Origin of the sequence: Pseudovibrio sp. Ad46 (assembly GCF_001623065.1) — a bacterium.
GTDB lineage: Bacteria > Pseudomonadota > Alphaproteobacteria > Rhizobiales > Stappiaceae > Pseudovibrio.
In genome coordinates, this window is sequence record NZ_LMCG01000005.1 from 399,414 (window position 1) to 514,014 (window position 114,601).

Genomic DNA, 114,601 nt, shown 5'->3' on the forward strand with positions numbered 1-114,601 from the left:
TTTATGTCACGAATACTCAACTGTCAAAGAACGCTCCTTCATCGGAGTGATTCGCGCTATGGTTGCGCTGTCAGATTTATACCTACGATCTAATTGTTACGTCTAAATACCTATTACGCTGCGTTTTAAGGTTCATTCTATGATTGTTTTAAGGATCGATAAACCTTCGCCAGCCAACAATAGCGCAAAGAGATTTGTGCATGTTCCATACAAGTGCTTAGGGGAGAAATGAGCGTCGAATATGGAATGTATGTGACAATCTCGCGATCATTATCATCCAATGAATTAAACCGCATACGTGCGGGGGGCATAAAATGCGCATTCCAAAGTTCGCCTGGATATACTCCGTCGTAACTAGAGTTACAGCTCTTGGGTTGTTGCCGATACTTGTGCTGGGTGGGGCGTTGATTTCCCTCTCCCAAATGAACAGCCAGAATGCTGAGTTTCAAAAAAATACGCAGACCTACAACCAGCTGATGCAAAACGCTCAGGCGATTAGTGCAGCAGTAGATCGTATGCGCGCAATTGGTGGGGAGTTTTTACTTCATCCAAAAGCAGAGGCATCTGACATTGCAGCAGATGCTCGTGAGCGTGTTGTTGTATTGGTAGAAGAAACACGTGAACTGAATGTCTCAGGCATTGAAGACGAACTCTACGATAACCTGGAAGGCTATGCCTACGGGTTTTCGGAGACGTTTGGCGCAGTGGTTGAAGCGACGCTCGAGCGTGGAACCAGCTCAGATGGAGGTCTCATTTCAGTCCTTCAGGGGGCAAGTTCCACAATGCAGCTCGAAATTAATAAGGCACGCCGGAAACTGAACGTCAGCAAAGACACTCATCGTGTCGCTGGTTTGCTAAAAGATCTTCAAGCCATGGAATGGACCATTGGCGTTGACGGGTATGAAATTGAAAAGAGCACCTTCAAAAGCCGCATAGAGCAGTTTGGCATGGTCATTCAAACTGCAAAAATGCCAGAAGAAACATCTCAGGTAGTGAGCGAGCTCTGGGCAACCTACACAGAGACGCTGGAGCAGATTGAAACTCTGAATGCTGACATTCAGGAGGAAATGGTCTTCGCTCTGGAACAACTGGACGAAATGATCCCGGCTGCGCAACAGCTCAACGATTTTGGTGCGGCAGGTGAAGCCGAAGCAACTGCGCTCCATAATGAGGCATCAGCGGCGAGCATGCAGCGCTTCTTGTTGCAAGCTGGCGCAATGGGCATTATCGGCCTGATGATTGCGGGCTACATTGCATGGCGTATCTCTCGCCCGCTGGCGAACCTGCATACGGCCATGGGCGTTCTGGCAAAAGGGGATGTCTCAATCAATATCGAAGGCACCAAAGGCCGGGATGAGTTCGCGAAAATGGCGAAGATCCTGGAAGTCTTCCGTGCCAACGCCATTGAGCGGAATCAGCTGAACGATGAGCGCGATGAAGACAACAAACGTCGTCAGGAACGTGAGCAAAAAGTTGCTCTCCTGGTGAGAGAGTTTGAAAAAGCAGCAACGGCCGCAGGTGATGGCTTTAACTCCGCAATCCAGTCTTTGCATGAAGCCTCCTTCGCTTTGAATGTCACTGTCGAAAGTGTCTCTGATAAAGCTGGCAAAGCAGGTGATGCGGTCAGCCACGCATCAACATCAGTGGCAACAGTGGCATCTGCCAGTGAGGAAATGTCTCTTTCCATTAAGGAAGTTGCGTCTGAAGCGGTGAACTCCAAAGATGTTGCCGATGAAGTCGGTGGTCTTGTCATCAACACGTCCAAGACAATTCAGGAGCTGGCTGAAACTGCATCCCGTATTGGAAAAGTTGTTAGCCTGATCAAGGATATCGCAGACCAGACCAACCTTCTTGCTCTCAACGCCACCATCGAGGCGGCGCGTGCTGGCGAGATGGGCAAAGGCTTTGCAGTTGTGGCTTCTGAAGTGAAGCATCTGGCAAACCAGACCACCACGGCAACGGAAGAAATCTCGCAGCAGATCCATGCGATCCAGCAGGTGTCTACTGATGCCGTTGGCTCCATCGAAAAAGTGACGAGCATGATGGAGAAGCTATCCACCAGCTCTTCAGCAGTGGCAGCAGCTGTAGAACAGCAGTCTGTAACTGTTGGCGAAATCGCGCGTTCTGTGACCGATGCTTCTGATCAGTCTCGTATTGGTGAGTCCGAAATGGGGGAAGTTGCCAGCACTATTGAAAACTCCACCAAAACGGCAGAAGACATCAACAATCAGGCCGACAGCATCTCTGAAGAGGCTGATCAGTTTAACCGCTCGATCAAAGCCTTCCTTGAAAACGTTCAAGCCGCATAACTCTCCAGAAATGGACAGTCATTTCAACGCAGTGGGTTCGCTCACTGCGTTTTTTATTGGCTGGTGACGCGTGAGCTGTGAGTTATCTGCGGCATAGCGGTCGCTGGGCTTGCCGAAGGGAAAGCTTCTTTATATGGTCCCGCAATCCTCACCACGAGGATCAATTAGGAGAGTTGCCGGAGTGGTCGAACGGGGCGGTCTCGAAAACCGTTGAGCACGCAAGTGTTCCGAGGGTTCGAATCCCTCACTCTCCGCCATTTGTTCTTTAGCCTACTTTTTCAATGATCATCGTAAGCCACTTCTCGTGAGGGCTGTAGGGCTTGTTGCTTAGCGTAATGCGGGCATCTTGAAGCTGTAGGTTCGGGACCTGCTGTAGGATGTTGCTGAAGTGAGCTTCGGTCATCATGGAAAAGCGACGCCCGTCATCGCGGTTTACTTCTCCTTCTCCCAATTTGAAAGAAGCAAACAAGGTGCCGCCATTCTTGAGGGCATTGCAGAGATTGGTGAGTGCGAGAGGTAGTTCAGAATAAGGAACGTGAAGCAAAGAGGCGTAAGCCCAGATAGCATCGTAAACCTGCTCGCTGATAAATTCCTGAAATGTGTTTTGCTGGACAGCTATACCGATCAGTTTACTAGCCGATTTCACCATTTCAGCAGATGCATCGAAGGCGTCAACTTCAAAGCCAAGCTGCTTGAAAGCATAGGCATCACGCCCGGACCCGCATCCCGCATCGAGAACTCGCCCACCTGGCGGCACTCTCTTGAGGAACCGTTGGTAGTGCTCCTCCATGTCCAGATGTAGTGTGCGCTCGATAAAGCTCTCTGCATTCTTCTCGTAATAGGCTCGGGTGGTCTCTGATGAATTCGGCATAAGACCTTCAACTCTCCCTTAAGTCAGCAACAAATCAGTCTGGATTTTGAAACAGTTTCTCTGAAATGACCAACACTTTTGCAAAAGAGCATTTGCAATTACCGATCTCAGACTTAATGATCCTACAGGTTCAGGTGGTGCTGTTGCGCTAACCGATATCTGCACCTGAGAAATATGGAGAATGCATAATGACCGTCGAAGCTGCTGAGCCACAACAAGTGTTGGATATTCCGAAAAAATTGGGACGTAGGCTGCGTCTGGGAATGATCGGCGGCGGTCAGGGTGCATTCATCGGCGCAGTTCACCGCATCGCATCGCGTTTGGACGATCGCTATGAGCTTGTTGCTGGTGCCCTTTCTTCTGATCCAACGCGGGCAAAAGCGTCAGCTGAAGAACTCTATATCTCATCTGATCGTGCCTATACCTCCTTCGAAGAAATGGCAGAAAAAGAACCGCTTCGGGATGATCCGGTCGATGTAGTTGCCATTGTGACGCCTAACCATATGCACTATCCGGCAGCTCGCGCGATGCTCGAGGCCGGTATCCATGTCATCTGCGATAAGCCGATGACAACGACGAGTGAAGAAAGCGAAAAGCTTGTTCAACTGGTTGAGGAAACTGGCAAGCTGTTCCTGTTGACGCATAATTACACCGGCTACCCAATGGTTCGGCAGGCGAAAGCTATGATTGAGGCAGGTGAACTCGGGAAAGTTCGTCTGATTCAAGTGGAGTATCCGCAAGATTGGCTGACTGAGCCGATTGAGCAATCAGGCCAAAAGCAAGCCAGCTGGCGTACTGATCCAAAACGATCCGGAGCAGGCGGCTGTATCGGAGATATCGGCACGCACGCCTACAATCTTGCCTCCTTCGTATCCGGCATGAAAGCAACGGAAGTTTTGGCGGAGCTGACAAGTTTCGTAGAGGGCAGAGCGCTGGATGATGATGTGCAGATGCTGTTGCGCTATGAAAATGGTGCCAAAGGAATGCTGTGGGCGTCTCAGGTTGCTCCGGGTAACGAAAATGGGCTGAGACTGCGCGTTTATGGAGACAAAGGCGGTATTGAGTGGGTGCAAGCTGACCCGAACCATCTGGTTTACTCACCCTATGGGAAGTCAAGCTACCGCATTACACGTGGCGGCCCCGATGCAAGAGAAGCCGCAAATGCAGTCTCTCGCATTCCAGGTGGTCATCCGGAAGGGTATCTGGAAGCCTTCGCAACAATCTATAACGAGTTTGCTGATGTTTTGGCTGCGCGCATTTTAGGCCAGTCAGAACCCGAGTGGAGCAAACTGCTTCCGACTGTATCTGATGGGTTGGATGGGCTGAACTTCATTGAAACAGCCGTGAAAAGCTCTCAGAACGGCGGTGCATGGCAGAAACTATAAGAGAAGCTCCCCTCGCCATAGCAAAACGGCGAGGGGAGTTTCTTTAGGCTTGGGAGCCTGCTGGTTTTAGTGGTGCATCCTCTTGTGAGGCCATGCCGCCTGAAACTTCTTCCGTTGCTTCGGCAGTAAGCTCTTCTGGCAATACAAGATTGAGTACAATCGCGATCAGAGCTGCAGGAAGCAAGCCACTCGTCATCAAAATGCGCAGTGTGTCAGGCAGATACTGAACAGCTTTTGGATCCAGCTGCAAGCCAAGGCCGATTGATAACGCAATCGCGAAGATCACCATGTTCCGGCGGTTCCAGTTGACGTCGGAGAGCATGGAGACACCAGCGGCAACCACCATTCCAAACATAACGATCACACCTCCGCCGAGCACCTCGATGGGAATTGTGCGAATGATCGCTCCAACCTTGGGTATCAGTCCGCACACGATGAGGAACAAGGCACCAATGGTCACCACATGGCGGCTCATCACGCCTGTCATGGCAATCAACCCCACATTCTGGCTGAAGGATGTGTTCGGCAAACCACCAAAAACACCGGCTATGGCGGTGCCAAAACCATCAGCGTAGGTTGCCCCTTGGATCTCCTTGTCAGTCGCCTCACGACCTGCACCGCCTTTGGTAATGCCAGAGACATCTCCAACAGTTTCAACTGCACTCACAAACGCCATGAGACAAAAGCCAACAACAGCAGCAAGGCTGAAATCAAAGCCATAGGCAAACGGCATTGGCAGGGCAAAAGATGCAGAGCGACCAACGCTTGCAGCAATCCCATCCACAGTCACCATGCCAACCATCATCGCGTAAAGGTATCCTGCAAGTATGCCAATCACCACGGCAGATACAGCTAGGATCCCGCGGGCATAGAACTTCAAGCCAAGCGTGACGAGAATTACAATGAGCGCAGCAGACCAGTTGAGCATACTTCCATACTCAGGCTTGTTAATGGCAGGCACACCACCCGCAGCATACTGAATGCCCACTTTCACCAGCGCCAGACCGATCATGGTTACGACAAGACCAGTCACCAGCGGTGGTAAGGCAAAGCGAATGCGGCCAATGAACATCCCTAGAATGGCATGGAACAAACCACCAATGAGCACGCCTCCAAACAGAGCAGGCAAAGCTTCAACACCTTTACCTGCAACGAGTGGAATCATGATGGGTATGAAAGCAAAGCTGGTACCCTGCACAATCGGCAAGCGGGCTCCGACTGCTCCCATTCCAATTGTTTGAAAAAGCGTAGCTATTCCGGCAAACAGCATGGACATCTGGATCATGTATGTCATGTCCGGGAAGCCCTGCGCCCCTGCATCAGAGCCAAACCCAAATCCGGCAGCTCCGGCAATAATGATCGCCGGAGTAACGTTTGAGACAAACATGGCAAGCACATGCTGAATGCCAAGTGGAACCGCCTTATGTAAGGCAGGTGTGTAGTTCGGATCACGCAGTTGTTCTGGTGTCCCGATGGAATTGCTGGTCATTTAGTCCCCTCCTACTAATGACGCACAGTGTTATTCCGTTATTAAGTAGGCCTCCTTCAGCCAGTGTTCTTCTAGGTTGTTTCCGTCCCCAATCCGGTCGACAACAGCGAACAGTCCTGACCCGTTGATGGGAGTCAGAACGCCGTGCCATGTGTTCCGTTTGATATTGATGGACTGGGTTGAACTCGCCATAAACGCACGAGGTGATGAAGGCCGTCCACCTTCATCTTCGGCGACTATGACAAGATATTCTGACTGGTTCATCGGAATGAAGCATTGCGAGCCCAATGGATGGCGCTCCAACATCGTCAGCGTGTGCGGCAGGTTGCGAAGCTCTGCCTGAAACAGGCTGACACCAGCGCGGCCACCAATAAACTCAACACCAGCCAGATCAGAAAAACGCTCACATCGGCCTTCGTTGATTAGGATAGGTGATGTCCCGCCGGTCTCAATCAGTTTACCAAACGGCATAAATACCGCAGAGGTGAGCTTCTCAATCCGTATGGTGCGCTCTGTTGTGACCTGATTACCCATATCTGATCACCTTTGAAACGAGCAGAGCTGGGCATGTCGATTGACGTCTTTGTAAAGCAAGTACCGGAAACGGCCTGGACCGCCAGCGTAGCAAGCTTGCGGACAAAAAGCGCGCAGCCACATAAAGTCACCGGCTTCCACTTCAACCCAATCGTTATTCAGCCGATAGACTGCTTTCCCTTCCAAAACATACAAGCCATGTTCCATCACGTGGGTCTCAGCAAACGGAATGCAGCCACCGGGCTCAAAGTTCACGATGTTGACGTGCATGTCGTGGCGCATATCACCGGGGTCTACAAAGCGCGTCGTCGACCAGGCTCCATTGGTATCTGGCATGGGAGCAACAACAGCATTCTTTTCATGGGTAAACAGCGCGTCGGGTCTCGCAATGCCTTCGACAGCCTCATAGCGCTTTCGAACCCAATGGAAAGTGGCAGCTAGAGAGCTATCGTTGCGCACTTCATATTGGGCTCCAGCAGGCAGATAGGCGTAGCCACCTTCGGTAAGCGTGAAAGCCTCATTGCTCATTGTGATCGTAATCTCACCTTGAACAACGAACATCACGCCCTGCGCTTCAGGGTCTGGTTCAGGTTTAAGGGAGCCACCATCTGGCTGAACTTCCATGATGTACTGCGAAAACGTCTCAGCAAACCCAGAGAGTGGTCGGGCAATAATCCAGGCACGCGTCTTTTCCCAGAAAGGCAGATTTGAGGTCACGATGTCCCTCATCACGCCTTTGGGAATAACGGCATACGCATTAGTAAACACTGCCCGGTCTGTCATGACTTGTGTTTGCGGAGGCAAGCCTCCCGAAGGTGCGTAGAAAGAAGAAGGTGATATGCCCTCAGAAGAGGCATCAAAGGTGCGGGGTGGCAGTGTTTGGGTACTCATATGTAAGTTTACTTCCTTGTACGACACTCACGCTATGGCAGTCCGCGTAAGTGCAGCAACCCGAATTAAGTTGAATTCCTTGCCGGGGAGGTGCACTCGTCGAATTAGGGATCGACGAGGCACTGTTCGAAGCACTGGGCAAATGTGCTGGTATCAACCGTGTCCATTAAGCTCGTCAGCTGGCAGGGCCACCAAACTCCTCCCATCTATCAGTTTAGCCTAATAAATGAGTTGGATTATCAAAATTATTTTGAAAGTATTTCGCGGATAGCCGGAAAAAGAAATAGATACATAAACGACTTTTCAATCAAGAATTACTTATTCAGAAGATGAGTAGAGTACTGAGAACTCTTGTCTTTTAGATACGTCTTCAATCGCTCACTGATGAAATTAAGAAAGAGCCGGATTTTAGGATCTTGATAGCGCTTGTGCGGAAATAGACATGCCAAATGCACATCAGCAGGAGGGGTAGCAGTGCAGACGGCGATAAGGTCTCCGCTGAGCAAATGATCGACAACATCAAACAAGGGGGCATTGATGAGGCCGTGATGGCCGAGTGCCCAGTTCACCAACACATCGCCGTCATCAGAGGTGAACGGGCCGCCAACTGTGAAGCTCTGTAAGCCCTCAGGAGTTTGAAGCGTCCATCGGCTTTCAGAGGAACCGGGAAACTGGAGCAGTAGGCAATCATGCTTTCCGTTTTGGAGATCTGCCCCTTGCAGTGGCTCACCACGCTGATCAAGATAGGTAGGGGAGGCGCACAGTACCCGAGGACAGTCCAACAGGTTTTTCAGCCGCATTTCAGAGTTTGGTAACTGTCCCAGAATGAATGCCAGATCCAAACCTTCTCCAGTAATGTTAAGAGGACGGTCCGAGAGCCTGAGGCGAACATGAATTTCAGGATAAGCATCGTGGAATTCAGGAATAAGCGGTGCGATCAAACGCCGCCCTATGCCGAGTGGAGCAGAAACAAAGATTGAGCCGCGTGGAGTGTGTGTCACCTCCTGAACAGCCGCTTCAGCCTCTTCCATTGCTTCCAGCATTTTACGGGCGCCAGGATAAAAAATGCTACCTTGCTCAGTGGGTTGGATGGTGCGGGTGGTGCGGTTAAACAAGCGAATGCCCAGGTGCTTCTCAAGCTCTCCAATACGGGAGGACGCAACTGCAGGAGAAACATGCATGTCCCTTGCCGCAGCAGACATGCTGCCAAGCTCAAACACGCGCACAAACATCCTGACATTGTTGATGTAAGACATTGCTTTAACTTTGAAATCCCCGCTTCTAAACGAAACATACCAGCATCAGTGTAGACTGGATAGGTGTTTTTCATTGTGCCGTGAGTTGGAAATAAAACATAGTTTTACTCCAAGTTGTATTTCAATTTTACTCGTTTAATCCTGTTCTTTCTATGAGTTGCTCTACTTTTGGGTGCTAAAGCTCCTGAGATTCTATGTGGATTGTTTTACCTGCTAGAATTCAGGAACAAATACTATGCATTCACTTGAGGGTGTTACTCGCTCCGATCAATATAGGGCATTGGGTCTCAGTACCTTTGCTTTTACTATCTGTTTTGCAGTTTGGACCATTTTTTCCATCATTGGCGTGCGCATTAAAGGCGAACTGGGGTTGTCCGATACTCAGTTCGGCTTATTGGTTGCCACACCAGTGCTCACCGGTTCTGTGAGCCGCATTTTCCTTGGAGTATGGACAGAGCAGTTCGGTGGACGGATTATGTTCCCACTGCAGATGCTCATTACAGCAGTCTGTGTCTGGTTGCTCACCTCAGTACAAACCTATGAAGTGTTTCTGTTAGCCGCCTTGGGCCTTGGATTGGCCGGCGGCTCTTTTATTATCGGGGTAGCCTATGTCTCCCAGTGGTTTGAAAAAGAGAAACAAGGCACCGCACTTGGCATTTTTGGTGCCGGGAATGTCGGTGCAGCAGTTACCAACTTCGTAGCACCATTTTTGGTCGTAGCAGTTGGCTGGGAAGGCACAGCCCGCGTTTATGCAATTGTTTTGGCAGTCACAGCCGTCCTGTTTTATCTGTTCAGTAAAGATGATCCGTCTCAGCAGGAGCGCAAGAAAGAAGGCAAGCGGGCGGTTTCGGCAGCAGAGCAGCTTGCACCTTTAAAGAACCTGCAGGTCTGGCGTTTTGCAACCTATTATTTCTTCGTGTTTGGTGCCTTTGTCGCGCTCGCGTCATTCCTCCCGCGGTACTACACCGGGGCTTACGGATTGGAGCTGACGACGGCTGGCATTTTCGCTGGTCTCTATTCATTACCTGGGTCAGTATTTCGAGCGCTTGGCGGATGGATGTCAGATAAGTGGGGTGCACGTTTTGTCATGTACCTCACATTTATCGTCTCCCTCTTTTGCCTCTTCCTGCTGAGCTATCCAGAAACCTCATATGTTGTCAGCGGTATTGACGGTCCCATTGAGTTTAACTTCGGTCTCGGTGTTGGTGCCTTCGTCTCTGTGACCGTCGTTCTTGGTTTTGTCATGAGCCTTGGTAAAGCAGCGGTCTACAAGCACATACCGGTTTACTACCCCTACCATGTTGGTGCTGTCGGAGGCCTCGTAGGCATGATCGGCGGCCTTGGTGGCTTCTTCTTGCCAATCGCCTTTGGAGTTCTGCTCGACTGGACTGGCGTTTGGACGGCACCCTTCATGCTTCTCTTCATCATTGTTGCGGTCTCAACTGTGTGGATGCACGTCGCCATCCGCAGGATGGAGCGCAAGCGTTATCCCGAATTGCAAGACGAAACAGATCTGTCTGATCTTCCGGACGAGCCGGTTGAAGGTCCGGACGGACCTGCAGGCGTAGAAAAGTATCCGTAACCAGCGAAACCCTTTCTGGACATTCGGTCTGGGGAGGGCATGTAGCCAAAAGGAATGAATGTATGTCTGATAACAACACTCAACAAGGGCACACACTAATTGAATGGCGGCCGGATGATCCGGAGTTCTGGGAAACCAAAGGGAAGGTGATTGCCTCTCGAAACCTTTGGATCTCTATTCCGGCACTTTTGCTTGCCTTCTCAGTGTGGCTCGTTTGGAGTGTTGTTGTCGCAAGGCTACCCGCCATCGGTTTTGATTATACGACAGACCAGCTCTTCCTGCTGGCTGCTCTGCCAGGCCTTTCTGGCGCGACACTCAGGATCTTTTATTCCTTTATGGTCCCTATCTTTGGTGGTCGCCTTTGGACAACGCTAACCACAGCATCGCTGCTTCTTCCGGCTCTGGGTATCGGGTACGCAGTTCAGGACCCCACCACGCCTTATAGCATCTTCCTTCTGTTAGCCCTGCTTTGCGGTTTCGGGGGTGGTAACTTCGCCTCTTCAATGGCAAATATCGCGTTCTTCTATCCAAAGAAGGAAAAAGGAAACGCGCTTGCGCTCAATGCAGGCCTCGGAAACCTTGGCGTTTCCGTCATGCAGTTTGTGGTGCCGCTTGTCATCACAGCTGGTGTCTTCGGTGCGATCGGTGGCGCTCCTCAAATCCTTGAGGATGGATCCCAACTCTGGATCCAGAATGCTGGCTTTATCTGGGTTCCATTCCTCATCATCGCGACGCTGGCTGCATGGTTTGGCATGAATGATATCGCCGATGCCAAAGCGAGCTTTAAAGAGCAATCCATCATCTTCTCAAGAGCGCACAACTGGATCATGTGCATTCTCTACACGGGAACCTTCGGCAGCTTTATCGGCTATTCCGCAGGCTTCCCGCTGCTCATGAAGACACAGTTCCCAGAGGTGAACGCACTCACCTTCGCATTCCTTGGCCCTCTCGTTGGTGCGCTCTCCCGAGCCGGTACAGGTTGGGTCTCTGATAAGTACGGCGGTGGCCGTGTAACCTTCTGGACCTTCCTGTTCATGGCGGTTGCTGTTGGTGGCGTGCTGTTCTTCCTGTCCATCAAAACAGAGCCGGGAGCTTTCTGGGGCTTCTTTGCCTGCTTCATGGCACTGTTTTTCCTGACAGGCGTAGGCAACGCCTCCACCTTCCAGATGATCCCAACCATCATGCGCCAACAGGTCGGCCTCTTGATGCCAGAGCTGGATGCAACAGCTCACCTGCGCCAGTCAGAACGTGAAAGTGCAGCCATCATCGCCTTTACCTCTGCAATTGCAGCCTACGGTGCCTTCTTCATCCCCAAAGCCTACGGAACATCCATCGCCTACACAGGTGGTCCGGATGCCGCGCTTTGGGCCTTTGGCATCTTCTACGTGATCTGTCTGGTGATTACGTGGTTCTTCTACACCCGCAAGGGTGCCTCCGTTCCGTGCTAAGCAAATAACGTGAAGGGCATTTCAGATGTCTCTACTACTCGATAAACTGAACTTCTTCGCAAAACAGGACACTGGTACCTTTGCAAACGGGCACGGTGTTACAACCAATGAGAACCGAAATTGGGAAGACAGCTATCGAAAGCGATGGCAATACGACAAAATCGTACGCTCGACCCATGGTGTGAATTGCACCGGTTCCTGTTCCTGGAAGATCTACGTCAAAGGCGGGATTGTCACCTGGGAAACCCAGCAGACGGATTATCCGCGTACCCGCCCGGACCTGCCAAACCATGAGCCACGGGGTTGTTCTCGTGGTGCCAGCTATAGTTGGTACATGTATTCCGCAAACCGGGTGAAGCATCCACTCATTCGCTCCCGCCTCCTCAAGTTATGGCGCAACGAGCGAACAGTGAAATCACCGGTCGCTGCGTGGGCAGCCATTCAGGATGATCCTGCAAAGCGCGCAGATTACCTGAAAGTGCGCGGACACGGCGGTTTTGTGCGAGCCACTTGGGAAGAGGTCAACGAAATCATCGCAGCAGCAAATGCTTACACCGCGAAGAAATGGGGACCTGACCGCGTCGTTGGCTTCTCTCCAATTCCGGCTATGTCCATGATTTCTTACGCAGCAGGTACCCGCTATCTGTCTTTGCTCGGTGGCACATGCATGTCGTTCTACGACTGGTACTGCGATTTGCCTCCTGCCTCACCACAAACATGGGGTGAGCAAACCGATGTGCCTGAATCCGCTGATTGGTACAATGCGGGCTTCCTGATGTTGTGGGGCTCTAACGTTCCACAAACGCGCACACCGGATGCGCACTTCTACACCGAGGTTCGCTACAAAGGCACCAAGTCAGTTGTGGTCTGCCCAGATTACTCGGAAGCGGCCAAGTTCTCAGATCTCTGGCTCCATCCAAAGCAAGGCACTGATGCAGCTCTGGCGATGGCCATGGGTCATGTCATCCTTCGTGAATATCATTTAGACAGGCAGGCAAAATACTTCGAGGACTACTGCCGTAAGTACTCCGACATGCCGCTGCTGGTTCGCCTCGTCAAAAAAGACGGCAAATACATCCCGGAACGCCTCCTGCGTGCTTCCGAATTTGCGGACAAGCTGGGGGAAGAAAACAATCCGGAATGGAAAACCGTTGCCCTGGACCGCAAATCGAAGAAGATAGTGGTTCCGCATGGCTCCATCGGCTTTCGCTGGGGGGAGAAAGGCAAATGGAATCTTGAAGAAAGAGACGGCGCTGGCAAAGACACGGACCTCGCCATGTCTTTCATTGACAAAGCTGATCATGATGAAGTCGCTGACGTGGCTTTCCCATACTTCGGCAATCGCGAGCATGACCACTTTGCGGGAACCAACCATGAAAGCGTGATGGTGCGCAAAGTCCCCGCAAAGAAAGTGAAGCTGGCGGAAGGTGAAGCGCTTGTAGCGTCCGTTTTCGACCTCTTCATTGCCAACTACGGTCTGGATCGCGGATTGGATGATCCAAACTCTGCCAAGTCCTATGATGAGGAACTGCCTTACACGCCTACATGGGCAGAGAAAATCACTGGCGTTCCCAAAGATCATATCATCACAACGGCCCGCGAGTTTGCGACAAACGCTGAGAAGACCAACGGACGTTCCATGGTCATCCTCGGTGCTGGTCTGAACCACTGGTACCACATGGATATGAACTACCGTGGCATCATCAATCTGCTGGTGATGTGCGGCTGCGTTGGTCAATCTGGTGGTGGCTGGAGCCACTATGTGGGGCAGGAAAAACTTCGCCCGCAAACCGGATGGACGGCACTCGCCTTTGCATTGGATTGGACACGCCCACCACGGCATATGAACTCAACATCCTTCTTCTATGCGCATACAGATCAATGGCGCTATGAAACGCTCAAGGTGGATGAGATCCTGTCACCAACGGCTCCGGATGGGGACTGGGATGCGTCGCTGATCGATTACAACATCCGTGCAGAGCGTATGGGGTGGTTGCCGTCAGCTCCACAACTTGAGACCAACTCGCTTCAGGTTGCTAAGGCGATAGAAGAGAGTGGCAAAGAAGCAAAAGACTATATTGCTCAGGAGCTAAAATCAGGCAGTCTCAAACTGTCCTGTGAAGACCCCGACAACGAGGCCAACTGGCCACGCAATCTGTTTGTCTGGCGCTCCAACCTGCTCGGTTCTTCTGGTAAAGGTCACGAATACTTCCTCCGTCATCTGCTCGGCACTGAGCATGGTGTGCTGGGCAAGGATCTGGGAGAGGAAGGCCGCCAGCGTGCGAAAGAAGCTGTCTGGCATGACAATGCACCGGAAGGCAAACTGGACCTGTTGGTCACGCTGGACTTCCGCATGTCAACGACAGCGGTCTATTCAGACATCGTGCTGCCAACGGCCACATGGTATGAGAAAAACGACCTCAATACCTCGGATATGCACCCCTTCATTCATCCACTTTCCAGTGCAGCTGATCCTGCATGGGAAGCCCGCAGTGACTGGGAGATCTTCAAGGGTATTGCCAAGTCCTTCTCTGAGGTCTCACAAGAAGTTCTCGGCAAGGAAAAGGACGTCGTCCTTGTCCCGATCCTGCACGACACAGCTGGTGAAATCGCCCAGCCATTCGACGTAGCGGATTGGAAGAAGGGGGATATTGATCCGCAACCCGGCAAGACTATGCCAAACGTTGTGGTTGTCGAGCGTGATTATCCAAACATTTACAAGCGCTTCACGGCTCTTGGCCCACTGATGAGCAAACTCGGCAACGGTGGCAAAGGCATCAGCTGGAACACCGAGCACGAGGTAGACCTCCTCAAAGGCCTCAATGGTGAAGTGCTTGAAGACGGGCCAACCAAAGGCTTGGCCAGGATCGAAACGGATATCGATGCAAGTGAAGTCGTCCTGTCTCTGGCCCCGGAAACCAATGGTGAAGTGGCTGTCAAAGCTTGGGCTGCTCTCTCAGAGTTCACTGGCAGAGACCACACTCATCTGGCACTGCCGAAAGAAGAAGAGAAAATCCGCTTCCGCGATATCGTCGCTCAGCCACGAAAGATCATCTCTTCACCAACGTGGTCTGGCATCGAGTCTGAGCATGTTTGCTACAACGCAGGCTACACCAACGTGCATGAGCTGATCCCGTGGCGAACGATCTCCGGTCGTCAGCAACTCTATCAGGATCACCTCTGGATGCGTGCATTTGGCGAAGGCTTCTGCGTGTACAGGCCGCCGATAGACACCAAAGGCGTCAAACCGGTGATCGACGATAAATCTCTCGGCAGAAAGCAATTGGTCCTCAACTTCATCACCCCGCACCAGAAGTGGGGCATCCACTCCACATACACCGACAACCTGTTGATGCTCACGCTCAACCGTGGTGGTCCGGTGGTCTGGATCTCAGAGGTTGATGCGCAAAAAGCTGACATTGAAGACAATGACTGGGTCGAAGTCTTCAACATCAACGGTGCGCTTGTGGCGCGTGCGGTGGTCTCTCAGCGCATGAAGGAAGGCACGATCTACATGTATCACGCTCAGGAAAAGATCGTGAATACACCGGGATCTGAGCTCACCGGACAACGCGGCGGTATCCATAACTCGGTGACCAGAACCGTCACCAAACCAACACACATGATTGGTGGGTACGCGCAGCAATCCTACGGCTTCAACTACTATGGAACGGTTGGCTCCAACCGCGATGAGTTCGTTGTGGTTCACAAACTGGAAAAAGTGAACTGGATGGAAGAACCACTGGATGACAGTGGTCAGGAGGCAGCAGAATGAAAGTCCGCGCACAAGTCGGAATGGTGCTGAATCTGGATAAATGCATTGGCTGCCACACCTGTTCAGTGACCTGTAAAAATGTTTGGACCAACCGAGAAGGCGTTGAATACGCCTGGTTCAACAACGTGGAAACCAAACCCGGTATTGGTTACCCCAAAGACTGGGAAAACCAAAAGAAATGGAACGGTGGCTGGGTTCGCAAACGCAATGGCAAGATCATTCCCAAGATGGGTGCCAAATGGCGCATTCTGGCGAAGATCTTCGCGAACCCTGACTTGCCAGAAATCGACGACTACTACGAGCCGTTTGATTATGACTACGAGCACCTGCAGGGTGCTCCTGAAAGTGCTCAGTTCCCAACAGCCCGCCCAAAATCAGCAATCACCGGCGAGCGGATCGAAAAAATTGAATGGGGACCAAACTGGGAAGAAATTCTCGGTGGTGAGTTCTCCAAGCGCTCAAAAGATTACAACTTTGAGGGTATTGAGAAGGAAATCTATGGCGAGTTCGAAAACACTTTCATGATGTACCTGCCACGTCTGTGTGAGCACTGCCTCAACCCAACATGTGTTGCTGCGTGTCCATCAGGTGCCATCTACAAGCGTGAAGATGACGGTATCGTCCTGATTGATCAGGAAAAATGCCGTGGTTGGCGTATGTGCGTTTCTGGCTGCCCTTACAAGAAGATCTACTTCAACTGGTCCTCCGGCAAATCAGAAAAATGCATCTTCTGTTATCCGCGCATTGAATCCGGACAACCAACAGTCTGTTCCGAAACCTGCGTAGGTCGCATCCGATATCTGGGTGTCATCCTGTACGATGCGGATAAGATCGAAGAAGCAGCTTCAACCAAGGATGAGAAAGACCTCTACGAAGAGCAACTGAAGGTCTTCCTTGATCCGCATGATCCAAAGGTAATCGAACAAGCCCGCAAAGATGGTGTTCCTGAGGATTGGCTCAAGGCTGCCAAGGCATCGCCGATCTATAAGATGGCAATCGACTGGAAAGTAGCCTTCCCACTTCACCCGGAATACCGCACACTTCCGATGGTTTGGTACATTCCACCTCTCTCCCCAATCCAATCGGCCGCAGAAGCTGGCAAGATCGGCTGGGATGGTGACCTGCCGGATGTCCGGAGCATGCGTATTCCGGTCCGTTACCTCTCCAACCTCCTCACAGCAGGCAAAGACGAGCCTGTCGTCACGGCGTTGGAGCGGATGCTCGCCATGCGCTCCTACATGCGCTCCAAGTCAGTTGATGGCGTAGTCAACGAAGCTATTGCTGAACGAGTGGGTCTGACTTCTGAGTTGATTGAAGACATGTACAAGATCATGGCGATAGCCAACTATGAGGATCGCTTCGTCATCCCAACCACACACCGTGAAGTGTCCGAGGATGCCTACGATGTCCGCGGCTCCTGCGGCTTCTCCTTCGGCAATGGTTGCTCTGGCGGCAGTGATGGAACTGACCTGTTCGGTGGTTCACGCAAGAAAACCGTCGAAACACCAACGGATATATTTAAGGAGATGCGCGGATGATCGTCTCTTTAAAAATCCTCTCGCTCTTGCTCAACTACCCGAGGCAAGAACTGCTGGATGACCTGCCAGCACTGAAAAAAGCGGTAAACTCAGATCGCTTGCTCTCTGCAAAAGGCCAGAAAATGATCTGCACTCTTTGCGATGATCTGGCTACTAAAGATCTCTATGAGGTGCAGGAAAGATACGTGTTCCTGTTTGATCGGACCCGCTCACATTCACTACACCTGTTTGAGCATGTGCATGGTGAGAGCAGAGACCGCGGTCAAGCTCTCGTCGATCTGCGTGAGATGTACCTGACAAACGGTTTCGCGGTAGAGACCACGGAACTACCAGACTACATCCCATTGTTCCTCGAGTACCTGGCGCATCAACCATTTACAGAAGCACAGGAACTGCTTGGCCAGACAGCTCATATCTTCGAGGCCCTTCGTTTGCGTCTCAAAAAGAAGGGCTCGATCTACGCCAATGCGTTTGGTGCTGTTGCTGAAATCAGCAAAGCGTCACCTTCCAAGGAGCTGCTTTCCAATATTCTTGCAGAGCCCGAAGATGATCCAAATGATCTCGAAGCCATGGATCGCATTTGGCAGGAAGAGGTCGTCAAGTTTGGTGGCAATGCAGGAGAGGGCAGTTGCGGCCCTGATCGCTTGAGAATGCAAATGAGAGCTGCGGACAGACGTCCGCCTGATGCCACGACCCAGAACATTCAAGGGGAGAACTAGAAATGTCTGGCTTCTTCAACACGTTGTTCTTCGGAATATATCCATACATCGCCCTCTCGGTTTTGATTGTAGGCACAATCATCCGTTATGACCGTGAGCCTTATAGTTGGCGTGCTGGTTCAAGCCAGCTCCTGCGCCGCAAGCAGTTGGTCTGGGGTTCAGTGCTCTTTCATGTAGGCGTGCTGATCATCTTCTTTGGCCACTTGGTTGGATTGCTGACCCCAATAGTCCTGTTCGACCTGGTGGGCATCAGTCACGGTGCTAAGCAGGTTCTTGCTGTCGTCGTCGGCGGTATTGCTGGCCTGATGGCGATTGTTGGTGCAGGGATGCTCATTCATCGTCGCTTGTATGATGCGCGTGTACGAGCAGTCTCCAGCACAATGGACACCTTCATTATATGTCTGCTGGGCTTTCAGTTGCTTCTGGGGCTTGGAACTATACCTGTTTCCCTCATGCATCTGGACGGTGAGGAAATGGTCAAATTCATGAGCTGGGCACAAGGCATCTTCACATTCCGTGGTGATGCAGCAAGCTATGTCGTTGATGCTTCATGGATCTTCAAGTTGCACCTGTTCGTGGGGCTGACGATCTTGCTCATCTTCCCGTTCACACGCTTGGTGCATATGCTCAGCGTTCCGGCAAGATACTTGTGGCGTCCCGGTTACCAGATCGTGCGTGAGCGCAACTCCACCAATCCACGCCATCCTGCTGAGTGAGGTGAAATGGCCAATCTCTATACCAACCCAAATCTGAATGAAGGTGCTCAGGCAGATGTAGATCTGCCGAGCACCAAAGTGCCGCCCAAGAGTAAACCGATCATCACGGATGTGTCGGTCAACGGGGTCCAAATCTCAGAACAAGACATTCTGGCAGAAGCCCAAAACCATCCGGCTGAGAACCCAGGTCAGGCAGTGCAAGCTGCTGCGAGAGCGTTAGTCGTCCGAGAACTGCTGTTGCAGCAAGCCAAGGCCTTGAACATTGAGGCTGCACCAGAACAGATGGATGACGGAAGTGAGACACCTGAAGATGCAGCGATCAGAGAACTGATTGAGCAGGAGGTCGAGATCCCGACAGCTTCTAAGGATGAGTGCCAGCGTTACTACGAAAACAACAGGACACGCTTCAGTTCAGAGCCAATCTATGAAGCTAGTCATATCCTGTTTGCAGCTGGGCCAGATCAACACACTGCCCGCAGCATAGCCAAAGCACGTGCCCACGATGTCATCAAACTGCTTCAGGACAAGCCAGAAGCCTTTGCAGATCTGGCGTTGGAGTACTCCGCTTGCCCTTCAAAAGAAACGGGCGGAAATCTGGGCCAATTGACCAAGGGAAGCACAGTTTCGGAGTTTGAAAAAGCGCTCCAATCGATGCATGCAGGACAGATGACAGGCGAACCTGTTGAGACCAAGTTCGGCTACCACATCATTTTCCTGAACAGGAAGATTGAGGGAAATACCCTGCCATTCGAGCATGTTGAGGAAACCATCAGAGCATGGTTGGAAGCCGCAAGCTGGTCTAAAGCAGTGTCTCAATACATCACTATCCTGGCAGGGTCTGCTGAGATAAAAGGTATTGATTTACTTGGTTCTGACAGCCCGTTGGTTCAGTAAAATTGTAAGTACTTAGCGACGAGTACCTGCTCTTTTATCGATAAACTTGGATAAGCAGTAAGCTATTGATCTCTGGTATTTTCTCCTTCCTTAAATGTGATTAGGGTTATTTCCGGAGTTCTTCCCGTGATGTTCTCGGGATCCTGTGTTCTGGAGAAAAACAATGTCGAAACTGAACTGGGGCTTTCTCGGAACAAGCTTCATCTCGCTGACAATGGCAGACGCTATACAAGCGGAAGGATCGACGCGGATACATTCCGTGGCAGGCCGGTCAGAAGTGCCTCTGAAAGTCTTCGCAGAAAAGTACGATGTTGAGCATACCTTTGATGACTTCAACGAGTTGATTGAAGACGAAGCCGTTGATATCATTTACATCGCTCTCCCAAACCACATTCACCACGAGTATGTGGTCAAGGCAGCAAATGCGGGGAAAGCAATCCTTTGCGAAAAGTCGCTGTCTATCGACATGGAAAAAACCGATCAGGCGCTGAAAGCGGTTGCCGAGAACGGTGTATTCTTCGTGGAAGGATTGATGTACCTGAACCACCCGTTTGCAGCTGCTATTCGCGATGTGGTTGCTTCTGGTGAGTTGGGTGAGATCCAGTCGATTACAGCTCAGTACTGCGCGTCAATTGCCAGGTTCGTGAACCCACACAGCAAGGGGGCACTTTATAACCTTGGTTGCTATCCAACGTCGCTGATGCATCTTCTGTTACAGACTGCATTCCCGACCCATATCTTTGATAATTATAACATATCGGCTATGGGCCGGCGTGGTGCAGATGGGAACATCTGCGAGTCTGCAGCAACGTTGCGGTTGAATAACGGTGTTGTTTGCCAGCTTCACACGGCGGAAGACTACGGTCTCCATGCTGGTTTCACAATGCTTGGCTCCAAGGCAAGTCTGGTGTTGAATTCCAACCCATGGCTACCGGAAGCTGAGGGGAATATCTTCACGGTCACCCCCTACGAAAAGCCGGGCGACACGCGCACAGTTACGGCAGACGGCAACGCCTTTATTTATCAGGTCAGAGCGATCCGCGAAGCGATCGAAGCTGGCAACAAGGCGCTGGAAAGCCCGGCTCCGAGTGTTGAGGACAGCCGTCAGATCATGCAGATCCTGACCGACTGGGAAGCAGCAACCGTGACTGCCTGAGCGACATGATATTGCAATGTGAGGGGTGCGATTGCACTCCTCTGTGCAGCCTGCGAGGGTTGCCAAAATACTCGCAACTACAACAATTCCCAAATTTTTCTCAGCGATCCGTTGATGCTCGTATTGCCTGCTCCATGAGCAGAAAGCGTCAATTCCTGCATAAAATCAGCTTGCTACGTGGATGCAATTTAGGCAATCAGAGCAATCATTAGGCGCTGTGTGCTATTTTTCAATCCATGGAAAATATTGCAAAATAATATTGATTGAAATTATTTGACCGAAAAGTAAAATTTCATAATGTTGCTTCGATTCGAGTGTTTTATCGTCATTTAGCTCAATCCACAGCTATATAGTGGTCCAATAATATTTATACAGTCGATAAATAGCTGAATACCATAAGAAAAGTACTGTGTGATCTGCATTAATTTACGTGCCGTCACGCAAAAAATACTTCTGAGGCATCTAGTCATTAGCCGCTTTGTCTCGTATACAGCCATTTTTAATGCCTTCGTCCTGCTCAGGACCTTTTCACTTAAAATGCGAGATAGGGCAGATTGCGGCTGCAGTCTGATCTGCAGCCCTGCACAATTATTGATTTCAGGGGGTGTGCATGTTTGCGACACGTTTGAACGGTTTGGTGAGACGTCATGTTCTCGCAGCCGTAGCTGTTTTTGCGGCCATAATCGCGGTTTATTCACCAGCAAAAGTTTTAGCTGCCGAACCTCTCAAGGTCGCAGCGATTTACACCGTTCCTGTTGAGCAGCAATGGGTTGGACGTATCCACCAAGCGCTCAACGCAGCGGCAGAACGCGGTGACATCACCTACGTCTATTCCGAGAACACAGCCAACACCGACTATGAGCGCGTTATGCGTGAGTACGCCGAAGCTGGTCATCAGCTCATTGTTGGCGAGGCGTTTGCAGTAGAACGCGCAGCGCGCAACGTGGCTGCAGAATACCCGGAAACAGCTTTCCTCATGGGCTCGTCCTTCCCGGCAGCTGAGCCAAACTTCGCGGTGTTCGACAACTTCATTCACGAACCATCCTACCTGTCCGGTATGATCGCAGGTGCGAAATCCAAGTCCGGCAAAATCGGCATGATCGGCGGCTTTGCTATTCCGGAAGTGAACCGTCTCATGCACGCATTCATGAATGGTGCTAAGGCAACCAATCCAGAGGTGACTTTCACAGTCAACTTCATCAACTCCTGGTACGATCCGCCAAAAGCGAAAGAAACCGCTTACGCCATGATCGATGCTGGTGCGGATGTTTTGTATGCAGAACGCTTCGGTGTGTCTGATGCGGCTATGGAAAAAGGCATCTTCGCGATTGGCAATGTGATCGACACCGCTGCCGACTATCCAAACACCATCCTCGCCTCTGCCATCTGGCATATGGAGCCAACAATTGACACTGCGATTGCGGCTGTAAAGGCGAATAACTTCAAGGCTGAAGACTACGGCAAGTACTCCTTCATGGGCCATGCTGGTGGTTCGCTGGTGGTTGATGAAACGCTGGTGGATGCGGACCTTCTTGGTAAGGTCAAAGCTGTCGAAGCGAGCATTCTGGATGGCTCCTTTACCGTTGAGATCAACGACGAAGAGCCAAAGTCCTCCAATTAACGCTGATCGGGTCGGGGGGATATCCCGGCCCGTCTTCTCCGCCTGCTACGCGCATAACCTCGTCAGTCCAAGGGTATCCCATGCCAGAAACTGAGAGCGGGCATCCGCTTTTATCTCTTCAAAACATAACCAAGATCTTCGGTGATCTGGTTGCTAACGGAAACGTCAATCTGGACCTGCGTGCCGGGGAAATCGTTGCGTTGCTGGGTGAGAACGGAGCGGGGAAAACCACGCTCATGAATATCCTGTTCGGTCATTATGTGGCTGATCAAGGACGTGTCATGGTACGCCACTCCTCCGGTATTCTGGTAGATTTGGAGCCCGGCGCTCCTCAGGCGGCCCTTGAAGCGGGGATAGGTATGGTTCACCAGCACTTCACGCTGGCTGAGAACCTGACGGGGCTTGAGAACATCGTTTTGGGCACTGAGAGCCTGTTCTCACGCCGCTTCAGCCGCTCCAAAGCGCGGGCAAAACTGCAGGAGCTGATGCAGAGCTCCGGCCTAGAAGTTGATCTGGATCTGCGCGTCTCCAAGCTCGCTGTTGGTGAAAGACAGCGTGTCGAAATCCTCAAAGCGCTCTACCGCGACGCCCGCATTCTGGTGCTGGACGAACCCACAGCGGTTCTCACACCTCAGGAATCCGACAGTCTTTTCAAAACCTTGAAGCTGCTCGCCGCCAAAGGCATAGCGATCATCTTCATCTCCCACAAGATGGCCGAGGTACTGGGCGCGTCTGATCGTGTTGCGGTTCTCAGAGGGGGCCGGATGGTTGCTGACCTGCCGACATCGCAGTGTGATCGCCACCAACTGGCTGAGGTGATGGTCGGGCATTCCGTCCAAACTGCAGAACGCAAACCCGGCTATCCGGAAGACGAAACGCTGGTTTTTGCTGGTGTCAGCGCTGGTGATGGCCGCGAGCAGATCGAGAACGTCAATCTCGCCCTCCGTAAGGGGGAAATCATCGGCCTCGCAGGCGTCTCCGGCAACGGCCAAAGCACCCTTGCTAAGGTCATCGCAGGGTTGGAAATCCCTACCTCTGGCTCCGTCCAGCTCAACGGCAAACCGCTCAAGGCCAGTGCTGCGGCTGCCATCAAATCCGGTGTGGCCCGCATCCCGGAAGACCGTCATCACGACGGCATCGTTGGCGCCATGTCGGTAGAGGAAAACCTCGTTCTGGAGGAAATTCGTGGGGCCGCTTACCAACGCTTCGGCCTTCTCCGCTTCAACGAAATTCGCAAGCGTGCTCAGGAGGCTATCAAGGCCTATGACATTCGCTGCTCCGGCCCGCTTGCTGTCTCCCGTCTGCTTTCCGGCGGGAACATCCAAAAAATCGTCCTCGCCAGAACGCTGGACCAGCAACCCAATATCGTCCTTGCCGCCCAGCCTTCCAGAGGGCTGGATGTAGGGGCAACAGCTGATGTGCACCGCCGCCTGCAAGAGGCGCGAGACAGAGGCGCAGGCATCCTTCTCATCTCGGAAGATCTGGACGAACTCTTCCAGTTATCCGACAGGATTGCCGTGATCCATCGCGGGCATATCTGCGAGCCAGTGGAGACGGAAAAGCTGGATAAGAAACAGGTTGGCCTGATGATGGCAGGACAATCCATAAAAGGGGAACAAGCAGCATGATCCGGTTTGAACCTCGTACCAATGTTTCTTCGCTCTTCGCGTTTGCCCTGCCAGTTATCGCCGGAATCACCGCGCTCGTGCTTGCCGCGATCCCCATTGCAGCAGCAGGGGGAGAAGTTTTCGCCGCCTACGGGCACATCTTCAAAGGCGCATTCGGCTCCAAGTTCGCATTCTCTGAGCTTTTGGCCCGCGCAACGCCACTCATTTTCACGGGTCTGGCCGTAAGTGTCGCCTTTCGTGCCAAACTCTGGAACATCGGTGCAGAAGGCCAGCTCTATGTGGGCGCACTCGCAGCAGTCGCCATCGGCTCCGGCGCAATCTCCGCGCCCGCCTACATTATGATCCCGCTGATTATACTGGCAGGCATGATTGCTGGCGGCACCTTGATGCTGGTGCCAACCCTGCTGAAAACGAAGCTGGGCGCGGATGAAGTGGTCACCACCTTGCTGCTCAACTTCGTCGTGCTGCTGTTTGTGCAGATGATGCTGGAAGGCCCCATGAAAGACCCCATGGGCATGGGCTGGCCGCAGTCAGAACCCATGACCAGCGCCGCCACACTGCCCAAAATGTTCGCCCGCATGCGCATCCACTGGGGCCTCGTGATCGCACTGGCATCAGCCCTGATCATCTACATCATGATGAAGCGCAGCGTCTGGGGTTTTGAAATCCGTGCAACGGGTGAAAACGTCTCTGCCGCAAAACATGCTGGCATTCCGGTCACCTCCACATTCATCAAAGTCGGCTTGATCTCCGGTGCACTTGCAGGCCTTGCTGGTGTCAGCGAAGTGGCTGGCCTCAAAGGGTATTTGACTGCCGATATCTCCCCGGGCTTCGGTTACACCGGCGTTGTCGTTGCGATGCTTGCAGGTCTCTCACCCGTTGGTGTGGTCATGGCCGCCATCTTCATTGCAGCAGTCTTTGTGGGGGCAGATAGCATGAGCCGTGCCATGGGCGTGTCCAGTTATATTGCTGATCTTGTGGTCGCCATGTCTTTGATCTGCGTATTGATTTCCAGCCTATTCGTGCGCTTCAAAATCCGCTTTGTCAGGCCCAAAAAGACACCACTTGTCGCCAAAGGGGAGGCATAAGCCATGGAATATATTGATATTCTTCTCTCTGCAAATTTCTGGGCTGCTGCCATCCGCATCGCAACCCCGCTCATCTTTGGTGTATTAGGTGCCTTGGTCTGCGAGCGGGCAGGGGTGCTCAACCTCGGTATTGAGGGCATCTTCGTGGTTGGCGCCATGTGTGGCTGGATGGCTGTTTGGCTCGGAGCTAGCCTCTGGGGCGGCATCCTCGTCGCAGCACTGGCTGGGGCATTTTTCGGCTTGCTCCACGGCATCCTCACAGTGCCGCTGGGCTTGTCTCAGCACGTGTCAGGCCTTGGCATAACTATGTTTGCAACCTCGGTCAGCTACTTCACCTACCGCACAGCTCTGCCAAAGGTCTCCAGTCCACCACGGATCGAGGCATTCCAACCGCTTGATATTCCTGTTCTTTCAGATCTGCCTTTCATTGGCCCAGCCCTCTTCCAGCAAACATCCATGACCTTTCTGGCACTCGCCATGGTCTTGCTGGTCAGCTACGTGCTCTATCGCACCCCGCTGGGTCTCGCCATCCGCGCCGTGGGTGACAATCCATCCGCTGTTGAAGCACAGGGCCTCTCGGTCTTTGCGCTACGTATCGGGGCAATCATGGCCGGGTCTGCGCTGATGGCGCTGGGCGGTGCCTTCCTCACCATGTCCGCCTTTGATGCCTTCTTCTTTGGCATGATCAACGGACGCGGCTGGATCTGCATTGCACTGGTGGTGTTTGCAAGCTGGAGACCGGGCAAGGCTTTGCTGGGCGCGCTGCTGTTTGGCGCGTTTGATGCCTTCCAGATCCGCCTGCAAAACGAGGTCGGCGCGGTGATCCCATCGCAGGTCTTCCTGATGATCCCGTATCTGCTATCCATCGTGGCGCTGGTGCTTGTGGCTCGCAAGGCAGACTACCCGCGCGCCCTGCTGCAACCTTATTTCCGTGGTCAGCGTTAAGCTGGAAAAGCAAGAAAGGCACCACTCATGTCTCTGGATCTCCTTGTCAAAAACGCAGTTCTGACCACTGGCGAAGCTGGTGTAGATATCGCGGTGAAAAACGGCACAATCACCGCGATTGAAAAGGGCATCACCGCAGAAGCGGAGCGTGTGATTGATGCACAGGGCCAGCTGGTCTCAGCACCATTTGTTGACCCGCACTTCCATATGGATGCCACCCTTTCCCTCGGTCTGCCAAGAATGAACGAGAGCGGCACCTTGCTGGAAGGCATCAGCCTTTGGGGAGAGCTGAAACCGTTATTGACCATTGATGCGGTTGTCGAACGTGCCCTGCGCTATTGCGATCTGGCAGTCTCGCAAGGCCTGCTGGCCATCCGGTCTCACGTGGATGTCTGTGATGACCGTCTGCTGGGCGTGGAGGCCCTGCTGGATGTAAAGCAACGCATTGCACCTTATATCGACTTGCAGCTGGTCGCCTTTCCGCAAGATGGCTTCTACCGTTCACCAACGGCGGAAAACAACCTGCTCCGCGCACTGGATATGGGCGTGGATGTGGTCGGCGGCATCCCGCACTTTGAGCGCACTATGGAAGACGGTGCCCGCTCCGTGAAGGCCCTCATGGAAATTGCAGCACAACGCGGCCTGCGGGTGGACGTGCACTGCGATGAATCCGATGATCCTCTCTCACGCCACATTGAGGCACTGACTTACGAGACACGGCGCTTGGGCATGCAGGGCAGGGTGACTGGATCACATCTCACCTCCATGCATTCCATGGACAATTACTACGTTTCCAAGCTGCTGCCTTTGATGGCAGAAGCCGATGTCTGTGCCATTGCCAACCCGCTGATCAACATCATGCTTCAGGGCCGTCACGACACCTACCCGAAACGCCGTGGCCAAACCCGCGTGCGCGAAATGCGCGAACTCGGCATCACCGTCGGCTTCGGTCATGACTGTGTGATGGATCCCTGGTACTCGCTGGGCAACGCAGACATGCTGGAAGTCGCCAGCATGGGCCTGCATGTAGGCCAGCTCTCCAGTCGTGATGACCTCCGCTATTGCTATGAGGCCGTCACAACAAACTCTGCAAAGATCATGGGGCTGGAAGGCTACGGCGTCAAAGTCGGTGGCAACGCAGACTTCGTGTTGCTTCAGGCACAAGATGCCATTGAAGCCCTCCGCATGAAGGCAACTCGCCTCACTGTTGTTCGCCGCGGCAAGGTCATCGCCGAAACTGCCCCACGCATCACCAGCCTCTCGCTGGAAGGTCGCCCAAAAACTGTGAATGCCGCGGATTACTCCCCAAGCAGCAACGCCTAAAACGGGGACAACCCCGCAAAACCGAGCTTGCGTTGCTATGTGCGTTCATTTGCGTTCTTTCCGTTTTTCCTGAGTTCCTCCGTCCCGCAGCATTTTGCGGGGCGAAATAACTCCCACCAAATAAAGTTATCCCCCTGCACACCAGAGCTGGCTATGATGGACTTCTCTGATCAAGCAGGAGGGATGAGCGGTGGAACGCATTCCGGCCCAGAAGTGGTATCGCACCACGAAACTGGCAGATGACATAACGCTGATTGATGAGCCCTACATCAAGCAGTTCTACCGCTGCAACATCTGGCATGTGCGTGGACGCCACAAGGATCTGTTGGTGGACAGTGGCATGGGCGTTGTCAGCCTGCGGCAGCATGTGGCGCTCACCGCTGAAAAGTCCGTCATGGCCGTCGCCAGTCACACCCACTTTGACCATATCGGCTGCCACCACGAGTTCCCGCATCGCTTGATCCATATCGCAGAAGCTGACCTGCTGGCCCATCCAACCCGTCAGAACACGCTGGCTGATCCTTACGCAACTGACGATATCTTCGACGCGCTTCCGCCAGAGCCCTACAAGTCCTCCGAATACGCCGTCAAACCAGCCCCTGCCAGCCACCTGCTGGAAGATGGCGAAGTGCTCACCACCGGAGATCGGCACTTCGAGGTCATCCATACACCCGGCCATTCCCCCGGCGGTATCGCCTTATGGGAAAAAGCGACAGAAACCCTGATCGCAGGAGACATCGTCTATGACGGCCCGCTGGTGACAGACTGCTACCACTCCAACATGGCGGACTACATCGCCAGTATGAAGCGCCTGCTGGACATCCCCGTCCGTACCATCCACGGCGGTCACTTTCCCAGCTTCGACGGCGAACGCCTCCACGAAATCATCTATGCCTTCCTGAAGGAGCATGACAAATAGTGCCAACTACGCAGTCTTCCCTATGAAATCCCACTGTTCCCTGTGACGCTCAGAACAGCAACTAGCAAATGCATTGCTTACTCTGGAAGGTGGGAGGGCAGCATGCCCGGGCCGCTGACATCATGGGAGTTGGACAATGACAGCGATTGGTTTGAACAGTTTTGTCTCCGCCGCACACACCATCCCGCAGGATGGCAAGCTCTCGGTTGCTGAGGGACAGGTGAAGACCCACTCCAGCACCGCAATCGCTGGCCGGCTCGTCACATGGGTCAAGCAACAGGCCGAAGGCGCTGAGCAAAAGCAAGCAGATCAGGGCGCCTTCCGTCTGGCGCTCACCAACCACTACGGCAAAACGCTGGGCGAGAAAGCCTATCAGGCCGCCTGTCGGGCTTGCGACCAGAATCCTGGCACAAGCCACAGCCTGACATCCCGGCAAGTGCAGGAAGGCGTCAACTTTGCAGAACATCAGGTGCTGAGAAACGAAAGCTCAGCAGTGCGCATCAAGGCCCTCTCTGAAGATGTGAAGCACGATCCGATCAACAATCTGGTTCAGAACAAGGCTCATCAGACGGTTCCTTCGTTCCAAAGTGAGATCATTGAGACCCCGGAGACAAACACCGAACTTCTCGCTGCTCGCGCAGATGGCAAATACACGGAGCGGAACCCCTTCCACGTAGAACGGGAACTGATGGCCCGCCTCAGCACAGAAATTGCCGGGAAGTATGACCCACTGCTGGCTGAAAATGCCACCTCCAAAGCATGGGGCAATGAACTGCTGCAGAGTATCTACCGTAATGTGCTGCGAGACCAAAGACCTGTCGAGAAAGGGGAGGCCCTGAGAGTTTCCGAAACACCTAACCCGATGAAGATCGCCGTTGAGCGCTTTGAAAAGCAGGTCTGGAAATACGCAGAACAAAGCTTCCTGCACTCTCTGCCAGAAAATGCAGAAGTCGCCATCCATGACCTGTCGCGACAGCTGAACTGGGAGAATTTCCCCGCACTGGCCGAGCAGCACGGCGTCCCTGGCATCGGCTGGGACAGCGAGGCGACAGGCACCTACTTTACGGCCAACATCCCGCCAATCCGCGATCTCGCTATTGAGCGGCTCATTGAGAAGCGGGAGGATGAGACGTTCCTGAGCTCCGTCACGGTCGAGAGCTTCAACGATATCATTGAGGATGCGTTGAGCGAGCTGAAATCACCACAACAAAAACACGCCAGCCCATCAACAGCCGACCACACCAGCAACACCACAAAGCACGTCCGCTGGGTCTAAGCCGATAAGCTCAGCCTGAGGAGCTCGTCTCCTCAGGTACCCACGAGATGACATAGCGTGGCAGATCCGGAAACGGTCCTTCACCACGGTCCTCAGAGGATAACTGCTCAAACCGCCCCGCCTTGCCAAGCGCCTCACACCCGCATTCCCAGTTCGCCAACCAGATCCCCAAGGCGACCATGGCGTAGTACCGTGAATGCGTCGCCGCACAAAAATCCACCCGCCGTATCCTCGCATTCTCCGCAAGCACGACACCCCGTGTCGGCTGTGCATTGTAGGAGGAGGGCGACCACTGGCACACCTCATAACATCGCCCAAACTCCCGATAGGGCCGTGCGTTCGTGTTCAGCGGCTTGGCAAAACCAGCATCCGCAAAGAACAAGTCCTGCACATCCAGCCGATGCCGCTGTGCCTTCTGGATGAGGCGGATCGCCAACGGGGTGTAGCGGGAGCGATACCCAAACCCGCAAACGCAGATGATGTGATCCTTCTCAGGATCAAACCGTGCGCCCAGATGTTTGATGATGCTCTTGTGGTCCGCTCCCGGCCCAATCCAGCAGGTTGCCAGCCCTTGCCGTGTGGCCTCAATCACCACCTTCTGCAAACTGCGTCCGACATCCACCACCGCCATCTCATGATACGCACGCGGTGCAATAGCCACCAAAAACTCATGCGTCCCAACTGCAGGCCAAACCACAAGCGGATTGTCAACATACTCAAAGCGAATGGAGTGAGGGCTCAGACAATGTTCTGGCCTGCTAGTCCGCTCTGCCAATGAAAGCACCATTTGGCGATGTTCTTCGCTCATAAGCCGCTTTTGAAAGGACCGGCACGAGACCCGCGCCCGCAGCAACTCAAATGCATCCAGATGCTCAAGGCTGGTTGGCAGCGGCTCTTCCGGGTGAAAGCCATATCGAACCGTCACCACATCGAAAACCAGATTAAAAAACAACAGCACCGCAAGAATAAGCGGCAAATCCACCAACAGAAATGACCAGCACCCGACCAGCGCACCGATCCCAGCCAACACCAGCAACAGCACCACAACCACCAGATTGGGCAGGTACTGCAGCCAGCTGGTCCACTGCAGCCACATCTTCACCCGCCACCACCACCTGGTTTCAAACCAGGCCTCGTTAGGAGTGCGCGTCTCTTGAGGAGGTGTTTCGTTCATGCACGTGTTCCGCAATCAGACCAGAGGAGGCTCACTGCAAAACATCTTAAGCGAGGCGTGTTCCTGAAACGTAACCAAGCATCACGAACAGGATAGGGTATCAGCCAACCGCCTTGGCTGTTTTCGCTGGGCGGTAAAGGAACCGGTTGAATGCGTCCTCCGGCATCATCTGGATCAGACGACCAATCAGCGCCATCGCTGCAACGCAGAACACAAAGCGCCCAACCAGTGCGCCGGACCAGTGCGCGCCAAACGCCATCATCACCAGCGGATCCTCAATCAACCCATGGCAGATGCCCATGAAAGAAAGCGACAACACCACATCGCGAGAGGATAACTTGCCTTCCTGCGCTTCTTTGATGATGAGACCACCACCGTAAGAAAGCCCAAGCAAAACACCAACCATGGTGATCGGCGTTGCCGCCTTGCTGATGCCCATGAGGCGCAGTAATGGAGAGAGCAGCCAGCCAATCAGGTCAGTGATCTTCATCAGTTCCAGAAGCTTCAGGAAGATGATCAGCCCCATGATAATCCAGAACATGGTGAAGAGCAGAGATGCACTGGAATAACCCCACTGCAGCCATGTCTCTTCAATCGTTGGGGCGAAAGGCAACCAGTCAAGCTGGATCGGCTGCTGCAGCCAGCCACCCGCAGAGTAGAACAGGTTCAGCACCATGCCATAGGTGATGCCCACCACGAAACGCAGGCTGGAGGAAAACACAAAGCTGATCCCGGCACGGCGGGAAATACTCTGCTCCAGTGGCAATGCATGGGCGATCAGCACCACAGAAAGCAGCACGGTTACATCAGCAACACTCAGCGACACCAGTGGCAAAATCGTCAGCATCACAGCCACGGCAGAATAAGTGCTCACCAGCAGGCCAACAGCAAGCACAAGCCCCGTCGCAGCAGGCAGTCCCATCAGTCCCATCAGCGGTTCAAGCGCAACGCCAAGATAATCAACCAGCCCTAATTCCATCAGAATGCGCACAAGGATCATCACGGGAACCATGGTCTTGACCATAATCCAGAACAGACCGACGGAGTCTTTTGCAATCTTTTGACAAGCGGCGGTGAAGCTTTTCATTTTTTGACAAACCAATGCTGCGCGCGCTTTGTCTTGCTCAAAGCACTGCGAGTGAACGGAGGTTGGGAAAATCAAAAGGGTCGGCCCTTGCTGCATTGCCCAGCAAAACTACTAGGATATTTCAGGTTTTGAGGAAATAGTATTTTACTCAACCCACCCACTTTAAATTCTCAAAGGAACGTTTGTGCGTGGGGGAAGACCTGTGCCGTTTCCGGCTTAGTCTTTCAGACAGACCAATACGAATTGTCTCGCTGTAACTCTTGCTTTTGTCACCTCCGGTTCTGCTTTGCTTAACTAACGAAAGACCTCTTCCTTTTGAGCCTGCCTGTTTTGCATTAGCGTTTTTTGAAAGAGCAAAAGCAGGTGAAAAAAATGGCCGGAAAAACCCTGAAGACCTTTAAGAACCTTTCTGATTTCCGCAGTGGCTTCTCTGATCTCAAACAGAAGATGGACCACAAACACGGCATCCACCTGCTGGACATTACTAAGTTTGACAAGGAGTTGGGCAATAAGACCTTCCTTGAAAAAAGTTATGAGGCAGCCGTTGAGGACTCCCCAAAAGTCTCCAAAATCTCTGAAGCGCATGGAAAGCTGACGCGGCTCAAAAACTCATTGGAGCGCGAAAGCAGCGGTTTTGAAGACCTCGACAAGCTTTACAACAAGCTGGTCGCTCAGCTGAATGAGGCAAGCAAGAAAAACAAAGGCGACGTCAAAAAACTCAGTGAAGACAAAGAGTATGATGAAGCCCAAGCCAACCTCTTAAAGCTTGCCCCCCATTGGAAAAAAGCTAGCAAAAAACGGAATGACTTCCGGAAAGCCGAACGCGAACTCGCCTCCCTCGACAAAAAACTCACGGAAATCAAAGCCGAAGCCTCCAAGAAATGCCCTGTTGAAGTAAAACGGGACTCTAAGAAACTCCTCTTGCTTATCGCAGGCGACAAGGTGGTCGAATACTCTTTGAAACATACAAAGTAGACTTCACCTCAGGCACCACGCCCCGGGTTACTTCAGCACAGGCCGCAAAAATTGGCGGTCATACCGACGGATGCACTGTGTTTCTTCAGCATAGGCAAAGGCCTTCTGGCACTCTTCGTCTTCCATGCTGTCTTTGCGATACTGCTCATAGGCTGCGAGCGATGGAAACGAGAACAAAGCCAACGCCAAATCATTTGCACTTTCATGGGGCAGAAAATACCCGTGATGCTGGCCACCAAACTTCTCAACCAACGGAATCCAAAGCCGGGCATAATGCTCAAACTCAGCAACCTTTGCCGGGTTCAACTCATAATGCACATAACAAGTAATCATAGCCGCACGACCCCCTTTAAATTTCAGCGATAATAAGAGGACGCAGTCTTATATCAGAGCGGGTATTCCGGCAAGGTTGCGCCTGAAGTTGTAATTTGCTTCTAACGAGCATTTGGCGCCGTCACCATGTTGTGCCTCTCACTTTTTGTGGTATCCATGCCGTCGATTTTCGGCATGTCAGAAGCTCAGTAACGCTCATTTTGAAGCAACCAAAATTGGCGCATTCAAGAGCACTGGCTTTGTCGCAAACGTGAAGCGATCAAATCATAAGAAGTGTCACCCAAACAACGAAAGCTCTGCTTTATGAAAATGAAATCTGCGCCCCTTGTGCTGGCCTCAATCGCAATGCTCAGCCTTCTGGGTGCTTGTGGCTCAAGCGAACAAAGTAAGCGCGCCTTTATCTCTTTCAAAGCGTACGGTTCATGCTTGAAAGAGATCAAACCAAATGCACCTCAGGGGTTTCGTGCTGACGCTGGCCGTAGCGAAACATTTGAGTTTGATATCTATCGCCCAAAAGCAAAGTTAAGCTCTCGTGAGACAGCAAAAATGCGGGCTTGCTACAATCAGCGCAACAAGTGAGTGAGGATGCATCCAGAGTCCGCATAGGTAAAGTGGCATGGGTGTAACTTGGTGAGAGCATGAAGAAAGATTGCTTTGGGCTCTCACTCACGATTGTCATGCTTGCCTTTAAACTCTGACTTCAATAACTGGCAGATTTGAGTTGCGGCTTAATTCGGAACTCTCCAACAACGCCAAACTGAACAAATCAGCTTGGGTTGGCTGAAATTGATTCAGTTATTCACGGTTTTAGGCGGGCGTGGTCCAGTTCGCGTTGCCTCTCATAAAGTCAAAGCCTTTCAGCTCCTTACTCCATAAAAATGGCCAACAATGACTGCTTCTCATCCCCTATCTGACAGAGTTGTTACTCAGGTGTCATGAGCGCTGTGATGAATAAAACAGGGGCGTTTCTGACTTAGCGTTAGCCTGATCCCATTACAAAAGAAACCAGCAGAATGGGATGGACACTATGACTTCAGTTAGCTTGAGCAATTTTCAGAATATCGCGGTCGATTCAGCGCCTTCTCAAAAGCTGACGGTTGCGGATGGGAATGTGCAAACCCGTCAGGCAAGCACGTCTATACAGGGTCGTTTTGTCTCCTGGCTTGCTCTGCAGGGCAACCTAGATTCTCAAAAAGCAGCAGATCAGGGAGCGTTCCGGACTGCCCTTCAGGACAAGTATGGCGCAACCCTTGGAACACAAGCGTACGATCAGGCCTGCAACGCCTGCGGTTTCTCAGCTGGCCAAAACCACAGCCTGACATCAAGACAGGTCGTAACCGGTGTTCACTATGCAGACGAAAAATTGAATAGCGATCCACTCGCCGCGTTAATTTCCGATCATGAAGTAACAGCTGCAAAATATGCAGCGTCGAGTTCTAACGGCGCTATACAAGATGAGGAAACTGCAGCGTTTATTTCGAAAGTCGAAGCAAAAGCAGCAGAGCCGGAAAACCATGACGTGGCCTCTGTGCTTCCGGCAAACTTGCTGACTGGAGATTTCTCTGTCCCGGACATTGAGATCAGGCAGGCAGCCGTGGATACACTTGATGTGATCACCGAGTTCATCGCACAAAAGTACACCCCTGAGATTGCGGAGGTCGTGGAAGGCCGAGTTGTAGAAGCAGGATTGTTTGATGAGCTCCTTGCTGAACAGGTCGATCCAAACAACAGCGTTGAACTGCGCGAGACCATCAGTATCTTCATTGATGCGATCTGGGAAGAAGCAAAGAAAGTTCACATCGAGTCTATCCTGTAAATGATCAGGAAAAGCGCCGAACCTTAGTCGTCGGCCTTTGCTAAGCCTGTAAGCGAACCAAGCAAAAAAGAAGCGCCTGCTAGGTGGGCAGGCGCTTACAAACCCCGGGCAAGGGATAGTTTAACGATGACCGCTGCTCTTACTCGGCAGCTTGTTTAACTTCTAAAAGGCCAAAGAGATTGCGCGGATCAGCCGGTTCAGCAATCATCTCCAGGTCCTCAGTTGTTTCGTCCTGCTTCACAAGATCATAGATGTAGCGCAGGCCGGAAAAGTCCTCGATGGCAAAGCCAACAGAGTCGAACAAGGTAATATCGCGCTCGGTGGTGCGGCCCTCAGCAGCTCCTGTAATCACTTCCCAAAGCTCAACAACCGGATAGTCATCATCCAGCTGCTGGATCTCACCTTCAATGCGGGTCTGTTCCGGGTATTCAACGAAGATCTTGGACCGCAGCAAAATGTCTTTGTGCAGCTCGGTCTTGCCAGGGCAGTCGCCACCAATCGCGTTGATGTGCACACCAGCGCCAACCATGTTGTCGGTCAGGATGGTCGCCTTCTGCTTATCCGCCGTCACCGTGGTGATGATATCCGCACCCGTGATCGCTTCTTCAGAGCTGCGGCAGATGGTGATGGTGAAGCCTTTACCATCAAGGTTTGCAGCACACTTCTCAGTCGCTTCTGCATCCGTATCAAACAGGCGCAAGTTGGTAATGCCCATCACCGCCTTAAACGCCAGTGCCTGAAATTCAGACTGAGCCCCATTACCGATGATTGCCATGGTCTTGGAATCTGCTCGTGCCAGATGCTTTGCCGCCATAACAGAGGTCGCTGCAGTACGCAGAGCAGTCAAAACAGTCATCTCGGAGAGGAAGAACGGGTACCCCGTGTCCACATCAGCAAGCATGCCAAACGCAGTCACTGTCTGCTTGCCTTCCTTGGTGTTCTTCGGATGACCGTTCACATATTTGAAGCTGTACAGCTCCCCGTCGCTGGTCGGCATCAGTTCGATAACGCCAACTTTGGAGTGGCTTGCAACACGAGGTGTTTTGTCAAACAGAGACCAGCGGCGGTAATCTTCCTCCACATACTCGGTCATGCCCTTCAAAACAGTCTCGATACCGTGTTTGTTGACCAAATCCAAAATTTTAGAAACGCTTACGAACTGGACCATATGGGGATACCTATCTTTTATTGTGTTGCTTGCGATCAGGCGCGGTTTGGATGGTCCAGCACCTGTTTGCCAAACAAGCTGGAAACCAAATCCGCCATCAAAGTCGCTGTTCGGCCACGCACATCCAGGAATGGGTTCAGCTCAACCAGATCCACAGAAGTGACCAGCTGACTGTCGCAGAGCATTTCCATAATCAGATGCGCCTCACGGAAAGTCGCACCGCCAGGAACCGTCGTGCCCACTGCTGGTGCAATGTCCGGGTCCAGAAAATCCACATCAAAGCTCAGGTGCAGACGGCCATTGGCGGCCTTCACACGCTCCAGAAATTCATTGATTGGCTTGACCACACCGTTCTCATCAATCCGGCGCATGTCGTAGGTCTCAATGCCGGTTTTCTGCAGGGCAGCCCGCTCCGCATTGTCGACGGACCGCAAGCCCATCATGCAGATATTTTCTGGCTTGATCGTTGTGTTCAGCTCCGGATAATACCCCTCAAAACCGGAGAGACCACAAAAGTAAGCCGCGGGCGTGCCGTGCAGATTGCCGCTGGTCGTTGTGCTGAGATTATGGAAATCAGGATGCGCATCCAGCCAGAGCACAAACTGCTCTTCGCCAGCTTCCGCCGCCGCACGGGCAATACCGCTGACAGTTCCAGCTGCCATGGAATGATCGCCGCCAAGGAAGACAGGCAGATGACCTTCACGAATTTCCGCCAAAGCCACGTCATGGAGCTTCTCAGTCCAGCTGATTGTCTCACTCAAATGGTGGACAGCGCTGTTGGAATGAACCCGATCCCGACTTGCCTCTGGTAAAATGTTGCCTCGGTCTATAACGGAGTAGCCGAGTGCTTCCAGGGAGTCTTGCAGTCCGGCGGTTCGTAGAGCATCCGGGCCCATCAAGCAGCCCTGAATGTTGGTTCCTGTCTGTACAGGTGCCCCGACGAGCACAACGGTATTCTTCATTCCCACTTCCCGATTAAATCCGATATGGGGTATTATCCTTGTGGAAGTGGCGGTAAAAAGCTGGCATTGTGATCAAAATGGTGGTCGCATTGGCCAGATTGGTAAGTAAGGTTACGCACTTTGGATGATATAGATCAAAAAATCATCGCGACACTACGTAGAAATGCGCGTGCGAGCGTTTCTGATCTTGCCCTTGAGCTGAAGATTTCTCGCTCGACTGTGCGCTCACGTATGGAGCGTTTGAAGTCTGTTGGTGATATTCTCGGCTACACGGTTGTGCTGCGGGGCGATGTCTTTGAACAACCCGTTCGTGGCATTATGATGATCAAGATCGAGGGCAAAGGCACCCAACGCATCGTCGATCACCTCAACAAGATGACCGAGGTCACTGCCTTGCACACAACAAACGGCAAGTGGGACCTGATCATGGAGCTGGGAACTGATACGCTCGTCCACTTTGATGATGTGCTGCGCCGCATCCGTCTGATTGACGGCATCTCAGCCAGTGAAACCAACCTGCTCCTCTCCACCAAACGCACCAACGAAGCCCGCCGCAACGTGATGCTGGATTAAGGGCAGAGAACAGCGTATCTCCGAAAAGTGGAAACCGGTTTTCGGATAAAGATATGCAAAAAACAAAGACCAAAGCAGTTCATGTGTTTCAACTTAAATGCGAACTGCTTTAGGCTTTCGAGTTTATGCCTCTCGTCAACTTGTCGCTCCAGAAAGAAAGCCTCGGATTAGATAATTGGCTTTCATGCACAAACAGAGCGAGACACATTGGCGGCACAGGCAAAGGGGGGCACGCAATTGACAGACTGCTAAGGGAGCCGGATTGAAGCATTGAGGGAAGACAGACAATCAGATCTGTACCTTTCAGAAGAACACCCAGACTATCAAAGTCAGAAACGCGTAGCGCGATGTTTCTCTTCAAGCCCTGCTCGGCTAACAGCTGATCAATTCCTGAGCTCCTGATCTCACCATGAGAAACCACCGCATGATTTGCAGCGCAATATTCCGTTAAAGTCTGAGGTGCAGAACACACAGAGCTGTCATAGAAAACTGCCATTTCCATATCGACTAACTTACGTTGAATAATATCTCCACCCTCTTTCAAAAGTGTGGGGAACAATGCCAAATCAACATTTCGGTTTCGTAGATTTTCGCGAACTTCCAGCCAGGATCCGGTAGAGCGCAGCTCCAGAGTCATGCAAGGTGCGAGTTTCCGAAGTTCATTGAACATCGGCTTGACCAGGAGATCCCGCTCCAATGCATTCGCTGCGATCTTGAGTGTCCCTACATCTTGCTTTGGTAGGTACGAAGCAGGCATGGCGAGAGTGTCGTAGTCTCTCAAAATACGGTGCGCAACCGGCAAGATCTGAAGCATCCGTTCTGTCGGCTCAATGCTATTGCCCACTCGGATATAAAGTTGATCAGCCAAGGTCTTTCGAGCACGTTCTAGAGAGTAACTAAGCGAGGATTGCGTCATTCCCAGACGAGTAGCAGCGCGGGTTACGGAGCGGGTCTCATTCAACTCTACCAACTGCCTAAGGGTTGAGCCATCTAATGTAAGGTGATCGAAAATCTTCATAACCTGAATCTAATAGGTGTTATCGCTAGAACTCACAAGGCCGTCTATATCTCGACGTTTACATATGGAGCGTCCGATGAAATTTCTATCGAAACTGACAGCAGTCTGTTTGATCTTATTGTCTTCTGCTGGCCTTGCCGGTGAGTTGGAAAAAAACAACAAAGAACTGGTGCTAAATGCTCTGGCAAAAGTGTTCGACGCACAAAAGACTGAGCTGATTGAGACCTATTATCACCCGCAATACATACAGCACAGCCCAGAGGTTAAGGACGGTGTTGACGGTCTGAGCGAAGCGATCACGCAGATGCGGGAAAATGAAATTACCCCTGCGAGAGAAGTCGTGCGCGTTGTTGCTCAAGACAATCTTGTTGCGACGCAGTCACGCGTCACAATTGGTGAACACACAATGATTGTTGGAGATTTATTTCGTGTCCAGGACGGGAAAATCATAGAACATTGGGATGCGAGCCAGATTGAAACATCGAAATCAAAAACCGCCAATGGCAATTCGATGATTGATGGCGGAGGGAACCCGAATGCAGATGTTTCCGAGGCAGACCTTGCTCGGAATAAAGAAATGGCTACTGATTTCTTTGCTAAAGGCATTGCGGGTGATGTCGCGACTCTCAAAAGTCTTTTTGGTGAAGAGTATATTCAGCATAACCCGCAGGTTCCAAATGGGATTGAGCCAATCCTTGGGTTCTTCAAGAACAGTGACGGTAAACTCAGCAATGTCACCGTGCACCAAACCGTGTCTGAAGGGGACCTCACATTTGCTCTAGTAGAGTATGCGGACTGGGGGAATGCAGTGATCGAGATTGTTCGGCATGATGATGAGGGAAAGATCGTAGAACACTGGGATATCGTGCAGGAAATTCCGAAAGATTTCTCGCATGAAAACGGTATGTTCTAGATCCTGAAATATTTCGGCTATTGAGGGATGAAAAGAAAGAGCCGGAGGCGATGAAACGCTCTCCGGCTCTCAAGTTTACAATTACCTTGGCTTGATGGGAGGCGAGTGCCTTACGCTTCTGCTGGCGTAAGTGCTTGTTGTTGTTGCCTTCTCAGTTTTGCCAAGTGGTAAATGTTGATGAACACGCACATGCCGTTGAGCAAAACAACCGGGTAAGCATCAACTGCAACACCATAAATGGTGAACAGGATACAGCCGACCATATTGATCACACGAAGCCACAGGACGTTGCCCATCAGGAGGGAAGTCATCACAGTGATTGAGGCCAGATAGCCTACAAGTTCCATATTCATTATGCCGCAGCCATTTCTGGTGTTGTTGCATATGCAGTTTCCAGAGCCAGTTCCATCATCTGGTTAAAGCTGGTCTGGCGTTCTTCAGAAGAGGTTTCCTCAGCCGTGATCAGGTGATCGGACACGGTCAGCACGCACAGCGCTTTCACACGGAATTCCGCAGCAATTGCAAACAGAGCCGCAGCTTCCATTTCAATAGCCAGAACGCCCATTTTCTGCATCGCTGGCAGCAGTGCAGGGTTGGAGCCGTAGAACAGATCACCGGAAAGGATGTTACCAAAGCGTGGCGACAGACCCAGGCCACCAGCAGCATCAGAACATGCCTTCAGCAATTCAAAATCAGGTGCAGCAGCATAGTCATAGCCAGCAAAGCGATCGCGGATCATTGCGGAGTTGGTGCTGGCGCTTGTCGCGACAATCAAATCACGCAGTTTCAGCTCTTCATCAACACCGCCACAGCTACCAACGCGAATGATTTGTTTCACGCCGTAGAAGTTGATCAGCTCATGTGCATAGATAGAGATGGATGGCATGCCCATACCATGTGCCATAACTGAGATTGGCTTACCCTTGTATTCACCAGTAAAACCAAGCACATTACGCACGTTTGTTACTTCGCGTACATTTTCCAGATAGGTTTCTGCAATATACTTTGCGCGAAGCGGATCACCCGGCATGAGGACTGTTTCAGCAAAGTCTCCAGTCTGGGCGTTGATATGCGGTGTCATCAGATTCTCCTATGCAGCTTGCAAGGAGAAGGGTAGAAATATCTCCGTTTCAAAAACAGGACAATTGTCCGTATCTCTGAATTAAATAATGCAAAAATGACAATTAAATCGCTCGCAGAAATTGGACATAAGGAAGTATTAGAATGGGTCAAAACTGGTCCGTTTCTTCTACGCCATATGGAGCCCGGAGATTACCTGCTCCGGCAAGGCCAAAACCTTGAACATCTGTACTGGATAGAGGATGGCTTCTGCACGGTTAGCTATACCGCAGCCAATGGGCGACGCTTCAGTCATGGCAGGTTCAATATCGAAGATCGCCTTTACGGTGAGATAGAGTTTCTGACGGGCAAACCTATCCAGTTTGATATCCGCTGCGATGGTCCGGTCAGCGTGCGCGTCATCCCGATTGCAGAGCTGGAAGCCTTGTTGGTGCAACACCCTCACGTGGGCATCTGGCTCAGCCAATGTCTGGCGGATACTTATCAGGGTGTCATGGACCGGGTCACCTCGCACTTCATGTACCCGCTGGCCTACAACATTGCGAAAGACCTGCTCCTCCGTGAACGCGGCAACAAACCGCCAATCCAGTTCGAGCGCGTCTTCCGCGAAGCCGAACGCTTCGGCTGCTCAGAACGCGTCTACCGCCGCGCCGTCAGCCAACTGATCGAAAACGGCTTGGTCGAAAAACGCGGCCGCGAACTCAAAGTCGCCAACCACACCAAACTCGAACGCTATCTGGCTGAAGAAGAAGAGCGGTAAGCCATTCAATGTCGCAGTGCTTCGCTGAATTTGACGTTGAACGAGGCGGAGTCCCAAGGGTCCAGAATGATACGGACAATGTTGACACCTTTGGGCTTATCTAGATTGTCTAGCAGTTCAGCCATGTCTTTTTCGGTGCGGACTACGAAACTGTTACAGGTTTGGCCCTCTACACCGCCAAATGCTGAGCCTAACTCCTCGTAGTTCCAGACGGGTGTGTTGTTATAGGAGCGTTCCTTACCAGGATAGATCTGCCGCTCAGCCCCATAACCTTTGTTATCCAGAACAAAGAGAACGCAGTCAGTTTCATATTTGATCAGCGTTGAAAGCTCTTGTGCAGTCATATGGAAGGCACCATCGCCAGTGATCATATAACACCGTCGTCCTGATGCTTCCTTTGCAAAAATACCTCCGCAAAACAAAGCGAAGCCGGCTCCCAGTGATCCATAGTTTCCGCAACCATGAATATCGACACCAACAGGATACTCTGCCTGAGAGGCATTAATGTACCCGCCTGTATCTCCAAACATGACATCACCAGCTTTGGCATAATTTGCGAACTGAACAAACAGACGGTCGATTGTCAGATTTTTGTCCGTTGGATCAAACCTGTCGCTTCTTTGAAAGCTAAAGCGCCGCGCAGTCTTGGAAATTTCGAGTGTTCTAGCCTGATCATTTTTTGCCTCTTTGAGCAGGGCCGGCAAAAAGTCTCGCAAATAGACTTTATCATAGACATGATTGTTGATGAGGACTTGGTCAAAATCCATCCAGATGCAATCCTGCTCTTCGCCAAGCTTACTGGTGAAAACACCGGTGTCGAATTCGTTAAGTGTCATGCCCGCGACAAGGGCCAAATCTGCCGTTTCAACAGTCGTCTTTGTCGCGTCGCAGCTCATGGCACCCATATACAGGCCTGCCGCATTCGGATGACCTTCAAAAGCGGGAATTTTGCCAACAAATGTTGTCGCGACACTGGCATTGAGGCATTCAACAAGGCTCTTGGTTTCTTCAATCAGCTTCTCTCGCTGTAGTAGATGTCCCGTCACAACACTGCGGGTCTGTGAGCTGTTGAGCAAGCCAACTGTATGACACAAGGCAGCTTTCAGGTTCACCTGTGAGGATTGATTGAGCCAAAGATCAAGAGGTTCTGTTGGCTTTTCTACTTCAGCCAGTTGAAGATCGTAAGGAATTTCAAGATAAACAGGCTTTTTCCTTTGCATTGCTGTGCGGATGAGATCATCAATCTCAGCCGAAGCAGTCTCCAGCCGGGTTAATCGATGAGAAGCGGCTGTAATCGGACGAAAAGCCTCCAGACAAGCATCGAAATTAGTATCTATAACGTGGTGCAATTTGCGTGGTGTAGGCGTGGTCAGAACTTCAATTGTCGGGGTGCCTGCAATCACAATCATTGGTGTGCTGTCTGCGAATGATCCACCCACCGCATTGGCAGTGCTAAGCGAACCAACACCGTAAGTCACGGCAACAGCACCAAAGCCAGACATCTTGGAATAACCATCCGCTGCATACGCACCATTAAGTTCATTACAAACTAGAATATGCTCCACGCCATGATCTTGGTCGATCAGCTCATCAAATAAAGGCAGAACATAATCGCCGGGAATCCCAAAGACATGGTTGGCACCAACCTCTTTCAAACGAAGAAAGAGATAGGTAGAAACAGACACTTTCGTTGATTGAGATGACATGGAAACGCTCCTCTTAAGCAGTTTCTTTCATTCTCGCATGAGATCTGAGTAAACCGCCTACTGGCTTGCATTTAGCGATACTGAGCGTTTCCATCCGCTTTAAAAAATTACTGCATTTCAGTCACTGAAATAACTTATTCGGCAATAAACAACAGCACTTCATGCGGTGTATTCATGGTGCCGTTGTGTTCTTCCAAACACCTGGTGATCTCAGCCATGAGCTAACCAATCTTTGCAATTACAATTGAAGGAACACAGGCAGCATACTATGAATGAAGGAAGGCACCACCAAGCAAACAGGGGAGGGAATGTTTGCAGCACAATCACACATGCGCGTCTCTGCCTGAAACGCTTGCTCAGGCCTGGCATCATTCAGGCGAACTCGGGGTCTCCGGCCCAATCTTGCCGGATGGGTGCAGGGATCTGATCGTCACGGAAGTAGAAGGCAAACGCCCGTCGTGGCACGTGTCAGAGCTGTTCGATGAGCCGCACCAAACTGAACGAATAACTGTTAAGCGCATGATCGGCTTTCGCCTGAAGCCGGGCACGCAGGTGAACGAACACGACCTGATCAAAGCACTGAGCGTGCTGGGCTCCTGGGATGAAACCACCATCTGCAAATTGCTTGCAGACCACACCCGCCTCAACACCAGAGTATCCGAAGCGCTGGGCTGTATCGCGGAGGAGCAATTGTCCATTGCCGCCTCCGCTGGAGCGTTGGGGGTGACGCTCAAAACCTTGCAGCGCACCTTGGCACGCCACACCAGCCGCTCGCCTGTCTACTGGCGCCAGCTCGCCCGCATCCGCAAAACCGCGCGCGCTATTGAAACCGCAGAAGGTTGGGCCGATTTTGCCCTCGACAACGGCTTCTCCGATCAGGCGCATATGACCCGCGAGTTCCAGCGCTGGTTCGGCACCTCGCCCATGCAATTCGCCGCAAACTCTGGCTTCAAACGGCAGGCTCAGTCCATCGCGTTTGGGTGAGCCTTAGCCTCAAACCGGGGCCGTCACTGGCGAGCAAATCTCAATCAGAAAGCCGTTCATATCCTTCACGTAGGATGTTGTCTGCCCCCATGGCTCGTCTTTGACCTCCTGCACAAGCTCAGCACCGGCTGCCAATGCTTTTGCAAGGTTGCCAGCCACATCGTCAGTCTGGAATGCAATCTCAAAGCACGGATTGCTTGCATCCGCCTGCGACGGGTTTTTGCCAAGGTTTTTCATCAACTCGAAGGAGGAGAAGGACAGCGTCGTCTCGCCGGTTTTCACCTCGCCATAATCCCCTCCCTCAGTGATCAAACCGGCCTCCACATCAAATGCCTTGCAATAAAAGTCGATGGTCTCACGAGGGCTCTCAACGTACAGAATAACGTATTTCAAATGCATGGATTTCCTCCTGTTTTCATGAGGATGACCCTAGTCAGGCACGGTGCCCACGTATTGAAAAAAAGCGACACTTTCATTGGCAGAACTCTGGTCAAACTTGAATGCAAAGCGGAGGGAATCTGCTAGGCTCCCTCAGGTTCCTGCCAGCGAGGCTGTCTCATGCGCAATTTCCGCAAAGTCCTGTACGTGCTCATCACCTGCTTCATCAGCATCTACGGCGCCTACTTCGCCTACACATCGTTTTATGAAGGTACGCTGTTCAATGTCATCGCTGGCCTATTGATTTGTGCGGTTGGCATCGTAGGCCTCTACGGCACATTTAGCGGCAAAACGCAGGACACAGAGTAAGGGGAGGGATGATGAACGACTTATCAGAATACAAGGCTAAATCAGGCCGGTTTGAGCCAGTCTGGACAATCGAAATCCAAACGCTGGAGGAGGACACTGACCGCATATTAGACGCCGTCATGCAAGTGCACCCGCTCAGCTTTGGGCGCTACCAGCGCAACGCCAGTATTTCGGCGGTTGGCAAGGAAACAGCACAGCCCGAACCAAACTCAACCACCACAACCCACATTGAGGGCTTTCAGGCTGGCATGACAGAGACCTACCCCATGGTAGAGCTGAAAATCTCCATTGAGCGCGACCCGAAAGTGCTCGAAAAAGTCATGGACGCCATAATCTACGCTCACCACTACGAAGAACCCGTCATCTTCCTCCGCGAAGACTGGGCCAGCCGCGCCGCCTACAACCCCAACAGCACCAACCCAAACCGCTGGTGGAACAACGGCAAAGGCATGCCGGAAAAGGTGGAATGAACCTGAGAGACAAAAAGCTACTTGGGTTAAGCCGAACAGGTTTCTTTATCCACCATACTGGTCCACCAATTATTTAAGGTAGCCTGAACGATATAGACGAAGAAATTTAGGCAAATGGGTAAATCTTTGCTCGCCCAAGTAGCGCCCTGTGTAGACATTGATAGTCCAATTGTTCCAACTTCTGCGGGGGCATCCCATTCTTGGTGTTGAAAAGGAGGGCTACACATAGGAGCAGGGAACGGCTTTCCGTCATGAAGGGCAAGAGACCTGTATTTATAAATCGCTTTCATTGTGTCGCTAAAATGTCGTTCTGAGAAGTCTAGCTGGAACCTTTCGTAAGGTCTTTTTTCAGGTGGTTCTGGTTTGAAAAGTGCAGTGAAATCCAAAAATTTCTTTGTCGCTTTTTGACTGCCTCCGAGAGCTTTGGCTATTTCGCTGAAAACTTTGTTACTGGAGTTCTCTTTGATAAACTCAGTTATTTCTGGTTGTGCGACCTTAAAAGCATCTACAGACTTAAGTTTGCCTGTTTGGTGAAACACTGCCGCAGTCTCCAACGCGCTTGTCAACATTAGCCAAGCTTGCTCCGGAGCACTCTCAAGTATCCAAAGAGCATCTTGGAAGAGCCGAGCTGATTTAACAAGCGATGAGTATTTTTCTCTAGAAAGACTTTTAAGCCGATTGAGGATTTTAAGATCACATAGTTGAGCTGGTTGAAGAACAAAGGGGGCAATTGGTTGAAGTGTTCCTTGTTGAACACTCGGTATAGCGGTGCGCTCAGGCTGTGGCGTTCCCATCGGGTCGTGGTCATTCCACCCGAATGATCTTACTTCGCTCCCTGCTTTGAGGCGCACTCCGAGCCGAAGGGAAGCTAATGCTGCAAGTTCATCCTGCATGGTTCCTGCATGATATTCTTGATCAGAAGTATGCGTAAAAGAGATTTTGGGTAAATCTGCTGCTTCAGCATACCAATTGACTCTTAAAACAGCAGCTGGTCTGATATTGCCGAAAGTTGCGTAACCGGGAACTAAGTTAAGGAAACTAAATGGAAGGCCATCATTCAGTGTTCCAATAAGTTGAGCATCTGAGTATAAATTGAACTCAGAAGTCCCTACGAGTTCTTGCGAAGCATTATACGCCATTAAATTTACATAGGATTGCAATCCATCCAAAGGGCTGATCGTAATGATGTCCATTAATGAAGGTCCGATGTAGGTTGAGCTCGATGCAAAAACTTCTTGATATAGCAGTTTTCTACACTGACATGTTCTAATGGGCTTGTCTTCAACGTGTATACCCCAACCCCATGCCTTTATGGGGTAATTCCATTTCCTCTCATTGACACCCGCAGCAAGACGGCGCATCCTTAGTTTGAGGCGTCGAAACCTCTCACAGAGCGGTCACCGCTGCCGTTTATTGGCGGTCTTTTTGTGTCTGGAGTTAGGTCTTCAAACGCAAACTCTCGCTTATGGGCGGGAGGGCGGTGAATACAATACCCTTCGCGGGGGAATAAACCCGCCTGTCTCTGTCAGGTTTCGAACCTCCCGCTCGCCAGTGGGTTGTCGAAAGCTTTCTGTCGAGTGGTTTGTTCAACAAGCCAACAGAGAAGGCTTAATGATGACCAAAACTGAAGATGAGAAAAGTGCCCATATGTCCCTTCGCAATGAAGTGGACCAGCTCAACCTTTCATCCAACCACCTCAAAAATCTGGTTTATTCCATGAGTGTGGTGATGAGTGAGCGCATGGAGCACACGCAGGAATATGAAGCGTTGCTGACGCTGTTTGATACTGTGCGCAGCCACATAGAAGATGTGCAGGGATGTAGCGAGAAGATATCGGAATTGCTCGAGCCTTGCGCGCTGGACCTCACCAAAACCTAACAAGCATAGAGAGTGAGCAGAGGCATAACCTCTGCTGAACTTGCCTGAGAGGCAATGCGCTTCTCAGGCTTTTTCAGTGTATCTCCGAAAAGTGGAAACCGGTTTTCGGATAAAGATACGCAAGCACAACAGCTAAAGCAGTTCAGCTTAAATGCGAACTGCTTTAGCTAAGGTCTGCTTAGAACTGTACAGGCACAGTCTCGCCAGTAGAAATCTTACACTCGCCAACGCCGCCATCTGAAAAACCAGAGCTTGGGTTGCTCAGAGTAATCTGGCACTGCATGGAGCGAGCAGCGCTGAACAGCACGCCTTTGGCTCTTGAGTTGTACGTGGTGGAAGAGCTGGAAGAGAAGAAATCATCGTCGTCATCGTCATAGAAGAACCCGTCTTCGACGCTCTCGGTCTGCTTTTTCTCTGTCACCAGCTTACCGGTGAAAAACTCGCCGCTGGAAAGTGTCGCCACAGCGGAGGCCGCGCCATCATCGAGGAATTCTTCCGTCACCTGAAAAGTCACGCTCTGGGAGTTCTTGCCGTCTTTGCTGACAACACGTCCCTGTCCGGTTGTGGTGGACTGACAACCCGCCAGAACTGCAACAGCAGCAACGCACACACCGATCTTGAAAATAGTCTTCATTGTAATTCACCAATCCCGAATAGTTAAATGTCGGTTTTGGCTGTCTGGAAGTCGTTTCAAATAACGCAGTCACCACAGCCAAAAGCCCCTGAACCGGCTGTAGGTCAGGGGCAACTTGGTCGGCAATCACAAAAAGCACAGTGTGAGAAAAATTTCGCTCTCTAAAACTCGACTGGGAACGACCCTCCAGTGGAGAGCTTACACTGCCCAACACCACCATCAGAGAAACCATCAGCCGGATTGGAAAGCGTTACAACACAGCGCATGCTCCGCTTTGCGCTGAACAAAACTCCGCGGGCATAAGGACTGTATGTGGTTGAGAAGGTGGAGACGAAGAACGGCCCGTCGTCAAAGCCGTCAAAATCATCGAAGTCGTCGAAATCATCAAACCCATCATCGAAGTCGCTTTCTCCAATGTTGGTGGTCTGGCTCTTCGCAGTAACGAGCTTACCGGTAAACACCTCGCCATCTGGCAATGTGGCCGTCGTCGCTGCTCCGCCACTGCCAAAGAAATTCTCGGTCACTTCAAAGTTAACCGCTTTACCGCCTAGACGACCTTGCCCGGGCGTTGTTGTCTGGCAACCCGCCAAACCAGCAATGGCGACCAGGCACAAACCTGTCGTGAAAAAGCGTCTCATTCTGCGTTCCAATCCCGACTTAAAATGCAAACAACTCAGGGCAGAATTACAGAAAAATGTTGCCAAACGTATTCAAACACCGCTTGCAACAAATGCTGAAACATCAGCGAAAATGTACACCGGCAGACTACTTTTTCTTGCCGTGGCGCACAGCTCCACGACGCTTGAAAATGGCTTTACGTTTCTTGATTGTCTGCTGCTTCAGCTTCCGCTCCATATTGGCGATAATGGTGTTAAGGAAGCCAAATTGCACCTCTGCTTCCATAACCCTGCCTTTGCTCAGGAAACTCTCAATCTTGTAAGCTGCCTCACTGGCTGTTTCGTTGTTGTCTATAAAGAGGGCCAGATCGTCATCATCCTGAATAGCACTGCGTTGGCCGAAAAGTTTGTTGACGGTATCAGTCAGCTCCTCAACTTTCGCCAGATAACTCTCAATTTTCGCAGCAGTACGTTGCCCACGTTCAAACGCAATTCGCACGCTCTCCATAGCAATCTGGGCATTCTCAAGAGCATCCCTGGCTTCATCTATCCGGGCGAGATCTTCTGCCTTGCTGAGATAAGCTTCGGCATTCTTGACCATGCTCTCAAATTTAGCGAGCTCCTCGGAGTTCTTAAAGAGGTCCTTGTTTCTGTCATAGGACTTGAGTTCGCGATAGATTTGCTCAATGCCAATCTTAACATCTTCCTTGGCATCAAGATCCGGTGTCTGGTCTTTGCTTTCTTCTTCAACAGCTGGCGCAGGAGCTTGCTGCAACATCTCTTGTAAGATCGATGCGCATTCATTGAACTTGTCGAACTGCTTCTCCGCCTCCTTCCCTTCATCTATTTTCAGATGATCCAGCATGATCTGGATGCAAACCAATGCCCTTGCGTGATGTATCGCAAAGCGCTCAAGAAGCGCTTCATTTCCGTCAAAGCGATACTGGTCGGCATACAGCTTTGACAATAAGGATTGTCTGTCACTGACTTCCAGGATCATTTCAGAGCGCAGATTATCCCGATCGATGCGTGTTGCTTCATAGGCTTCCTCAAAAGCTCGCCGGTCATCCTCAATCTTGTCCATCATGGTTTTGGCAAAGCCGGCGAGTTGGTCTTTGATGGCCTTGCGAAGATTAGTCAGCGTTTCCTGAGAGGTTTTGTAAGAGCTATCAAATGAAGTCAGGTCGATGTTCCAGGCATCAAACTCAGCGCGTTTTTGATGAATTCCGGCAACAATGTTCTCATAGTATGCCGCACCTTCAGACAAACCATTCAACAATGAGCTCAGGATCTGTCGGCTGTTGTCCTGTATCTTCTGCAGGATGATCAGATCTTTCTTTGCTTCAGAAAGAGATGCACGTGCGCTTTCCAGATCATCTCCGGCAAGTGCCGTACTGCCTTCTTCATGATGCTGCATCGCGCCAGAATAAGCAGCTTCCAGATCAGTCACATACTCATCAACACAATGCGGTCGTGCCTGACTGAAGATCGTATTGATAGCGGCGCGGGTCTGATCAAATTGCTGCGCCAGCTCAGCTTGCTCCGCACTATGAGGATCAAGAGGTGCCTGTTGCTGTGCTGGGTTCGGTGCAGGCTCAGCTTTTCTTTTCTTTTTCTTCGGCGGCTTCTGCGTAACACAGCGTTCCAGATTTGCCAGAGCGACCTTGAGATTGCTCAAAATAGCCCGTGCATCCCTCACTTTACCTTCTGCAATCAACCCTTCCACCTGGAAGGCGAAATCCGTTGCAATACTGTTGTAGCTCAGGAAGTCGTTTTTATGGTCAGGGTCTTGCAGAGCAATCCCTTGCTCATACACAGCATTGATCCGGTCTTTCGCAGCTTCGGCATCTGCAAGATAACCCTCAACTTTTGCAGCAGTATTCGCGCCGCGCTCATAGGCAATTTCCATGGAATCGAGCGTAATACGAGCATTGTCGAGCGCGTCCTCTGAGGCCTCAAACCTCTTCCGTTCCATAAGGACCGATGCTTGCTCGGCAAAGCCTGCAGCCTTGTCATGCAGGTTGGTGTAGATCAACCGCTCTTCATTGTCTCTGAAGACACTGCCCATACTGTCGTAATCTTCAAGTTCCACATTAATACGTGCAATTGCCTTCTGCAGCATCTCCCGGGCTTCAGCTTCAGTCGCCGCAGTGTTAACCTGCGGCATCCACTGCAAGCTACGGGTTTCTTTCTCCAGTTTTTTCAAACCATTGCGTGAGTTTCCAATAGCCTGATCAGCTTCCTCAACCCGCTGGCCACCCACGCAGGCCTCTGCGTAATCAATAAGTGCAGTCACTTCACCGCAAAGGGCATCAAAGCGGACCAACTGCTTGCCACCAAACTTCTCGTCAGCCTGCGCGTATCTCTCAAAGTCTTTGCGCGCGTCTGCCAGTGGTTCGAGTGTTCTGCGAAGATCCTCAATTTGCTGAGTTTGAATCTGAAGCATTGATTCCGCTTCAGTTATGTAGTCCCGCATGTCAGCCGCACAGTCACGAATGTCCATGATGCTCTCTTGAGCAAGACGGACACTCTTAGCCAGGAGATCGGTGCGTGCGCTTAGGATCGCCGTACGGGCAGATTGATAAGCTGCCTCGAAAGAGGGGAAGTTGACACCGTGGTTCTTTACAATATCCCGTTGACCGTTAAGTCTCTCGACAGTGCTTTCCTGAGCGGTGACTTCACCTGAAAGTCTCTTGAGTTCCTCCTCATCAAAACCTTCCGGTGGAGTGATCTCGATCTCTGAAGTTCCAACAACTGCCTGCAACAACACCTGCTGCATCTGCGAAATGAGTTTTTCAGTTTCCTCCAGCGCGTTCTCACAGTCTATGCCGCGGTTGCTGAGAACTGCATCGTTTGCTTTCTTTGCTGCAGCTGCTGCTTCACCATAGGCCTTATCAAAGGTATTTTGCTGCTGCGGGCTATTATCCAATGTGACGCGCTGACCAGCCAGATCTCGAATTTCTCGCTGGGCGATCGACACCTTCAGCAAAAGCGCGGTACCAGCTGCATCCGCGTAACGTTTCGCGCTGTCCATCGCATCTTTCAGAACAGTGTATCTCTCTTTTGCAACTGCAAGAGTCCTGTCGACCTCTGACACCACATAACCGGAGATCGCTCTGTTCATTTCCGTGAAGTTGTCTTGCGCTGCGTCATAAGCCTTATCGACCGCAGAAAGGTCCACATTCCAGAGCAAGACAGGCTCGCGCTCTTTGTAGACATCCTCAACGCGCTTTTGTTGCAATGCTGCAGTTTTCTTAAGTTCAACCAACTCCTCAACCGCATTACCGCGCCCTTTTTGATAGGCGGATTGCATTGTCTTCAGGTATTGGTCCGCCTTGTCGGCGTGCGCTTTGATTGAGACAAGATCCGTAAAACCGTTTTCATCCTCTTTGCCAACCAGATCTTTAGCCAGCTCAATCTGTTCTTCTCCCAACTCCTTAGCTGCTTCAAAAAGATCCTGACTTTCATCCTCTTCGGTAAAGACAGGTTTGCGTTTTCCGGCAACCCTGATGGACTTGGCAGCCTTTCTGAGACGCTTGAAGAGATTGCTGAGTTCTGCATCGTGCGCTTTTTTGCGGGCAGTCAGCTCATCATCTGGTTCCGCATCGGTTTTTTGAGTGACCTCTTCATTGCTCTCAGCCGTTGCATCAAGGGAAACATCATCAAGCGGGATGTCTTCAAATTCACCCTCCTCAGTGGGATCCCCCTCCACCAACGGGAACTTCCATTGCAAACGCCTGTAGACCTTTTGCGCCCAGTGGTGCTGTTCTGAAGTGAGCTTGTTCTCCGGCATAGGAAACTCCGCAACGTGATGGATTGTTGGTTGTAACTTAGTCTCTGATGTTCTGGATTTGAGGCATAATCGGGCGTTAGACATGAGAATTGAGCGAACTAGTGAAGATAGAATTGTGACCACTTGCAGATATTGAAATAAAACGAATGGTTACTTGCCGCGCGGCTTGCCTTCTCTGAGTATCTCACCTAGTAAAGCCTCGTAATTTGCGAGCAAGGCTGCCAGATGTCTGAGAAACAACCCATTATCGTTATTGACCGTGAAACCGGCGGAGAGTTTGAAGAAACGGTTCTGGGGGAGAAGTGGATCCGTTGGGCTTATCAGGATTCCAGCTCAAGCCTGATCGAAAAGCTGCTGTTCCGCTCCGCTGCGCTCAGCAAGGCCATGGGCTGGTATTATGACAGCCCGCTTTCCAAAGGCAAAATCCAGAGCGCGATTGATGAGTTGAACATCTACACAGCAGAGTTTGCAGACCCGCAGGAGAGCTTCGCGTCTTTCAACGAGTTCTTTATCCGCCACCTGAAAGAAGGCACTCGCCCGTTCGATACTAGCGCAAACACCATCGTCAGCCCGGCGGACGGTCGTGTATTAGTCTTCCCTAAGTTGGATGAAGACACCTTCACCCCAGTGAAAGGCCATCCATTCTCCATCCGCAAAATGCTGCCAGATATCGCAGATCGCTATATCGGTGGTTCACTGGCAATCGTGCGCCTGTGCCCGGCAGATTATCACCGCTATCACTTCCCTTGTGCGGGCGAAATTGTTGATGCAAGAGACTTTCAGGGTGCCTACCACTCTGTAAACCCGATTGCTCTGGGTGCTGGTCCAGATGTGTTTGGCGAAAACAAACGCAGCTACACACTGCTCAAGACCGAAAATGCGGGCACCATGTGCTACGTGGAAGTCGGCGCGTTTGGTGTCGGTAGCATTGTAAATACAAAGACTTCCGGCCACGTCGCTAAGATGGATGAAAAAGGCTTTTTCAAGTTTGGTGGCTCAACAGTTGTTGTCGTGTTTGAGCCGGGTGCGGTAAACTTCAGCGAAGATCTTGTCGCCAACAGTGCTGCAGGTAAAGAAACTCTGGTTAAAGTCGGTCAGCCATTCGCAACGGTTGCCTGAGAAAATCTCCAGATCGCCTAGCATAAGTTGTATTTATCCAGCGTGACTCTTCGTCCAGACTGTCGGCTTCGCTAACAGACTGGACGGGACTATGCCATCTTCACTTATCACTCAGGACCACATCGATACCTATCAGCGCGAAGGTGTCGTACTGATCAAGGGCCTCTTTAAGGATCATGTAGATCTGATCAGGGCTGGTATTGAGCGGAACATGGCAGAACCGGGAGAATATGCAGCAGAAAACCTGAAAGAAGGCGAGGGCGGCCGCTTCTTTGATGACTACTGCAACTGGCAGCGCATTCCTGAGTTTGTCGAGGTGGTGAACAACTCACCAGCAGCAGAAGCAGCAGCAGACCTGATGCAATCCCAAACCGTTCAGATATTCCACGACCACGTGCTCGTCAAAGAACCTGGAACCTCCAAAGCAACGCCATGGCATCAGGATGGACCCTACTACTTTGTTGGGGGACAGCAGACCGTCAGCTTCTGGTCGCCAATGGACGCGGTAACAGGCGCCACCTTGCGCAGCGTCGCTGGTTCTCATCTTTGGGAAAAGCCCGTGCTGCCAATTCGCTGGCTGTCCGAGCAGAATTTTTATGGCGACAGCGACGAGTACATGCCAATCCCGGACCCGGATGCAGAAGGCATGCCGATCCGCGAATGGGAGATGGAACCGGGAGATGCAGTCGCGTTCAACTACTACACCCTGCACGGCGCACGCGGTAATACCACTGAACAGCGCCGCCGCGCATTCTCGCTGCGCCTGCTGGGCGATGATGCCCGCTATATCGAGCGCCCGGGCCGCACATCTCCGCCATTCCCGGGTCATGATATGAAGCCAGGGCAAATCCTGCGAGAAGACTGGTTCCCAATCATCTACAAGCGTTGACGATTAAAGATCAGGAGTGCAGTCAGTTGACCGCACTCCCCAAGCTTTAGCTCCTACCAGCATTCAGAGCGTCCGGCTTGAACTCCAGCACCCAGCACGTTTTCAGATGACCTTTCCGGAAGACGTTTCTGGTTTCGCTGTGATACTGAACCTCACGCAACTCCAGAAAATCTGGCAGCTCATCCTGAGCATGGCTGTTCTTGGCGAGCAGCTCACCCCACTCACGTGCCAGTTTGCTTGGCTTATCGACAATCTCTGCACCCAAGCTGATTTCACCTGTTGGCTTCAGGATCAATTGCGCCCGCGTTTCCGGTTGTAATAAAGCCCGCAAGGAACCTGTCAGCACCGGAAATTCATCAGGCGTCTCCTGAGCTGTTGCGCTTGCTTCCTGCGTTTCCGGATCTTCAACCGTAACTGTTGTGTAATCTGGTTTGGCAGGTTCTGGAGCCGTCTTCTGCTTGACAGAAATCAGATACTCGCTCTTCTTGCCTCCTTCAGGACGCGTGATGGAAACATCAAACAAAGCGACCCAAGGTTGCTCTGAAATCCATTTCTGGATCTTCTTCAGGCTCCCACCCGATTTTTCAATCCGTGCATGAACGTCATCGCGAACATGCTCCATCAGCTTATCCAGCGCAAAATGGGCCTTGCCAAAACTCATCAGCAGGCCATTACCTTTTGTGCCCAAGAAGGTGTCCAGACGCTCTCTCATAGAAGAAAGCTCGCCGGATTGCTTGGTTTGACTGTCTTTCAATTCATTCAGATTGACAGTCAGCGATGCGAGGTTTTTGGCAGCAGCTTGCGGCAGCGCTCTCATCTTGCCGATCTCTGACATGGTATGAGAGGTCGGCTTGTATTCAACCACCCAGGCTGGCTCAAGCATATCGTTCTCAATCAGGAAGCCTTCAATCTTGTGATAGCGAACCTGCTTCAGAATGAAGTAGTCTGGCAACATGGCCGAGATGTTATCACCCCGTTGCTTAGCCGCTACGAGCGTACTGCCCCAAGCCATCGCCAGATCGCTTGGCTTTTTAACGATCGGCAGTTCATCGACACCGTCCTCTCCCGTCGGCACCAGTTTCAGGGCTTCCATCATCTCCTTGGAGCGCAGACCATTCAGAACCAGTTGAGGTTTATCGCGCAGCTCACTCTTCGTCAGTCTCTGCTGCGGAACCACATCACTGTTGTCGAAGAATGTGCTGTTGCCTACTGTTCTCGGAGCAGGATCGTGACGCAGCTCCGTGTTGATGTCGTAATATCCGCCATCTTTCTGAATGGAAACGGAAATCAGCGCCGCCCACGGCTGCTTAGCGATCCATGTCTCAGTCTTCTTGGCGCTGTGATGATCCGCCAGATGCTGCTCAGTCAGCTGTGATGCCACCTCACGCAGGCTGGCCAACGCGTACTGCGCCCGGCCATTCTCATGAGAAAGGCTCTCTGTACTGGAAAGGATCGCATCTCCAAAGCTCATGGCAGCCAGCAAATCATTGCTGGCATTCAGCGCTTCGCCCAGCTGCTTGGAAGTTGCCATTCGATAAGCAACAACATCTTTCTCGATATCATTCAGATAACGCACATCCTGCTCGGTCACAGCGTGTGCTCTAGCAGTATCGACTGCTTCACTCAAACCCTTGCTAAAAGCATTCTGGCGCAAGAGCGTGTTGACATCGCCAACAACTTCTTTGTTCAGGGCCTTCAAGTTCTGGCTCAGGAACACCAGCAGTTCTTTGTGATTACTGGATAAATCCTCTGGTGCTGCCAGTGCCGCGACCTTCAGGAAGGCAAGGAAGCGAGGATCATGAGCGGTATCTTCAAAGACTTGTTTAGCCAACGCACGTGCATCATTGTCCAGCCCGGTTCTGAACTGCATACGCAGATATGTGTCAGCCTTGTCTTGAGCCATACCCAACAGACCTGTGATCAGTCGTTGCTTTTTTGCTGCTTCCGGTCCTTCATGTGCAGTACCTGTCGGGTCATTGATAAAGGCCGTTTTCTTTTCTTGATACGCTTGGAATTGCTGCTCAAGCTCTGGGCTCACCGCCAAATCCAACTCATGCATAGCCAGCATTGCCGGATGTGGTTTTAACTCCAATGGTTCGCTGCGTGGCTGAGGTGCAGATGGTTGCTCAACAGTCTCCAACTTAGGCTGCCCAACAGCTTGGGACGTGCCGTTGACAGCAGCCGTCTGGCTTCCCTCAGGCTTGGGAGTGTCAACAATAACGTAATCGCTCAGATCAGGATCAGATGTCATGTGATCAAGCGTGTTCGCATGTGCAGTGAGCGGGGATTCTGCTCTGGTCGGAACTGGCTTTGCACTCTGTTGTGAGGATGTCGCGGTACTACTCGCACCGTGCCCCATCAACTTCTCTGGAGGTAATCGGTAGCCTTCATAGCGAATCTTCTTTGCTGCGCGTGACATTCCATCCGTAGGGTTAGATGGCTCACCCTCCGGTTTATGATGCTTGTGATAAGCGAGTGGGCGCAATTGAGGGTCTTTCGCCCCGGCCTTTGCTGGAGGGTTGTGCTTTGTAGATTTTCCGTTCAGCTCATCCAGCTGATCCAGCAAGCGATGCACATTCTTTGGCTCGGCATGGCCCAGCTTATGCCCTTTATGAGAACTGGTTGTTTTTTTTGGTGTGGCCCCTTGTTGGTCTGGATTGACCTGAGGCTGCGAAATTTTTGAATGAATTGGAGAACGACCCATGGGACACCTCATTAATTCCCGGTGTTGGCCTCCATTGTTCAGGAGTGCCGGAACACCAACGTGAAAACAGTAAATTCCATTGATTTGCCAGAGTGGTCAGGAACCAATGATCACCATGTCTGAGCCGTACTTGGGCAAAGGCACATGGATTACATCGTCTGCGCTCTCTTCAGCAGAAGGCTGCGCGCGCTCCAGTCGTGCGTTTGCATCAAGCAGCAGATCAAACGCCTTGCGCATATGCTCAACGCCACCACCCGTAGAAACCTCAGTCCAGTGAGAAACGCGCTGTCCGGTGATCGACGCGATGATATGTGGCTGAGTGAATGCGTTGCCGTTGCTTTTCAAAAGCATGAGAGCCTGGTCAGCAGAAAGGTCAACTTTGCGCAGACCACTCGTCAGTGCCATCATGATAAAATCCTCATGATGTTGGCACAAAATCAGATGACTGCGCTCATCGACGCAGAAAAAATAGGCACCATTACACGGCTCTGGCAGGTCCAGATCAAAACTGGACGAAAACGCCCGAACCAACTCATCAAATGCAGTCGTCTCAGCCATGGCATACTCCTCACCATGAGTGGAAGAGATCTTGGAATGAAGATCTCAATGCAGTTGAGATTGGCACTTCTACAGAGGAGCTACTGTGCTGATCGGAACAGTTACTTTCAGAAAATGTAGAAAAACAGAGGTAGGCTGAGAGCTAAGGTAAAATATAGGTTGAATTACTTATTTTCATCTATCGCTCTCATATGAACGGTGTATGCTGGCTAAGTTAAGTTCCTACCTTTTCTCCGGTAATCCATATTTCGATGATTTCGTTTAAGCATATGTATTTGCGGGCATTACCGCTCTTCCTCACTGGCAGCGCTGCCTTGTTCACCAACTGGACAGACACTTACGTCTCCAGCTATTTCGGTGCACCCGCTGTTGCCGCAGTCGGCATCTGCGGCATGATGTTTTATGTCCTGTTTTCATTCTCCAACGGCTTTTCCATCGCAATCCAATCCTTCACTGCTGGATTTCTGACCAGTCGAGAAAACAATGAAGTGCTGGACGCGTTTGTGATCTGTCTGATCTTGGGCGTAAGCTTTGGCCTCTTGCTTACAGCAGCTTCAATCTATTTTCTCGAAGACATACTCATTTTCATGAATCCGGACGCTGAGGTTCGAGAAACTTCTAGGCGATACCTGGAATTCCTCCTCTATGCGACGCCGTTTTATTATATGTGCGGTGCCTCCCGTGGCCTCCTTATTGCTGTCGGCAAGGCATGGACCGTCTCCTACATCGGCATTGGAACGCAAATTGTGAATGCCGTTGCAACTGTCATACTGGCATTTGGTTGGGCTGGAGCTCCTAAACTGGGAATTTCAGGAGTTGGGTTCGGCACCTTCATCGCATTCGCGCTTGCAGCGGTGTTCTATGTGTCAGCAGCCCTACAAGCGATCTCGCAGCAAAAACTGAGGCTTGGGGTCTTGTCTGTGCCTTTGATCATCGAGATTTTGAGGAAGGCAATCCTGTCAGCCTCTCAAAGCACAATCTACGCTCTTGGGATCTTTTCAAGCTATTGGATTGTCGGGCATCTGAGCGTTCTAGCTCTGGCTGTCTATCAGGTTATCACGCAAGCAACACTCATCCCGATTTATATGGCAAATGCCTTGGGAAGCGTGGCGATCAGTCAGGTAGGTCAGGCAGTTGGGGCTAAAGACCTGTCGAGAGCTCAACAAGTTGGCCTGAAGATGATCTCAGGCGCGGCCTACCCAATTGTCATCTACGCTCTGCTCGTCATGGTGCTCTCTGAGGACGTCCTGACTCTTTTACTGGGAGAAGCATTGGATGAACCACAACTCATTATGGTGTTCACTCTCTCCTGCTTAATCTTACCAATCAACATTGCAGGAGCAGTGATGAACTATGTTCTGCAAGGGGCCCAACTGTTCGGGCGAGCCTGGACGGTCTCAGCAATCACGCAATGGCTTATATTTTTGCCACTGGCCTATGTATTCGGCGTCTCAATGAGTTACGGACTGGCAGGTGTAATCTTTGCGGACTTTATTTATCGCGTTGGCTTGTTCCTGACGCAATACAGTTTCTGGAAAGGCTATTCGGAACCTGCATTGGCAAGAGCTTCAGCAAAAACAGGATAAACCGCAGGCCTCTTTCAGACACCTGCGGTTAATTGGCTGGGCAGGCAGCGGAGGGGCTTCGCCTCAAGCCGTTGCCATCTCAGTCTCTGGTTTGTGCAAGCTCACAACAATCGCAACCGCTAAGCCGTTTGCGAAGTAGTAAGTGGCGTCCAGGCCGGTAAAGCCGAAGAGGAGGGGAGCCAATAGGAAGAGCGCACCAACCGCTCCATCAACGGCCAGATGTAAACTGTAAGGCAGCACACGGAGCACACCGAACTGATGATCTGTCAGAAGCGTCAAGATCAACGCTGCTGTGCCTGTGCCAACAGATAGCCAGAGTGCCAATGGGTTGGCAGCTCCAAGACCAAGAATGAAGGGCAAACCGATCAACGCAAAGGCAACGGGATAATCCAGATAAGCATGGATGCTTTTTGTAACGAAACGGAGGGACATGACAGGGTTCCTTTTTGACTGTGTCGGTCTTTCGTTTTGGGCACAGTCAGATTAGGAGAAGCCCCCGTTTTGCTCAATTTCAGGACGTTCAAAGAAATATGCAGATCGTTCAGAATGGATATCAATATGGAACAATTGAGCTGATTTCTCTCAATGAGATGTGCGATACGCTGCAGGTGTTAAACCCACTTCCTTCTTGAAAACCCGCGTAAATGCAGATTCAGAAGCATATCCGGCAAGCGCGGCCACTTCAGATACGCTCATCCGATCATCAACCAAGCCCTGCTGAGCAATCTGCATGCGCCAACTCGTCAGGTATTGCATGGGTGTAAGGCCCATCTTGCTGGAAAACTGCGTCGCAAATCCAGTTCGCGAAAGACCTGCCTCCCGCGCCAAACCCTCTACGCTCCATTCGCGCGCAGGAGCCTTATGAAAGGCTGTCAGCGCTCTACTCAACTGCGGATCAGCAAACCCGGCAAGCCCGAGGTGCTTTTCACCTTCCTGCTCAATGAAACTGCGCAGCGCCTGAGCAAACAAAACCTCAGTCATCTTTAATGCGATCAGGTCACCGCCAAGGCGCGTGCCATGTGTTTCATCTCCGATCAGCCGCAGTGTAGCCTCCATCCAACGCCCAGCAGCTTCCCCATAGTTTGATATATGGATGTAATCAGGCAGCTGATCAAAGATGAGATGGCGAGCATTGCGAGCTAGCGAGATGTGACCACAAATTAATTGCGTCTCACGTTCATCCTGCTCCCCGCCGTAAACCAACACACCTTCGCCGTTATAACCGGAAAGCTCCAGAACACGATCCAGCGGCAGGATGACTTCCTCTTCAGAGCGCCCGCAATAGATGTCATGCGCGGCACCATGAGGAACGATCAGTAAGTCACCTTGAGCGAGCAACACCTTCTTGCCGGTCTCCTTCACCCGCACCATGCAATCCCCTCGGTGGGCAAAGTGAAAGCGGGCTACATTCTCAAAGGAAGGCACGGCAACGCCCCACGGCACTGTAAAGGAGGTGCGGAAGTAAAGCGTGCCTTTGACGGAAAGGCGGGTAAGGATGTCACTGAGCGTATCAAGCATCATCCAATTATGGATGAGAGGTGCTTAAACGTCTACTGCCCTGAACGATCTGATCGATATTGCGAATGATCTACATTATCTGAAATCGTATTGGCGTGTTGTAAGTTTATCCAGTTTCACAAAAGTCAGCGGTACTCGTCTTAGCTTGCGAAGCAAAATGCTTCTCTCTGTTAAACAGAATAAAGAAGAAAAAAATGAAACTAAGACAATATTGCTACATTACAGCGCTGATTATTGTAACCGGGCTGACAGCAATGCCAACAACACCTGCGTATGCTGCATCCGATCACGTACTTGAATTCCGATTTGGTGGCAGGGGGCGTAACCCAGTTGTAGACACTATGCGCAACTATATCTTGGGATGTCTGCCCAACAGAACACGGATTGAAGGTGAGAACCCTGTAGCGGCGGCAGGTCCATGGACTGTTAGAGTTCCTGCGATTCAAGGTCGTGAATATTCGAATGCAGATGTTGAACGTACCCTTATGAGTCAGGGATGTGCTCGCGTTCGTCCAATAAAAGTTGAGGGCGTCAGAGCCTGGGGTCCTTAATTTGTTGCCCGAGGCTCGCAGAGACTTAAAGAGCTTCGGGCACTATCTTATCAAGATCGCACGAAAATCGTTCACGTTTGTCAGAGTTGGGCCAGTGATGACGCTGTCGCCAATTGCTTCAAAGAACCCGTGCCCGTCATTGTCAGCAAGTGACAGCCGCGGATTGATCTCCTTGCCCCAGGCTCTTTGTAGGGTAGAGGGATCACAGTAAGCCCCTGCAATCTCCTCAATCCCGTCAACACCGTCTGTATCTCCAGCGAGCGCGTAGACACCCTGCTGGCCATCTAATGCAACCGCCAGTGAGAGCAAGAACTCCACATTCCGCCCTCCACGACCATTGCCCTTGAGCGTGACTGTCGTCTCACCACCAGAAAGCAACACACAAGGGGCTTTGAACGGCTGTCCATGCGAGGCAACCTGCTTGGCAATCCCGGCCATCACAATACCTACATCCGTAGCCTCACCCTCAACGCTGTCACCCAATATATAAGCTGGAACACCTTGTTTCTCGGCAACAGATGCTGCGGCTTCCAGCGCCAACTGCGGTGTAGCGATCATATGCGTCTCAACAGATCCGAGGTGCAGGTCGCTTTTATCCGGTGTTTCACCAACGCCACTTTCAAGAACCTCCAATGCTCTTACAGGCAACCCAATCTTATACCGCTCCACAATCGCCATCGCATCTGCGCACGTGGTTGGATCTGCAACCGTTGGGCCAGACGCAATGTTAATCGGATCATCACCCGGAACGTCGGAGATCAGTAGATTAATCACTTTAGCAGGATGGCACGCAGCAGCCAGACGTCCCCCTTTAATCTGCGAGAGATGTCGCCGCACACAGTTCATTTCGCTGATCGTAGCGCCACACCGCAACAGCTCCTTGTTGATGCACTGCTTGTCTTCCAGCGAAAGCCCCTCAAACGGCAAAGGTAGGAGCGAAGAACCGCCACCGGAAATGAGGCAGAGAACTGTGTCATCAGCAGAAAGATCAGAAACAAGCTTCAACATGCGCTTGGCACCAGCCAATCCCGCGTCATCAGGCACTGGATGCGCAGCTTCAATAATTTCGATGGACTTGCAGGGAACGTTATAGCCATAACGAGTGATTACGAGACCGCTGAGATCTCCTTGCCAGTTATCTTCTACGGCCCGTGCCATGGCTGCAGAGGCCTTCCCTGCACCAATAACGATGAGCCGTCCTTTGGGAGTGTCAGGTAAGAACTTCGGGATACATTTCTCAGGTTGAGCGGATTCAATGGCCGCATGAAACAGGCCACTCAGAAAACGCTTAGGATCAACTGCCATTGCTGATCACCCCCGATTGCTACCGAAAAGTTTCGGTTATCTTTTTGAATTTCTTCGTATTTTCTAGCTTTAACCCGCAGGCATTTCCAGCAAAAAACAACAGGCTCCGCTCTCTGGTGAGAAAGCGGAGCCTGTTATTTTTCGAAACTTCATCGAAACCTGAAAAACTACAGAGAGTTATCTCAGCAGGAAGCCGTTACCAACAGGGTCATCATTTTCCCGCCAGAAGGTTGCTTCTCCGCTGTAATGTGCTTTGCCTGCTACCTGCGCGATGATTGCATCATGTGGTCCGCATTTGGCATCCGCGAAATAAGTGCCTTCAAAGCTTGTTGCAATCAGGCTCTCAAATCGCCGCGTCTGCCCTTTGCTAATCAGACCCTTAGCGGCTTGTGCAGCCAATCGTGCGGTTACACCGGACCCGGTTGGGCTGCGGTCTACCTGGCTGTCAGCAAACACGCAGATGTTCGCAGTTGGGTCAGCGCTGTAAGCGTCATTTCCATCTGTCAGGATAGTTCCATACAGGAATGCAAGATCAGCATCATCCGGATGCTGAAGCGTCACTGCTGCACGGATAGCATTGCTAACGGCGTTTGCAGCATCAACCAGATCACGTGTTCGGGATTTCTGTACATCCAAGCCAAACGCAGAAGCAGGCGCCAGACCATAAAATGCGCCTCCATAGGAGACATCGACGGTCAGCTCACCCATGCCTTTCACATCAACCGTCACGTCGCGGGAGTGAAGGAATGCTGGCACGGAATGGAAGGAGACTGCATCAGGAACACCGTTATCGACCTCGACGGAAGCAACAACCAACCCACAAGGACATTCAATGCGCACTTCAGTGATGGGCGACTTGGCCTCAACCAGCCCATGATCAATTGCGTATCGCCCCAGAGCAATCACCGCATGACCACACATGGTGCTGTAACCTTCATTGTGAATGAAGAGCACACCAAAATGAGCATCCAGGTGAGACGGTTCAACGAGGATCGCGCCGTACATATCGAAATGACCACGAGGCTCAAACATCAAAAAATGCCGGAGGTGGTCAAGGTTATCTCGTGCATAGCGACGCTTTGCCAAAATGGTGTCGCCGGGGATCTCCGGATAGCCGTCGGTTACAATACGAAGCGGCTCGCCGCCTGTATGCATGTCGACAACACTTATTTTCTGTTGTTTATCCATGTTCTCCCCCAGAACTAGTCGGAATGCCTTATTTCCGAATTGTTTGTCTTAGCATAGAGCTCCTTCAGCGCTTTCCATTTAATTAGTTGCAATTGATCGGAAAAATGCGCTCAAGCAAAACGAGCCCCTTCATAGCGTGCACAGGAGGATGGCTCAATATGCTGTGAAATATTACTGCTCAAGTGATTTGGAGTTTTTCTTAAGATGCTCGTGGCTCTTGGTGTTTATGGTGGCTTGTTTGCGTTTTCATTTCTAGCTGCCACGCTAGCTCCGGGCTCATCAGAGGCAGTCCTCAGCGGCTTGTTACTAGCGGGAGGCTGGGATCCGGTGATCTTGATCGCATCGGCTTCGCTGGGCAATGTCGCCGGCTCAGTGTTCAACTGGTATTGCGGACGTTTTCTGTCTCACTATAAAGACCGGTCGTGGTTCCCGGTAAAAGAGCATCAATTCAAGCAAGCTGTGCGCTGGTTTAAGCGATATGGACAAGCCTCAATGTTGCTCGCATGGGTGCCAATCATTGGCGACCCACTCACACTCATTGCCGGCACTTTGCGCATGAAATTCATGAACTTTCTGGTGCTGGTCGCAATCGGCAAAGTTGCCCGATACCTGTTTGTGTATTACGCAGTCACGTTTTGGCAGGGATAACCCACGGATTAAGCGTGGTTTTAAATAATCAATTCTGATTAGAGTAAATGGCCGAACCCTATGGGTTCTATAGATAAAATTAATTTTATATGTGCAATGCAATTTATCATGACTTAGCGGAAATATCGACAATGCAGAAGGGGGGTGATAGAGAAAAACGATCTTTACTCGAACTCACCTTTTGGAAATGCCTTCGTCCACGTCTAACGTCTCCATCGCTTATCGCAAACTGAAGCAAGCAATCCTCGAAAACCGGCTCGGTCCGGGTACGCAGGTGCTCGAGCAGGAAGCGGCTACCCAGCTGGAAATGAGCCGTACGCCAGTGCGTGAGGCCATGCTAATGCTGCAGAAAGACGGGCTCGTGGAAATGCGCCCGCGTCAGGGTATGCGCGTTCTTCCAATCACCGTCGGCGATATCTCAGAGATCTATGAGATCCTTGAAGTTGTTGAAGGACTTGCCATTCGCAAGCTTGCTGAAAAGCCAATTAGCGAAAAGCAGGCGCGTGCACTGGAGGACTCTGTTACCCTGATGGATCTCTCACTTGAACGTGGAGACCTCAGCGTTTGGACATCTGCTGACAAGAAGTTTCACGAGGATGTCGTCAAGTTTAGCGGCAACGTGCATCTGGAAACTGTCTTCCTACAGCTCTGGGACAGATCGCAACGCGCACGCAACATGCTGCTGAAAGCGCATGGTGCCCCTGTCAACTCCGCGCAAGAGCATTGGGAGCTGTTGAAGTTCATCAAAGAAGGCAAAGCGGCGGAAGCTGTCGAGTTTCAGAAAAGCTTGCGTGCTGAGGCCGCAGAGCAAATCTGTAAAATGATCTTTGACGTGATGAGCGGAATGGTCCCGTCAAACTAAAAGCGGGACCGAAGCCCCGCCTTTCCTGAAATCTTAGTCTGCTTCCCAGAGGTGTCCGGGTTTTCCGGTCACATATCCGTTTGCCAGCGCACCTGGCAGCTGTTGTGTTTGCAGACGTGCTACGGCCTCGGTACTTTCAATCTTTCCGTCAACAAGATCACGATAGATCTCGGCAATCGCAATCATATCAATATCATGCGGTGAAAGACGCAAGCGGCCAACGCCTTTTGTCAAAAGCTCGTCGCGGCCAAGCGTGATGGCTTGAACACTGTGAGACAGTGTCTGAATACCATTCGCTGCAAGAAACTTCTGATCATCCAGTGTCGTCACATCCATGCCGTCAAGATCACGGTCACAGATGAACTGACAGTTATCTTTATGCAGCTTGTGAGCGCGTGCATGGTAGCAGCGACCAGAGACAGCCAGTGGCAGACGACCAAATGCAAACAGCTCGATGGTGAGATCTGGCAGAGCCTGCGCAATCGCTTCAACAGACTTGATCGGCAGTTCAACGGGCGGGCAGAACGTTTCCATACCCAGGTTTATGAGAACCTTCGCTGTCTGCTCATTGTAGATGTTGAGGAACGGCCCACCAACGAAAGGTTCACCAGAGCGTTTATGAACACTCGCAATATCGTTAGCTTCTACCAGTTCGCAATCTGCTGAAAGGGCATTGATGGACTTACGATCACGCATGGTGACGGGCAGCGCAATCGTTGAGAAGACAACTGTTTTACCTGCATTGGTGAGGCGCTCATAAATCTCAGGCCACACCTTGTCGTTAAACGGCATGCGTTTGCCACAAATAACTTCGCCAATGTAAACGCGCTCAACTGGAGCTTCATCTGCTACACGCGCATAAAAGTCGACGAGTTTTTCGTTGGACCAGTTGAAGAAGTTAGGACCAATGGAAAGTTCGATCTTGCTCATGATTGGTCCTTATCTCCAGATCTTTTTGTAGGCGCCGGTGGTTTCGCGTCCACCTTCTGTCATTGCGCTCAACATGGCTGAAACTTCTTCTTCCGCATTGCCGCCTGCATCCATGGCATCAACAGCTGCACGGAAGGCTTTCACTACCTGTGAAATGTAGGCTTTACCGCGCTGGCGACCTTCAATCTTAACTGCGGTCACACCTGCTTTTTGAAGGCGCGGCAACAAGCTTGCAGCATTCAGGCTAACAGGGTCTTCAAACAGGTAGGAGGTTTCTCCCTCTGCTTTAAAGCGTCCCTTACAAAGCGTTGGGTATCCAGCAGTTTCGCCTTCACCAAAACCATCAATGGTAAAGCCGCCCAGACGGGCATAAAGATTGCTGCCGTCCTCGTCGTAAGAAACATCGCCTGGAGGGGAGCAAACGCCAGTCAGGTTTGGAGACTTGCCTGTAGCGTATGAAGACAAAGCGCAGCGCCCTTCCGTCATCACGCATAGGCCGCCAAACACAAAGACTTCAGTCTCGACCGTGACCTCTTTATTGAGCTTGACGATTTCTTCAACGGACATGACACGTGGAAGAACCACACGCTGCACGCCAAAGGTATCCTGATAAAAGCTGATTGACTCCGGTGTTGCCGCAGCAGCTTGTACGGAAAGGTGCAGACGCAGGTTCGGATGCTTCTCTTGTGCGTAGTCAAGCACTGCAATATCGGCAGCAATGATCGCATCAGCACCAGATGCAGAAACAGCATCAACCGCGCGCTTCCAGATGTGTGTGTCACCCGCCCGGGCAAACGTGTTCACAGCAACAAGAACGTGCGAACCGTGCTTGTGAGCGAGGCGAACCCCGGCATTCAGCTCCTTTTCAGAGAAATTCAGACCGGGGAAGTTTCGAGCGTTGGTTTCGTTGCGCAAACCGCAGTAAATGCTGTGTGCGCCCGCTTCTGCGGCGGCTTTAAGAGCAGCTGGTGTACCGGCTGGGCAAACAAGCTCCAGTGACGGATTATTATCGTTGCGCTGTCCAAGCATAAAACACCTTCCAGAAAATAACAGAGTGAACCACTTGGTTCGCGCAGGGCGCCTTCACCCTGCAGCGGCAATCAGGAAGTGGCAGTTGGTGCGTCGAGTAGTCGGCGCAGATGATCTAATGTCTTGTTGGTCGCTCCATCCACGACTTCACGTGGGCGACCATTGAAACCAAGGAACTCAGCAGGAGAGAGATCGGCTTCCTCCATGGTGTTGCGAAGCGCAAGCACAGCGTCCGTGTCACCCTCGATCACCAGATCGCGGGTAAAGAAAACGGCATCACCATCGTAGGTGCCATCAACCAGCCCTAACAGGACGATGAGTGGTCCAGAAATACGCGCCGCACCATCAGGCGCATCTTTACGCTTGAACATCTCAACCGTTGCATGTTCGCCATTCGGGATCATGCGGAAGACATGCGGGATATCAATCGGGTCGATTATGAAATGCGTGCGTTTGTATGTGTCCAAACGCTCGAAGAGGTCTGGGCGATTATGGGCAAGCCGACGCACAGCTCGGGTCAGAGCAAAGCCAAGCGGAGGAACCGGCAATATGCCGAGAGCTTTTTGCAGGGCAGGAGGAAACAGGCCTCGGTCCGGTTTAAAGAACATACTTTAATCTCCACTGATCAGTATCCTCTCCTATTAATCCTAGCGGAACTCATCATTGATGGAGGTCAAGGACCAGAGCGACAACACCCTTCAAATGTGTGTTAACCCAGCGAACAGATCCCGAGTTTGCCTAGTAATCTGGAATTGGCATGTATTGGCGTACCGAAAAGAAGTTCGAGACACTCTCCAGCTTTCTCAATGTATTGGAAGCACAGCAGGAGCTTGTGAGAGTAAAGGCGCCGGTCTCAGCTCAGTTTGAAGCGACAGAAATCCATCGTCAGGTGATTGAGCAGGGCGGTCCCGTGCTTCAGTTTGATAATACGATCACATGTTCGGGAACGCACAGCAATATGCCGCTTCTGACCAATGTGTTCGGCACGCGAGAGCGCGTCGCTCTAGGGCTCGGCTGTGCACCAGATGAGCTTCCGGCCCTAGGTGAACTTCTGGCCTATCTTCGCTCGCCGCAACCGCCAAAGGGTCTAAAAGGCTTCATCGATGCGCTACCTGTTGCTAAGGCAGCTTGGGCGGCTCGTCCCAAACGCTTGCGGTCATCTCCACTGATAGACATGCCGGTTGATCTTGAACAGTTCCCTGTGCAGATGTGTTGGCCAAACGATGCTGGCCCGCTGATCACATGGGGCATCGTCATCACACGTCCTCCGGGGAAAGATGATCCTTCTCAATACAATCTGGGCATCTACCGTGCGCAGGTCATCGGCAAAGACAAAGCAATCCTGCGCTGGCTCGCCATGCGCGGTGGAGCTGCGCACCATCGCCTCTGGCAGGCACGTGGCGAGCGTATGCCGGTTGCCGTTGTCATCGGTGCAGATCCTGCAACAATCTTGTCAGCCGTCATACCAACGCCCTCCGATGTAAGCGAACTGATGATTTCCGGTGTCTTGTCCGGTGGACGACCAGAGCTGATCCCATGTAAGCACGTTGACCTGCATGTGCCAGCATCCTCCGAGATCGTTCTGGAAGGCTTTGCTGAACCATTAGAAACAGCTGAGGAAGGCCCATTCGGGGACCACACCGGCTACTACAACGACCCTGATCAGTTCCCAGTTTTCAAAGTATCGGGTATCCGCGCCCGCAAGGATCCAGTCTACATGAGCACCTTTACCGGCAGAGCGCCAGACGAACCTGCAGTCCTGTCCGAAACCATGAACGATGTATTCTTGCCATTGCTGAAACAGCAAATTCCAGAGGTCGTCGATCTATGGCTCCCGCCAGAGGCGTGTTCCTATCGAATTGCAGTTCTCAAGATCAAAAAAAGTTACCCCGGTCAGGCACGTCGCGTGATGATGGGCATGTGGTCGCTGCTGCCACAATTCACCATGACCAAGCTGATCATCACCGTTGATGAAGACATAGACTGCAGAAGCTGGAGCGATGTGATGTGGGCTGTTGCAACCCGCATGGACCCATCTCGCGATCTCGTTGTTCTGGATCGCACACCTGTCGACACGTTGGATTTTGCATCTGGTATGGAAGGTCTGGGCGGCAAGCTCGGTATTGACGCAACAACCAAAATCGGATCAGAAACGCGCACTGACTGGCCGGAAGTGATGCGTATGCCGGAAGAGCTGACCAAGAAGGTTGAAGATCGCTGGGATGAACTGTTCCCCGGTGGCTTGCCTAAAAAACAAAACAAGGATCAACCAAAGGATGCTATCACCCCTTCAGAGATAAAGAATTCTCCTGAAGGAAGTGAGTAGGCTGCATGACGAAGCGTATTATTGTCGGAGTATCGGGTGCATCTGGTGCTCAACTTGCTCTGAAAACGCTGGAAATCCTGAAAGCGCTGAGTGTCGAAACGCATCTGGTGCATTCAAAAGGAGCTGTTGCTTCTGTCCAACATGAGCTTGGCAAGGATGGTGTTGAGCAGCTCAAAGCGCTTGCATCCATCACCTACGCACCTGATGAAATGACAGCCGCTATTGCAAGCGGCTCGTTCCACACTGATGGTATGATCATCACGCCATGCTCCATGCGTACACTATCAGGTGTGGCCTATTCTTTCTCAGACAACCTGCTCACACGTGCTGCTGATGTTGTGCTCAAAGAGCGCTGCAAGTTGGTTCTCGTCCCGCGTGAGACACCTTTGCATGAGGGACATTTGGAGGCGATGCTCAAGGTGACTCGGATGGGTGGAATTATCGCACCGCCGGTGCCTCCATTTTATGCAGATATGCAAAACAAAGCGGATATGCTCAAAGAAATTGCTGCTCGCGGCATTAATACACTAGGAATTGACCCGGGCGTGAACATGACTAAGTGGCAATAGAATTATCCTAGGTTACTTTACTGTAATCTTATGAAAATTCATCGTCCACTTTGCGGCTTAAGTTTACCGGCGATAGCTACCTTTACCTCGGAATTGAATAGGTAATTTCTATTCAATTTTAATAGAAAAATACTAAAGGTGAAGATAATGTCCCTGTGTTTTAAGCGCCCCCTCTGGTTTGGCCTCTTCGTATTTTCGGCTCTTTTCCTAGTGTTAGCGCTAGGTCAGAAAGCGAATGCGACATCTATCACTCTGGATACCACTGATACCGAACTCTGCGAAGTTCAGGTCACAATTGGACCGGAGGCTCCCAACGGACCCATTCATAGATTTACTGATATCGATGCGGATGATCGCTACACCTTCCAGACGAATAAGCTCTGCAATCGCCGCTCTGTAGGTGGTGAGGCATGCCTGGAAGATTACACCGAATGGTCATGTTGTGAAGCGAAAGACGGCGAGGACATCACCTGCAGAGTGCCTTAAATTAGGTCTCCCAGCTCAATTGCACAAAAAACGACCTTCTCTAAGTCGGCGCAATTTGCCAACATAGTTCCTACGACGAGTATTGTATGTCGAGGAATATATGAAAACGATTGGCTTATTAGGAGGAATGAGCTGGGAGAGCACTGCTACTTATTACAGACTGATTAATCAGCAAACACGTTTACGGCTTGGCGGACTCCACTCTGCTGAGTTGGTTTTATGGTCTTTTGATTTTTCTCAGATCGAGTTGCTTCTTGCACACGGAGAGTGGGAAGAAGCGGGTAACCTGCTAAAACAGGCGGCGCTGAAATTAGAAGGTGCCGGTGCTGATTGCATTGTGATCTGTGCGAACACAATGCACAAAGTCGCCTCCTACATCCAGGATGGTTTGACGATCCCATTCATTCATATTGCTGAAACAACTGCGAATGCCATTCAAAAGGTAAAACGCAGGAAACCACTTTTGCTTGCAACGCGTTACATTATGGAACAGGATTTTTACATCAGAAGATTGCAGGATAACTACGGATTATCGGTAGTGATCCCTGACAATGGAGGGCAAGCCGTCGTCCATGACATCGCCTATAATGAGTTGTGCCGGGGCCAGATTAATGAGGATTCTCGCCGCACACTCTTGCAGATTGTCAGAAAAGCACAGGACCAGGGTGCAGATAGTGTCATTCTGGGGTGCACAGAGCTTGGACTGTTGGTGGGGCAGGAGGATATTTCAGCTCCGGTCGTTGATAGCACCACGGAACATGTGCGTGGAATTTTGGATTTTGCATTGAAGAATGAAAGTGAATTTGAAGAGCTAGTCTAATCAGCGGGAATTTGCCCGCTTCAGGAGGGGAAATAATGAAGAAACTATGGGTCTCTGCCGTACTGGCAGCAGGGCTTGCTTTACCTGCGCAAGCGCAGGAGGCGGCGGACAGTATTGCGCCGGAAATGGCAAGCGGAATCTCCGACAAGCAAATGGTAACCGCGCAGAAGTTTATGGTGGTTGCTGCAAACCCTCATGCATCAAAAGCGGGTTTTGATGTTTTGAAAGCTGGCGGAAACGCCATTGATGCAATGGTTGCTGTGCAGCTCATGTTGGGATTGGTTGAACCTCAATCCTCCGGGATCGGCGGTGGTGCCTTCCTCGTTTATTACGACGCAGAAGCGGGCGAGCTGACCACATATGACGGTCGTGAAACAGCGCCTGTATCCGCAACGCCAGAATTGTTTCAAAACGAAAACGGCGAACCACTCAAATTCTATGATGCAGTTGTTGGCGGCCTATCTGTAGGAACGCCAGGCACAGTAAAGCTGCTGTATGATACTCATGCGAAATTGGGCTCTCTGCCATGGGCAGATCTGGTTGCTCCTGCCATCAAACTCGCAACAGACGGCTTTGAAGTTTCGCCACGCCTGAACGCTTTGATCACCAATGATCAAGAGCGCCTCTCTCGTTTCGAAACAACGAAAAACTACTTCCTGCCGGGTGGCACTCCTTTGCCAGTTGGGCACCTGCTCAAAAACCCAGAGTATGCAGCGACACTGACTGCAATTTCTCAAAATGGAGCGGACGGTTTCTATTCCGGAGATATTGCAAAGTCCATCGTTGAGACTGTTCAGTCTGCTAAGGGCAATCCGGGTAAACTGGCTCTTGAGGATCTGGCAAACTACCAAATCAAAGAGCGTGCCGCTGTTTGTGCAGAGTACCGCGCCTTTGAAGTTTGTGGCATGGGCCCACCATCCTCTGGCGCTCTGACTGTTGGCCAAATCCTCGGTCAGCTTAATAGCTATGACCTGCCTTCCATGAACTCAGGCGATCCGAATGCATGGCGCTTGATTGGTGATGCATCCCGTCTCGCCTTCTCTGATCGCGGTCGTTACATGGCGGACAGTGATTATGTGCCAATGCCAACCAAAGGCCTTGTTGCGCCTGCTTATCTCAAAGAGCGCGCTGAGCTGCTGAGTGGCGACAAAGCATTGTCAAAAGAGCAGGTAGTACCGGGGAATCCAACCTGGGATCACGCCATGTTGTTGGCTGACGATGAGAGCATTGAACTGCCATCAACCAGTCATTTCTCAATCGTAGATGCAAACGGCAATGCTGTTTCCATGACGACCACAATTGAGAACGGCTTTGGCTCACGTCTGATGACAAATGGTTTCCTGCTCAACAACGAGTTGACGGACTTCTCGTTCCGTACGCATCGTGACGGTGTGCCGATTGCGAACCGCGTTGAGCCGGGCAAACGTCCACGTTCATCTATGTCTCCGACAATCGTGATGAAGGACGACAAGCCATTCGTTGTTGTTGGGTCTCCGGGCGGCAGCCGCATCATTGGCTATGTTGCAACAACACTGGTTGCGAACCTGGATTGGGGTATGAACATTCAGGAGGCGATCTCTATGCCGCATCTGGTCAATCGCTTTGGTACCTATGACCTCGAGAAGGGCACCGCCGCTGAAAAGCTGCAACCAGCTCTGGATGCTATGGGTTACAAAACCAATATTCGCGACCTCAATTCCGGCCTTCATGGAATTGTGATCACGGCAGATGGCCTGCAAGGTGGCGTAGATCCACGCCGCGAAGGTCTTGCTCTGGGTGAATAAAAACCAGAATTAACGAAGCTGAGGCTCGAGAGATCGGCATAATTGTCTCTTGAGTCTTAGCACCCTGCTAAGCGTGTACCAAAGTACGCTCTTAGGTGTCTTCCTTCCTCTGTGATAGCTAGAAACTCTTGAAATTGGCTGTGCCTGTCGGCTCTGGCCTGCGAGGTGCTAGTGCCAATGACGGAGCTACTCCAACATCCCCCCAAAGATACTTGCATGCCATCCGTTGTGCATCGGTGGGTGCTGCTGGCTGCAATGAGTTTCATCCTTGGGCTCGCTTTGTTGGATGAAACAGTCGTCAGTCTGGCTCTGCCAACCATCTCAGAAGAGTTTGGGATGACGCTCACTCAAGCCCATTGGGTGGTAAATTCCTATCTGCTGATGTTCGCAGCTTTGGTGGCTTTGGGTGGCAAACTTGCTGATCTGGTGAACATCAACTACCTCATCCTCTCTGGCATGATCATCTTCGGCCTGGCGTCGCTGGCCTGTGGTTTTGCGCCAAATGGAGGCTTCCTCGTAGGCGCGCGTGTCGTACAGGGGATTGGCGCTGCGATCATGTTCCCTCTGCCCATTGTCACTATTTCACGCATATTCCCACCTGAACGCAGAGGTTTTGCATTAGGCGTGTTCGGCTCAATCGCCACTATCTTTCTGTCTTCGGGGCCACTAGTGAGCGGCTACTTCACGAGTTATTTCTCTTGGCGATGGATTTTCTGGATCAACCCACCCTTTGTCTTGATCGTCTGCTTGGTTATCGCATTTGCTCCGTTGAAAGGGCGCATTGCTCACGGACAGGATAAAAGCCTTTCGGATTACTCATTTGACTGGCTCGGCATCATCACATTGCTTGTGGGGCTTTTCTTCTTCGTTCTGGCCATCATGCAAGCGCCGGAATGGGGTTGGACATCAAGAGATATCGTCTTGTCATTCGTTGTTGGGGTGTCGGCGCTAGCCATCTTCCTCTGGAATGAACTGCATATAAAAGCACCGCTCATTCAAGTGCGTTTCTTCAAAAAGCCTTCCTTCGCAGTCGCGGCATTCGTAGTCTTTCAGGCGCAATATTCCAAGATTGCAATGTTCATTTTTGGAGCTTTGTACTTTCAGGATAAACTCGGCTTTGCTCCGTTCTTCGCAGGTTTGGCATTGATGTCGGCAGTCGTGATGAATGCAGCAACAGCTGGGTTGAGTGGTGTTTGCGTCGATAAGTTTGGTGTTCGCGCGCCGGCCATGTGGGGCCTATTGGTGCTGTCCAGTTCAACGCTCTGGCTAACTGCCTTTATTGCCGAAGATAACTATTGGTTGCTGCTCCCCGCACTTCTTGCATGGGGAGCGGCTATGCCATTGTTGTTTCTGCCATCAATGAAGTCATCGGTGGACTCAGTTGAGCTAACGAAGAAGAGACAGGCGAGTGGTGTGATGATCACATCTCAAATGCTGGGTGGCACAATAGGAATGTCCATCTCCAGCTCGATCTTCCTTTTCACGGAAAGCTATGAGTACGTATTCGGCATCGCAGCAGCTGTCACTCTGCTCTGCTACCTGCTGTCTTTTATGTACTTCGGAAAAGAGGCAGGTGCTCTCGACAGTGAAAAACAGAGCTGATGTGCTTACCAGCTCTTATCATAGCGTTATCCCGCTTGAGAATAGACCCGCTTGCCGTCCACATAAGTCGCTGCAATCGCACGATCATCGCCAAGGATCATCTGAACAAACAGCTGCTCAATCACATTATTGGCGTAAGCCATACGGTGGCGGATCAGTGGTGTTGAGAGCGGGTCAATAATGGCGAAATCCGCTTCCATACCCACTTTGATGTTACCGATCCGGTTTTCCTGATAGAGCGCTTTGGCGGAACCAACCGTCGCCAGATAATAGGCCTGTACCGGGTGCAATGAGTAGCCCTGCAACTGGGCAACCTCATAGGCCGTCCGCATTGTGGTCAACATGGAGAAGCTGGAGCCACCACCCACATCTGTTGCCAGCCCTACAGTGATTGGCTCGTGTGTAAAATGCGAACCGCGCACATCAAACAAGCCAGAACCAATAAAAGTGTTTGAGGTTGGGCAATGCGCAATTGATGTCCCGGTTTCATGAATAAGCGCTTTTTCACGGTCATTCAGATAAATCCCATGCCCAAGCACACAGCCCTTTCCCAGCAAGCCAAAGTGCTCGTAAACGCCAACGTAATCAGGATGCTCAGGATATAGCTCTCCCACCCATTCCAGTTCCTGGCGGTTCTCAGAAGTATGGGTCTGTAGCAAAACTTCAGGATGCTCTTTCCAGAGCGCTCCGGTTGCTTCCATCTGCTCAGGAGTAGACGTTGGTGCAAAGCGGGGAGTTATGGAATAGAGCGCACGACCCTGCCCATGCCATTTCTCCAACAGCGCTTTGGATTGATCATAACCTGTCTGCGCCGTATCACGCAGGTTTTCTGGCGCGTTGCGGTCCATCATGACTTTACCGGCAGCGATGCGCATGTTGTATCGCGCAGCCTGCTCAAACAGCGCATCCACGGACTCAGGATGAATGGTGCAGTAAACGGAAGCACTGGTGATGCCGTTTGAAAAGCTTTGCTGCAAGTAAACGTCGGCAGCACGGCGCGCGTAGTCAATGTCGCCAAATTTGGCTTCAGCAGGGAAGGTATAGGTGTTTAACCACTCGATCAGCTGAGCGCCGTAGGAAGCAATAACCTCTGTCTGCGGATAATGGACATGGCAATCCACAAAGCCCGGCAGAATGAATTTGCCGCTGTGATCATGAACCACAGCATCACTTGGCAGCGCCTTAATAAGCTCTGCCGCGTCGCCAACTGCGGTAATCCTACCGTTTTCGGTAACAACCAGCCCATCAGACCAGTCTGTCAGTGCCTCTGCCGGATTATCGCAGAACGGATCGCCGCTAAATTGGAATACATGGCCGCGAAGCGCTGTAATCGTCCGAACAGTGTCTTGCATCAGATCTTCCCCGGGAATTGAACCAAACAGCCATATCTAGCGTAAATCCCGGTAGGGATCGAGGGTAAATACGTAATTACCCGGGAGAGATCTGAGAACAACGTGATGCGTGTAAGAGATCAATCCTCTTCTACTGCTGCTTCATTGAGTTCAACGTCAATCATCAGATCAGCCGCAATACCTTCCAATGCCTCAGAGACTTCTGCTGGCGACAGATGTGGTGGAATAATAATGCGAGCATTTGCGCGGAACATAAGATCACCACTCATGGAACCCGGTTCAACCAGAGACTCCAGAGTTTCGATGCTCACATGAAGATCTGCCAGCACGCTGGAGACACGGCTGATCATGCCGGGTTGATCTTGTCCCAGAATATGAAGAAGCGCATGAGCACCTGCTGGCGCATCACCCGTGTTGTGAACGTGAATGCCAATGGTAAGCCCCACAGACTCAAGCTTGGTCAGAGCTGCTGAAAGGTCTGCTGCCTGTGCCTTTTCAACATGCACACGAACAATCCCTGCAAACTGGCCTCCCAGACGCGAGAGGGAACTGTCGATCCAGTTCGCTTTGTGATCAGCAACCACCTTGGAGATTTCACCAACCAGACCTGGGCGGTCATCAGCAACGACGGTGAGGACAAGCTCTTTTTTCATAACGCATTCTCCACAAAAGCGACCCCTGTGATAGGCTAGGGCCCTGCCTATAATAGCAATGCCAGATGCAGGTGTAAGTCAAACACTTCGATCAAGTTACCCGTATTTTTGCACCTAAGAAAACCTCTGGTATCGACCAATTGCGCAAATTATCATCTTGCTATCTCCAGGGTCGCCAACTAGCTTGCTCCTCGTAAAACTATGGACGGCGTCCCGTGACGGACTGAAATGGATTTCGGGGGCGGTCGACCCACATCGGGGGCCAGAATCGAAGCTGTCTGACGAAATAATGTGTGAAGCTGCGGACTTATGGTGCGCGGCCGATGTTCTATTTCGTTGGTCCATCTATTGTCTTTGCGACGTCTCCTTAAATGACAGCGATAAACCCCTGTTGCCAGTGGCAATGGAAGGCACCGCTGCATGTTGGAGATAGAACATGTCTTATTTTTTGAAGCCCGCGCTCCTCGCAGGAGTGATGGGGCTTTCCTCGTCTGCTGCCTTTGCACATGCGGGACATTTGGGTGAGCTTGCTGGCCACAGCCATTGGATTGGCGTAGCCGCAGTCACCGGCGCTGCAATCATCGCTGGTCTGGCTGCCAAAGCAAAAAAACGATCCTCTTCCTCTGAAGAGAACTCGCCGGAAAATGCTGAGAGCGATGGTGCTCTCTCCCCAGATGGTACAGAAGCAGAGCCAGCATAATGACAATAAAAACAGAAGAAAAACTCGGCGTCATGATCTGCGGACATGGTAGTCGAAACAAAGGTGCAGTCGCCGAATTTGCCCGCCTTGCAAAAGGTATGCGTGAAAGATTTCCGGATCTTCCAGTAGACTATGGATACCTTGAGTTCGCAAATCCTGTGATCCATTCAGGTCTGGACAATCTGCGCGAGCAGGGGTGCACGCGCATTCTTGCAGTTCCGGGCATGCTGTTTGCTGCTGGACACGCCAAAAACGATATTCCGTCTGTGCTCAACACCTATCAGGCCAAACACCCTGAAGTGTCCATCGAATATGGCCGCGAACTGGCCGTCGATACGCGTATGGTACAGGCCGCAGGAGCACGCATTCAGGAAGCCATCGATGCAGCTGGTCCTGAGGTGAAGCCGGAAGAAACCCTGCTTATGGTGGTTGGTCGAGGTGCATCAGATCCGGATGCAAATTCCAACGTTGCCAAAATCACCCGCATGTTGTGGGAAGGTTTCGGCTTTGGTTGGGCGGAAACATGCTATTCTGGCGTAACCTTCCCGCTCGTTGAACCGGGGCTGGAGCATGCTGTTAAGCTTGGTTACAAGCGTATCGTTGTGTTCCCATACTTCCTGTTCACTGGCGTTCTTGTACAGCGTATTTACAACTTCACCGATGAAGTTGCCGCACGCCACCCGGATGTTGAGTTTATCAAAGCAGGCTATCTGAACGATCACCCGAAGGTCATCGACACTATGCAGGAGCGTGTGACGGAGATTGTTCAGGGTTCAAACAACATGAACTGCCAGCTTTGTAAGTACAGAGAACAGGTTCTTGGGTTTGAGGCTGAGATCGGTTTGCCACAGGAAAGCCACCACCATCACGTGGAAGGCTTGGGTGATGAAGCTGAATGCAAGCTGTGTGATGTGACGTGTACTGGAGAGTGTGACAGCAAGGGCGCGGATGCTCACGATCATGCGCATAGTCACTCCCATGACCCCAGCCACGGGCATGGACACCACCATCATCACGGTGATGACCACGGACATGATCACCATCATCATCCGTATCCTCATGCAGATCACCCGCTTGGGCCAAAATCCATGTTGAAGGATGATGCCTGAGAATGGGCCAGAACGTGAATCCAGAAGTTCTGGCACCCTACGATTACATTAAGGATCCTGCCGAAATCTATCGGCAGTCCTTTTCAATCGTACGGACAGAGGCTGACTTAAAGTGCCTGCCAGATAACTTGAGGCCTGTTGCAGTCCGCCTGATCCATTCCTGTGGGATGACTGACATTCCGCAGGATTTGTCATATTCTGAGGATGTAGTTGCCAAAGCAAATGAGGCTCTGCGAAACGGCGCCCCGGTACTGACCGATGTCGAGATGGTTGCACATGGTATTATCCGCAAATACCTGCCAGCAGACAATCAAGTCATCTGCACTTTGAACCAGCCAGACGTGCCCGAGCTTGCAAAACAGCTCGGCACAACAAGGTCGGCTGCGGCTGTTGAGCATTGGAGACCGCATCTGGAAGGTGCTGTTATCGCCATTGGCAATGCACCAACGGCGCTGTTTCATCTTCTTGAGATAGTGGCAAATGGTGCACCAAAGCCAGCAGCTATTCTCGGCTTTCCCGTTGGGTTCGTGGGAGCCGCAGAATCCAAGCAAGCACTGGCGACAAGTTCACTCGGCATGCCGTTTCTAACACTTCAGGGGCGCAGAGGTGGCTCTGCAATTGCAGCTGCAGCAGTCAATGCAATGGCAGCAGGCTTGCCTGAAGAAAAGGTGCAGGAGACATCAAAATGAGCAGTCAAACAGCACCTTGGCTCACAATCATCGGCATTGGTGAGGATGGCTTTAACGGCCTGTCTGAAACAGCCAAATCAGCGCTGAAAGCTGCCTCTCTCATCTATGGTGGAGCACGGCATCTGGAACTTTTGCAAGATGGTGCAAGCAACATCAGTTGTGAGATGAAAGCATGGCCATCTCCACTTTCTAAAGGCATTGAAGAACTTGCGGTAAACCGTGGTCAAAACACAGTGGTGTTGGCGACGGGTGATCCGCAATGGTTTGGTATCGGAGCAACACTTCATCGTCAGTTCAGTGCTGAGGAGATCGAGGTCATCCCGCATCTCTCAGCATTCGCTTTGGCTACAAGCCGCTTAGGCTGGCCTCTGCAAAATGTCGAAACCCTCAGCTTGCATGGCCGCCCTCTGGATACCCTGCGCGGTTTCCTCTATCCCGGCGCCCGCATCATCGCACTCACGTCTAATGGTGCAGCTCCGGGTGAGATTGCAGATCTATTGGCTGATGAAGGGTATGGCGCGAGTACCCTGACGATACTTGAGCATCTCGGTGGCCCGCAGGAAAAAGTAATAAGCCGCGAGGCTGAAGAGTATTCTGATCAAGCTGCCGAGCTGAACACGATTGCGATTGAAGCCAAACCAATTCCAAACACGCCTGTCTTGTCACGCACGCCCGGTCTGCCGGATTCTGCGTTCCGTCATGATGGAAAAATGACCAAACAGGAAGTACGGGCTGTTACGCTTGCCAAGCTTGCACCTATTCCGGGGCAGCTCCTGTGGGACATTGGCGCTGGCAGTGGATCCATCGGTATCGAATGGCTGCGGGCTGCAAAGGACACCAAGGCTCTTGCCATTGAGCCGTTGGAAAAACGGCATGTGTTCATTCGTGGAAATGCAGCAGCTCTCGGGACTCCTACGCTTCAGCTGATTGAGGGCAAAGCCCCCGAGGCACTTGATAATTTGCCGCAGCCAAATGCGATTTTTGTCGGAGGTGGCCTCACATCAGCGGGTATACTCAAAACATGCTTTGAAGCGCTGCCATCAGGAGGTCGCTTGGTTGCCAATGCTGTTACTCTGGAAGGAGAGCAAGTGCTGGCGGAGGGCTGGAAGAAGTACGGTGGAGATCTAAGCCGTATAGCAATCTCAAGAGCCGATCCCATTGGCGGTCTCACGGGTTGGCGTCCATTGATGCCGGTAACACAATGGAGCTTGGTAAAGTCATGACTGGTATGCTCTATGGCGTTGGTCTTGGACCAGGAGATCCTGAGCTTTTAACGCTAAAAGCTCACCGGCTCATTTGTTCTGCAAAAACTATTGCATACCCGGCGGCAGTTGGAGTGCCCAGTTTTGCTCGGCAAATTGCAGCACCGTATATTCAAGAGGGAACAACAGAAGTCCCGATTGAAATGCCGATGAAGGTCGAACGTTTTCCCGCAAAGGAAATCTACGATCAGGCGGCAGAGACGATCTCGGAGAAATTGAAAGCGGGAGAAGATGTTGTCGTTCTGTGTGAGGGCGATCCATTTCTCTATGGCTCGTTCATGTACCTCTACGAACGTCTGCGCGGTAACTTTGCCTGCGAAATCGTGCCGGGCGTATCATCAGTCAATGCCTGCGCTGCTGCGCTCGGCAGGCCCCTCGCTGCGCGCAATGAAGTGCTGACAATCATTCCCGGTCCGCTGGAAGATGAGCAACTTCAACGCCGCATTGAGCAGTCCGACGCTTTCGTCATCATGAAGGTCGGGCGTCATCTACCGCGCGTCAAGGCTCTGCTTGAAAAACTGGGATTACTTGGTGCTGCAGGATACGTCGAACGGGCGACCCTGCCGGAAATGGTCGTGGCCCGTCTGGCTGACTATCCAAATGAAACAGCACCGTATTTTTCAATGATAATTGTATATAAGGGAGAAGAGGCATGGACGTTGCACCCGCAATCGTTGTGATCAGCCCGGTCGCTCTGAAAACCGCTCAGAAGCTCTCCACTGTACTGGATGAAAGCCTCATTCACGGCTTTGCAAGAAACGGTTCAAAGCCGAATGTAGATTATCATCTGTCCTTCTCTGAGCCGATGGACCATCTGCGGTCCCTGTTTCAGTCAGGAACACCAATCATCGGTATTTGTGCCGCGGGAATTCTCATCCGCGCTCTCGCGCCTGTCTTGGCAGAAAAGCGAAACGAACCACCTGTCATTGCAGTGTCAGAAGATGGCTCAAGCGTCGTTCCGCTGCTTGGCGGCCATCGCGGTGCCAACGCCTTAGCTCATGAAATTGCAGAGATCCTGCAAGGTCATGCCGCGATCACGACTGCAGGCGACACTGTCTTTGGTGTTGCGCTTGATGATCCACCAAAAGGCTGGACGCTCGCCAATCCATCAGATGCCAAGTCTGTTATGGCACATATGCTGGCAGGCGACACCGTAAAACTCTCCGGTCAGGTAGACTGGTTGGAGGCTGCCACCCTTCCTGTTGCGGATGATGCCGAACTGGAAATTGTTGCAACCGAGCAGCCCCATGATGGACACAACGGAAAGCTCGTGTTCCATCCTCAAACTCACGTGGTCGGTCTTGGCTGTTCCCGAGGGTGTTCTCTTGAGGAGCTGGATGAGCTCCTTCAAAAAGGCTTGAAACAAGCAAACGTCTCAATGGGAGCGGTAGCAGCTTTCGCGAGTATCGACCTGAAGGCCGATGAAGTGGCAATGAACAAGCTCGCTGCCCGCCATAACAAGCCCTTCCGCCTGTTCACGGCTGGCGAACTCAACGAACACAAAGATCGACTGCAAAATCCGTCTGATGTCGTCTTTGCTGAGGTTGGATGCCATGGTGTGAGTGAAGGCTCAGCCTTGGCAGGTGTCGGCACATCCGGTGAACTGGTGCTGGAAAAGCAGAAAACCGCAAACGCCACAGTTGCTATTGCTAGAGCGCCGGTTCCGGTGAAACACGAGAAACTCGGCAGAGCCAGAGGTCGCCTGCACGTCATCGGCATTGGGCCGGGGCAAGAGGCTTGGCGTACGCCAGAAGCCTCCAGTTGGTTGGCAGAGGCAGATGAAGTCGTCGGCTACGGCCTCTATCTCGACCTCGTCTCATCCCTGATCAGAGGCAAGCAACGCCATGCGTTCCCGTTGGGAGCAGAAGAAGAACGCGTTCGCTTCGCACTCGAAAGAGCTGGGCAGGGCCACAACGTTGCGCTGGTCTGTTCAGGAGACTCTGGCGTGTATGCCATGGGAGCCCTGGTCTTCGAACTACTAGACCGCGCACAGGATAACGGCGGCGTTAGCGATGCCGCTCGCCGCGTTGAAGTTGCATCTGCACCGGGCATCTCCGCAATGATCGCTCTCAGCAACCGCATCGGAGCGCCGCTGGGACATGACTTCTGCGCCATTTCTCTGTCAGACCTTCTCACCCCATGGGAAACAATTCAGCAGCGCCTGGAAGGTGCAGCAATCGGTGACTTCGTGATTGGGTTCTATAATCCAGTCTCCAAGCGTCGCCGCACGCAATTGGCTTGGGCACGGGAGAAGTTGCTGGAACATCGTCCTGAAAATACGCCAGTTATTCTCGGTGCGAACATCGGACGAGAGAATGAGGTCATCACCACAACAACGCTGAAGGATCTACAAGTCGATGATGTCGACATGCTGACTACGGTTATTGTGGGATGTAGTCAAACCCGCTTGGGAGGCAACGGCCAATCCCTGCATTTTGTCTACACGCCACGGGGTTATGCCAAAAAGATCGATGCACCAGAGAAAGAAACGGAGACAGCAGCGTGACGGTTCATTTCATTGGAGCAGGGCCGGGTGATCCCGAACTGATTACGGTACGTGGGCTAAAGCTCATCGAAAAATGCAAAGTCTGTCTCTACGCAGGCTCATTGGTACCGCCTGCTATTGTCGAGGCCGCACCAGAAGATGCATTGGTCATGGATACAGCTTCCATGACCCTTGATGAAATCATCGACGAAATTGCAAAGGCTCACGAAAAAGATCTGGATGTGGCACGGGTCCACTCCGGCGATCCATCCATTTATGGTGCCACTGCGGAACAGATGCGCAGATTGGATGATCTGGGCATTGAGTACGATGTAACTCCGGGTGTACCCGCATTCGCCGCGGCGGCTGCAGCCTTGAAAACCGAGTTGACGATCCCTGAAATCGCACAAAGCATCATCGTCACCAGAACCTCGATGAAGTCCTCAGGCATGCCTGAAGGTGAGGATCTGCAAACGCTTGGCCGCTCTGGTGCTACATTGGCAATCCATCTCAGTGTCAGAAATCTTGGAGAGATCTACCGGAAACTGGCTCCGCTCTATGGTGAAGACTGTCCGGTGATCATCGCCTACCGCGTTGGCTGGCCGGATGAAGCATTCATTCATGGCACATTGGCGGACATTCGTGAAAAAGCAAAAGCTTCGAAGATCACAAGAACGGCTCTCATCTTCGTTGGGCCAGCCTTGAAGGCTGGGAAAGAGTTTCGTGACAGTGCGCTTTATGATGCCAACCACGTTCACGTTCTTCGTCCAAAGAAGAAAGCAAAAGTGACTGCGTAACTGCTGGAATTAGGAAGAAGCGGACCACCATTCTTCGCTTCTTTCTGCCACCACATGCGCGAAAGACCCCATGACACGCCCATTGATGTGGCCCAGAGGGTCCAGATCGTGATGCTCCGCATCCTGAGCATCAAAAAGTGACGGTACTTCTGATTTGACCGTCAGCGTTGAATAGTGGAACTCATGCGCACCCAACGGGTTCATCCAAGGAAAGCCAGCAGACCTTGCGGCCTCTGTTGCCTTCAGCTTCCGATAGCCTAAATGCAGCTTTCTCTTCGCAAAGCTGGTTTCAATCGGCAGCAAACCAAGCATCTCGTGGGACCGCCCACTTTTATCTGTCAGCGCTTCACCAAGTACCATGTAGCCGCCACACTCACCATAAATGAGCTTGTCTGCAGCTGCTGCAGATTTTATTCCGCGCTTAAAGATGTCTGCTTGAGACAACTGCCCCGCATGAAGTTCCGGATATCCGCCACTTAGGAAGATTGCATCAGCATTTTCTGATGGGCCTTCGTTTGCTAACGGAGAGAAGAAGGAAAGTGTAACGCCTTGCCTCTGCCAATCACTGAGCAGATGCTCGTAACTGAAAGCAAAGGCAATATCCTTAGCAATCGCGATATGTTGCCCAAGCGGAGGTAAATGAGAAATGCCTGTCAGCTTTTTGTTTTCCCGGGCAGGAATAGCAAGCACCTTCGCGAGGCGCATCAAGGCTGGCACATCCACACTTTCAGCAGCCACCTCACCAGCTGCATTTAGGAACTCTTCCAAATCCTCACGCTCACTGGCTTGCACAAGCCCTAAATGGCGCTCAGGCAACTCCAATCTCTTTGAGCGATAAAACGCGCCTAAGACAATGACATCCAAAGGCTCTAGAGCACGCCGCAAAATGCGCTCATGACGCGGAGACCCGACCCGGTTGAGAATGACGCCATTGATGTGGCAGTGCGGATGGTATGTAAGAAACCCATGGACAAGGGCAGCGACCGATTGAGCCTGAGACTTGCAATCAACCACCAGAATAATCGGCAGACCCAGATGAACCGCAAGCTCTGCAACAGAGCCAGACCCATCAGCTGCACCGTCAAAAAGTCCCATAGCTCCCTCAACAACCACAACGTCAGTGTGTTTTTCCTGTTCCGTGGCGTTGAGTGAAAGTTGCGCCAATGACATCGCCCAGGCGTCATAGTTCAGGCATGGCCGCCCGGAAGCCGCACTGTGGAAAGCCGGATCAATATAATCTGGTCCCGATTTGCCGGAGGCGATACGAAGCCCGGTATCACGAAGAGCACGCAACAGCGCCAGTGTAATCGTTGTTTTGCCAGACCCGGAAGACGGCGCTGCAATAACGAAACCCTTCGCAATGGTCATAAGACAGGCTCTTCTTTCAATTGAGAGGTTTGCGAGGTGCGCGCAAAAACTGGCTCAATCCAGTTCAGTTGCTCACGCAAATTCACCACATCACCAACGACAACAATCGCAGGTGGCTTAAGGCCACTACTTTCAATATCCTCAGCGCAAGAAGCAAGCGTTGTTTCCAGCACTTGTTGGTTCTGCTGAGTGGCATTGCAGATGACAGCAACAGGTTCAGCCGCACGTCGGCCACCACTCATAAGCTTCTGGGTAATGAGTGAAATATGCTTCATTGCCATATACATCACGATCACGGGTGATCCTTTGGCAAGAGCATCCCAGTCAAGTTCATCAGGCGCAACCCCATTCTGGTCATGACCTGTGAGGAACGTAACTGCTTGATTAATCCCTCGGTGAGTAGATGGAATTCCAGCATATGCCAGCCCGCCAACGCCAGCTGTGATACCCGGGATGATACGGAAGGGAACGCCAGCATCCACCAGCGCAAGAGCTTCCTCCCCACCGCGGCCAAATACAAACGGATCTCCACCTTTGAGGCGCATGACACGCTTACCGGATTTTGCAAGCTCCACCAGCTTGATCGAAATACTGGACTGCTTGGGGGAAGGTTTGCCACCGCGCTTGCCAGCATAAATGATTTCAGCACCTTCAGCCGCAAATTGAAGAATGCGTTCATCCACCAATGCGTCATAGACAATGACATCCGCTTGTCGCAAGCCATTCAAGGCATGCAGGCTCAGCAGACCAGGGTCTCCGGGGCCGGCACCAGCAAGCCAAACCCATCCAGCTTCAAGCACCGGAAATTCAAAGTGGGGGAGGGAGATATCAAACAAGTGGTTCTCATGATTTATGTGATTTTGCGTAGCAATTTAATTGGAAACCAATTGGAAGTCCAAAGCCTTCTGCTTGGTATATCTCGCTAAATCTGTATAGTCGCCGGATGGCTGGAACTGGGCAAAAAAAACTGAGAACAGGCTGGACAACAGGCGCCTGTGCAACCGCTGCGGTAAAGGCAGCGTATACAGCTTTGTTGTCTGGAGATTTTCCGGATCCGATCAGCATCACCTTGCCTCGTGGTGATACGCCATCCTTCGCACTCGCCTTCGAAAAACTGACTGAAAATTCTGCATCAGCTGCCATCATCAAGGATGCTGGTGATGACCCTGATGTAACCCACGGAGCGCTTATTCAGGCCAGAGTGACTTTCAACCCAAAGGTTACCGGAATTCGCTTTCTCGCTGGTCCTGGCGTTGGAACGGTTACGAAACCCGGGCTGCCGATCCCGGTTGGTGAGCCTGCCATTAATCCTGTGCCTCGCCAAATGATGACCCGTGAGCTGCAACAAGTGGCAGATGAGTACGGCGTAACTCTTGCTGTAGATGTTGAGATATCCATCCAAAACGGTGAAGAGCTGGCTCAAAAGACCATGAACCCGCGGCTTGGTATCATCGGGGGCCTCTCTGTCCTCGGCACAACAGGTATTGTCCGGCCATTTTCGTGTGCTGCCTGGATAGCATCCATTCATCGTGGTGTAGACGTTGCGCGTGCCACGGGCTTAGCCCATGTCGCAGCTGCAACAGGAGCAACCTCAGAAGATGTGTTGCGTGCCCACTATCCAGATTTATCCGAGCAGGCTTATCTTGATATGGGAGATTTCGCGGGTGGCCTGCTCAAATATCTGCGTGCGCACCCTGTTCGGAAGCTAACCATCTCTGGTGGAATCGCCAAGCTGACGAAGCTTGCACAAGGGGCTATGGACCTGCATTCGGCTCGCTCAGCAGTCGATTTTGATGCACTGGCAGATGTATTGGATCATGCCGGAGCTTCGAAAGAACTTCTCGCGGAAACAAGAGAGGCAAATCTAGTCTCTTATGTTACTCAAAGAGCTGCTGCAGAAAATATTCGTATGGGCGAGGTCGTTGCGCAGGGAGCCCAACGTGCGGCCTTAAGCATCCTTCGTGGGGCTGCTGTTAGCGTTGAGATTATCGTGGTGGATCGGCAAGGTCAGGTATTGGGTCATGTCCCGGCTGAAGAGCCTGCAAAACTGGAGCAGTTTTGATGCCAGAGAAGCCCAAAATCCTTGTGCTCGCAGGTACACGAGAAGTTAGAAAGCTGATTGCTGCACTGGCTGTGAATGCCGAATTCAAAGTCATTGCTTCACTCGCTGGAGTAACCAAAAACCCAGCAGACCTTGCGGTGATGACACGTACCGGAGGCTTTGGTGGTGTCGATGGCCTCTCGAACTACCTCCAAACTCAGGGCATTGCTGCCGTTATCGATGCAACCCACCCGTATGCTGCTCAAATGTCCTGTAATGCGGCCAAAGCAACAAGGCACCTCGCGATTCCGTTGCTCCGGTTTGAACGAGCCGCTTGGGAGCAAGCCAATGATGATATTTGGTATTCTGCAGATAACGTAGAAGCAGCACTGAATCTGATTCCACCCAGAGCGAAGGTTTTTTTTGCTGCCAGTGCCAAGATTGCTGCACCGCTGAAACAACGCCCGGACCTTACATTTGTAATCCGTACCTTAAATCGCCCGAGTGGGAGTGAAGTGCTTCAAAACGCGGAGTACATTGAAGGATTGCCAAATGAGAGCTGGTCCGAAGAATCCGAGCTTTTTAAGGTGCTGCAGGTAGACTGGCTCATCAGCAAAAACAGCGGCGGATCAGCATCCTACGGCAAAATCAGAGCCGCTCGTGAGCTACAGATGCCAGTTGCGATGCTTAAGCGCCCAAAGCCATCCGACGGCATTTTATGTGCGTCGATTGATGAGGTCTTGAAGACCTTAAAGGCTTGCGTGAAAAATACGCAACACTGCCAAACTAATCTTTAGGCTTCTGGTAAGGCGCCGTTGTCATCCGCTCGATAATCCCATCTTTAGCGATGAGCCAGTGATAGAGCGCGCCTAAAATGTGCAGCGTGATCAGCCATGCAAACACAACACCAACAGTTGCATGGAAATCCAGAACGCTTTCTGAAACTGGACGATTTTGCGAAACGATACTCGGCAGATCAAACAAGCCAAAAAATGGCATTGGTGCTCCGTAAAGGGAGAGGCCCACCCAGCCTAATATCGGATTTACGATCAGCACGAGATAGAGCAACCCGTGTACTGAACGTGAGACGATCCGCAGAGCTGGTGAAAGAGAGGCTGGCGGCGGTGGAGCAGGCGTAATCCAATGCTGAAGAAGGCGCAAAACCACGAGCAGGAAGAGCAGGATACCGATGCTCTTGTGATAGAAGTAGAGCGTATTCTGAAGGGCTCCAGGCCCCAGATCCGTCATCACCAGTCCCATGGGAACCATGATTAAGACCAGAATGGCGACGATCCAGTGATACGTCTTCGCCATGGCTGAATACCCGGCAACTTTATAGGCCATGCTCTATTCTCCTGATAATCCCAGAGGTTCCTGAAGAGCCCCTGCAATCTCCTGATCGACAGATTAATCAAGGTTCGTTACCACTAGGCTAACCTTAGGTGAGGTGAGCTGTGAACTCGGTAAAACAAGGGGGCTTGATGGACAGGGGCCACACAACACCAATACATCAACAAGATCATCCGAATAATTCTCAGTTGACCTGCGAAAAGCCGCTAGAACAGTCCTCGGGATATTTGTCTCCTGATGAATGGCAGGAGGTCTTAGCAGCGTCGGTGGAGAGGCGTGCACCAGACCTGCAAGGCTATGGCAGTGTGTTCGCACCTCTTTGCATGGCGCAAAAGCAATTTGTTATTGGTCAGCTTGGACAGTCAGTTGATGGCCGCATTGCAACGGTCACCGGAGACTCCAATTATGTGAGTTGTTCTGAAGCATTGATCCATCTTCACCGGCTCCGGGCAATTTGTGATGCTGTCGTAGTGGGAGTGGGAACTGCGGTTGCGGACAACCCTCAGCTCACTGTCAGGCATGTCAGTGGACGTCACCCGGCACGCATTGTCATCGACCCTTATGGCCGTATGCCTCGCGACAGTACACTCCTGCAGGATACAAATGCCCGCCGCATTGTGATTACGCGAACAGATGCCCATGCGCGTTATCCTGATGGAGTGGAATGCTTTCAGCTACAGCCAAATGCAAAAGGCCGTTTGTCCTGTGCTGAAATCCGGCATTTACTGCGAGAGTTTCGATGCATCCTCGTTGAAGGCGGTGCTTGGACGCTGTCTCGCTTTATCGAGCTGAAAATGATCGATCGTCTTCACTTGATGATCGCTCCGCTCATCATCGGATCAGGACCAAGAGGTCTTCAGTTGCCTGCGATTGATTATCTCGCACAGGCTATCCGCCCCAATGTCACTTGGCATCCTTTGGGTGTTGATATGCTGGCAGATCTGAGCCTGAACAATTAACTTTTCCAAAGGGTTGAAAAGCATTTCCTTTCACTGGCAAGTGCCCGTATAAATTTGCGTGAATTTCCGAATAAGGACACACGCATGCCAGAGCTCATCAGACGCACGACCCTTTGGGAAGCTAAAGGGCGGATTGAGGAAGTCGAAGTGCGTGTTGTTCACGAAGATGGACGCGAGCACATCACGACAGATCCGGTATGGGTTTACGGCGATTCAATTGCTGTGCTGGCTTATGACCCTCAAGCGAAAACAGTCCTGATCGTTAAGCAACTCCGAGTCGCGCCCTACATTATGGAGGAAGAGATTATCCTGGAGGCATGCGCTGGCGGAATCGAGATCAGCGATCTGTCCATAGAAGAAGCATGTATACGCGAAGCTCAGGAAGAGCTTGGGTGCCAACTCACCAATCTCACCAAGGTCGCGAATGTCTTCATCAACCCTGCACGTCTTGCAGAGCGGGCGCATTTCTTCCTCGCCGAGTACACATCCGGCGACCTGAATATTGAAGGGCGCGATCTGGATGAAGACGAAGATATTGAAGTTGTCGAGCTGTCATTCCAGGAGCTAAGAGAGCTCTACAACAAACAGGAAATCCGCTGCCCACGCCTCTTCATGCTCACACAAGCATTGATCTTGAAGAACATAGGCCTCTAATTTTGAGCGCTGGAAGCAAAGGTCTTCATAGCCTTATTGAGGCGGAAGGCCAACAATATCAACATGCCCGACCTGCAGTTGTGATTTACCTTTGCCAAGTGCTGCTAAACGAAATTCCAACCAATCATCCACGATTGTATCTGATACCCCAACTTCGCGTGCCGCTTGGGCCCACCCCTTAATCAGCTCCAGCTGCAAAGCATCGTCTTCAGGTGCGCACACCCAGTCAGAACGTCCGGTAAAGCAGGTGTAACCCGCCTTAAGCAATCGCTCACGAGCATGAAATCCACCAAGCGGCCCTAATGCAGACCCAAACCCTTTGTCCGTTGCTTGATGCTGATTGAATGCGCGCTGAATAAGCCGATCTGTCGGGTGGTGTGGTTTGCTCAGTAGGATACCGTTGTACGAAAGCCCTGCAAGAAACGGGAGTTTCAGCTGACGCATACGGGCAACAAAGCTATCCAGCCAGTTTGCACTCACAAGATCCAGAAAGGCCGAGGTAACAACCCCATGATGCCCTTCCAGAATATCCAGTGACCCGGCATCAGTCAGTTCGCAAACATCTGTTTTCGTTCTGGTATGAGGCAAGGGAGGAGAGATGCGTTTTGCAACTTTGAGAAGTTCAGGGTCGTTATCGATCAGTAACCACACTTGCTCCCTGTTTGACTCAATATGTTCGGCCAAATCCTGCAGAAAGGAACCGGTTCCAGCGCCCACATCTATGAGCCGGAGCGGGCCACTCTTGGGAGCATGCTCGACCAACCAGCTACAAAACTTTTTCATGACGTCTTTGTTGCGCGCACGCCGGTCTGCTTTACGACGTAATGAGAGCCATTCAGAGGAAAATCCACTCACCTGTGAGCCTCCAGTGTGCAAGCAAAGGCCTTTGCGCTGTCATTCCAATCTGGCAATGCACGAGCAGCAGCAAGGGCCCCAGTTGAAAGTTGAGAGCGTAACTCTTTGTTTTGAAGAAGTGTTTCGATGGCCTTGCCCAAAGCTAGAGGATCGCCCGCACCAACATGAAAGCCAGCTGTAGGCGGAACCGTCGATGCGACAGCGCCTTCGCCACTTGCAATAATCGGGAGCCCAAAACTCATAGCCTCCGCAAAAGCCATCCCGTATCCCTCATAGTATGTTGGGAGCACAAAGAGGTCGGCTGATTGATAGAAACCCGTTAGTTCAGCTTTGGGAATACCTCCATGAACGCGAATACGCTCTGTGAGGTCATGCTTTTTGATTTGAGATCGCACTTGGCTCGCATATTCTGGATCAAACCGCGTTTCTCCAATGAGATCCAGATGCCAGTCCAATTGCTTCAATTGCCCCAGCGCTTCAACTAAATGCAATTGCCCTTTTCGCGGTACCAACGACCCAACACAAAGCAACTTTGGGGCTGCCAGAGTATCGTTCGAGGTTGCAGCGCTCTCCGAGCCAGTTGGCCGATCAATACCGGGCAGAACAATACTGATCTTTTCCGCTGGAACGCCCATTTGAGAGATAAGCGTCTTTTGTGTCGAAGGACTGGTCACAATCACATGCTTTGCAAACGTGAGTGCTTTCGTCTCAGCCGCGCGGAGCACCTTTGCCAGCTCAGGGGCAATCCCACTTTCCAGAAACAGTGGGTGATGAACCAGCGCAATGAGATTGGAACGCTCAGCGATACTCTGCGCCAGATCAGATGAAGCCCCAAGCACCAAACCATCCACGATGATCAAAGCTGGGGGCTCTATTTCTACAATGACTTCAAGCGCCAGCTTTTTGTCAGCATCAGATGGGACCGGGTAGGTGCCTTCAAGGCTAATGAGTGAAACATTCCAGCCGTGTTTCTGCAGACCCCGAATGATCTCACGATCATATCGATAACCACCTGTGGGCGTATTCAGATCACCCGGAAAGACAAAATAGCAAGATCTGGCAGGTGCTTCTGCTGTCTGGCCTAAAGAAGGATGTAAGTTACTCATGAGCCTCGGATGCAGTCAACGGCGCCTCATAAGACGCACGCGCATTAGGGTTCTCAGAAATTGAAACGCGTACCTTGCTAAGTTCGCTCGGTTCGCGGCCCAGTTTATGTAGATAAGCAGCATCGCACACGCGCTGGTAAATGTAGCTACAGAGAAAATCGACCGTGGTGTTCCGCCCCTTGAACTGAGGAAGGTCATCAAGATTCTTGTAGTTGAACGGATGCAGGATTTCTGCCAGTACATCAAGCGCATTGCCAATGTCGATGACAATCCCGTTCTCATCCAGTTCCTCTGCAAAAATAGCGACGTGAACGTGTGCAGTAAGGCCATGAAGCTGAGAGGCAGGACCAAACACCTCTCCCTTCAGGCTGTGCGCGATCATAATGTGATTGCTGATTTCGACTGAATACATCTCAAAATCCTCATAAAATTAAGTGTAAACAATGGGTTGGCATAAAGTATCTTTCTTGCCTGAAAGAACGTCTTTCAAATCCTTCGGCGCTTTTTCAAATTCGATGGGAGGCGCGAGCAAAGTATCGAGTACGTCATCTTTCAGAAGAGAGATTGCCGCCTCCATTCGCCTGCGGTGCGTCCAGCGTGGCCTCATGATGGGGGCAACCTGACCGACTTGAGATGAGATAAGACTGAGGCGCTGACTGTGAAAACTCCCGCCAAGAACAAGGCCGGAAGGGCGCGAGCCATACCAGGACGCCTCCACAATTCTGGCTTCTCTCCCTGCAATTCGGATCGCAGTGTTCAAGCCAGCTTCAGAGGCGCTGCAATGCACGACAACATCTTGATTTTCGGGAGCAACTTCCGGCAAGGAAAATGCGCAGGAAAACTCGTCTGCAATGTCCTGCCGCTTCGGGTTGACGTCAATCATAGTCACGTTCGCACTTGCGATACGAGCGCAAAGATAGCCAACCAGCGAGCCAACAGTGCCAGCACCAACCACGGCAACATTGGAGCATGGCAGAATAGCTGCATCCCACATGATGTTCAGCGCTGTTTCCATGTTTGCTGCCAGAGTGGCGCGGGTGCTCGGTAAATCAGAAGGGATAAGATAGAGCGCATCTGCGGGGAGCAGAAAGTTGCTTTGGTGCGGAAAAAGAGAAAAAACGCGCTGACCCGCTTTTAAATTATCTTTTGTTTCAATCACTTCAGAAACGTTTGCGTAGCCGTATTTAACAGGAAACGGAAAGGTCCCTTCCTGAAACGGAGCTATCATCCGCTCCCGCTCGCTTACTGGCACATCGCCACGATAGACAATGGCCTCCGTACCTCGGCTGATCGCGGAAGCATGAGTTTTTAAGTAAACACGGTTACCAGATGATTTAGAGAGTTTTTCCTCTCTTATTTCAATGGTTTGAGGCGCAGTGTACCAAAGCGCTCTGGCTAACTCAGACAAGAAACGCGCTCCCCGGATCGCTAAGTTTTCACAAATATACTCTAGGGAAACGTGAACAAAGGAAACTAGCAGAAATGTAGGTGCCTCTAAAAACAATAATAATTTGGGTAGGACATGACAAAACAATCACGGGTTCCTGAAGAGAACGCCCGCACTAGTCTTGTTGACCAGCTGCTCTCCACCAACATCATTGACAAGCATCAGGAAAATAAGCGTTTATTCAGGCGCAGACTGATCTTTGGAGGGCTCGTTCTAACCTCTTTAGCAGTGTTGACCACCATCATGTCACTCACACTGTTCCTCAACGGCTTTGCCCTTTCAAAAGTCATGATGCTTCTCGCATTTCTGGTAACCTTACCATGGCTTGTCATCGGCTTCTGGCATGCTGTCATTGGCTTAGTGCTCATGAGGTTTTCTTCAAACTCCACCGCTCAGGTATACGCTGGCACGCCGCTGGGTACACTTGACCTAAAAAAGCCCTTACAGAACAAGCAAACCGCCTTGCTTTCCTGCGTGCGAAACGAAGACTCGCCTGAAGTGGCTGCCAAGCTGGAAGCGATGCTTCAAGATCTGGATCGTCTGGAAAAGCTCAACGGCTTCTCTCTCTACATCCTGAGTGACAGCAATGATCCTGAGCATACCCGGCAAGAAATGCGGGAGTTCTCCCTGCTGCGGGCACGATGGCAAAATCGGATTGAAGTGCTTTATCGTAGACGTGAAAAGAATACCGGCTTCAAAGCAGGAAATGTCGAAGATTTCTGCCGCAACTGGGGAACACGGCATGAATATGCGATCACGCTGGATGCTGACAGCTTCCTCTCAGCAGAATCTTTATGCCACCTTGTAAGCAAAATGAATGCAAATCCGCGTTTGGGTATTTTGCAAACACTTGTTCTGGGGCTTTCAACCAACTCGTTCTTCACCCGTGTTTTCCAGTGGGGAATGCGCTTGGGAATGCGCTCCTACACTCTTGGCGCGGCGTGGTGGCAAGGCTCGTCAGGTCCGTATTGGGGACATAACGCGATTTTTCGCATAAAGCCCTTCACGCAGTTCTGCATGTTAGAGCCTCTGCCAGGAAATGACGCATTGAGCGGCCCGATCCTCAGTCATGATCAGGTTGAAGCTGCGATGATGGCAGACGCGGGCTATGAGGTGCGCGTATGGCCGGTAGAAGGTGGCAGCTATGAAGAAAACCCACCTCATTTAATCGAGTTTATCCGCAGAGATCTGCGCTGGTGTCACGGAAACCTTCAGTACATTAAATTGCTCAGAGAGCCCGGGTTTAAGCTGTTGGGACGAATCCAACTTGGCCTTGCAATCCTCATGTTTGCTGGCTCTCCGGCATGGCTTGTTTTTATCGCAATGGCGATTTTAACCGCATCCGTTTCAGCGCCCGAGACGATAACATTCGACCCGTTTTACGGCACGATCCTGATTGTGGCCATCATGAGTATGGTCTTTGCACCCAAACTTGCGACGCTTGCCCATGTCCTGACGGTTCGGAACGAACGCCGGGAGTATGGCGGCTCTTTCTCGGTGTTTATCAGCGCATTCTTCGAACTGGTCTATTCCATGTTGCTAGCACCAGTCATGGCAATTGCGCACAGCATCTTTATTGCACAACTGTTCGCAGGACGAAAAACGCAATGGGGAGGGCAGGAAAGACAACCCCATGGTATTCCGTTCATTTTGGCAGTGAAGAAGTTCTGGCCTCAAACTCTTTTCGGCCTTTGCGGTGTGATTTGGATGATGGATTATACCTTTGCAGATACGTGGCTTCTGCTTCCGGTAATCCTTGGACCATTGCTAACAATACCGTTTGCAATGATCACCTCAAAACCAGCGCTCGGTATGTACTTTAAACACTCCGGACTTTGGGTGTTGCCTGAAGAAAAGAAAACGCCGCTTGAACTGCAAGGCCTCAATAAAGAGCAGCGCCGTGTAGAGTTGGAACTTGCCAAGGCAAACCGAGCTGCGGCCACGCGATAAAAGAATAAGCTGAAGGTGGTGAGAGCCATCAGGTTTCCAGGAAAAAGCCGGTTGCGTAAATGGCACGCAACCGGCTTTCTGATTTCTGGGTTTCTATTGAACTGGCAAAGCTACAGCGTATCTCCGAAAAGTGGAAGCCGGTTTTCGGATAAAGATACGCAAAAACAAAGACTAAAGCAGCTCAGGTGTTTCAACTTAAATGCGAACTGCTTTAGGAAGCTGGCTTTTCCTTTGGCTTTCTCCATGGCTCACCCTTAAACCATGCCACGGTATAGGCGACGGCAATTAAGCCTGCAAAACCAAGCAAGTTTGCCATGATTCCACCTGTGACCGTGCCTTTCAAACCGAGCTCATCCCGGAAGATTGCAATGCCTTGCGCAAGAATGAGGCTCGCAAGAAAAACAGCGAGAGACTGTTGGCCTACCTTCTTGATGACCCGGACAACTTTGCCACCAAAACCGCCCATGAGCAGCCGTTGCCCGCCTTCTCCAACAGCCACCCAAGCCACATAAGCAAGGGCAAGGAAGTGGATGTAGCGCAGGAGGCCCATCTCGGATTTTACGGTGAGGTCGCTGATATCATTTGCAATTCTGCGGAGCTCAGGCACCTCATTGAGAATGCGGAAGTAAGCAAACGGAATCGTAAGAATAATAATCGAGGCGCTCAGGAACAAGAGACGTTTCTTGACTGGAGGAGCCGGAATCCAGCCCTTGATGAAGGCAAATCCGGTAAAGAACAGCAACTGCCATGCAAATGGATTGAAGAACCAACGGCGATCGGACCATGGCTCAGCAGGGAAATCCACCAGTCGGAAGGTTGCGATCAGCCAAAATGCAATGATGATTGCTGCAACCGCACCTCGTCCGGCCTTGTAATAGGCAATCATGATCACCGGCAACATCGCAAGGATCACCAGATACATTGGCAGAATATCGAAGTAGTTCGGCACATAGGTAAGGGTCAGCAAACCTGGCAGCTGGAAGATCGGATCTTCGAAGAAGTGCCAAAGGTTCAGCTTCCCGACATAGTCGTCGCTGGTCCAGCCGTTGATTTGCAGGAAGGCAAGCATGCCCGCAACGGCGAGGAACAGGCAGATATGGGCCCAATAAACTTGCCAGACGCGATAAAGAACACGCGCGCTGCCCATGACCAGGCCATGCAGTTCAAAGACGCGCCCGAAGGCAATTGCGGAGGCCATGCCAGAGCAAAACACAAATATCTCGGTTGCATCGGAGAACCCGAAACGCGCCGGAATCCAAAGAGCCCACCCGTTTGCAGGAAGGTGGGCTATGAAGATGATGAACATTGCGATCCCTCGAAAAAAATCGAGGCGTGGATCTCTTGGTCGGCTGGCCGTTTTCATAGGGGTCGGCGGTATACTGTGCTGGTTCACGATGTCTCTGAAACTAAAAACTATAGATGATGAAATGCAGCTCCGAAATCCCCCGAAGCTGCACCTCCATTTATCCCATACGGAATCGTAGGTGTTCACTTTGCATGAGGTCGGTGGCTTCCGTCATGCGGGTTGCTTGAGCCATGCGGGTTTCACCATAGGTGTCTGATCCGCCTCTCAAGCGTGTGCGCTCATCAATCATCCGTTTTGCTTCCTGGCAAAGGCCAGCGCGCAAAGCGGCTTCAATGGTGAGGCGTTCAAATACATCGCGCTGAGCGTGGCTGCCACCAACGGTACGCAGCAGCGGACGTGCTTCTGCGAGGTGGTGGTAAGCGCTGAAGTAATTGCCGTTCTTGAACTGCATCAAGCCAGATGCTGTTGGAGAACCTGCTGTCTTCGTTACGAGACCCATCTCGTTGGTGTCTTGTTCGCCAAATGTGCGCATTCGAGTCAACAGGCGGTCAGAGGACTGACGACGGTTGTCTCCCAGCAGAGCAAGCATGTAGTGCAAGTCTGCGAAAACATTACAGGAATCGTCGACACGCTTTTCGCTGATGCTCGCCAGCTCTTCCCAGCGGTTACCTACCTTGATGCCCTCAAGCTCAAGACGAACCAGCATAGAAGCTGCGTTGGAAATATCGCGATAATCGTCTGTGTGATCTTTACGGAACTTTTGGTCATAAAGCTCGAAAACACGCTCAACATTGCCACGATCAAGGTGCAGCAGCGCAAGGTGCCACCAAACGTGATAACCAAAGTTGTTGCAGTGTTCCCAAGCCTTTGGCTGGTCATCAAGCCATTTGATGCCTTCTTCGGTCTGGCCGGTCATGTCCAGCACGTGGGCAACTGCATGCAGGCCCCAGGCATCATCATGTTGAAATGCAACGGCTTCTTTGCCGATCCGTTCAGCCCGGTCAAAATCACCAGTCTCTTCCAGCGCAAAGGAGTAACAACCGTGCACGTAGCCTTTTGCGATATGGTCGTCTTCGTAAGACGAGATCACACCTTCAATCGAGGAGCGCATGCGGGATGGCTGGCCAAGAACGAAGCGAATAGCGTGGACGAGCTTCAGAAGGAATGCATCGCGTGGGTATTTAAGAAGCAGTTCGTCAAGGCGATCAGCAGACTTGGTCGGCGTACCCTGAAGCCAGTCATTCAAAGCTTCAACAACAGCTTCTTCACGGTCCGTAATCTGTGTATCTCTGCGGCATTTATCAGCAATTGCATAAGCTTCAAAAGCAGTTGCTGTCATTTCACGTCTGCCAAGCAGTAAGCAGAACAGGCCACGCGCGGCTTGAGCCAGAGCGAAGTCTGGATCGGCCTCCAGTGTTTTCGCAAGATGCTCCGGCGTTGCAGCACTATGTGCTAAAAACGCAAGAATTGTGTTGTTCCAGTGTGTTAATGCACTCTTATCGGAGAGTGTTACCGTGTATTCGAACTGGTCATCAATGCGCATGGATGCGACCCGTGGTTGAGGCGACCGGTATTTCGTGCAATGTGCAATCGCTTATGAGATAAGCCATTGGGTTTACATTACTAACGACACAGGTCTGCCAGGAAATCTGTTGATCAGAACCCTTTCAAAACTGGCGATGACGTTCAACACACAAAATGGTGTTTAATATCAGCAAGCTTTGTTTATGTAGAAAATATAGTTCAACCTCATGAAGAAATAGAAAACACTATTCTATTCACTAAGAAAAAATATGCGTCAAATAGAAGCTTGCTTGTAAAAACCTACTATTATTAATAGTGATAATAAGTAAGATTTTAGATATTAAGTTCTATTATACCAGTATTTATTACCTTGTGATAATCTTCTGTTTGTCGGATGAAATAGTGTTCACTGCTTCTTGATTTTCTAGTTAGTCCCCACTGTGTAATGTCCTTACTCCAATTGAGACTAAGTACGTGGCGAATTCATGGCGAATACGAGTAGCTATCAACAAACAAAAATCGATCAACAGATTCAATCACCGCAATCTGTGATCGTCATCGGAGCGCTGGTCGCGTTGGCCGGTGTTGCTCTATTGGGACTCCAGAACAACGGCTGGCGCGTTTTTGGCGGTGCCTTGATCGGTGCTCTGGCAGGCGTTGCGCTGTACCATACGAGCTTCGGATTTACGGCAGCATGGCGCCGTATTGTCACCCAGCGAAGAGGGCAGGGCCTTCGTGCTCAATTCCTGCTTATCTCATTGGTTTGTCTAATAAGTTTCCCACTCCTCCAATACGGGCCAGACATCGGCATACGCACCGGTGGCTTCGTGTTTCCATTCGGTGTTGGAGCAGCTGTCGGAGCCTTCATTTTTGGCATCGGAATGCAGCTCGGCGGAGGCTGTGGATCAGGCACATTGTTCACTGTCGGAGGCGGCTCATCACGCATGGTGATCACTCTTGCCTTCTTCATTTTAGGCAGCGTAATTGCAACAGCGCACCTTTCATTCTGGAATTCTCTTCCAAGATTACCGGCATTTTCGCTTGTGCGTGGCTATGGGGTCGTCCCTGCGCTACTGATCACCATTGTGCCACTGGTCGCCTTTGCGATATTCTCGGTGTTTATCGAGAAAAAACAATGGGGTGAACTAGAGAAATCCCGCAAAACCACCGGGTTTTTTCAGGGCCAATGGGGCTATGTTCTGGGTGCGTTGATGTTGGCGTTGGTTTGCGTTCTTACGTTCATTGTGTTGCAGCGCCCATGGGGCGTGACATCCGGCTTCGCACTCTGGGGCGCAAAGTTTTTCTATGCCATTGGTATCCCGGTAGAGACCTGGCCTTACTGGCAATGGCAGGTTGGGGCGATCAAAAGATCTGTCTTCGCCGATTCCACATCCGTCATGAATTTCGGCATTGTGCTCGGGGCTCTGATTGCTGCTGGGTTGGCCGGAAAGTTCAATCCAGTGAAAAAAATTAATCTCAGAGATGCTGGAACTGCAGTGGTCGGAGGCCTCTTGCTCGGCTACGGCGCGCGCCTTGCTTACGGATGCAACATCGGAGCGTATCTCGGGGGCATAACCTCCGGCTCCATACATGGCTGGTTGTGGCTCGTCTTCGCCTTTGCCGGGTCCATGGTTGGAACCCGTGTCCGTCATTTGATCGGAATGGATCCTGCACCTGTTACCGCAAAATAGAAGCCAGCTGCCGGATACGACTAAAACTTGGCCAATTAAAATCAAGGGAGCTTGAACAACAGCCTGTTCAACTCCCGCTTTTAAACTCATTTCATTACGAAAAGGATTGAACCATGAAACTCCTTACGGGGATGCTCGGCTTTGTTGGAACATTGATGTTCGTTATGGCCGCTTTTCAACCATCCCAGGCTCAAATCACCACAGAGCAAGCGCAGCAGGGCAAGGTGCTGCCGCGCAATGGCTGGCGGGTTATCGAAACCACCATGGCGATTGATGAGCTACTGGACTCCCTGAAAAAAGCCATTCGCGAAGAAGACATGCTGCTCGTCAGCATGGCAAGTGCCTCCCGGGGTGCTAAAGCAAACGGCTTTGAGATTCCGGGCAACTACGTGATTGGTGTGTTCCGCAATGACTTTGCGCGCCGTATGCTGGCAGCAAGTGTGCAGGCAGGTATTGAGGCGCCAGTTCGCTTCTATCTGACGGAAAATCCGGATGGCACAGCAACGCTGTCATGGAAGACGCCAAGCTTTGTCTTCCAGCCTTACCGAGCCACCGCCTCTGAGGATCTGGTCTCGCTAAGCGAGGAACTGGATGTGATCTTCCAGCGCATTGCAGACCGTGCCACAGACAACACCTGAGGCACTCTTTAGAAATCAAAAAAAGAGTGTGTCACCTTTCCCGCGACACACTCGAAAATGCGAATGGTTCTACAGCTTACCGTCGTAGGCTCTACGGTCAATACGGCAAGCAAGCACGGTGAAGGTATCGCGCTCCAGTGCTGCCTTCGCTTCTTTCTTAAGGCTCTCAGCATCATCCACCCAAACACCATGTCCGCCATAAGCGTCAGCAAGTGCAGGGAAGTTGGTTGCAGAGAAGTCCACGCCCAGATTAGGGTTCTGGTTCGCACGCTGCTTCAGCTCAATAAGAGACAAGCTCTCGTCGACCAGCACACAGACAATAAACGGCACCTGCATATCTCGTAGAACCGCCAGATCACCAAGACCCATCTCCAGACCAGCGTCACCTACAAATACAACAACCGGGTCTTCTGGTTTTGCCATCTTATGCCCGATGCCAAGCGGCAAGGCACATGCCATCGTACAAAGGGCAGAACTCTGCAGCATGGTGCGCGGGGAGTGGCTCTTCCAAATCTGGCTTACCAGAATGCGGTGCGCACCACTGTCCGCAGTTGCAACAGTGGTATCCGGCAGGGCTTCCCGCAGGCCGTGGAACACAGTGGCTGGGCCCCAACCACTTTCTTCAGCAGTAAAGTCGGCCTTCAGCTTTTCCTTGGCTGGCGCAATACGATCACGAAGCCAATCGCTCTCTTCAGGAACAATACCGGCCTCATCTTCTGGTGTCAGAGCCATCAGGGTCGGCTTCACATCGCCTTCCAGTGTATGGCTCACATAGTGCATGCCATGGCTGCGCAACACAGGCGTCAGCTCAATTACTGATGTCTCTTCACTCCACGGATTACGCCAGTTCACGCGCATTTCAATGGGGTCATAGCCGATCAGCACAACAAGGTCCGCATCAGCCAGCAAAGGCATCAGGTTCTTATCAGCTTTGGGCGACAAGCCTGCTCCACCAAGCGAAAGCTTATGGCCTTCAGGAATGAGCCCCTTGCCCTTGTAGCTGGTGATCAGCGGAATCTGATAGGCCTCGCAGAACGCCTCAATCTCATTGCCTGCATCCACATTGACGGCATCAACACCAGCAATTGCGATAGGGCGTTGAGCAGAGCCCAGCAAATCACGCGCTTGCTCCAGCACATCACCAAATGGCAGCTGGGCAGCACGAACACCATAGTTCGGTGTTTTCTGTGTTTCGCCGCTTTCACCTTCGGCAACGGAGATCGGCACATCAATGTGCACCGGCCCCGGTTGACCAGACATGGCAATGGAAATCGCCTTATCCATCATGGCATTCAGCGCACCCGGAGCTGCTTTGAAGCTGGCTTTCACAATAGGACGCAGCAGTTGCTGATGGTCCATCACCTGATGAGTATAGGTCTCAGCCTCAGCGGTATCTACGCAGCCTGTCAGGAAGATCAGCGGAACGCGATCCTGAAAGGCATTGGCAATCACGTTGACGGCGTTGGTCACACCCGGCCCAAGCGTTGCCAGCAAAACAACAGGAGCATCCGTGCCTTGGCGTGCAAGGCCATGCCATGCGCCTTCAGCCATAAAGCCACCAGCATTCTCGTGCTTCACCAGATTGAATTTTAAACCAGCAAGGTTCAGGGCATCCATAAGGGCCAGCACTTCGCCACCCGGAATCCCGAAGGCATACTGACTGCCAGCCTGATGCAGTTTTTGAGCAATAAGATCAGCGCCGCGCATAATTATGAATCTCCCAGTGACACGACACCGCGAGCAGCGAGATCGTCAATTTCTTCTTTGGTTTTTTGTAGATACTTGGTCAGCACTTCAAGACTGTCCTCGCCAAGGGTCGGCGGTGCCTTCCGGTATGTAACAGGCGTCTTGCTGTAATTGATCGGGTTACCAATCAAGCTTACCTGACCATCATCAGATTGCTTGTGTGGTAGAGAAATCTTCATACCCCGATGTAGAATCTGCGGATCGCTGAACACGCCAGCCAGATCATTCACCGGACCACACGGAACGCCAACAGCCTCTAGCTCATCCGTCCAATGCTGCGCACCCTGTTTGATTGTGAACTGACGCAGCAAAGGCACCAGTTCAGCACGATTGCGCACGCGGTCAGCGTTGGTTGCAAAGCGAGGATCAGTGTTCAATTCAGGACACCCCAGAATCTCACAGAAACGCTGGTACTGCGCATCGTTGCCAACAGCCACCATGAAGTCCTTGTCAGAGGCCGGGAAGGTCTCATAAGGGACGATGGTTGGGTGCGCATTGCCAAGCCGTTTGGGGATGTTACCGTCGGTCAGATAGGAAAGGCCTTGGTTGATCAGCCATGCCACCTGACAATCCAGCAAGGAGATGTCGATGTGCTGACCTTCACCGCTTTTCTCGCGGTGGTGCAGAGCTGCCAAAATGGCGTTGCAGGCATACATCCCGCACATCACATCAGCAATGCCGACACCGATCTTGGTTGGGCTGCCACCTTCCTCCTCAGGAAGGCCCGTGATGCTCATGATCCCGCCCATGGCCTGAATCAGCGCATCATAGCCCGCTCTATGTGAGTAAGGGCCAGTTTGGCCAAAACCGGTAATGGAGCAGTAGATCAGCCGATCATTCTTCGCACGCAGGTCGTCATAACCGAGGCCCTTGCGGGCAAGGTCACCAACCTTGAAATTCTCGATAACGATGTCAGCGGTCGCCGCCAGCTCCTTGAGCATCTCCACGCCTTCTTCAGAACGCATGTCGATGCCGAGAGAATGTTTGTTGCGGTTGGAGCTGAGATAATACGCGCTTTCGCCAGTATCCGTGTCGCCTTTGCCTTTCAGGAAGGGAGGCCCCCATTTGCGGGTGTCATCCCCGCGTGTTGGGTGTTCAATCTTGATGATTTCAGCGCCCATATCACCCAATAACTGGGTGCAGGTTGGGCCTGCCAGAATGCGCGAAAGGTCAAGCACCACAAGGCCATCCAAAGGTCCTTTGGTGGTAGAGGACTGGTGCTGTTCACCGTCTACTAGAGAATTCAAACCGTCTAATCCATTGGTTTTGAGGCAAGATTGACCGCAAATGGAGGGTGACTGACCCTGTCATGTACAGCAATCCAGCAGATTTTGGAGAGACGTTAGAGCACTCAGAAAAGGCCCACCACAACAATCTGAAAAATCACACAGTATCGTGATGGCCCGTGAAATTTGAAGTTTCTACCGTGATGGACCTGTGGGTTTTACCAGTGCTTTGTGTTGGCAAGATCAAGCCATGCGCGCCGGATCCAGTTGGCTTTCATGGAGTGTCCGCCATCATGCAGGCAAAGCTCCAGCTTCTCGCCTTTGGCAGACCAAACATCACACTGCAACTCACCAGCGCTGATGGATGTTGGCTCAATATCATAGAGACCAGCTTGTCGTTTCCAGACATCCAGACTGTCAAACACATCGGACTGACGCCAGTTCGCGCCAATAGCTCGGCCCACCATCGGAACGGTTTTATCTTCAACCCCGTGGGTGTGGTAAAGGTTGGTCAAAGGAGAAGGGCAGGCTGCTGGGATAGGATCCCAGAAGGCACCGGCAATCGGCGCGAAGCCAGCATAGTTCTCACCCTTATAGCAGGCCAGATTCCAAACCATGGAACCACCCATGGAAAAGCCTGAGAGCAGGATCTTCTCACGATCAATCGGGAAGCGGTCAGAAACGTCTGTCAGCATCTCATCGAAGAACTTGAACTCGTCACGATCCTGACTCGGGGAGCCCGGATAGGACCAGGAACCGCCAATGCCCTGCGGGACAATGAGAGCAACGCCAAGCTCGTTTGCAAGATTACGCAAAGCTTTATTCTCGATGGCGCGATCAGCTTTGCCCTTCCACCCGTGCAGGTAGATTATGGCGCCAATCTGTTCATCATCAGCAGGAGAATCCGGAAGTGCAACATAGTATTCACCGCTCTCAACTTCACAGGGAGCAGTCACACCACAGGTCGCTTCCTCTGCCATTGTCGCATTGGGAACCAACTCGGAAATAACCACGGTAGCAAACGTAATCGCACTTGTAAGAAGGCTCATGCCCATTCCACTTCTTGCCGCTCTCTCGGATTAAACCTATTGAAACTCATGGATGAATCCAGGAATTGCCGAGATTAATTTTGTTTATGCTAACATACGCCTCAAAGGCGGTCTTACTCTCAAAATTGATGCCGTCATTTACAGCTTACCGCGAGAGGGCCTACTGCCATTCCCCTTCCGTGGGAATGTGCAAAGTATTGCCGCAATGCTTGCAGTGAACGGCGTCATTATCGTGACGATTAAGGCCACAATCAGGACAGGCATATTTTACTTTAGACGGACGGAAAATGGTCTGGATCAGCCGCAAAAACAGTGCCACGCCAAACACCATGATGACGATTGTAATCCCGCGGCCCATCGTATCCGTCATGGTGATGTCGCCATAACCAGTCGTCGTCAGCGTTGTGACGGTAAAGTACAGCGCATCCATGTAGGAGTTGATGTCCGGGTTCAGGTGCGCCTCAATCACATAAACAATCGCGCTCACCATAAACACGAAGACCAGCAGGTTCATCGCTGAGTTGATGATCTCTTCATGCTCTTTGAACCACGAGAACGTCTCCCGCAGATCCTTCACCACATGGTAGGAGCGCAGCAACCGCAACATGCGGATCACGCGTAGGAAGCCGAGGTTCTCGATGAGGGCTTCAGCAAACAAAGACAGGATTACAATGAGGTCTGCAATGGCCGTGCTGTCAAAGGCCGCTCGGGCAGGCCTCAGCGCAATTGTGAGGCGGAACCCGTAATCAATCAGCAGAATGAACCCGATAGCCCAGTCCAGCCGCGGATAGCTCTCCAGCTGAGGAAGCGTTGCAGACAGCACGAAGTAGAGGATCGTGACCACATCAAACATCAGCAAGCCGATACGCCAGGAACGTCCAGCAGTGGTCTGCCCGAAATACAGACGTCGCAAAGCGCCCCTGAAATCGGTTATTGCTTCCTGCATAAAATTAGATCCCTCAATCCCGATAGCGCGCCCAGATAAAATCTACTAGCAAATGTGGGCATTTCTGCAAAGTCACTCAAGCTCGTCACGCATAAACTTTCGTGTGAGCGGCGCTGTCTTGACCCAGCAAGAAAACCTTACGCTTTCCCTCAGTGAGTTTATCGAAAAATTCTGCAACTGATTAAAGGGTTTCTGCTCTACTTCTGACATGAAGAAAGCCAAGGCCATTCCGGTGCCACCACCTCCCGGGTATTTGGAGGAATGGCGGGCAACCAACAACACCTGTCTGGTAACGGGCGCGACGGATGGCATCGGCAGAGCGCTTGCGATCCGTCTGGCAGATGCTGGCCAAACCCTCGTCATTGTAGGGCGTTCTAAGGAGAAAGTAAGTGCCGTCCTCAAGGATGTTGGCGACGCCGGCCCCCATCGCTCCCACCGTGGTTTTGTGGCAGACCTCTCTCTCATCTCAGAGGTGGATCGTCTCGCCGATGAGATCTCGCAAAAGCTGCCGAACCTGAGCCGCATCGTCCTCTGCGCTGCCGAAACACCGGGGTTTCGCGGCATCACAGGAGAGGGGATTGAGGCTGGGTTTGCGGTTAACTACCTCAGCCGATTTCAGCTGCTGAAAAAGATCACACCGCTACTCAAGGACCAATCAGCGCCAAGGGTTGTCTCGTTTGCAAGCCCGGTGACAAAGTTCGAAATACCCGACCTGAACATCCTCAACGATCCTGACTGTGAGCTAGATAGTTGGGACCGAGGAAGAGCACACACCAACTGCAATCTGCTCTTCTTGATGGAACTGGCTGATCAGCTGAAGGACACAGACATCTGCATCAACGCGTTCGGACCCGGCCTTGTGCTGACAAAGCAAATGCAGGGTTACAGCGCCATGAGGCGGTTCTGGCTAGGCATGAAAAGCTCGCTGGTCGGCAAATCTGCCCCCTATGCAGCCTTACCAGCTATGCACATGCTGCTCTCTCCGGACTTTGCGGGCAAGACTGGAGGGTTCTACGAATGCGGAACAAAAATCCCGCCGGACACGCAAATCCTGAGCAAAGAAATCCGCCAGCAATTCTGGACAGAAACTACTCAGCTTGTGCACTTGGCGCAGGCGAACAAGGGGTAAAATTTTCCAGAAACCGCTTTTTGTGACACCAGTCACGGGCTTCCCCTCACGAAAGTGGGAGGACAAATGCACTTCTCAGTCTGACTTGATTTGAACGTTGCCAGGGGACCTTGGCAGCGAAGGATAGAGCTGTGCCCAAAGCCATCAAGGATTGAGTCACTTCCCTAAGGTAATGTTAGGCAAGTGCTGCCAGCAATTCTCAATGTGTAAGAGTAAAAAATGAACAATAAAATGGAATTCCCTGCCGGCCGGAATGGAAATCTGCTTTCATCAACGCGCAAAGCCGCCCTCGCATTTCTGGGGGCGTCTCTTGGCACATTTCTTTTCTCCTCGGCAGTCTTTGCTCAGGAAACTCCCCCCCCTCCAGGTGTTATTGTTGAACCTGCACGCGAAGAAGTTATTGAAGAAGAACGCATTTTCTCTGGCCGTACCGAAGCAATCAGTCAGGTCGCGCTCATTGCCCGTGTCGGCGGGTTTCTGGAGCCGCTGGAATTTAAAGAAGGCCAGACAGTTCAGCAAGGCGACCTGCTCTTTGTGATTCAGCAGGAGCCCTATGAGTTCTCAGTAGAGCAATCCCAAGCCAATCTGGAAAGTGCCCAGGCGAAGGTTGATTTGGCAAAAGTTGACTTTGACCGCAAGGAGCAGCTCGTCAACCGGGATACGATCTCTGTCTCCGAACTCGATACAGCCCGCGCAAACCTGAAAGAGGCCAACGCCGCACTGGCTCTGCGTCAGGCAGACTTGAAGCTCTCCGAGTTGGATCTGAGCTACACCGAAATCCGTGCTCCGTTGGATGGTCAGATCGGAACCGCTGCCTTTAAAGAAGGTGCCTACGTCAATGCCAACAGCGGAACTCTGGCAACCATCACGTCATTGAACCCCATTCGCGTGGCGTTCCCGGTTCCACAAGCACTGATCTTGCAATCTCAGCGCGCCAACAACTTCGTCACCAATAACATACTCATTCGAATTCGCCTGTCAGACGGCAAGTTCTACCAGCACAACGGAAAATTGGACTTCCTTGAAGCAGAAGCCAACCCGGGCACAGACACTGTCACCGCTTATGCTATCTTTGAAAATCCTGACCACTTGCTGTTTGACCACCAGCTGGTTGATGTCGTTGCCAACGCCAAAGATGCCACCCCAGTTCTGGTTGTCTCTCAATCCGCACTGCTGCTGGATCAGGAAGGCCCGTATGTGCTGAAGGTGAATGACGAAGACGTGGTTGAGCAACAGCGCATCGCCGTTGTCGATCAGATCAACGGTCTTGTTATTGTTGGAAGTGGCCTCGAAAAAGGTGATCTGGTGATCACATCCGGCATCCAGAAAGTTCGCCCTGGAATTAAAGTCAACGCACAGCTGGCAGGTCAATAAACCATGATCTATGACATGTTTATTCGCCGGCCTCGGCTGGCGATGGTGATTTCGATTCTCATAGTCGTGGTCGGTGCGATCTCGATTTATTCAATTCCGGTATCACAATACCCGACCATTGCTCCCCCAACCGTGCAGGTTAACGCCACTTACATCGGCGCGGATGCGCTAACGGTGGAAGAGAGTGTTGGCCAGCTTGTTGAAGGGGCAGTCAACGGCGTAGACGGCATGCGCTATATGAAGTCGTCGTCTTCCAGTGATGGCACCTACTCGCTTACAGTCTACTTCGATCTGACAACAGACCCCGATATCAATGCGGTGAACGTTCAGAACCGAATAAGCACCATTGAGAGCAAGCTACCGCAGGAAGTCCGGGATCAGGGTGTCAACGTCACCAAAAAGGCCGGTGACCTCCTGCAAGCGATTTCCTTCTATTCGCCAGATGAGACACATGATGGCCTCTTCATTTCCAACTACGTCACCATCAACATCGTAGACGAACTGAAGCGTATTCCAGGTGTGGGTGATGCCAGCGTATTCGGCGCGCAGGATTACTCCATGCGCATCTGGCTGGATCCGGTCAAACTCAGAGCCCTCAACCTGACAGCAGAAGACGTAATCTCTGCGGTCCAATCACAAAACAAACAAGCTGCTGTCGGTCGTATCGGTGCAGCTCCTCTGGCCGCTGATCAGCAGCTCCAGCTCACCGTCACGGCGAAAGGCCGTTTGAACACGGTTGAAGAGTTTCAGAACATCGTTCTGCGTGCAAATCCTGATGGCTCTGTGGTTCACCTGAGAAACGTCGCCCGCGTAGAACTCAGCAGCGCCTCCTATGACATATTGGCAGAATACAACCAGCAACCAACAGCGATGGTGGGGATTTACCTGTCTCCGGGTGCAAACGCTGTGGCTGTGTCAGAAGCGGTCAACGAGCGTATCGCATTTCTGGCAGAGCGCTTCCCGGAAGACCTCACATACATCTCCATCTTCGATACCTCCCTCTTCGTGAATGAGATGATTTCGAAGGTGATCCACACGCTGCTGGAAGCCTTCGTGCTTGTGACCATCGTGGTCTACGTCTTCCTCGGTAAGTTCCGTGCAACCCTCATTCCGCTGATAGCGGTACCCGTATCCATCATCGGTGCTGTCGCAGTGGCCTTCATGATGGGCTACACGGCCAACACCATCTCACTGCTGGCCTTGGTGCTTGCCATCGGCATCGTAGTGGATGATGCGATCATCGTGGTTGAGAACGTTGAACGCATTATGCATGAGCACCCCGATCTCACACCGGCTCAGGCAACATCAAAAGCGGTCAGCGAAATTGCAGCCCCCGTGCTCGCAACCACGCTGGTGCTGCTCTCCGTGTTCGTGCCTGTGGCCTTCTTGCCGGGATCGTCCGGTGTACTCTTCAGAGAGTTCGCGGTCTCCATCTCCGCGGCAATGGTGATCTCCACCATCAACGCATTGTCACTGTCTCCAGCTCTTTGCGCCATCTTGATGAAGTCAGAAGATCTGACAGGCGTCATGGCCAAGGTTTCCAAAAAGATTGATGACGTCGGCCATGGTTATGCTGGCTTAATAAAGCGCATCGCAAAAATGTCGCTGCTTTCGCTTCCTGTCGTGGTGGGCTTCGCGCTCTTTGGTTTCCTGGTTGTTTCCAACACCCCAGATGGCTTTGTCCCGGATGAAGACAAAGGCTACGCCATGGTGCTGGTCAATCTGCCACCGGGTGCGTCTCGCAACCGTACTGAAGCGGTCATGCGCAAAGCCGACGATATCATCCGCAAAGACCCGGCAGTCAACTCCACCACAATGATCATCGGGCTCGACCTGCTGGCAGGTGGCGGCTCATCACCAAACGCAGGCGTTTTCTTCGTCAAACTCAAGGATTATGAAGAACGTCCATCACGTGAACTGTCTTCTTTCGCCTTCGTTTACAGAACATACGGAGCTTTGGCAGGTATTCCCGAAGCAACCTTCTTCCCGGTCAATCCAGCCGCAATCGATGGTCTCGGCACGGTAGGCGGCTTTGAGTTCATCATGGAGGCGCTGGAAGGTCAGGATCCAACGGTCCTTGCGCAAATCTCCCGCTCCCTGATTGTAGCGGCTAATGAAGCGCCGGATATCGCTTCCTTCTTCACCACCTTCAATGCAAACACCCCGCAATTGAATGTGAAGTTGGATCGTGAGCGTGCTCAGGTGCTTGGCCTGAACGTGGCAAGTGTTTACAACGCATTGCAAGCCACGCTGGGCGGTTATTACATCAACGATTTCAACCTCTATGGTCGCACATGGACCGTCCGCCTGCAGGCAGAGCAGAAGTATCGCTCTGGTGTTGAGGACATCGGCTCCATCTTTGTCCGTTCAGACACAGGTGAGATGGTTGAACTGTCCTCCGTCGTGCACACTGAGCTGTCACGCGGGGCAAACACCATCACCCGCTACAACAATTACCGCGCAGTCGCGTTCAACGGCAATGCAGCCCCCGGTGCAGGCTTGGGTGAAGCTTTGACGGCGATGGATGGTGTCGCGGCCAAAGCCCTGCCAAAAGGCTATGCCTATGAGTGGACGGGACTGGCACTGGAACAGAAAGAAGCTGCGGGTCAAACTGCACTGGTACTGGGACTTGCCTTCCTGTTTGCCTATCTGTTCCTTGTGGCGCTTTATGAAAGTTGGAACACACCAATTCCCGTTCTGCTTTCGGTCGCTCCGGCCTTGGCAGGTGCCTTGCTGAGCCTCTGGATCTTTGGTCTGGCGTTCGACCTGTATGCGCAGATTGGTATGGTCATTCTGATCGCACTGGCGGGTAAAAATGCGATCCTGATGAACGAGTTCTCACTCGAAAAACGCATTGATGGCATGGGAATCTACGAGTCCGCGATTGAAGGTGCTCGCTTGCGCTTTCGTCCGGTGATGATGACATCACTTGCCTTCTCCGCAGGTCTTGTTCCGTTGGTCATTGCATCCGGCCCGGGTGCTGGAGCCATGGTTGCGGTGGGTGTGCCGGTGCTGGCAGGTATGCTGTTCTCAGCAACTATCGGTATCTTCCTCATCCCGACCCTTTACGTCAGCTTCCAATGGATGCGCGAAAAGGCTGGTTGGACCATTGAGGAAGGCCGTGCGGCAAGAGGTTCCGGTGGTGAACTGGCCATTGATGCCAAGGAAGACAAACCATCTGAAAATTGATCTGAGAATGATCCTGATGACAATGAAGAAGGCGCCTCTGGCGCCTTTTTTGTTAGGCTACACGCAGCAAGGCGAACCAGTAAAATGCCGCAAGCCCGGCAATCGCGTGGCTGGTGGAAACCGCCACCCATGACCGGCGATACTGGAACATCACGCCCCAATAAAAACTCACCATAAACGTCAGCAAAACGGCCAGTTTGGAATAGGGCAGATGGATGATGGAAAAGGCAACAGAAGCAGCAAAGTTGCCCCAGAACACAGAGGAAAGCTTATGCGGCCCCAGCGCGGCTGTCACAGGAACCTGCATGCCACACCTCACAATGAACTGCTGAATAGGGCACATCACCAGTGCATAAAAAATCGCAAACGCCACCTCTGGCCACCCCATGAATGGCCCCTGTACCTGATGCGCGAGAAAGTAGAAGGAAAACGACTCTTCTGAGGGGTGCACAATGTACCGGATAACTGCCATCACCAGAATAATCGGAACAGTCATAACCACCCCATAACCAAACTGGCTTGGGAGATGACTGAACTCAAGCCCGAAGATGCGTGGCGGCAAATAGAGGTTTTTCATGATGTAAAACAGAATAGCCGCGAGAATGAAGTTCAGGCTCAAACTGTAAACCGTCATCGCAATGAAGCCGTAGCCGTAATCATCAAACGTATTTTTGTAGAGGCTGATGAACAACGCAAACGACGACATGGCGATCATGTTCGCCACCAGCAAAACCGCATAGGCCTGCAATCGACGGGATCGGATCTTGATCTCTTCCAACACGCGGGAGCTGCTTTGTTCCAGCTGATGCGCCGCCTGCCGGGCAAAATAGCGAAACAGCATGGAGTTGGTTTCAGTCGAGGTCGGCAAGGTGCCATACCGGTTCCAGCTCAATGCAGCGACAACCGTATCCCGCTTGGCTCGTACACTTGCGATGTAACTTTGCGGTCCTACATGGGCGCGAATATAAGCCAGTTCTCCCGCCACATCACCGGCTTTCAGGTGTCCAAGAACAGTATCGGCTCCATCCTGATCCTCTTTGATAACCTCCAGATCTCCCTCAAGGATAATGAAAAACCGGTCCGCACTTTGCCCTTGTACCAGCAAATCCTCATGGGCTTTGAGGGAGTAGTACTGGGCACAATCCAGCACCTCACGAATAACAGGCTGTGTCGGCAAGCCCAGGTCGAGAAGACGCTGATGCAACTGCGTGCGATGGCGCGGAATATTGCCATAGCTCACCTCAAGCTGTGATTTGTTTTTTTTAGGAGACTGTTCCTCATCGCGCTGGGACAGGAAGCGCATCTATGGGCCTTCTTTCAGTAAAATCCTTGGCTGAAAAGCACTGCAATGGATTTTAGCGCGCCAGTTCCATCCTGCATGCACTTTGGTAAATCATGGTAATCCTGCACCAATGGGATCTCTCAAATTCCATTCAACTCTATGGCGTATTCCCCAAAACTGGCCGCAGTGTCTGGCCAAGAATACGCACCAAGCTCTAAGGGGATAGGGAGTTCTCTGGAAATGGTGGGAAAGATTTCAGAGTGGCGCCAAACAACAGTGCACGCTTAGATATCGGAAAGCGCAGGAGGGTTGGTTGGTCTTTTCATTGCTGCAATACAAATCCTATCAGTGGATGCCGCGAGACAGAGAGGAACACCACTGCAAGTTTATCTCCAGCAGAGGCCTCGCCAAAGCCTGCCAAAGCCGGAACCAGAAGCTGAAATCTTCGGTGCCTGAGCTCGATGATGAGTTGCTGGAGCATCACCATGAAGGTGCCACGCTTTACATCACCACTGATGCCCTGCCGCATTTCGTCCAAACCAAACTACTGCACATTCGCCAGCCATTCGTCCTGCTCAGCGGCGACAGTGATCTGCCCGTTGGGCCGGACACGACCCTGCCAAACACGCTGTCCTCACTCGATCTGAAGAACCTGCTCTCCCATCCGCTGCTGGTTGCATGGTACGCGCAGAACCTGGCTATCGAGCACGAAAAGGTCTTCAACCTGCCTATTGGCTTGGACTACCACACCATGACAGCCCGCAAATCTCACGCTTGGGGGGACTTCCAGACACCGCTTGAGCAGGAAGAGTGCCTGCGCGTCGTAGCTACCGATGCCGCGCCGTTGGAGGTTCGAGAAGCCCGAGGCTACTGCAACTGGCACCATGCAGCCCATCGTGGAGACAGAGCAGAGGTGATGGAGATAGCGGATAACTCTACCGCTTACTTCGAAGGTGACCATCTTCCCCGAGAGCAATCCTGGCGTAAAAACGCACAGTTCCTCTTCACAATCAGCCCTTTTGGGGACGGCATGGACTGCCACCGCACTTGGGAAGCGCTGTTTCTTGGGGCGATTCCCATCGTCAAATCCTCAAGCCTGAACCCGCTATTCGAGGACTTGCCAGTCGTGGTTCTTGAAGATTGGAGTGAGTTGACCAGTGAACGTCTGCTTGAAGAGAAACAACGTATTCTGGCAGAAACCTTTGACTTCTCCAGCCTCTACCTGAGTTTCTGGCAAGACCGCTTTCTGGGTCATGAACCTGCACGCCAAGGTCCTCTGACCTATCAGCAGTTCTTAGATACTCTTTGAAAAATGATGCCCCGAAAAAGAAAAAGACCAGAGGAACGAATCCTCTGGCTCAGGTAAAGGGTCAATAGCCCTTGGGGGAACTTGATCGGGATTTCTGAACATGCTGAAAAATGCTCAGAGACACCCTGCAAAATAAAGCAAGTTGCAGACTAAGAACTAACGCAACCTGCTTTTGCGGAGCTGACGCGCAAGCAAAAACGTCAGATCGCCAGATAGGTTTGTCGAAGCTCTTCGTTGTCGAGCACATCCTGCGCCGTGCCATCAAACACCACTTCGCCCATGTCCAGAATCACCGCACGGTCCGCAAGGTGCAGGGCCGCCACAGCATTCTGCTCCACGATAATCGTCGTGATGCCCAACTCCTTCACGTTCTCAAGAATGCGCTCAATCTCTTGAACAATCACCGGAGCAAGGCCCTCGTACGGCTCATCCAGCAACAGCAGTTTCACATCACGAGCCAACGCACGGGCCACAGCCAGCATCTGCTGTTCACCGCCAGACATGGTCACCGCCTCCTGCTTGGCACGCTCGGCAAGGCGAGGGAAGTGATCGTACAAACGCTCAATCGACCACCCGTGTGGCTCTGAAATCTGTGCCAGTTGAAGGTTTTCCTCCACGGTCAGCCCTGGAATGATCCGGCGATCTTCCTGCACCAGTTGGATCCCGTTCTGGGCAGCCAGATAATTTGGCATCTCATGAATAGGCTTATGATCCAACCAGATCTCACCATGTGTCAGCTGAGGGTCGCTGGCACGGGCAATCGCGCGAAGAGTGGACGTCTTCCCAGCCCCGTTTCGTCCAAGCAGCGCAAGGATCTCGCCTTCGCGAATATCAAAGCTAACACCTTGAACGATATAGCTTTCGCCATAGTAAGCGTGCAGGTCCCATGC

100 protein-coding genes, 1 tRNA gene and 1 pseudogene (1 of these 102 running past the window's edge) are annotated in these 114,601 nt (G+C 51.7%); 57 read left to right on the plus strand and 45 right to left on the minus strand.

The features are described 5' to 3' along the window. Window positions 1-314 precede the first annotated feature (314 nt). Both PsAD46_RS03465 and PsAD46_RS03470 read left to right on the plus strand, forming a co-directional pair. Window positions 315-2,309 carry a HAMP domain-containing methyl-accepting chemotaxis protein gene (locus tag PsAD46_RS03465; RefSeq protein ID WP_208981647.1) on the plus strand — a complete coding sequence of 665 codons (1,995 nt, stop codon included), beginning with the start codon at window positions 315-317 and terminating at the stop codon, window positions 2,307-2,309. 167 nt (window positions 2,310-2,476) lie between these two features. Beyond that, window positions 2,477-2,566 (plus strand) — tRNA-Ser (locus PsAD46_RS03470). 8 nt (window positions 2,567-2,574) lie between these two features. Here the strand turns inward: PsAD46_RS03470 and PsAD46_RS03475 are convergent. Next, the gene (locus tag PsAD46_RS03475) at window positions 2,575-3,180 is read right to left on the minus strand and encodes a class I SAM-dependent methyltransferase (RefSeq protein ID WP_208981648.1); all 606 of its coding nucleotides are present in this window, start codon (window positions 3,178-3,180) and stop codon (window positions 2,575-2,577) included. A gap of 188 nt (window positions 3,181-3,368) precedes the next feature. On the opposite strand from PsAD46_RS03475, the gene PsAD46_RS03480 reads away from it, so the two are divergent. Then, entirely contained in the window at window positions 3,369-4,565 is a 1,197-nt protein-coding gene (locus tag PsAD46_RS03480; protein WP_063306125.1) for a Gfo/Idh/MocA family oxidoreductase, read from the plus strand. A gap of 43 nt (window positions 4,566-4,608) precedes the next feature. Here PsAD46_RS03480 and PsAD46_RS03485 read toward each other — a convergent pair whose 3' ends face one another. The 4 genes from PsAD46_RS03485 to PsAD46_RS03500 all read right to left on the minus strand — a co-directional run bounded on the left by PsAD46_RS03485 (window position 4,609) and on the right by PsAD46_RS03500 (window position 8,735). Further along, on the minus strand, window positions 4,609-6,054 hold the full coding sequence (locus tag PsAD46_RS03485) for a nucleobase:cation symporter-2 family protein (protein ID WP_063306126.1): 1,446 nt from the start codon (window positions 6,052-6,054) through the stop codon (window positions 4,609-4,611). Between the two features lie 30 nt (window positions 6,055-6,084). Further along, the gene (locus PsAD46_RS03490) at window positions 6,085-6,588 is read right to left on the minus strand and encodes an ureidoglycolate lyase (protein ID WP_063306127.1); all 504 of its coding nucleotides are present in this window, start codon (window positions 6,586-6,588) and stop codon (window positions 6,085-6,087) included. 6 nt (window positions 6,589-6,594) lie between these two features. After that, entirely contained in the window at window positions 6,595-7,428 is an 834-nt protein-coding gene (locus PsAD46_RS03495; RefSeq protein ID WP_193757837.1) for a bifunctional allantoicase/(S)-ureidoglycine aminohydrolase, read from the minus strand. Window positions 7,429-7,793: 365 nt separating this feature from the next. After that, window positions 7,794-8,735: a LysR family transcriptional regulator gene (locus PsAD46_RS03500; RefSeq protein ID WP_063306128.1), complete on the minus strand. Its 942-nt coding sequence runs from the start codon at window positions 8,733-8,735 to the stop codon at window positions 7,794-7,796. 235 nt (window positions 8,736-8,970) lie between these two features. On the opposite strand from PsAD46_RS03500, the gene PsAD46_RS03505 reads away from it, so the two are divergent. The 15 genes and pseudogenes from PsAD46_RS03505 (at window position 8,971) to PsAD46_RS03575 (ending at window position 29,363) form a co-directional block, all read left to right on the plus strand. Next, window positions 8,971-10,317 (plus strand): nitrate/nitrite transporter, encoded by a 1,347-nt coding sequence (locus PsAD46_RS03505; protein WP_063304329.1) that lies wholly within the window; start codon window positions 8,971-8,973, stop codon window positions 10,315-10,317. Window positions 10,318-10,412: 95 nt separating this feature from the next. Next, window positions 10,413-11,765 (plus strand): annotated as a pseudogene (locus tag PsAD46_RS03510) (NarK family nitrate/nitrite MFS transporter); the annotation flags it as partial. Between the two features lie 25 nt (window positions 11,766-11,790). Next, window positions 11,791-15,540 carry a nitrate reductase subunit alpha gene (locus PsAD46_RS03515; RefSeq protein WP_063306129.1) on the plus strand — a complete coding sequence of 1,250 codons (3,750 nt, stop codon included), beginning with the start codon at window positions 11,791-11,793 and terminating at the stop codon, window positions 15,538-15,540. Next, window positions 15,537-17,078, plus strand: a complete 1,542-nt coding sequence (narH, locus tag PsAD46_RS03520; RefSeq protein WP_057461585.1) for a nitrate reductase subunit beta — start codon at window positions 15,537-15,539, stop codon at window positions 17,076-17,078. The genes PsAD46_RS03515 and narH overlap by 4 nt, the downstream gene beginning before the upstream one ends. Then, window positions 17,075-17,797, plus strand: coding sequence for a nitrate reductase molybdenum cofactor assembly chaperone (gene narJ / locus PsAD46_RS03525; RefSeq protein WP_063304332.1), 723 nt, complete (start codon window positions 17,075-17,077; stop codon window positions 17,795-17,797). Before narH ends, narJ begins: the two co-directional genes overlap by 4 nt. Before the next feature lie 2 nt (window positions 17,798-17,799). Next, window positions 17,800-18,513: a respiratory nitrate reductase subunit gamma gene (gene narI, locus PsAD46_RS03530; protein WP_063304333.1), complete on the plus strand. Its 714-nt coding sequence runs from the start codon at window positions 17,800-17,802 to the stop codon at window positions 18,511-18,513. A 6-nt stretch (window positions 18,514-18,519) separates the two neighbouring features. After that, complete coding sequence (locus tag PsAD46_RS03535) at window positions 18,520-19,407, plus strand: peptidylprolyl isomerase (protein ID WP_063306130.1); 888 nt, start codon at window positions 18,520-18,522, stop codon at window positions 19,405-19,407. Window positions 19,408-19,570: 163 nt separating this feature from the next. Beyond that, the gene (locus PsAD46_RS03540; RefSeq protein ID WP_084404318.1) at window positions 19,571-20,563 is read left to right on the plus strand and encodes a Gfo/Idh/MocA family oxidoreductase; all 993 of its coding nucleotides are present in this window, start codon (window positions 19,571-19,573) and stop codon (window positions 20,561-20,563) included. A gap of 610 nt (window positions 20,564-21,173) precedes the next feature. Next, window positions 21,174-22,184: a BMP family protein gene (locus PsAD46_RS03545; protein ID WP_063294186.1), complete on the plus strand. Its 1,011-nt coding sequence runs from the start codon at window positions 21,174-21,176 to the stop codon at window positions 22,182-22,184. Between the two features lie 80 nt (window positions 22,185-22,264). Beyond that, window positions 22,265-23,812 carry an ABC transporter ATP-binding protein gene (locus PsAD46_RS03550; protein WP_063306131.1) on the plus strand — a complete coding sequence of 516 codons (1,548 nt, stop codon included), beginning with the start codon at window positions 22,265-22,267 and terminating at the stop codon, window positions 23,810-23,812. Further along, window positions 23,809-24,900 carry an ABC transporter permease gene (locus PsAD46_RS03555; RefSeq protein ID WP_063306132.1) on the plus strand — a complete coding sequence of 364 codons (1,092 nt, stop codon included), beginning with the start codon at window positions 23,809-23,811 and terminating at the stop codon, window positions 24,898-24,900. The genes PsAD46_RS03550 and PsAD46_RS03555 overlap by 4 nt, the downstream gene beginning before the upstream one ends. Before the next feature lie 3 nt (window positions 24,901-24,903). Next, window positions 24,904-25,845, plus strand: a complete 942-nt coding sequence (locus PsAD46_RS03560; RefSeq protein ID WP_063306133.1) for an ABC transporter permease — start codon at window positions 24,904-24,906, stop codon at window positions 25,843-25,845. A gap of 27 nt (window positions 25,846-25,872) precedes the next feature. Continuing rightward, window positions 25,873-27,168, plus strand: coding sequence for an amidohydrolase family protein (locus tag PsAD46_RS03565; RefSeq protein WP_063306134.1), 1,296 nt, complete (start codon window positions 25,873-25,875; stop codon window positions 27,166-27,168). Between the two features lie 190 nt (window positions 27,169-27,358). Continuing rightward, window positions 27,359-28,087, plus strand: a complete 729-nt coding sequence (locus PsAD46_RS03570) for an MBL fold metallo-hydrolase (RefSeq protein WP_063304340.1) — start codon at window positions 27,359-27,361, stop codon at window positions 28,085-28,087. Window positions 28,088-28,223: 136 nt separating this feature from the next. Next, window positions 28,224-29,363 (plus strand): hypothetical protein, encoded by a 1,140-nt coding sequence (locus PsAD46_RS03575; protein WP_082831144.1) that lies wholly within the window; start codon window positions 28,224-28,226, stop codon window positions 29,361-29,363. A gap of 10 nt (window positions 29,364-29,373) precedes the next feature. Here PsAD46_RS03575 and PsAD46_RS03580 read toward each other — a convergent pair whose 3' ends face one another. Beyond that, a complete protein-coding gene (locus tag PsAD46_RS03580; RefSeq protein WP_063306135.1) occupies window positions 29,374-30,537 on the minus strand; it encodes a nitroreductase family protein in 1,164 nt (387 codons plus the stop codon). Between the two features lie 100 nt (window positions 30,538-30,637). Then, window positions 30,638-31,624, minus strand: a complete 987-nt coding sequence (locus PsAD46_RS03585; RefSeq protein WP_208980852.1) for a nucleoside recognition protein — start codon at window positions 31,622-31,624, stop codon at window positions 30,638-30,640. 372 nt (window positions 31,625-31,996) lie between these two features. On the opposite strand from PsAD46_RS03585, the gene PsAD46_RS03590 reads away from it, so the two are divergent. Then, entirely contained in the window at window positions 31,997-32,599 is a 603-nt protein-coding gene (locus PsAD46_RS03590) for a hypothetical protein (protein WP_063306136.1), read from the plus strand. Window positions 32,600-32,626: 27 nt separating this feature from the next. Here PsAD46_RS03590 and PsAD46_RS03595 read toward each other — a convergent pair whose 3' ends face one another. Then, window positions 32,627-32,932 (minus strand): NIPSNAP family protein, encoded by a 306-nt coding sequence (locus tag PsAD46_RS03595; RefSeq protein WP_063306137.1) that lies wholly within the window; start codon window positions 32,930-32,932, stop codon window positions 32,627-32,629. A 1,027-nt stretch (window positions 32,933-33,959) separates the two neighbouring features. Between PsAD46_RS03595 and PsAD46_RS03605 the strand changes: the two genes are divergently transcribed. Beyond that, window positions 33,960-34,748: a hypothetical protein gene (locus tag PsAD46_RS03605; protein ID WP_063286580.1), complete on the plus strand. Its 789-nt coding sequence runs from the start codon at window positions 33,960-33,962 to the stop codon at window positions 34,746-34,748. A 139-nt stretch (window positions 34,749-34,887) separates the two neighbouring features. On the opposite strand, the gene PsAD46_RS03610 is transcribed toward PsAD46_RS03605, so the two are convergent. Both PsAD46_RS03610 and rocF read right to left on the minus strand, forming a co-directional pair. Continuing rightward, on the minus strand, window positions 34,888-35,916 hold the full coding sequence (locus PsAD46_RS03610; protein WP_063306138.1) for an ornithine cyclodeaminase: 1,029 nt from the start codon (window positions 35,914-35,916) through the stop codon (window positions 34,888-34,890). A 35-nt stretch (window positions 35,917-35,951) separates the two neighbouring features. After that, window positions 35,952-36,878, minus strand: a complete 927-nt coding sequence (gene rocF, locus PsAD46_RS03615; RefSeq protein ID WP_063304345.1) for an arginase — start codon at window positions 36,876-36,878, stop codon at window positions 35,952-35,954. A gap of 120 nt (window positions 36,879-36,998) precedes the next feature. Here rocF and PsAD46_RS03620 point away from each other — a divergent pair, with 120 nt between their 5' ends. Then, the gene (locus PsAD46_RS03620; RefSeq protein ID WP_063304346.1) at window positions 36,999-37,451 is read left to right on the plus strand and encodes an Lrp/AsnC family transcriptional regulator; all 453 of its coding nucleotides are present in this window, start codon (window positions 36,999-37,001) and stop codon (window positions 37,449-37,451) included. A gap of 109 nt (window positions 37,452-37,560) precedes the next feature. On the opposite strand, the gene PsAD46_RS03625 is transcribed toward PsAD46_RS03620, so the two are convergent. Next, on the minus strand, window positions 37,561-38,469 hold the full coding sequence (locus tag PsAD46_RS03625) for a LysR family transcriptional regulator (RefSeq protein ID WP_063294176.1): 909 nt from the start codon (window positions 38,467-38,469) through the stop codon (window positions 37,561-37,563). A gap of 76 nt (window positions 38,470-38,545) precedes the next feature. On the opposite strand from PsAD46_RS03625, the gene PsAD46_RS03630 reads away from it, so the two are divergent. Then, a complete protein-coding gene (locus tag PsAD46_RS03630; protein ID WP_063297760.1) occupies window positions 38,546-39,382 on the plus strand; it encodes a nuclear transport factor 2 family protein in 837 nt (278 codons plus the stop codon). A 110-nt stretch (window positions 39,383-39,492) separates the two neighbouring features. Here PsAD46_RS03630 and PsAD46_RS03635 read toward each other — a convergent pair whose 3' ends face one another. Both PsAD46_RS03635 and deoD read right to left on the minus strand, forming a co-directional pair. Next, complete coding sequence (locus tag PsAD46_RS03635) at window positions 39,493-39,735, minus strand: YgjV family protein (RefSeq protein WP_063297761.1); 243 nt, start codon at window positions 39,733-39,735, stop codon at window positions 39,493-39,495. Then, a complete protein-coding gene (gene deoD / locus PsAD46_RS03640; RefSeq protein ID WP_084404319.1) occupies window positions 39,735-40,463 on the minus strand; it encodes a purine-nucleoside phosphorylase in 729 nt (242 codons plus the stop codon). Before deoD ends, PsAD46_RS03635 begins: the two co-directional genes overlap by 1 nt. A gap of 96 nt (window positions 40,464-40,559) precedes the next feature. On the opposite strand from deoD, the gene PsAD46_RS03645 reads away from it, so the two are divergent. Beyond that, window positions 40,560-41,222 (plus strand): Crp/Fnr family transcriptional regulator, encoded by a 663-nt coding sequence (locus tag PsAD46_RS03645; protein WP_082826958.1) that lies wholly within the window; start codon window positions 40,560-40,562, stop codon window positions 41,220-41,222. A gap of 5 nt (window positions 41,223-41,227) precedes the next feature. Here the strand turns inward: PsAD46_RS03645 and PsAD46_RS03650 are convergent, their stop codons facing one another. Next, a complete protein-coding gene (locus PsAD46_RS03650; RefSeq protein ID WP_063306140.1) occupies window positions 41,228-42,928 on the minus strand; it encodes a thiamine pyrophosphate-binding protein in 1,701 nt (566 codons plus the stop codon). Between the two features lie 312 nt (window positions 42,929-43,240). Between PsAD46_RS03650 and PsAD46_RS03655 the strand changes: the two genes are divergently transcribed. Beyond that, entirely contained in the window at window positions 43,241-43,912 is a 672-nt protein-coding gene (locus tag PsAD46_RS03655) for a helix-turn-helix domain-containing protein (RefSeq protein ID WP_063306141.1), read from the plus strand. A 9-nt stretch (window positions 43,913-43,921) separates the two neighbouring features. Here PsAD46_RS03655 and PsAD46_RS03660 read toward each other — a convergent pair whose 3' ends face one another. Next, window positions 43,922-44,311 (minus strand): VOC family protein, encoded by a 390-nt coding sequence (locus PsAD46_RS03660; protein WP_063286584.1) that lies wholly within the window; start codon window positions 44,309-44,311, stop codon window positions 43,922-43,924. A 159-nt stretch (window positions 44,312-44,470) separates the two neighbouring features. On the opposite strand from PsAD46_RS03660, the gene PsAD46_RS03665 reads away from it, so the two are divergent. After that, window positions 44,471-44,659 (plus strand): hypothetical protein, encoded by a 189-nt coding sequence (locus PsAD46_RS03665; protein ID WP_063286585.1) that lies wholly within the window; start codon window positions 44,471-44,473, stop codon window positions 44,657-44,659. 11 nt (window positions 44,660-44,670) lie between these two features. Further along, the gene (locus tag PsAD46_RS03670; RefSeq protein ID WP_208981649.1) at window positions 44,671-45,129 is read left to right on the plus strand and encodes a hypothetical protein; all 459 of its coding nucleotides are present in this window, start codon (window positions 44,671-44,673) and stop codon (window positions 45,127-45,129) included. A 26-nt stretch (window positions 45,130-45,155) separates the two neighbouring features. Here PsAD46_RS03670 and PsAD46_RS03675 read toward each other — a convergent pair whose 3' ends face one another. Next, on the minus strand, window positions 45,156-46,322 hold the full coding sequence (locus PsAD46_RS03675) for a hypothetical protein (RefSeq protein ID WP_063286586.1): 1,167 nt from the start codon (window positions 46,320-46,322) through the stop codon (window positions 45,156-45,158). Between the two features lie 421 nt (window positions 46,323-46,743). Between PsAD46_RS03675 and PsAD46_RS03680 the strand changes: the two genes are divergently transcribed. Continuing rightward, entirely contained in the window at window positions 46,744-47,007 is a 264-nt protein-coding gene (locus PsAD46_RS03680) for a hypothetical protein (protein WP_063294383.1), read from the plus strand. Between the two features lie 178 nt (window positions 47,008-47,185). On the opposite strand, the gene PsAD46_RS03685 is transcribed toward PsAD46_RS03680, so the two are convergent. From PsAD46_RS03685 to PsAD46_RS03695, 3 genes are all read right to left on the minus strand, one after another. Next, on the minus strand, window positions 47,186-47,641 hold the full coding sequence (locus tag PsAD46_RS03685) for a hypothetical protein (RefSeq protein ID WP_063294172.1): 456 nt from the start codon (window positions 47,639-47,641) through the stop codon (window positions 47,186-47,188). A 161-nt stretch (window positions 47,642-47,802) separates the two neighbouring features. Beyond that, entirely contained in the window at window positions 47,803-48,279 is a 477-nt protein-coding gene (locus PsAD46_RS03690) for a hypothetical protein (RefSeq protein ID WP_063286588.1), read from the minus strand. Window positions 48,280-48,406: 127 nt separating this feature from the next. Next, the gene (locus PsAD46_RS03695; protein ID WP_063306143.1) at window positions 48,407-52,051 is read right to left on the minus strand and encodes a hypothetical protein; all 3,645 of its coding nucleotides are present in this window, start codon (window positions 52,049-52,051) and stop codon (window positions 48,407-48,409) included. A gap of 225 nt (window positions 52,052-52,276) precedes the next feature. Between PsAD46_RS03695 and asd the strand changes: the two genes are divergently transcribed. Next, entirely contained in the window at window positions 52,277-53,170 is an 894-nt protein-coding gene (asd, locus tag PsAD46_RS03700) for an archaetidylserine decarboxylase (protein ID WP_063306144.1), read from the plus strand. A gap of 91 nt (window positions 53,171-53,261) precedes the next feature. Next, a complete protein-coding gene (locus PsAD46_RS03705) occupies window positions 53,262-54,059 on the plus strand; it encodes a phytanoyl-CoA dioxygenase family protein (protein ID WP_063306145.1) in 798 nt (265 codons plus the stop codon). 46 nt (window positions 54,060-54,105) lie between these two features. On the opposite strand, the gene PsAD46_RS03710 is transcribed toward PsAD46_RS03705, so the two are convergent. Both PsAD46_RS03710 and PsAD46_RS03715 read right to left on the minus strand, forming a co-directional pair. Further along, window positions 54,106-56,763 (minus strand): hypothetical protein, encoded by a 2,658-nt coding sequence (locus PsAD46_RS03710; RefSeq protein ID WP_063306146.1) that lies wholly within the window; start codon window positions 56,761-56,763, stop codon window positions 54,106-54,108. A gap of 96 nt (window positions 56,764-56,859) precedes the next feature. Next, entirely contained in the window at window positions 56,860-57,321 is a 462-nt protein-coding gene (locus tag PsAD46_RS03715; protein ID WP_063306147.1) for a hypothetical protein, read from the minus strand. 251 nt (window positions 57,322-57,572) lie between these two features. Between PsAD46_RS03715 and PsAD46_RS03720 the strand changes: the two genes are divergently transcribed. Further along, window positions 57,573-58,907 carry an MATE family efflux transporter gene (locus PsAD46_RS03720; RefSeq protein WP_063306148.1) on the plus strand — a complete coding sequence of 445 codons (1,335 nt, stop codon included), beginning with the start codon at window positions 57,573-57,575 and terminating at the stop codon, window positions 58,905-58,907. Window positions 58,908-58,970: 63 nt separating this feature from the next. Here the strand turns inward: PsAD46_RS03720 and PsAD46_RS03725 are convergent, their stop codons facing one another. Next, window positions 58,971-59,339, minus strand: a complete 369-nt coding sequence (locus tag PsAD46_RS03725) for a hypothetical protein (RefSeq protein ID WP_057461638.1) — start codon at window positions 59,337-59,339, stop codon at window positions 58,971-58,973. Between the two features lie 150 nt (window positions 59,340-59,489). Beyond that, window positions 59,490-60,425: an AraC family transcriptional regulator gene (locus PsAD46_RS03730; RefSeq protein WP_063306198.1), complete on the minus strand. Its 936-nt coding sequence runs from the start codon at window positions 60,423-60,425 to the stop codon at window positions 59,490-59,492. 194 nt (window positions 60,426-60,619) lie between these two features. Between PsAD46_RS03730 and PsAD46_RS27835 the strand changes: the two genes are divergently transcribed. Continuing rightward, window positions 60,620-60,976, plus strand: a complete 357-nt coding sequence (locus PsAD46_RS27835) for a hypothetical protein (protein ID WP_153040670.1) — start codon at window positions 60,620-60,622, stop codon at window positions 60,974-60,976. A gap of 42 nt (window positions 60,977-61,018) precedes the next feature. Here PsAD46_RS27835 and PsAD46_RS03735 read toward each other — a convergent pair whose 3' ends face one another. After that, window positions 61,019-62,281 (minus strand): glycerate kinase, encoded by a 1,263-nt coding sequence (locus PsAD46_RS03735; protein ID WP_063294165.1) that lies wholly within the window; start codon window positions 62,279-62,281, stop codon window positions 61,019-61,021. A gap of 177 nt (window positions 62,282-62,458) precedes the next feature. After that, the gene (locus tag PsAD46_RS03740) at window positions 62,459-63,469 is read right to left on the minus strand and encodes a proline racemase family protein (protein ID WP_063286597.1); all 1,011 of its coding nucleotides are present in this window, start codon (window positions 63,467-63,469) and stop codon (window positions 62,459-62,461) included. 204 nt (window positions 63,470-63,673) lie between these two features. Between PsAD46_RS03740 and PsAD46_RS03745 the strand changes: the two genes are divergently transcribed. Further along, complete coding sequence (locus PsAD46_RS03745; RefSeq protein ID WP_063286598.1) at window positions 63,674-64,117, plus strand: YqaA family protein; 444 nt, start codon at window positions 63,674-63,676, stop codon at window positions 64,115-64,117. 187 nt (window positions 64,118-64,304) lie between these two features. Beyond that, window positions 64,305-64,979 (plus strand): GntR family transcriptional regulator, encoded by a 675-nt coding sequence (locus tag PsAD46_RS03750; RefSeq protein WP_057461644.1) that lies wholly within the window; start codon window positions 64,305-64,307, stop codon window positions 64,977-64,979. A gap of 33 nt (window positions 64,980-65,012) precedes the next feature. Here the strand turns inward: PsAD46_RS03750 and PsAD46_RS03755 are convergent, their stop codons facing one another. The 3 genes from PsAD46_RS03755 to PsAD46_RS03765 all read right to left on the minus strand — a co-directional run bounded on the left by PsAD46_RS03755 (window position 65,013) and on the right by PsAD46_RS03765 (window position 67,546). Next, window positions 65,013-65,909: a U32 family peptidase gene (locus PsAD46_RS03755; RefSeq protein ID WP_063286599.1), complete on the minus strand. Its 897-nt coding sequence runs from the start codon at window positions 65,907-65,909 to the stop codon at window positions 65,013-65,015. 9 nt (window positions 65,910-65,918) lie between these two features. After that, complete coding sequence (locus PsAD46_RS03760) at window positions 65,919-66,938, minus strand: peptidase U32 family protein (RefSeq protein WP_057461646.1); 1,020 nt, start codon at window positions 66,936-66,938, stop codon at window positions 65,919-65,921. 71 nt (window positions 66,939-67,009) lie between these two features. Further along, complete coding sequence (locus tag PsAD46_RS03765) at window positions 67,010-67,546, minus strand: SCP2 sterol-binding domain-containing protein (RefSeq protein WP_057461648.1); 537 nt, start codon at window positions 67,544-67,546, stop codon at window positions 67,010-67,012. Between the two features lie 149 nt (window positions 67,547-67,695). Between PsAD46_RS03765 and PsAD46_RS03770 the strand changes: the two genes are divergently transcribed. The 6 genes from PsAD46_RS03770 (at window position 67,696) to PsAD46_RS03795 (ending at window position 74,525) form a co-directional block, all read left to right on the plus strand. After that, window positions 67,696-69,264 carry a UbiD family decarboxylase gene (locus PsAD46_RS03770; protein WP_063306149.1) on the plus strand — a complete coding sequence of 523 codons (1,569 nt, stop codon included), beginning with the start codon at window positions 67,696-67,698 and terminating at the stop codon, window positions 69,262-69,264. A 5-nt stretch (window positions 69,265-69,269) separates the two neighbouring features. Then, the gene (locus tag PsAD46_RS03775) at window positions 69,270-69,833 is read left to right on the plus strand and encodes a UbiX family flavin prenyltransferase (protein WP_063304368.1); all 564 of its coding nucleotides are present in this window, start codon (window positions 69,270-69,272) and stop codon (window positions 69,831-69,833) included. Between the two features lie 147 nt (window positions 69,834-69,980). Beyond that, window positions 69,981-70,319, plus strand: coding sequence for a hypothetical protein (locus PsAD46_RS03780; RefSeq protein ID WP_057461653.1), 339 nt, complete (start codon window positions 69,981-69,983; stop codon window positions 70,317-70,319). A gap of 100 nt (window positions 70,320-70,419) precedes the next feature. Beyond that, entirely contained in the window at window positions 70,420-71,139 is a 720-nt protein-coding gene (locus PsAD46_RS03785) for an aspartate/glutamate racemase family protein (RefSeq protein ID WP_063286603.1), read from the plus strand. A 35-nt stretch (window positions 71,140-71,174) separates the two neighbouring features. Beyond that, on the plus strand, window positions 71,175-72,923 hold the full coding sequence (gene ggt / locus PsAD46_RS03790) for a gamma-glutamyltransferase (RefSeq protein WP_063286604.1): 1,749 nt from the start codon (window positions 71,175-71,177) through the stop codon (window positions 72,921-72,923). A 216-nt stretch (window positions 72,924-73,139) separates the two neighbouring features. Continuing rightward, window positions 73,140-74,525, plus strand: coding sequence for an MFS transporter (locus PsAD46_RS03795; RefSeq protein ID WP_208981650.1), 1,386 nt, complete (start codon window positions 73,140-73,142; stop codon window positions 74,523-74,525). Between the two features lie 26 nt (window positions 74,526-74,551). On the opposite strand, the gene guaD is transcribed toward PsAD46_RS03795, so the two are convergent. Together guaD and PsAD46_RS03805 are read right to left on the minus strand one after the other, a co-directional pair. Next, on the minus strand, window positions 74,552-75,877 hold the full coding sequence (gene guaD / locus PsAD46_RS03800) for a guanine deaminase (protein ID WP_063306150.1): 1,326 nt from the start codon (window positions 75,875-75,877) through the stop codon (window positions 74,552-74,554). Between the two features lie 119 nt (window positions 75,878-75,996). Beyond that, a complete protein-coding gene (locus PsAD46_RS03805; protein ID WP_057461659.1) occupies window positions 75,997-76,530 on the minus strand; it encodes an ACT domain-containing protein in 534 nt (177 codons plus the stop codon). Between the two features lie 436 nt (window positions 76,531-76,966). Here PsAD46_RS03805 and PsAD46_RS03810 point away from each other — a divergent pair, with 436 nt between their 5' ends. The 7 genes from PsAD46_RS03810 to cobM are packed head-to-tail and all read left to right on the plus strand — an operon-like array spanning window position 76,967 to window position 83,572. Further along, window positions 76,967-77,230, plus strand: a complete 264-nt coding sequence (locus PsAD46_RS03810; protein WP_063286606.1) for a DUF6732 family protein — start codon at window positions 76,967-76,969, stop codon at window positions 77,228-77,230. Then, entirely contained in the window at window positions 77,230-78,339 is a 1,110-nt protein-coding gene (locus PsAD46_RS03815; RefSeq protein WP_063294159.1) for a sirohydrochlorin chelatase, read from the plus strand. Before PsAD46_RS03810 ends, PsAD46_RS03815 begins: the two co-directional genes overlap by 1 nt. A gap of 2 nt (window positions 78,340-78,341) precedes the next feature. Then, entirely contained in the window at window positions 78,342-79,028 is a 687-nt protein-coding gene (locus PsAD46_RS03820) for a precorrin-8X methylmutase (protein WP_063294158.1), read from the plus strand. Then, a complete protein-coding gene (locus PsAD46_RS03825; protein ID WP_063294157.1) occupies window positions 79,025-80,251 on the plus strand; it encodes a bifunctional cobalt-precorrin-7 (C(5))-methyltransferase/cobalt-precorrin-6B (C(15))-methyltransferase in 1,227 nt (408 codons plus the stop codon). Before PsAD46_RS03820 ends, PsAD46_RS03825 begins: the two co-directional genes overlap by 4 nt. Then, window positions 80,248-80,970 (plus strand): precorrin-2 C(20)-methyltransferase, encoded by a 723-nt coding sequence (gene cobI / locus PsAD46_RS03830; protein ID WP_208981651.1) that lies wholly within the window; start codon window positions 80,248-80,250, stop codon window positions 80,968-80,970. The genes PsAD46_RS03825 and cobI overlap by 4 nt, the downstream gene beginning before the upstream one ends. Next, on the plus strand, window positions 80,943-82,796 hold the full coding sequence (gene cobJ / locus PsAD46_RS03835; protein ID WP_063306152.1) for a precorrin-3B C(17)-methyltransferase: 1,854 nt from the start codon (window positions 80,943-80,945) through the stop codon (window positions 82,794-82,796). Before cobI ends, cobJ begins: the two co-directional genes overlap by 28 nt. Beyond that, on the plus strand, window positions 82,793-83,572 hold the full coding sequence (gene cobM, locus PsAD46_RS03840; protein ID WP_063306153.1) for a precorrin-4 C(11)-methyltransferase: 780 nt from the start codon (window positions 82,793-82,795) through the stop codon (window positions 83,570-83,572). The genes cobJ and cobM overlap by 4 nt, the downstream gene beginning before the upstream one ends. A 9-nt stretch (window positions 83,573-83,581) precedes the next feature. Here the strand turns inward: cobM and PsAD46_RS03845 are convergent, their stop codons facing one another. Further along, window positions 83,582-84,940 carry a cobyrinate a,c-diamide synthase gene (locus PsAD46_RS03845; RefSeq protein ID WP_063306154.1) on the minus strand — a complete coding sequence of 453 codons (1,359 nt, stop codon included), beginning with the start codon at window positions 84,938-84,940 and terminating at the stop codon, window positions 83,582-83,584. Continuing rightward, window positions 84,937-85,776: a uroporphyrinogen-III C-methyltransferase gene (gene cobA, locus PsAD46_RS03850; RefSeq protein ID WP_084404320.1), complete on the minus strand. Its 840-nt coding sequence runs from the start codon at window positions 85,774-85,776 to the stop codon at window positions 84,937-84,939. Before cobA ends, PsAD46_RS03845 begins: the two co-directional genes overlap by 4 nt. Window positions 85,777-85,883: 107 nt before the next feature. Between cobA and PsAD46_RS03855 the strand changes: the two genes are divergently transcribed. Both PsAD46_RS03855 and PsAD46_RS03860 read left to right on the plus strand, forming a co-directional pair. Next, window positions 85,884-87,002 carry a cobalt-precorrin-5B (C(1))-methyltransferase gene (locus PsAD46_RS03855; protein ID WP_057461676.1) on the plus strand — a complete coding sequence of 373 codons (1,119 nt, stop codon included), beginning with the start codon at window positions 85,884-85,886 and terminating at the stop codon, window positions 87,000-87,002. Next, a complete protein-coding gene (locus PsAD46_RS03860; RefSeq protein WP_057461679.1) occupies window positions 87,002-87,778 on the plus strand; it encodes a precorrin-6A/cobalt-precorrin-6A reductase in 777 nt (258 codons plus the stop codon). Before PsAD46_RS03855 ends, PsAD46_RS03860 begins: the two co-directional genes overlap by 1 nt. Here the strand turns inward: PsAD46_RS03860 and PsAD46_RS03865 are convergent. Beyond that, a complete protein-coding gene (locus tag PsAD46_RS03865) occupies window positions 87,768-88,325 on the minus strand; it encodes a cytochrome b/b6 domain-containing protein (protein WP_057461680.1) in 558 nt (185 codons plus the stop codon). The two genes, PsAD46_RS03860 and PsAD46_RS03865, sit on opposite strands and share 11 nt — an antisense overlap. Before the next feature lie 137 nt (window positions 88,326-88,462). Between PsAD46_RS03865 and PsAD46_RS03870 the strand changes: the two genes are divergently transcribed. Both PsAD46_RS03870 and PsAD46_RS03875 read left to right on the plus strand, forming a co-directional pair. Then, window positions 88,463-89,290: a RibD family protein gene (locus PsAD46_RS03870; RefSeq protein ID WP_057461682.1), complete on the plus strand. Its 828-nt coding sequence runs from the start codon at window positions 88,463-88,465 to the stop codon at window positions 89,288-89,290. Window positions 89,291-89,374: 84 nt separating this feature from the next. Beyond that, entirely contained in the window at window positions 89,375-89,944 is a 570-nt protein-coding gene (locus PsAD46_RS03875; RefSeq protein ID WP_057461684.1) for an NUDIX hydrolase, read from the plus strand. A 33-nt stretch (window positions 89,945-89,977) separates the two neighbouring features. Here the strand turns inward: PsAD46_RS03875 and PsAD46_RS03880 are convergent, their stop codons facing one another. The 4 genes from PsAD46_RS03880 to PsAD46_RS03895 are packed head-to-tail and all read right to left on the minus strand — an operon-like array spanning window position 89,978 to window position 93,313. Then, a complete protein-coding gene (locus PsAD46_RS03880) occupies window positions 89,978-90,799 on the minus strand; it encodes a methyltransferase domain-containing protein (RefSeq protein WP_057461686.1) in 822 nt (273 codons plus the stop codon). Next, window positions 90,796-91,905 carry a glycosyltransferase family 4 protein gene (locus PsAD46_RS03885; protein WP_057461688.1) on the minus strand — a complete coding sequence of 370 codons (1,110 nt, stop codon included), beginning with the start codon at window positions 91,903-91,905 and terminating at the stop codon, window positions 90,796-90,798. The genes PsAD46_RS03880 and PsAD46_RS03885 overlap by 4 nt, the downstream gene beginning before the upstream one ends. Beyond that, the gene (locus PsAD46_RS03890; RefSeq protein ID WP_057461690.1) at window positions 91,898-92,317 is read right to left on the minus strand and encodes a 6-carboxytetrahydropterin synthase; all 420 of its coding nucleotides are present in this window, start codon (window positions 92,315-92,317) and stop codon (window positions 91,898-91,900) included. The genes PsAD46_RS03885 and PsAD46_RS03890 overlap by 8 nt, the downstream gene beginning before the upstream one ends. Window positions 92,318-92,335: 18 nt before the next feature. Further along, on the minus strand, window positions 92,336-93,313 hold the full coding sequence (locus tag PsAD46_RS03895; protein WP_063306155.1) for a zinc-binding alcohol dehydrogenase: 978 nt from the start codon (window positions 93,311-93,313) through the stop codon (window positions 92,336-92,338). A 114-nt stretch (window positions 93,314-93,427) separates the two neighbouring features. Between PsAD46_RS03895 and mdoH the strand changes: the two genes are divergently transcribed. After that, the gene (gene mdoH, locus PsAD46_RS03900) at window positions 93,428-95,302 is read left to right on the plus strand and encodes a glucans biosynthesis glucosyltransferase MdoH (RefSeq protein ID WP_063306156.1); all 1,875 of its coding nucleotides are present in this window, start codon (window positions 93,428-93,430) and stop codon (window positions 95,300-95,302) included. Window positions 95,303-95,513: 211 nt separating this feature from the next. Here the strand turns inward: mdoH and PsAD46_RS03905 are convergent, their stop codons facing one another. Then, window positions 95,514-96,665 (minus strand): OpgC domain-containing protein, encoded by a 1,152-nt coding sequence (locus PsAD46_RS03905; protein WP_063286622.1) that lies wholly within the window; start codon window positions 96,663-96,665, stop codon window positions 95,514-95,516. A gap of 100 nt (window positions 96,666-96,765) precedes the next feature. Then, window positions 96,766-98,151 (minus strand): tetratricopeptide repeat protein, encoded by a 1,386-nt coding sequence (locus tag PsAD46_RS03910; RefSeq protein WP_063306157.1) that lies wholly within the window; start codon window positions 98,149-98,151, stop codon window positions 96,766-96,768. 466 nt (window positions 98,152-98,617) lie between these two features. Here PsAD46_RS03910 and PsAD46_RS03915 point away from each other — a divergent pair, with 466 nt between their 5' ends. Both PsAD46_RS03915 and PsAD46_RS03920 read left to right on the plus strand, forming a co-directional pair. Then, the gene (locus PsAD46_RS03915) at window positions 98,618-99,823 is read left to right on the plus strand and encodes a YeeE/YedE family protein (RefSeq protein WP_063286624.1); all 1,206 of its coding nucleotides are present in this window, start codon (window positions 98,618-98,620) and stop codon (window positions 99,821-99,823) included. Between the two features lie 113 nt (window positions 99,824-99,936). Further along, a complete protein-coding gene (locus PsAD46_RS03920) occupies window positions 99,937-100,461 on the plus strand; it encodes a DUF302 domain-containing protein (RefSeq protein ID WP_063286625.1) in 525 nt (174 codons plus the stop codon). A gap of 69 nt (window positions 100,462-100,530) precedes the next feature. Here the strand turns inward: PsAD46_RS03920 and PsAD46_RS03925 are convergent, their stop codons facing one another. From PsAD46_RS03925 to PsAD46_RS03940, 4 genes are all read right to left on the minus strand, one after another. Then, window positions 100,531-102,168, minus strand: coding sequence for a thiamine pyrophosphate-binding protein (locus PsAD46_RS03925; RefSeq protein WP_063306158.1), 1,638 nt, complete (start codon window positions 102,166-102,168; stop codon window positions 100,531-100,533). A gap of 2 nt (window positions 102,169-102,170) precedes the next feature. After that, on the minus strand, window positions 102,171-103,454 hold the full coding sequence (locus PsAD46_RS03930) for a CaiB/BaiF CoA-transferase family protein (RefSeq protein ID WP_063306159.1): 1,284 nt from the start codon (window positions 103,452-103,454) through the stop codon (window positions 102,171-102,173). Window positions 103,455-103,651: 197 nt separating this feature from the next. Continuing rightward, window positions 103,652-104,482 carry an alpha/beta hydrolase-fold protein gene (locus tag PsAD46_RS03935; protein WP_208981652.1) on the minus strand — a complete coding sequence of 277 codons (831 nt, stop codon included), beginning with the start codon at window positions 104,480-104,482 and terminating at the stop codon, window positions 103,652-103,654. A gap of 160 nt (window positions 104,483-104,642) precedes the next feature. Continuing rightward, window positions 104,643-105,428, minus strand: coding sequence for a potassium channel family protein (locus tag PsAD46_RS03940; protein WP_063306161.1), 786 nt, complete (start codon window positions 105,426-105,428; stop codon window positions 104,643-104,645). A 208-nt stretch (window positions 105,429-105,636) separates the two neighbouring features. Here PsAD46_RS03940 and PsAD46_RS03945 point away from each other — a divergent pair, with 208 nt between their 5' ends. The 3 genes from PsAD46_RS03945 (at window position 105,637) to PsAD46_RS03955 (ending at window position 111,120) form a co-directional block, all read left to right on the plus strand. Next, complete coding sequence (locus PsAD46_RS03945; protein ID WP_063306162.1) at window positions 105,637-106,557, plus strand: SDR family NAD(P)-dependent oxidoreductase; 921 nt, start codon at window positions 105,637-105,639, stop codon at window positions 106,555-106,557. A 219-nt stretch (window positions 106,558-106,776) separates the two neighbouring features. Further along, complete coding sequence (locus PsAD46_RS03950; protein WP_208981653.1) at window positions 106,777-107,931, plus strand: efflux RND transporter periplasmic adaptor subunit; 1,155 nt, start codon at window positions 106,777-106,779, stop codon at window positions 107,929-107,931. A gap of 3 nt (window positions 107,932-107,934) precedes the next feature. Further along, window positions 107,935-111,120, plus strand: a complete 3,186-nt coding sequence (locus tag PsAD46_RS03955) for an efflux RND transporter permease subunit (protein ID WP_063306163.1) — start codon at window positions 107,935-107,937, stop codon at window positions 111,118-111,120. Between the two features lie 52 nt (window positions 111,121-111,172). On the opposite strand, the gene PsAD46_RS03960 is transcribed toward PsAD46_RS03955, so the two are convergent. Beyond that, a complete protein-coding gene (locus PsAD46_RS03960; RefSeq protein ID WP_057461710.1) occupies window positions 111,173-112,423 on the minus strand; it encodes a cyclic nucleotide-binding domain-containing protein in 1,251 nt (416 codons plus the stop codon). A gap of 292 nt (window positions 112,424-112,715) precedes the next feature. Here PsAD46_RS03960 and PsAD46_RS03965 point away from each other — a divergent pair, with 292 nt between their 5' ends. Next, entirely contained in the window at window positions 112,716-113,711 is a 996-nt protein-coding gene (locus tag PsAD46_RS03965) for a hypothetical protein (protein WP_208981654.1), read from the plus strand. Window positions 113,712-113,911: 200 nt separating this feature from the next. Here the strand turns inward: PsAD46_RS03965 and PsAD46_RS03970 are convergent, their stop codons facing one another. Beyond that, window positions 113,912-114,601 carry the 3' portion of an ABC transporter ATP-binding protein gene (locus tag PsAD46_RS03970; RefSeq protein WP_063294136.1) on the minus strand. The gene runs 90 nt beyond the window's last position, so only the last 690 of its 780 coding nucleotides appear in the window; its start codon lies off the right edge, out of view; its stop codon occupies window positions 113,912-113,914.

Excerpts from the sequence above, each read along its gene's own strand:
- PsAD46_RS03490 (WP_063306127.1), bottom strand. The coding sequence starts at position 6,588 with ATGGGTAATCAGGTCACAACAGAGCGCACCATACGGATTGAGAAGCTC.
- guaD (WP_063306150.1), bottom strand. The coding sequence starts at position 75,877 with ATGCAAGACACTGTTCGGACGATTACAGCGCTTCGCGGCCATGTATTC.
- ggt (WP_063286604.1), top strand. The coding sequence starts at position 71,175 with ATGAAGAAACTATGGGTCTCTGCCGTACTGGCAGCAGGGCTTGCTTTA.
- PsAD46_RS03885 (WP_057461688.1), bottom strand. The coding sequence starts at position 91,905 with ATGAGTAACTTACATCCTTCTTTAGGCCAGACAGCAGAAGCACCTGCC.
- PsAD46_RS03565 (WP_063306134.1), top strand. The coding sequence starts at position 25,873 with ATGTCTCTGGATCTCCTTGTCAAAAACGCAGTTCTGACCACTGGCGAA.
- PsAD46_RS03625 (WP_063294176.1), bottom strand. The coding sequence starts at position 38,469 with ATGAAGATTTTCGATCACCTTACATTAGATGGCTCAACCCTTAGGCAG.
- PsAD46_RS03680 (WP_063294383.1), top strand. The coding sequence starts at position 46,744 with ATGACCAAAACTGAAGATGAGAAAAGTGCCCATATGTCCCTTCGCAAT.
- PsAD46_RS03920 (WP_063286625.1), top strand. The coding sequence starts at position 99,937 with ATGAAACTCCTTACGGGGATGCTCGGCTTTGTTGGAACATTGATGTTC.
- cobI (WP_208981651.1), top strand. The coding sequence starts at position 80,248 with ATGACTGGTATGCTCTATGGCGTTGGTCTTGGACCAGGAGATCCTGAG.
- PsAD46_RS03515 (WP_063306129.1), top strand. The coding sequence starts at position 11,791 with ATGTCTCTACTACTCGATAAACTGAACTTCTTCGCAAAACAGGACACT.
- PsAD46_RS03925 (WP_063306158.1), bottom strand. The coding sequence starts at position 102,168 with ATGCGCGGCGCTGATCTTATTGCTCAAAAACTGCATCAGGCTGGCAGT.
- narH (WP_057461585.1), top strand. The coding sequence starts at position 15,537 with ATGAAAGTCCGCGCACAAGTCGGAATGGTGCTGAATCTGGATAAATGC.
- PsAD46_RS03945 (WP_063306162.1), top strand. The coding sequence starts at position 105,637 with ATGAAGAAAGCCAAGGCCATTCCGGTGCCACCACCTCCCGGGTATTTG.
- PsAD46_RS03730 (WP_063306198.1), bottom strand. The coding sequence starts at position 60,425 with ATGCTTGATACGCTCAGTGACATCCTTACCCGCCTTTCCGTCAAAGGC.
- PsAD46_RS03890 (WP_057461690.1), bottom strand. The coding sequence starts at position 92,317 with ATGTATTCAGTCGAAATCAGCAATCACATTATGATCGCGCACAGCCTG.
- PsAD46_RS03500 (WP_063306128.1), bottom strand. The coding sequence starts at position 8,735 with ATGTCTTACATCAACAATGTCAGGATGTTTGTGCGCGTGTTTGAGCTT.
- PsAD46_RS03780 (WP_057461653.1), top strand. The coding sequence starts at position 69,981 with ATGTCCCTGTGTTTTAAGCGCCCCCTCTGGTTTGGCCTCTTCGTATTT.
- PsAD46_RS03580 (WP_063306135.1), bottom strand. The coding sequence starts at position 30,537 with ATGAACGAAACACCTCCTCAAGAGACGCGCACTCCTAACGAGGCCTGG.
- PsAD46_RS03765 (WP_057461648.1), bottom strand. The coding sequence starts at position 67,546 with ATGTTCTTTAAACCGGACCGAGGCCTGTTTCCTCCTGCCCTGCAAAAA.
- PsAD46_RS03870 (WP_057461682.1), top strand. The coding sequence starts at position 88,463 with ATGGACAGGGGCCACACAACACCAATACATCAACAAGATCATCCGAAT.
- PsAD46_RS03465 (WP_208981647.1), top strand. The coding sequence starts at position 315 with ATGCGCATTCCAAAGTTCGCCTGGATATACTCCGTCGTAACTAGAGTT.
- PsAD46_RS03650 (WP_063306140.1), bottom strand. The coding sequence starts at position 42,928 with ATGTCATCTCAATCAACGAAAGTGTCTGTTTCTACCTATCTCTTTCTT.
- narJ (WP_063304332.1), top strand. The coding sequence starts at position 17,075 with ATGATCGTCTCTTTAAAAATCCTCTCGCTCTTGCTCAACTACCCGAGG.
- PsAD46_RS03910 (WP_063306157.1), bottom strand. The coding sequence starts at position 98,151 with ATGCGCATTGATGACCAGTTCGAATACACGGTAACACTCTCCGATAAG.
- PsAD46_RS03575 (WP_082831144.1), top strand. The coding sequence starts at position 28,224 with ATGACAGCGATTGGTTTGAACAGTTTTGTCTCCGCCGCACACACCATC.
- PsAD46_RS03475 (WP_208981648.1), bottom strand. The coding sequence starts at position 3,180 with ATGCCGAATTCATCAGAGACCACCCGAGCCTATTACGAGAAGAATGCA.
- asd (WP_063306144.1), top strand. The coding sequence starts at position 52,277 with ATGTCTGAGAAACAACCCATTATCGTTATTGACCGTGAAACCGGCGGA.
- PsAD46_RS03855 (WP_057461676.1), top strand. The coding sequence starts at position 85,884 with ATGGCTGGAACTGGGCAAAAAAAACTGAGAACAGGCTGGACAACAGGC.
- PsAD46_RS03605 (WP_063286580.1), top strand. The coding sequence starts at position 33,960 with ATGACTTCAGTTAGCTTGAGCAATTTTCAGAATATCGCGGTCGATTCA.
- PsAD46_RS03535 (WP_063306130.1), top strand. The coding sequence starts at position 18,520 with ATGGCCAATCTCTATACCAACCCAAATCTGAATGAAGGTGCTCAGGCA.
- PsAD46_RS03740 (WP_063286597.1), bottom strand. The coding sequence starts at position 63,469 with ATGGATAAACAACAGAAAATAAGTGTTGTCGACATGCATACAGGCGGC.
- rocF (WP_063304345.1), bottom strand. The coding sequence starts at position 36,878 with ATGAAGAATACCGTTGTGCTCGTCGGGGCACCTGTACAGACAGGAACC.
- PsAD46_RS03630 (WP_063297760.1), top strand. The coding sequence starts at position 38,546 with ATGAAATTTCTATCGAAACTGACAGCAGTCTGTTTGATCTTATTGTCT.
- PsAD46_RS03480 (WP_063306125.1), top strand. The coding sequence starts at position 3,369 with ATGACCGTCGAAGCTGCTGAGCCACAACAAGTGTTGGATATTCCGAAA.
- PsAD46_RS03950 (WP_208981653.1), top strand. The coding sequence starts at position 106,777 with ATGAACAATAAAATGGAATTCCCTGCCGGCCGGAATGGAAATCTGCTT.
- PsAD46_RS03705 (WP_063306145.1), top strand. The coding sequence starts at position 53,262 with ATGCCATCTTCACTTATCACTCAGGACCACATCGATACCTATCAGCGC.
- PsAD46_RS03815 (WP_063294159.1), top strand. The coding sequence starts at position 77,230 with ATGACAATAAAAACAGAAGAAAAACTCGGCGTCATGATCTGCGGACAT.
- PsAD46_RS03545 (WP_063294186.1), top strand. The coding sequence starts at position 21,174 with ATGTTTGCGACACGTTTGAACGGTTTGGTGAGACGTCATGTTCTCGCA.
- PsAD46_RS03540 (WP_084404318.1), top strand. The coding sequence starts at position 19,571 with ATGTCGAAACTGAACTGGGGCTTTCTCGGAACAAGCTTCATCTCGCTG.
- PsAD46_RS03960 (WP_057461710.1), bottom strand. The coding sequence starts at position 112,423 with ATGCGCTTCCTGTCCCAGCGCGATGAGGAACAGTCTCCTAAAAAAAAC.
- cobJ (WP_063306152.1), top strand. The coding sequence starts at position 80,943 with ATGGACGTTGCACCCGCAATCGTTGTGATCAGCCCGGTCGCTCTGAAA.
- PsAD46_RS03610 (WP_063306138.1), bottom strand. The coding sequence starts at position 35,916 with ATGGTCCAGTTCGTAAGCGTTTCTAAAATTTTGGATTTGGTCAACAAA.
- PsAD46_RS03795 (WP_208981650.1), top strand. The coding sequence starts at position 73,140 with ATGCCATCCGTTGTGCATCGGTGGGTGCTGCTGGCTGCAATGAGTTTC.
- PsAD46_RS03670 (WP_208981649.1), top strand. The coding sequence starts at position 44,671 with ATGAACGACTTATCAGAATACAAGGCTAAATCAGGCCGGTTTGAGCCA.
- PsAD46_RS03665 (WP_063286585.1), top strand. The coding sequence starts at position 44,471 with ATGCGCAATTTCCGCAAAGTCCTGTACGTGCTCATCACCTGCTTCATC.
- PsAD46_RS03955 (WP_063306163.1), top strand. The coding sequence starts at position 107,935 with ATGATCTATGACATGTTTATTCGCCGGCCTCGGCTGGCGATGGTGATT.
- PsAD46_RS03485 (WP_063306126.1), bottom strand. The coding sequence starts at position 6,054 with ATGACCAGCAATTCCATCGGGACACCAGAACAACTGCGTGATCCGAAC.
- PsAD46_RS03750 (WP_057461644.1), top strand. The coding sequence starts at position 64,305 with ATGCCTTCGTCCACGTCTAACGTCTCCATCGCTTATCGCAAACTGAAG.
- PsAD46_RS03755 (WP_063286599.1), bottom strand. The coding sequence starts at position 65,909 with ATGAGCAAGATCGAACTTTCCATTGGTCCTAACTTCTTCAACTGGTCC.
- PsAD46_RS03775 (WP_063304368.1), top strand. The coding sequence starts at position 69,270 with ATGACGAAGCGTATTATTGTCGGAGTATCGGGTGCATCTGGTGCTCAA.
- PsAD46_RS03785 (WP_063286603.1), top strand. The coding sequence starts at position 70,420 with ATGAAAACGATTGGCTTATTAGGAGGAATGAGCTGGGAGAGCACTGCT.
- PsAD46_RS03690 (WP_063286588.1), bottom strand. The coding sequence starts at position 48,279 with ATGAGACGCTTTTTCACGACAGGTTTGTGCCTGGTCGCCATTGCTGGT.
- PsAD46_RS03820 (WP_063294158.1), top strand. The coding sequence starts at position 78,342 with ATGGGCCAGAACGTGAATCCAGAAGTTCTGGCACCCTACGATTACATT.
- PsAD46_RS03825 (WP_063294157.1), top strand. The coding sequence starts at position 79,025 with ATGAGCAGTCAAACAGCACCTTGGCTCACAATCATCGGCATTGGTGAG.
- deoD (WP_084404319.1), bottom strand. The coding sequence starts at position 40,463 with ATGACACCGCATATCAACGCCCAGACTGGAGACTTTGCTGAAACAGTC.
- PsAD46_RS03685 (WP_063294172.1), bottom strand. The coding sequence starts at position 47,641 with ATGAAGACTATTTTCAAGATCGGTGTGTGCGTTGCTGCTGTTGCAGTT.
- PsAD46_RS03635 (WP_063297761.1), bottom strand. The coding sequence starts at position 39,735 with ATGAATATGGAACTTGTAGGCTATCTGGCCTCAATCACTGTGATGACT.
- PsAD46_RS03860 (WP_057461679.1), top strand. The coding sequence starts at position 87,002 with ATGCCAGAGAAGCCCAAAATCCTTGTGCTCGCAGGTACACGAGAAGTT.
- PsAD46_RS03710 (WP_063306146.1), bottom strand. The coding sequence starts at position 56,763 with ATGGGTCGTTCTCCAATTCATTCAAAAATTTCGCAGCCTCAGGTCAAT.
- PsAD46_RS03675 (WP_063286586.1), bottom strand. The coding sequence starts at position 46,322 with ATGGACATCATTACGATCAGCCCTTTGGATGGATTGCAATCCTATGTA.
- PsAD46_RS03805 (WP_057461659.1), bottom strand. The coding sequence starts at position 76,530 with ATGAAAAAAGAGCTTGTCCTCACCGTCGTTGCTGATGACCGCCCAGGT.
- PsAD46_RS03590 (WP_063306136.1), top strand. The coding sequence starts at position 31,997 with ATGGCCGGAAAAACCCTGAAGACCTTTAAGAACCTTTCTGATTTCCGC.
- PsAD46_RS03935 (WP_208981652.1), bottom strand. The coding sequence starts at position 104,482 with ATGAGCCTTCTTACAAGTGCGATTACGTTTGCTACCGTGGTTATTTCC.
- narI (WP_063304333.1), top strand. The coding sequence starts at position 17,800 with ATGTCTGGCTTCTTCAACACGTTGTTCTTCGGAATATATCCATACATC.
- PsAD46_RS03550 (WP_063306131.1), top strand. The coding sequence starts at position 22,265 with ATGCCAGAAACTGAGAGCGGGCATCCGCTTTTATCTCTTCAAAACATA.
- PsAD46_RS03760 (WP_057461646.1), bottom strand. The coding sequence starts at position 66,938 with ATGCTTGGACAGCGCAACGATAATAATCCGTCACTGGAGCTTGTTTGC.
- PsAD46_RS03725 (WP_057461638.1), bottom strand. The coding sequence starts at position 59,339 with ATGTCCCTCCGTTTCGTTACAAAAAGCATCCATGCTTATCTGGATTAT.
- PsAD46_RS03735 (WP_063294165.1), bottom strand. The coding sequence starts at position 62,281 with ATGGCAGTTGATCCTAAGCGTTTTCTGAGTGGCCTGTTTCATGCGGCC.
- PsAD46_RS03940 (WP_063306161.1), bottom strand. The coding sequence starts at position 105,428 with ATGCAGGAAGCAATAACCGATTTCAGGGGCGCTTTGCGACGTCTGTAT.
- PsAD46_RS03875 (WP_057461684.1), top strand. The coding sequence starts at position 89,375 with ATGCCAGAGCTCATCAGACGCACGACCCTTTGGGAAGCTAAAGGGCGG.
- PsAD46_RS03715 (WP_063306147.1), bottom strand. The coding sequence starts at position 57,321 with ATGGCTGAGACGACTGCATTTGATGAGTTGGTTCGGGCGTTTTCGTCC.
- PsAD46_RS03660 (WP_063286584.1), bottom strand. The coding sequence starts at position 44,311 with ATGCATTTGAAATACGTTATTCTGTACGTTGAGAGCCCTCGTGAGACC.
- PsAD46_RS03595 (WP_063306137.1), bottom strand. The coding sequence starts at position 32,932 with ATGATTACTTGTTATGTGCATTATGAGTTGAACCCGGCAAAGGTTGCT.
- PsAD46_RS03585 (WP_208980852.1), bottom strand. The coding sequence starts at position 31,624 with ATGAAAAGCTTCACCGCCGCTTGTCAAAAGATTGCAAAAGACTCCGTC.
- PsAD46_RS03645 (WP_082826958.1), top strand. The coding sequence starts at position 40,560 with ATGACAATTAAATCGCTCGCAGAAATTGGACATAAGGAAGTATTAGAA.
- PsAD46_RS03505 (WP_063304329.1), top strand. The coding sequence starts at position 8,971 with ATGCATTCACTTGAGGGTGTTACTCGCTCCGATCAATATAGGGCATTG.
- PsAD46_RS03865 (WP_057461680.1), bottom strand. The coding sequence starts at position 88,325 with ATGGCCTATAAAGTTGCCGGGTATTCAGCCATGGCGAAGACGTATCAC.
- PsAD46_RS03720 (WP_063306148.1), top strand. The coding sequence starts at position 57,573 with ATGATTTCGTTTAAGCATATGTATTTGCGGGCATTACCGCTCTTCCTC.
- PsAD46_RS03770 (WP_063306149.1), top strand. The coding sequence starts at position 67,696 with ATGTATTGGCGTACCGAAAAGAAGTTCGAGACACTCTCCAGCTTTCTC.
- PsAD46_RS03555 (WP_063306132.1), top strand. The coding sequence starts at position 23,809 with ATGATCCGGTTTGAACCTCGTACCAATGTTTCTTCGCTCTTCGCGTTT.
- mdoH (WP_063306156.1), top strand. The coding sequence starts at position 93,428 with ATGACAAAACAATCACGGGTTCCTGAAGAGAACGCCCGCACTAGTCTT.
- PsAD46_RS27835 (WP_153040670.1), top strand. The coding sequence starts at position 60,620 with ATGAAACTAAGACAATATTGCTACATTACAGCGCTGATTATTGTAACC.
- PsAD46_RS03845 (WP_063306154.1), bottom strand. The coding sequence starts at position 84,940 with ATGACCATTGCGAAGGGTTTCGTTATTGCAGCGCCGTCTTCCGGGTCT.
- PsAD46_RS03915 (WP_063286624.1), top strand. The coding sequence starts at position 98,618 with ATGGCGAATACGAGTAGCTATCAACAAACAAAAATCGATCAACAGATT.
- PsAD46_RS03745 (WP_063286598.1), top strand. The coding sequence starts at position 63,674 with ATGCTCGTGGCTCTTGGTGTTTATGGTGGCTTGTTTGCGTTTTCATTT.
- PsAD46_RS03560 (WP_063306133.1), top strand. The coding sequence starts at position 24,904 with ATGGAATATATTGATATTCTTCTCTCTGCAAATTTCTGGGCTGCTGCC.
- PsAD46_RS03810 (WP_063286606.1), top strand. The coding sequence starts at position 76,967 with ATGTCTTATTTTTTGAAGCCCGCGCTCCTCGCAGGAGTGATGGGGCTT.
- PsAD46_RS03695 (WP_063306143.1), bottom strand. The coding sequence starts at position 52,051 with ATGCCGGAGAACAAGCTCACTTCAGAACAGCACCACTGGGCGCAAAAG.
- PsAD46_RS03905 (WP_063286622.1), bottom strand. The coding sequence starts at position 96,665 with ATGAAAACGGCCAGCCGACCAAGAGATCCACGCCTCGATTTTTTTCGA.